The sequence below is a fragment of the Microbacterium sp. JC 701 genome, from assembly GCF_021026215.1.
Lineage (GTDB): Bacteria > Actinomycetota > Actinomycetes > Actinomycetales > Microbacteriaceae > Microbacterium > Microbacterium algihabitans.
Window position 1 is genome coordinate 959708 of the sequence record NZ_JAJNCV010000001.1, and the last position, 111873, is coordinate 1071580.

General features: G+C 70.7%; 104 protein-coding genes, 1 tRNA gene, 2 pseudogenes and 1 riboswitch (2 of these 108 only partly in view). Of the genes and pseudogenes, 55 read left to right on the top strand and 52 right to left on the bottom strand.

Annotation, left to right across the window (positions count from 1 at the left end; translation table 11 throughout):
* Together LPW41_RS04615 and LPW41_RS04620 are read right to left on the bottom strand one after the other, a co-directional pair.
* A protein-coding gene (locus LPW41_RS04615) for an Lrp/AsnC family transcriptional regulator (protein ID WP_230704209.1) crosses the window boundary here: on the bottom strand, positions 1–191 show its 5' end (the start). Its footprint begins 328 nt before the window's first position; the window shows 191 of its 519 coding nt (coding positions 1–191); it begins with the start codon at positions 189–191; its stop codon lies beyond the left edge, outside the window.
* 37 nt (positions 192–228) lie between these two features.
* The gene (locus LPW41_RS04620; protein WP_230704210.1) at positions 229–1224 is read right to left on the bottom strand and encodes a GTP-binding protein; all 996 of its coding nucleotides are present in this window, start codon (positions 1222–1224) and stop codon (positions 229–231) included.
* Positions 1225–1304: 80 nt separating this feature from the next.
* Between LPW41_RS04620 and ykgO the strand changes: the two genes are divergently transcribed.
* Complete coding sequence (gene ykgO / locus LPW41_RS04625; protein ID WP_144829392.1) at positions 1305–1427, top strand: type B 50S ribosomal protein L36; 123 nt, start codon at positions 1305–1307, stop codon at positions 1425–1427.
* Between the two features lie 128 nt (positions 1428–1555).
* Positions 1556–1852, top strand: coding sequence for a hypothetical protein (locus tag LPW41_RS04630; protein ID WP_144829389.1), 297 nt, complete (start codon positions 1556–1558; stop codon positions 1850–1852).
* 146 nt (positions 1853–1998) lie between these two features.
* On the opposite strand, the gene LPW41_RS04635 is transcribed toward LPW41_RS04630, so the two are convergent.
* The 7 genes from LPW41_RS04635 to LPW41_RS04665 form a co-directional block, all read right to left on the bottom strand.
* Complete coding sequence (locus LPW41_RS04635; RefSeq protein ID WP_144829385.1) at positions 1999–2388, bottom strand: nuclear transport factor 2 family protein; 390 nt, start codon at positions 2386–2388, stop codon at positions 1999–2001.
* Positions 2389–2497: 109 nt separating this feature from the next.
* Positions 2498–2722 carry an RNA-binding S4 domain-containing protein gene (locus LPW41_RS04640; protein WP_144829382.1) on the bottom strand — a complete coding sequence of 75 codons (225 nt, stop codon included), beginning with the start codon at positions 2720–2722 and terminating at the stop codon, positions 2498–2500.
* A gap of 76 nt (positions 2723–2798) precedes the next feature.
* Positions 2799–3698 (bottom strand): HNH endonuclease, encoded by a 900-nt coding sequence (locus tag LPW41_RS04645; protein WP_144829379.1) that lies wholly within the window; start codon positions 3696–3698, stop codon positions 2799–2801.
* 69 nt (positions 3699–3767) lie between these two features.
* A tRNA-Met gene (locus tag LPW41_RS04650) sits at positions 3768–3843 on the bottom strand.
* Positions 3844–3911: 68 nt separating this feature from the next.
* Entirely contained in the window at positions 3912–4652 is a 741-nt protein-coding gene (locus tag LPW41_RS04655) for a GntR family transcriptional regulator (protein WP_144829376.1), read from the bottom strand.
* Positions 4633–5556, bottom strand: a complete 924-nt coding sequence (locus LPW41_RS04660; protein WP_230704211.1) for a DMT family transporter — start codon at positions 5554–5556, stop codon at positions 4633–4635. The genes LPW41_RS04655 and LPW41_RS04660 overlap by 20 nt, the downstream gene beginning before the upstream one ends.
* Positions 5557–5588: 32 nt before the next feature.
* Positions 5589–6026: a MarR family winged helix-turn-helix transcriptional regulator gene (locus tag LPW41_RS04665; RefSeq protein ID WP_144829371.1), complete on the bottom strand. Its 438-nt coding sequence runs from the start codon at positions 6024–6026 to the stop codon at positions 5589–5591.
* A gap of 55 nt (positions 6027–6081) precedes the next feature.
* Here LPW41_RS04665 and LPW41_RS04670 point away from each other — a divergent pair, with 55 nt between their 5' ends.
* Both LPW41_RS04670 and LPW41_RS04675 read left to right on the top strand, forming a co-directional pair.
* Complete coding sequence (locus LPW41_RS04670) at positions 6082–6450, top strand: VOC family protein (RefSeq protein ID WP_144829368.1); 369 nt, start codon at positions 6082–6084, stop codon at positions 6448–6450.
* 220 nt (positions 6451–6670) lie between these two features.
* The gene (locus tag LPW41_RS04675) at positions 6671–7612 is read left to right on the top strand and encodes a hypothetical protein (protein WP_230704212.1); all 942 of its coding nucleotides are present in this window, start codon (positions 6671–6673) and stop codon (positions 7610–7612) included.
* A gap of 3 nt (positions 7613–7615) precedes the next feature.
* Here LPW41_RS04675 and LPW41_RS04680 read toward each other — a convergent pair whose 3' ends face one another.
* Positions 7616–8026, bottom strand: a complete 411-nt coding sequence (locus tag LPW41_RS04680; protein WP_230704213.1) for a YccF domain-containing protein — start codon at positions 8024–8026, stop codon at positions 7616–7618.
* A gap of 139 nt (positions 8027–8165) precedes the next feature.
* Here LPW41_RS04680 and LPW41_RS04685 point away from each other — a divergent pair, with 139 nt between their 5' ends.
* The 3 genes from LPW41_RS04685 (at position 8166) to LPW41_RS04695 (ending at position 12959) form a co-directional block, all read left to right on the top strand.
* Entirely contained in the window at positions 8166–8642 is a 477-nt protein-coding gene (locus LPW41_RS04685) for a general stress protein (protein WP_144829359.1), read from the top strand.
* A 267-nt stretch (positions 8643–8909) separates the two neighbouring features.
* Positions 8910–11345, top strand: a complete 2436-nt coding sequence (locus LPW41_RS04690) for an ATP-dependent helicase (protein ID WP_230704214.1) — start codon at positions 8910–8912, stop codon at positions 11343–11345.
* Between the two features lie 504 nt (positions 11346–11849).
* On the top strand, positions 11850–12959 hold the full coding sequence (locus LPW41_RS04695; RefSeq protein WP_230704215.1) for an SseB family protein: 1110 nt from the start codon (positions 11850–11852) through the stop codon (positions 12957–12959).
* Between the two features lie 217 nt (positions 12960–13176).
* Here LPW41_RS04695 and LPW41_RS04700 read toward each other — a convergent pair whose 3' ends face one another.
* The gene (locus LPW41_RS04700) at positions 13177–13803 is read right to left on the bottom strand and encodes a DUF1684 domain-containing protein (protein ID WP_230704216.1); all 627 of its coding nucleotides are present in this window, start codon (positions 13801–13803) and stop codon (positions 13177–13179) included.
* 489 nt (positions 13804–14292) lie between these two features.
* Between LPW41_RS04700 and ligD the strand changes: the two genes are divergently transcribed.
* Complete coding sequence (gene ligD / locus LPW41_RS04705; protein ID WP_230704217.1) at positions 14293–15318, top strand: non-homologous end-joining DNA ligase; 1026 nt, start codon at positions 14293–14295, stop codon at positions 15316–15318.
* On the opposite strand, the gene LPW41_RS04710 is transcribed toward ligD, so the two are convergent.
* Entirely contained in the window at positions 15315–16265 is a 951-nt protein-coding gene (locus LPW41_RS04710) for a DUF5937 family protein (protein WP_230704218.1), read from the bottom strand. The genes ligD and LPW41_RS04710 overlap by 4 nt on opposite strands.
* 55 nt (positions 16266–16320) lie before the next feature.
* Between LPW41_RS04710 and LPW41_RS04715 the strand changes: the two genes are divergently transcribed.
* Positions 16321–17592 carry an MFS transporter gene (locus LPW41_RS04715; protein WP_230704219.1) on the top strand — a complete coding sequence of 424 codons (1272 nt, stop codon included), beginning with the start codon at positions 16321–16323 and terminating at the stop codon, positions 17590–17592.
* A gap of 336 nt (positions 17593–17928) precedes the next feature.
* Here the strand turns inward: LPW41_RS04715 and LPW41_RS04720 are convergent, their stop codons facing one another.
* The 4 genes from LPW41_RS04720 to LPW41_RS04735 all read right to left on the bottom strand — a co-directional run bounded on the left by LPW41_RS04720 (position 17929) and on the right by LPW41_RS04735 (position 22473).
* Positions 17929–18972: an ATP-dependent DNA ligase gene (locus tag LPW41_RS04720; protein ID WP_154096133.1), complete on the bottom strand. Its 1044-nt coding sequence runs from the start codon at positions 18970–18972 to the stop codon at positions 17929–17931.
* Between the two features lie 5 nt (positions 18973–18977).
* Positions 18978–20150 (bottom strand): AI-2E family transporter, encoded by a 1173-nt coding sequence (locus LPW41_RS04725; protein ID WP_144829336.1) that lies wholly within the window; start codon positions 20148–20150, stop codon positions 18978–18980.
* Between the two features lie 199 nt (positions 20151–20349).
* Positions 20350–21591 (bottom strand): acyl-CoA dehydrogenase family protein, encoded by a 1242-nt coding sequence (locus LPW41_RS04730; RefSeq protein ID WP_230704220.1) that lies wholly within the window; start codon positions 21589–21591, stop codon positions 20350–20352.
* A gap of 213 nt (positions 21592–21804) precedes the next feature.
* Positions 21805–22473 carry a TetR/AcrR family transcriptional regulator gene (locus tag LPW41_RS04735; RefSeq protein ID WP_154096131.1) on the bottom strand — a complete coding sequence of 223 codons (669 nt, stop codon included), beginning with the start codon at positions 22471–22473 and terminating at the stop codon, positions 21805–21807.
* A 200-nt stretch (positions 22474–22673) separates the two neighbouring features.
* On the opposite strand from LPW41_RS04735, the gene LPW41_RS04740 reads away from it, so the two are divergent.
* The gene (locus LPW41_RS04740; protein ID WP_230704221.1) at positions 22674–24155 is read left to right on the top strand and encodes an FAD-dependent oxidoreductase; all 1482 of its coding nucleotides are present in this window, start codon (positions 22674–22676) and stop codon (positions 24153–24155) included.
* Positions 24156–24343: 188 nt separating this feature from the next.
* Here the strand turns inward: LPW41_RS04740 and LPW41_RS04745 are convergent, their stop codons facing one another.
* The 5 genes from LPW41_RS04745 to LPW41_RS04765 all read right to left on the bottom strand — a co-directional run bounded on the left by LPW41_RS04745 (position 24344) and on the right by LPW41_RS04765 (position 31609).
* Positions 24344–24976 carry a LysE family translocator gene (locus LPW41_RS04745; RefSeq protein ID WP_154096129.1) on the bottom strand — a complete coding sequence of 211 codons (633 nt, stop codon included), beginning with the start codon at positions 24974–24976 and terminating at the stop codon, positions 24344–24346.
* Positions 24977–25173: 197 nt separating this feature from the next.
* Positions 25174–26109, bottom strand: a complete 936-nt coding sequence (locus LPW41_RS04750; protein WP_230704222.1) for an Ltp family lipoprotein — start codon at positions 26107–26109, stop codon at positions 25174–25176.
* 380 nt (positions 26110–26489) lie between these two features.
* On the bottom strand, positions 26490–28055 hold the full coding sequence (locus LPW41_RS04755; RefSeq protein ID WP_230704223.1) for an FAD-dependent oxidoreductase: 1566 nt from the start codon (positions 28053–28055) through the stop codon (positions 26490–26492).
* A complete protein-coding gene (locus tag LPW41_RS04760) occupies positions 28048–30225 on the bottom strand; it encodes a molybdopterin oxidoreductase family protein (RefSeq protein WP_230704224.1) in 2178 nt (725 codons plus the stop codon). Before LPW41_RS04760 ends, LPW41_RS04755 begins: the two co-directional genes overlap by 8 nt.
* Before the next feature lie 4 nt (positions 30226–30229).
* Positions 30230–31609, bottom strand: a complete 1380-nt coding sequence (locus LPW41_RS04765; protein WP_230704225.1) for an MFS transporter — start codon at positions 31607–31609, stop codon at positions 30230–30232.
* Between the two features lie 246 nt (positions 31610–31855).
* Here LPW41_RS04765 and LPW41_RS04770 point away from each other — a divergent pair, with 246 nt between their 5' ends.
* The 4 genes from LPW41_RS04770 to LPW41_RS04785 all read left to right on the top strand — a co-directional run bounded on the left by LPW41_RS04770 (position 31856) and on the right by LPW41_RS04785 (position 33716).
* A complete protein-coding gene (locus tag LPW41_RS04770; RefSeq protein ID WP_154096124.1) occupies positions 31856–32143 on the top strand; it encodes a ribbon-helix-helix protein, CopG family in 288 nt (95 codons plus the stop codon).
* Positions 32140–32526, top strand: coding sequence for a type II toxin-antitoxin system death-on-curing family toxin (locus LPW41_RS04775; RefSeq protein WP_154096123.1), 387 nt, complete (start codon positions 32140–32142; stop codon positions 32524–32526). The genes LPW41_RS04770 and LPW41_RS04775 overlap by 4 nt, the downstream gene beginning before the upstream one ends.
* 234 nt (positions 32527–32760) lie before the next feature.
* Positions 32761–33147 (top strand): hypothetical protein, encoded by a 387-nt coding sequence (locus LPW41_RS04780; protein ID WP_230704226.1) that lies wholly within the window; start codon positions 32761–32763, stop codon positions 33145–33147.
* Positions 33148–33458: 311 nt separating this feature from the next.
* Entirely contained in the window at positions 33459–33716 is a 258-nt protein-coding gene (locus LPW41_RS04785) for a nuclease (RefSeq protein ID WP_230704227.1), read from the top strand.
* A gap of 47 nt (positions 33717–33763) precedes the next feature.
* Here LPW41_RS04785 and LPW41_RS04790 read toward each other — a convergent pair whose 3' ends face one another.
* Positions 33764–34147: an aldehyde dehydrogenase gene (locus tag LPW41_RS04790; RefSeq protein WP_230704228.1), complete on the bottom strand. Its 384-nt coding sequence runs from the start codon at positions 34145–34147 to the stop codon at positions 33764–33766.
* A gap of 153 nt (positions 34148–34300) precedes the next feature.
* Positions 34301–34903, bottom strand: coding sequence for a hypothetical protein (locus LPW41_RS04795; RefSeq protein ID WP_230704229.1), 603 nt, complete (start codon positions 34901–34903; stop codon positions 34301–34303).
* Positions 34904–35024: 121 nt separating this feature from the next.
* Between LPW41_RS04795 and LPW41_RS04800 the strand changes: the two genes are divergently transcribed.
* Positions 35025–35783 carry an alpha/beta fold hydrolase gene (locus LPW41_RS04800; protein ID WP_230704230.1) on the top strand — a complete coding sequence of 253 codons (759 nt, stop codon included), beginning with the start codon at positions 35025–35027 and terminating at the stop codon, positions 35781–35783.
* Here the strand turns inward: LPW41_RS04800 and LPW41_RS04805 are convergent.
* The 4 genes from LPW41_RS04805 to LPW41_RS04820 all read right to left on the bottom strand — a co-directional run bounded on the left by LPW41_RS04805 (position 35771) and on the right by LPW41_RS04820 (position 37990).
* Positions 35771–36595 (bottom strand): ADP/ATP-dependent (S)-NAD(P)H-hydrate dehydratase, encoded by an 825-nt coding sequence (locus tag LPW41_RS04805; protein WP_230704231.1) that lies wholly within the window; start codon positions 36593–36595, stop codon positions 35771–35773. The genes LPW41_RS04800 and LPW41_RS04805 overlap by 13 nt on opposite strands.
* Entirely contained in the window at positions 36588–37295 is a 708-nt protein-coding gene (locus LPW41_RS04810; protein ID WP_230704232.1) for a histidine phosphatase family protein, read from the bottom strand. The genes LPW41_RS04805 and LPW41_RS04810 overlap by 8 nt, the downstream gene beginning before the upstream one ends.
* Before the next feature lie 129 nt (positions 37296–37424).
* Complete coding sequence (locus LPW41_RS04815) at positions 37425–37652, bottom strand: DUF1653 domain-containing protein (protein WP_230704233.1); 228 nt, start codon at positions 37650–37652, stop codon at positions 37425–37427.
* Positions 37649–37990, bottom strand: a complete 342-nt coding sequence (locus LPW41_RS04820; RefSeq protein WP_230704234.1) for a hypothetical protein — start codon at positions 37988–37990, stop codon at positions 37649–37651. Before LPW41_RS04820 ends, LPW41_RS04815 begins: the two co-directional genes overlap by 4 nt.
* 151 nt (positions 37991–38141) lie before the next feature.
* On the opposite strand from LPW41_RS04820, the gene LPW41_RS04825 reads away from it, so the two are divergent.
* Both LPW41_RS04825 and LPW41_RS04830 read left to right on the top strand, forming a co-directional pair.
* Positions 38142–38414: a hypothetical protein gene (locus LPW41_RS04825; protein ID WP_230704235.1), complete on the top strand. Its 273-nt coding sequence runs from the start codon at positions 38142–38144 to the stop codon at positions 38412–38414.
* Positions 38415–38505: 91 nt separating this feature from the next.
* On the top strand, positions 38506–38988 hold the full coding sequence (locus LPW41_RS04830) for a nucleoside deaminase (protein ID WP_230704236.1): 483 nt from the start codon (positions 38506–38508) through the stop codon (positions 38986–38988).
* Between the two features lie 23 nt (positions 38989–39011).
* Here LPW41_RS04830 and LPW41_RS04835 read toward each other — a convergent pair whose 3' ends face one another.
* Positions 39012–39593, bottom strand: coding sequence for a helix-turn-helix transcriptional regulator (locus LPW41_RS04835; RefSeq protein WP_154096113.1), 582 nt, complete (start codon positions 39591–39593; stop codon positions 39012–39014).
* 113 nt (positions 39594–39706) lie between these two features.
* Positions 39707–40072, bottom strand: coding sequence for a hypothetical protein (locus tag LPW41_RS04840; protein ID WP_230704237.1), 366 nt, complete (start codon positions 40070–40072; stop codon positions 39707–39709).
* A 76-nt stretch (positions 40073–40148) separates the two neighbouring features.
* Between LPW41_RS04840 and LPW41_RS04845 the strand changes: the two genes are divergently transcribed.
* Positions 40149–40724, top strand: coding sequence for a hypothetical protein (locus LPW41_RS04845; RefSeq protein ID WP_230704238.1), 576 nt, complete (start codon positions 40149–40151; stop codon positions 40722–40724).
* Here LPW41_RS04845 and LPW41_RS04850 read toward each other — a convergent pair whose 3' ends face one another.
* The gene (locus LPW41_RS04850) at positions 40725–41156 is read right to left on the bottom strand and encodes an Lrp/AsnC family transcriptional regulator (protein WP_230704239.1); all 432 of its coding nucleotides are present in this window, start codon (positions 41154–41156) and stop codon (positions 40725–40727) included.
* Between the two features lie 143 nt (positions 41157–41299).
* Between LPW41_RS04850 and LPW41_RS04855 the strand changes: the two genes are divergently transcribed.
* Positions 41300–41854 carry an alpha/beta hydrolase gene (locus tag LPW41_RS04855; RefSeq protein ID WP_230704240.1) on the top strand — a complete coding sequence of 185 codons (555 nt, stop codon included), beginning with the start codon at positions 41300–41302 and terminating at the stop codon, positions 41852–41854.
* A gap of 10 nt (positions 41855–41864) precedes the next feature.
* On the opposite strand, the gene LPW41_RS04860 is transcribed toward LPW41_RS04855, so the two are convergent.
* Positions 41865–42365, bottom strand: coding sequence for a small multidrug efflux protein (locus LPW41_RS04860; protein WP_230704241.1), 501 nt, complete (start codon positions 42363–42365; stop codon positions 41865–41867).
* A 152-nt stretch (positions 42366–42517) separates the two neighbouring features.
* On the opposite strand from LPW41_RS04860, the gene LPW41_RS17020 reads away from it, so the two are divergent.
* Genes LPW41_RS17020 through LPW41_RS04875 form a run of 3 tightly spaced genes read left to right on the top strand, consistent with a single transcriptional unit; the run spans position 42518 to position 44684 of the window.
* Entirely contained in the window at positions 42518–43678 is a 1161-nt protein-coding gene (locus LPW41_RS17020) for a sensor histidine kinase (RefSeq protein WP_230704242.1), read from the top strand.
* The gene (locus tag LPW41_RS04870; protein ID WP_154096107.1) at positions 43675–44277 is read left to right on the top strand and encodes a DNA-binding response regulator; all 603 of its coding nucleotides are present in this window, start codon (positions 43675–43677) and stop codon (positions 44275–44277) included. Before LPW41_RS17020 ends, LPW41_RS04870 begins: the two co-directional genes overlap by 4 nt.
* Positions 44277–44684, top strand: coding sequence for an ASCH domain-containing protein (locus LPW41_RS04875; RefSeq protein WP_230704243.1), 408 nt, complete (start codon positions 44277–44279; stop codon positions 44682–44684). Before LPW41_RS04870 ends, LPW41_RS04875 begins: the two co-directional genes overlap by 1 nt.
* 9 nt (positions 44685–44693) lie before the next feature.
* Here the strand turns inward: LPW41_RS04875 and LPW41_RS04880 are convergent, their stop codons facing one another.
* Positions 44694–45101, bottom strand: coding sequence for a RidA family protein (locus LPW41_RS04880; protein ID WP_144829203.1), 408 nt, complete (start codon positions 45099–45101; stop codon positions 44694–44696).
* 53 nt (positions 45102–45154) lie between these two features.
* On the opposite strand from LPW41_RS04880, the gene LPW41_RS04885 reads away from it, so the two are divergent.
* The 4 genes from LPW41_RS04885 to sucD all read left to right on the top strand — a co-directional run bounded on the left by LPW41_RS04885 (position 45155) and on the right by sucD (position 48098).
* Positions 45155–45547, top strand: a complete 393-nt coding sequence (locus LPW41_RS04885; RefSeq protein ID WP_230704244.1) for a VOC family protein — start codon at positions 45155–45157, stop codon at positions 45545–45547.
* Positions 45548–45600: 53 nt separating this feature from the next.
* Positions 45601–45795: a hypothetical protein gene (locus LPW41_RS04890; RefSeq protein WP_144829200.1), complete on the top strand. Its 195-nt coding sequence runs from the start codon at positions 45601–45603 to the stop codon at positions 45793–45795.
* Positions 45796–45996: 201 nt separating this feature from the next.
* Positions 45997–47160 (top strand): ADP-forming succinate--CoA ligase subunit beta, encoded by a 1164-nt coding sequence (gene sucC, locus LPW41_RS04895; protein ID WP_144782578.1) that lies wholly within the window; start codon positions 45997–45999, stop codon positions 47158–47160.
* A gap of 35 nt (positions 47161–47195) precedes the next feature.
* Positions 47196–48098 carry a succinate--CoA ligase subunit alpha gene (sucD, locus tag LPW41_RS04900; protein WP_144829197.1) on the top strand — a complete coding sequence of 301 codons (903 nt, stop codon included), beginning with the start codon at positions 47196–47198 and terminating at the stop codon, positions 48096–48098.
* A 282-nt stretch (positions 48099–48380) separates the two neighbouring features.
* Here sucD and LPW41_RS04905 read toward each other — a convergent pair whose 3' ends face one another.
* Positions 48381–49832 (bottom strand): NCS2 family permease, encoded by a 1452-nt coding sequence (locus tag LPW41_RS04905; protein WP_230704245.1) that lies wholly within the window; start codon positions 49830–49832, stop codon positions 48381–48383.
* A gap of 67 nt (positions 49833–49899) precedes the next feature.
* Here LPW41_RS04905 and LPW41_RS04910 point away from each other — a divergent pair, with 67 nt between their 5' ends.
* From LPW41_RS04910 to LPW41_RS04960, 11 genes are all read left to right on the top strand, one after another.
* Positions 49900–50337, top strand: coding sequence for a nitroreductase family deazaflavin-dependent oxidoreductase (locus LPW41_RS04910; RefSeq protein ID WP_230704246.1), 438 nt, complete (start codon positions 49900–49902; stop codon positions 50335–50337).
* A gap of 600 nt (positions 50338–50937) precedes the next feature.
* Positions 50938–53517 (top strand): nitrite reductase large subunit NirB, encoded by a 2580-nt coding sequence (gene nirB / locus LPW41_RS04915; protein WP_230704520.1) that lies wholly within the window; start codon positions 50938–50940, stop codon positions 53515–53517.
* Positions 53514–54017 carry a nitrite reductase small subunit NirD gene (gene nirD / locus LPW41_RS04920; protein WP_230704247.1) on the top strand — a complete coding sequence of 168 codons (504 nt, stop codon included), beginning with the start codon at positions 53514–53516 and terminating at the stop codon, positions 54015–54017. Before nirB ends, nirD begins: the two co-directional genes overlap by 4 nt.
* Positions 54014–55291, top strand: a complete 1278-nt coding sequence (cobA, locus tag LPW41_RS04925) for a uroporphyrinogen-III C-methyltransferase (RefSeq protein WP_230704248.1) — start codon at positions 54014–54016, stop codon at positions 55289–55291. Before nirD ends, cobA begins: the two co-directional genes overlap by 4 nt.
* The gene (locus LPW41_RS04930; protein ID WP_230704249.1) at positions 55288–56427 is read left to right on the top strand and encodes a uroporphyrinogen-III synthase; all 1140 of its coding nucleotides are present in this window, start codon (positions 55288–55290) and stop codon (positions 56425–56427) included. The genes cobA and LPW41_RS04930 overlap by 4 nt, the downstream gene beginning before the upstream one ends.
* A complete protein-coding gene (locus LPW41_RS04935) occupies positions 56424–57518 on the top strand; it encodes a sirohydrochlorin chelatase (protein ID WP_230704250.1) in 1095 nt (364 codons plus the stop codon). The genes LPW41_RS04930 and LPW41_RS04935 overlap by 4 nt, the downstream gene beginning before the upstream one ends.
* Positions 57519–57558: 40 nt before the next feature.
* Positions 57559–59055, top strand: a complete 1497-nt coding sequence (locus LPW41_RS04940) for a DUF6350 family protein (protein WP_230704251.1) — start codon at positions 57559–57561, stop codon at positions 59053–59055.
* Between the two features lie 42 nt (positions 59056–59097).
* A complete protein-coding gene (purN, locus tag LPW41_RS04945) occupies positions 59098–59697 on the top strand; it encodes a phosphoribosylglycinamide formyltransferase (protein WP_144829180.1) in 600 nt (199 codons plus the stop codon).
* A gap of 63 nt (positions 59698–59760) precedes the next feature.
* Complete coding sequence (gene purH / locus LPW41_RS04950) at positions 59761–61371, top strand: bifunctional phosphoribosylaminoimidazolecarboxamide formyltransferase/IMP cyclohydrolase (protein ID WP_144829177.1); 1611 nt, start codon at positions 59761–59763, stop codon at positions 61369–61371.
* 566 nt (positions 61372–61937) lie between these two features.
* The gene (locus tag LPW41_RS04955) at positions 61938–62747 is read left to right on the top strand and encodes a hypothetical protein (protein ID WP_230704252.1); all 810 of its coding nucleotides are present in this window, start codon (positions 61938–61940) and stop codon (positions 62745–62747) included.
* Between the two features lie 246 nt (positions 62748–62993).
* Positions 62994–63947, top strand: coding sequence for a DMT family transporter (locus LPW41_RS04960; RefSeq protein ID WP_154096097.1), 954 nt, complete (start codon positions 62994–62996; stop codon positions 63945–63947).
* On the opposite strand, the gene LPW41_RS04965 is transcribed toward LPW41_RS04960, so the two are convergent.
* Both LPW41_RS04965 and LPW41_RS04970 read right to left on the bottom strand, forming a co-directional pair.
* A complete protein-coding gene (locus tag LPW41_RS04965) occupies positions 63928–64446 on the bottom strand; it encodes a DUF1697 domain-containing protein (RefSeq protein ID WP_144829167.1) in 519 nt (172 codons plus the stop codon). The two genes, LPW41_RS04960 and LPW41_RS04965, sit on opposite strands and share 20 nt — an antisense overlap.
* Before the next feature lie 109 nt (positions 64447–64555).
* Positions 64556–65983 (bottom strand): NAD(P)/FAD-dependent oxidoreductase, encoded by a 1428-nt coding sequence (locus LPW41_RS04970; RefSeq protein WP_230704253.1) that lies wholly within the window; start codon positions 65981–65983, stop codon positions 64556–64558.
* A gap of 184 nt (positions 65984–66167) precedes the next feature.
* Between LPW41_RS04970 and LPW41_RS04975 the strand changes: the two genes are divergently transcribed.
* The 10 genes from LPW41_RS04975 to LPW41_RS05020 all read left to right on the top strand — a co-directional run bounded on the left by LPW41_RS04975 (position 66168) and on the right by LPW41_RS05020 (position 80766).
* Positions 66168–67193: a LacI family DNA-binding transcriptional regulator gene (locus LPW41_RS04975; protein ID WP_230704254.1), complete on the top strand. Its 1026-nt coding sequence runs from the start codon at positions 66168–66170 to the stop codon at positions 67191–67193.
* 38 nt (positions 67194–67231) lie between these two features.
* The gene (locus LPW41_RS04980; protein ID WP_144782547.1) at positions 67232–68515 is read left to right on the top strand and encodes an extracellular solute-binding protein; all 1284 of its coding nucleotides are present in this window, start codon (positions 67232–67234) and stop codon (positions 68513–68515) included.
* A 1-nt stretch (position 68516) separates the two neighbouring features.
* Positions 68517–69491, top strand: a complete 975-nt coding sequence (locus LPW41_RS04985; RefSeq protein ID WP_144782545.1) for a carbohydrate ABC transporter permease — start codon at positions 68517–68519, stop codon at positions 69489–69491.
* Positions 69488–70315 carry a carbohydrate ABC transporter permease gene (locus LPW41_RS04990; protein WP_144782543.1) on the top strand — a complete coding sequence of 276 codons (828 nt, stop codon included), beginning with the start codon at positions 69488–69490 and terminating at the stop codon, positions 70313–70315. The genes LPW41_RS04985 and LPW41_RS04990 overlap by 4 nt, the downstream gene beginning before the upstream one ends.
* Positions 70316–70317: 2 nt before the next feature.
* Positions 70318–71385, top strand: coding sequence for a glycosidase (locus LPW41_RS04995; protein WP_144829154.1), 1068 nt, complete (start codon positions 70318–70320; stop codon positions 71383–71385).
* A 115-nt stretch (positions 71386–71500) separates the two neighbouring features.
* Positions 71501–73492: a hypothetical protein gene (locus LPW41_RS05000; protein ID WP_230704255.1), complete on the top strand. Its 1992-nt coding sequence runs from the start codon at positions 71501–71503 to the stop codon at positions 73490–73492.
* 172 nt (positions 73493–73664) lie between these two features.
* Positions 73665–75287 (top strand): AlkA N-terminal domain-containing protein, encoded by a 1623-nt coding sequence (locus LPW41_RS05005; RefSeq protein WP_230704256.1) that lies wholly within the window; start codon positions 73665–73667, stop codon positions 75285–75287.
* Complete coding sequence (locus LPW41_RS05010; RefSeq protein WP_230704257.1) at positions 75284–75781, top strand: methylated-DNA--[protein]-cysteine S-methyltransferase; 498 nt, start codon at positions 75284–75286, stop codon at positions 75779–75781. Before LPW41_RS05005 ends, LPW41_RS05010 begins: the two co-directional genes overlap by 4 nt.
* Before the next feature lie 1308 nt (positions 75782–77089).
* Positions 77090–78952 carry an ABC transporter ATP-binding protein gene (locus tag LPW41_RS05015; RefSeq protein WP_230704258.1) on the top strand — a complete coding sequence of 621 codons (1863 nt, stop codon included), beginning with the start codon at positions 77090–77092 and terminating at the stop codon, positions 78950–78952.
* Positions 78949–80766, top strand: coding sequence for an ABC transporter ATP-binding protein (locus LPW41_RS05020; protein ID WP_144782531.1), 1818 nt, complete (start codon positions 78949–78951; stop codon positions 80764–80766). Before LPW41_RS05015 ends, LPW41_RS05020 begins: the two co-directional genes overlap by 4 nt.
* 159 nt (positions 80767–80925) lie before the next feature.
* On the opposite strand, the gene LPW41_RS05025 is transcribed toward LPW41_RS05020, so the two are convergent.
* Positions 80926–81378 (bottom strand): GNAT family N-acetyltransferase, encoded by a 453-nt coding sequence (locus LPW41_RS05025; RefSeq protein ID WP_144782529.1) that lies wholly within the window; start codon positions 81376–81378, stop codon positions 80926–80928.
* A 185-nt stretch (positions 81379–81563) separates the two neighbouring features.
* On the opposite strand from LPW41_RS05025, the gene LPW41_RS05030 reads away from it, so the two are divergent.
* A complete protein-coding gene (locus LPW41_RS05030; protein ID WP_230704259.1) occupies positions 81564–83783 on the top strand; it encodes an NADP-dependent isocitrate dehydrogenase in 2220 nt (739 codons plus the stop codon).
* Positions 83784–84177: 394 nt separating this feature from the next.
* Here the strand turns inward: LPW41_RS05030 and LPW41_RS05035 are convergent, their stop codons facing one another.
* The 3 genes from LPW41_RS05035 to LPW41_RS05045 form a co-directional block, all read right to left on the bottom strand.
* Positions 84178–85578 carry a L,D-transpeptidase family protein gene (locus tag LPW41_RS05035; protein WP_230704260.1) on the bottom strand — a complete coding sequence of 467 codons (1401 nt, stop codon included), beginning with the start codon at positions 85576–85578 and terminating at the stop codon, positions 84178–84180.
* Between the two features lie 123 nt (positions 85579–85701).
* Complete coding sequence (locus LPW41_RS05040) at positions 85702–87108, bottom strand: FAD-binding oxidoreductase (RefSeq protein ID WP_230704261.1); 1407 nt, start codon at positions 87106–87108, stop codon at positions 85702–85704.
* The gene (locus LPW41_RS05045; protein WP_186325400.1) at positions 87105–87491 is read right to left on the bottom strand and encodes a YrdB family protein; all 387 of its coding nucleotides are present in this window, start codon (positions 87489–87491) and stop codon (positions 87105–87107) included. The genes LPW41_RS05040 and LPW41_RS05045 overlap by 4 nt, the downstream gene beginning before the upstream one ends.
* 1516 nt (positions 87492–89007) lie before the next feature.
* Positions 89008–89093: riboswitch (ZMP/ZTP riboswitch) on the top strand.
* Positions 89094–89150: 57 nt separating this feature from the next.
* Between LPW41_RS05045 and glyA the strand changes: the two genes are divergently transcribed.
* From glyA to LPW41_RS05060, 3 genes are all read left to right on the top strand, one after another.
* Entirely contained in the window at positions 89151–90425 is a 1275-nt protein-coding gene (gene glyA, locus LPW41_RS05050) for a serine hydroxymethyltransferase (RefSeq protein ID WP_230704262.1), read from the top strand.
* A gap of 98 nt (positions 90426–90523) precedes the next feature.
* Positions 90524–91408 (top strand): bifunctional methylenetetrahydrofolate dehydrogenase/methenyltetrahydrofolate cyclohydrolase, encoded by an 885-nt coding sequence (locus tag LPW41_RS05055; protein ID WP_230704263.1) that lies wholly within the window; start codon positions 90524–90526, stop codon positions 91406–91408.
* Between the two features lie 90 nt (positions 91409–91498).
* Positions 91499–91981, top strand: coding sequence for a cytochrome C5 (locus LPW41_RS05060; RefSeq protein ID WP_154096086.1), 483 nt, complete (start codon positions 91499–91501; stop codon positions 91979–91981).
* A gap of 70 nt (positions 91982–92051) precedes the next feature.
* Here the strand turns inward: LPW41_RS05060 and hxlA are convergent, their stop codons facing one another.
* Both hxlA and hxlB read right to left on the bottom strand, forming a co-directional pair.
* The gene (gene hxlA / locus LPW41_RS05065) at positions 92052–92675 is read right to left on the bottom strand and encodes a 3-hexulose-6-phosphate synthase (protein ID WP_144829126.1); all 624 of its coding nucleotides are present in this window, start codon (positions 92673–92675) and stop codon (positions 92052–92054) included.
* Between the two features lie 29 nt (positions 92676–92704).
* Positions 92705–93277: a 6-phospho-3-hexuloisomerase gene (hxlB, locus tag LPW41_RS05070; protein ID WP_230704264.1), complete on the bottom strand. Its 573-nt coding sequence runs from the start codon at positions 93275–93277 to the stop codon at positions 92705–92707.
* A gap of 102 nt (positions 93278–93379) precedes the next feature.
* Here hxlB and LPW41_RS05075 point away from each other — a divergent pair, with 102 nt between their 5' ends.
* The gene (locus tag LPW41_RS05075) at positions 93380–94219 is read left to right on the top strand and encodes a helix-turn-helix transcriptional regulator (RefSeq protein WP_260856205.1); all 840 of its coding nucleotides are present in this window, start codon (positions 93380–93382) and stop codon (positions 94217–94219) included.
* Here the strand turns inward: LPW41_RS05075 and LPW41_RS05080 are convergent.
* From LPW41_RS05080 to LPW41_RS05105, 6 genes are all read right to left on the bottom strand, one after another.
* The gene (locus tag LPW41_RS05080; RefSeq protein WP_230704265.1) at positions 94213–95013 is read right to left on the bottom strand and encodes an HpcH/HpaI aldolase/citrate lyase family protein; all 801 of its coding nucleotides are present in this window, start codon (positions 95011–95013) and stop codon (positions 94213–94215) included. The genes LPW41_RS05075 and LPW41_RS05080 overlap by 7 nt on opposite strands.
* Entirely contained in the window at positions 94998–95783 is a 786-nt protein-coding gene (locus tag LPW41_RS05085; protein WP_230704266.1) for a fumarylacetoacetate hydrolase family protein, read from the bottom strand. The genes LPW41_RS05080 and LPW41_RS05085 overlap by 16 nt, the downstream gene beginning before the upstream one ends.
* A gap of 251 nt (positions 95784–96034) precedes the next feature.
* Positions 96035–97183 (bottom strand): 3,4-dihydroxyphenylacetate 2,3-dioxygenase, encoded by a 1149-nt coding sequence (hpaD, locus tag LPW41_RS05090; protein WP_144829111.1) that lies wholly within the window; start codon positions 97181–97183, stop codon positions 96035–96037.
* A 1-nt stretch (position 97184) separates the two neighbouring features.
* Positions 97185–98699 carry a 5-carboxymethyl-2-hydroxymuconate semialdehyde dehydrogenase gene (hpaE, locus tag LPW41_RS05095; protein ID WP_230704267.1) on the bottom strand — a complete coding sequence of 505 codons (1515 nt, stop codon included), beginning with the start codon at positions 98697–98699 and terminating at the stop codon, positions 97185–97187.
* A gap of 104 nt (positions 98700–98803) precedes the next feature.
* Complete coding sequence (locus LPW41_RS05100) at positions 98804–99532, bottom strand: GntR family transcriptional regulator (protein ID WP_144829105.1); 729 nt, start codon at positions 99530–99532, stop codon at positions 98804–98806.
* A complete protein-coding gene (locus LPW41_RS05105; protein ID WP_230704268.1) occupies positions 99532–100995 on the bottom strand; it encodes a fumarylacetoacetate hydrolase family protein in 1464 nt (487 codons plus the stop codon). The genes LPW41_RS05100 and LPW41_RS05105 overlap by 1 nt, the downstream gene beginning before the upstream one ends.
* A gap of 118 nt (positions 100996–101113) precedes the next feature.
* Here LPW41_RS05105 and LPW41_RS05110 point away from each other — a divergent pair, with 118 nt between their 5' ends.
* Positions 101114–102496: an MFS transporter gene (locus tag LPW41_RS05110; RefSeq protein WP_230704269.1), complete on the top strand. Its 1383-nt coding sequence runs from the start codon at positions 101114–101116 to the stop codon at positions 102494–102496.
* Positions 102497–102570: 74 nt separating this feature from the next.
* Here the strand turns inward: LPW41_RS05110 and LPW41_RS05115 are convergent, their stop codons facing one another.
* The 3 genes from LPW41_RS05115 to LPW41_RS05125 all read right to left on the bottom strand — a co-directional run bounded on the left by LPW41_RS05115 (position 102571) and on the right by LPW41_RS05125 (position 106370).
* Positions 102571–103071, bottom strand: a complete 501-nt coding sequence (locus LPW41_RS05115; protein ID WP_154096082.1) for a hypothetical protein — start codon at positions 103069–103071, stop codon at positions 102571–102573.
* A gap of 186 nt (positions 103072–103257) precedes the next feature.
* A complete protein-coding gene (locus LPW41_RS05120; protein ID WP_230704270.1) occupies positions 103258–104721 on the bottom strand; it encodes an FAD-binding oxidoreductase in 1464 nt (487 codons plus the stop codon).
* A complete protein-coding gene (locus tag LPW41_RS05125; protein ID WP_230704271.1) occupies positions 104718–106370 on the bottom strand; it encodes a thiamine pyrophosphate-binding protein in 1653 nt (550 codons plus the stop codon). Before LPW41_RS05125 ends, LPW41_RS05120 begins: the two co-directional genes overlap by 4 nt.
* Before the next feature lie 395 nt (positions 106371–106765).
* On the opposite strand from LPW41_RS05125, the pseudogene LPW41_RS05130 reads away from it, so the two are divergent.
* Positions 106766–107860 (top strand): annotated as a pseudogene (locus LPW41_RS05130) (aldehyde dehydrogenase family protein); the annotation flags it as partial.
* Positions 107861–107906: 46 nt separating this feature from the next.
* Here the strand turns inward: LPW41_RS05130 and LPW41_RS05135 are convergent.
* Together LPW41_RS05135 and LPW41_RS05140 are read right to left on the bottom strand one after the other, a co-directional pair.
* Positions 107907–109364: pseudogene (locus LPW41_RS05135) on the bottom strand (tyramine oxidase); the annotation flags it as partial.
* 212 nt (positions 109365–109576) lie between these two features.
* Positions 109577–110281: an IclR family transcriptional regulator gene (locus tag LPW41_RS05140; RefSeq protein WP_144829087.1), complete on the bottom strand. Its 705-nt coding sequence runs from the start codon at positions 110279–110281 to the stop codon at positions 109577–109579.
* Positions 110282–110378: 97 nt separating this feature from the next.
* Between LPW41_RS05140 and LPW41_RS05145 the strand changes: the two genes are divergently transcribed.
* On the top strand, positions 110379–111873 hold the 5' portion of the coding sequence (locus LPW41_RS05145) for an FAD-dependent monooxygenase (protein WP_230704272.1). 356 nt of this gene lie beyond the right edge of the window; only the first 1495 of its 1851 coding nucleotides appear in the window; the start codon lies at positions 110379–110381; the stop codon falls past the right edge of the window.

Here is a 111873-nt window from a genome sequence, read left to right on the forward strand (position 1 = left end):
CCGAGCTTGGGGCTGTTCGGCATGCCGATGACCTGCACCACACCCAGGTCGAGAAGCCGCTTGTACCGCTGGCGCACGCTCGCCTCGGACAATCCGACGTAGCGGGCGATCTGACCGAACGAACGACGGCCGTCGAGGCGCAGCTGATCGATGATCTTGCGATCGATCACGTCGATGGCCTCGAGCTGCACGCCTCGATCCAATCACACGAGCCGTGCGCGCGCCGCGTCAGTCATCGGCATCCGGAATCGAAGAACTCACCACGGGCCACGCGGGAAGAGGGTCGTCGTAGCGCACCCACGCGGAGGGGCCGGCGGCGAGCTCGTCGTCGGTGAGCGCGGCGGCATCGAGGAGGTGTCCGAGGCGCGGGGCCGACAGATCGAGACCGGTGGTGACGATCTCCTGTCCGAGGCCCATGCGGCCGTCGTCGGCTCCCAGAGGTTCGAGCCACATCGCGGAACCGACGTGCTCCCACCGCGCGAGGATGCCCGGCCGCGACGCCAGCCGGCAGAAGCCCGCGGAGCGCACGAGGCGTCCGGCGGCGCCGTCGTCGAGGCGGTCGAGCGCGGTCGACAGGCGGCCGGGGTGGAACGGCCGCACCTGCTCGTAGCGCAGCGTGAAGACGCGGTTGTCGTGCATGTAGGGGTCGTGCTCGTCGTTCAAGGCGCGTACCCACCCGGCGCGCTCGAGCATCTCGCCTTCGTGCACGGCCTCGGACTGCAGGTCGCTCAGGGGGTCGCGCGAGAGCCGCACGATGGCGGAGGGGTTCAGGTGCGAGGCGAGGGCCATCTGCACCGCGAGAGCGTGGGTGGGCACGCGTTCCCAGTTGATCCAGACGATGCGCGTCGCCAGCTCCAGCGCCAGCGCCGCCTGTCGAGCGCGGGCACCGACATCGCCGCGGGTGTCACCGGGCCTTGCGGATGCCGCGAGGGGAGCGTCGTCGAGAAGGTCGCCGATCATGTGGCGGGCGTCGACCACGCACACCGCCTCGACCTGCGCTGCTCCCCGCGCGGTGATCGCGTGCACGAGATCGACGTCGGTGCCCAGGTCGACGACCGCCGATGTGTCGTCGGCACGCGGGCGGGGGAGCGGGAGCGCGTGCGAGACGCGCAGGTCGGCATAGCGCAGCAGGTGCAGGGGGCGCGCGAGCGCGACGGCGGTGCGCTCGGCGTAGGCGCGGCGCTCCGGGGCGCACACGCCCATGATGGCGATTGTTCGGGGCATGGCATCCGCCTCTCGTTCGTCGATGGGGCTGCAATGACTCTATCGTGTAGATGAGAACGGTTATCAACAAGGAGGATGTCATGAAGGTTCGCGCATCGCTGGCGTCGCTGAAGAAACAGCCAGGAGCTCAGGTCGTCCGGCGTCGAGGGCGCGTGTTCGTCATCAACAAGGCGAACCCGCGGTTCAAGGGCCGACAGGGATGACCGCGGTCTGCGTCGGGGTGAGTCCGCGTCGCAAGCTCTTGTCGTGAGACGGAGGTGATGGTGTCGTGGGGGCCGTGGACGGCACGCGCCGCCGCTGTCCGGATTCCGAAAGACCACAGGAGTGAAGAATGAGCACGCCCGAGACCCACGCGGAGCACACGATCGACGAGCACGCACACGGCGACGACTGCGGCCACGAGAAGATCGAGCACGGCGACCACCTCGACTACGTGCACGGAACGCATCGACACGCGCTGCACGGCGACCACTACGACGAGCACGAGTCGCACGCCGAGCACTCCGTCGACGAGCACCGTCACGGCGACGACTGCGGTCACGAGAAGGTCGTGCACGACGACCACGCCGACTACGTGCACGACGGCCACCGTCACGCGCTGCACGCCGACCACTACGACGAGCACTGAGTCGTGCGGCATCCCGTGTCACGAGCGCGGGGTGTTCGAGGCCCGCTTCCCCGTCGGGGTGGCGGGCCTTTCGTGTGGGCCGGGTCAGGCCTGAACGCGGAAGGAGGGGGTCACTACATCGACATGGCGGTGCAGAACGGACCCGTTCACGAATCGGATGGTGTCGACGCCACCCACCAGTCGGTGAAGAGCGCGGCACGGCCGTCTTCGGCGAGCCGGATGACCATCATGTTGTCGTAGTGTCTCGCTTTCGCAGTGGCGTTGGGGTAGTCCGTCCACCCGCGGATCACGGCGACGTCGCCGTCGACCGCGACGAGCTCGTGCGTGAACGACCACGTTCCCGGTTCGTCCTTCTGAGCGAGCCACGCGTCGACGATCGCGTCGCGACCCACCCACGGAGGGGTCGACGGCCCGTCGCGGTACTCGGCCTCCTCCGTGAAAAGGGAGCGGATGTCGTCCGGGTCGTTCGTCGACCACGCGCGGACGTAACGAGCGATCCAACTTTCAGCGGCGACGGCATTCTCGCGATTGTCCATGTGGGTCACGCTTCCGGAGCGGATGACAGTGCGCAAGCGCTTTGCAGCGCAGCAGGGCGGGCCGCTTCAGGTGACGAGGGGTGGCTCATCGCGCCAATGTCGGGCCGGATCAGGCCTGAACGCGGAAGGAGCGGCCCTCGAAGGTCACGACGTCGCCCACCTGCAGCTGGCGGCCTCGGCGACGGTCGACCTCGCCGTTGACCTCGACGTAGCCGTCGATGATGGCCTCTTTGACGTCTCCGCCGGAGTCGAGGATGCTGGCGAACTTCATGAACTGGCCGAGGCGGATGCCCTCGCTGCCGACGGGCACGTCTTCGGGGGCGGGGGAGGTCATGCTTTCAGTCTGGCAGGCTCCGGCCCGCGCGGGCTTCTCGTGATTGCCCGAGTGCTCTGAAGATATCGAGATGAACTCAACCGACGAAGCGATTGCTCTTCCCGAGATTGCAGTCCTGGCAAAGGGTCTGCAGATTCTCGGGGATCGAGCGGCCGTTTCGACTGACCGGGATGATGTGGTCGACGTGCAACGTGATGCCGTGGTCGGCGGCTCTTCCGCACATTCGGCAGCGATATCCATCACGGCGGAGAATGTCCGCGCGCAGACGAGAGGTGAGCAGGCTGCGTTCTTTGCTACGGAGATATGAAACAGTGCTTCGCTCGGCCCGAATGGCTTGCGCGGCCGACAGGTTGCGAGCGAGTTCGTCGAAGTCCCATACCGTAGAGCGTGCGTAGCTGTTGCGGCCCTGAGGGCTCGTGTACGTCGCCGAGATCTCGACCTTCGCGAGCGGTGTCGGACGGGCCAAAATCCACTTGTTGAACAGACTCTTCTCGATTTTCAGGTAGGTGTCGCTCCGCAAGCGGTCGTCGGAACTGTGACCGATGTGCTGCCCGCCAAGCGTGACGACGTCATTCGAATACATCGAGTACGTGCGGAGAACAGTCCTGCGTACCGCGATCGCCTTCTCGAGCGCAGTCTCCTGCTCGAGAACGTTAGACCGCCCGAAGCCGTCGAGATCGAACTGATCGAACTTGGCTTTTGTGGGAGCACGGAAGCCGAAGTCGAGACGAATGACGGACAACGGGGTCACTGCCTCCGCGTAGCGGTTGTTGAGTGTCGTGAGCTCTGAAAGAGCCGAGCTGGTATCCACGACAATCCGACGACGCCGTGCGCGGATGACTAAGACAACCCCGACCACGGCGGCGGCCACGGCCAGGACGACGAATACGACAATGACGACGGTCGTCGAGGTGGCGGACGCCGCGGGCGTGACCTGCGACAGACGCGAAAAGGATGCGGGTGAGAGCGTGTACATCGAAATCTCACCGTAGCCGAACAGATGGCCGCATTTTGGGCCGCGAATGCAGGCGGTCGTGACTATAAGTGGACGCGACGGCGGGAGTCGAACCCGCCACGCCTTCGGTTATGAGCCGAGGCCCGGGACCGCCCGGATCGCCGCGATGCGACCACGCTAACGCGGGCCATGAACCGCTCGAATGGGCGTTGCGAAGCGTGACGGGATGTGTCGTCACATGCGGGGCGAACGCGCGCTGCGTCCGTCGATGATTGCCCGCGTCGAGTGGTCGAGGTGCGCGCGCACCGCACGTTCGGGGTCGCGCAGGGCGTCGGCGACGTAGGCCCGGTGCTCGGTGGTCAGCGCGCCCGGGGCGTAGGCCGGCCGCACATGGGTCAGCAGCAGGTGCATCTCGGAGTCGAGGCGGCGGTACTCCTCCACGATGCGAGGACTGCTCGCGGCGTCGACCAGCGCGAGATGCACGCGCGCGTGGGCGGCGAGCGTGGCGGGCCAGTCGTCCGCGGCCTCCGCCCTCGCAAGCTCGTCGAGAGCCGCGTCGACGTCAGGCGGGCGGATGCCGCGGTCGCGGACGATCCGCAACGCCTCGGTTTCGAGGGCGCACCGCAGCTGCTGCAGAGCGATGAGGGCGTCGTCGTCGAGCAGCGAGACGCGCACTCCGCGGTAGGGCTCGGCCACCGCGAGGCGCTCGCCGGTGAGTGTCGCGAGCGCGGTGCGGGCGGTATGGCGTGAGACGCGGTGCGTCGCGCTCAGCTCTTCTTCGCGCAGGGGCGTGCCGGGCGCAAGGTCACCCGCGAGGATCGCCGCACGGATGGTGTCGGCGAGCAGGTCAGCCGCGCGAGGGCCCGGGGTGCCCGTTCTCCTCGGGGGCCGTGTTCCCCGGTCGGCGGGGGAGCGTTCGGCCGCGCTCGACCGTGCGGCCGCGGCGTCGTGGGCGTCAGGCTGGGGACGCGGCATCCGGAACCCCCTCACGCCGACGCGAGGGAGTCGACACCACGGCGAGACCCACCGCGATGAGGGTCAGGCCGACCGCGCTCACGGGGGTCAGCTGCTCGTGCAGCACGAAGAGTCCGAGCAGCGTCGCGGCCAACGGTTCGGCCAGAGTGAGCGTCGACACCGTCACGGCGCTCAGGCGGGCGAGGCCCCGTCCGAACAGCAGGTACGCGATCGTCGTCGTCACGACGCCCAGCCACACCGCGAGCGCGAGGCCGTTCGGGGTCAGCAGCCACGCGCTTCCGGCGAGCAGCAGCACGGGAGCGCTCGCGATGGCGGCCACACCGAAGACGGTACCCATGACGCGCGTGGAATCCCACCCCCTCTCGATCAGCGCCTTGCCGCACACCGTATAGAGGGCGTACGACATTCCCGCGCCGGCCGACGCGAGCAGGCCGCCGGGGGTCAGCGCGACCGCTCCGCCGGTGACGCCCGACACGAGGATCACCCCGGCCAGGGCGATGGCGGTGGCGAGCATCCAGCGGCTCGAGGGAGCGCGGCGGAGGCGCACGGCATCCGCGATCCCGGTCGCGATGGACGCCGAACCGAGCGCGACGACCGTGCCGATCGCGACGCCGTTGTCGCGCGTGCCGAGGAAGAAGAGCGGTTGATACGCGAGCACCCCGACCGCGCCGAGGGCGATGAGGCCCGCGAGCGAACCGCGGGAAGCCACGACGCCGCCCGACGCCGCGCGCGCAGGTGTCGAGCGCCGCCGGGCCAGGGCGAGCAGTCCCAGGATGCCGCCGCCCACGACGATGCGCGCGGCTCCGACCGCCACGGGGGAGGCGTCCACCCCCGCGAGAGCCTGCGCGGTGCCGGTGGTCGAGAAGCACAGCGCCGCGGCGAGGATCGCGAGAGCGGGAAGCATGGATGGATTGTTACACAATCCGCGATGCGGCGTCAGTTCCGTAGCGAGGTCACCATCGAGCGCAGGGCCACCAGGGCCGCCTTCTGCTCGGCATCCGTCATGCCGCTCAGCATCCGCTTCTCCACGCTGCGGACGGCGGCGCTCGCCTCCTCGAGGGCGGCGCGACCCTTCGCCGTGAGGCGCGTGGGGAGCACCTTGCCGACCGGCGCGGCATCCGGGCGCTCGACGATGCCCTCGCGCTCGAGGGTCTGCAGCAGCACGTTCATCGACTGGCGGGTGACGAAGGCGCCGCGGGCGAGGTCGGAGTTCGACAAGCCAGGTCGCTGCTTGAGCAATTCGAGGCACGAGTAGTGCGTGACCGTCATTCCGAGGGGGCGCAGCACGTCTTCCATCGCCACGCGCAGCGCGCTCGCCGCCTCCTTGAGGAGGTAGCCCAGGGAGGTGTTCAGGTCGATCGCCTCTTGCGTCATGTCAGTATTCTGACATACAGTCAATGTCAGATAACTGACACGCAAGGAGAACCTCATGCCCGTCACCGGACCCGACTTCCTTTCCCTCCAGGTGCGCGACCTCGCCGCGTCGCACGCCTTCTACGAGAAGTACCTCGGCCTGCGGCGCTCGCCCGCGGGCCCGCCTCACGCTGTCGTCTTCGACACGACGCCCATCGCCTTCGCCTTGCGCGACCTCGCCCCCGCCACCGATCTGACCGACGTCGCCCAGCCGGGAATCGGCGTCGCGGTCTGGCTTCACGCCACCGGCGTGCAGGAGATCCACGACGAGCTCGCCGCCGACGGCCACCGCATCGTGATGGACCCGATCGACGGCCCCTTCGGCCGCACGTTCACCTTCGCCGACCCCGACGGGTACCACGTCACCCTTCACGACCGCGGCTGAGGTCTCGATCGGGTCGGGCGGGCGGCGGCATCCGGGGTCTTTCTTCTCTCATTCGTCCGGGTCGCCGGGGTCGCGACCGTCGTGCGGATCAGGGGTCGACACGCCGTTTCCGGATGCCGCGGAATCGGCGTGTCGACGATGGCGCCCGCACGACGGCGAGGGGTGGGGCCTCCCGCGGCCCGCGTCCGGGAGCGGTGCCACCGGCGGGTAACGTAGGTGCATGGCGACGACGGCGGGGCGAGGCATGATGGCCCTGACCTACGCCGGAGTCCTGCTTCTGCTCGGCGTGATCCTCGCCGCGATCGTCGATCCGTTCGCCCGGCAGCCCGCCGAGGTCGACTCCACGACGGAGTGGCTCGCTCGCTTCCTCTTCGCCCTCGGTGCGGCATGGCTCGTGATCGGCATGGTCGCCGCCCGCACGCGTCTGGTTCGCCGCCCCGGCGCCGCCGCGGCCCGCGCCTCGTGGATCGCCTCGACCCGTCCGTGGCGGGCCCGCGAATCGAGCCTCGGCGTGCTGCCGCTCGATCGTTGGCTGATGATCATCGTGCCCGGCGGTCTGCTCGTGGCCACCCGCGTCGTGCAGGCGCCGCGCGACGGCCTGTGGAGCGTGCTCGTCGCGATCGGCGGCTGGCTGCTCTTCGCCGCCGTGGTGCGACTGCTGCTCGGCCGCCGTTCTCCGTGGCCCATCATCGCGGCCGTCGGTGGTGCCCTCGTGCTGCGCTGCGTCTTCGCTCTGATCGCGATCGCCCTGTCGGGGCCCGAGGGGATCTGGCCGGCGCTGTGGTCGTCGCCGGTCGTGCGCATCGCCTATCTCGCGATCGCCTTCGCCCTGGTCGCCTGGGTGTTCGTCGCCGCGGGCTGGTCGCTGTCGGCCCAGCTCGGCCGGCGCCGCGCCGCGGGTGTCGCGCTCGCCGGAGTGGGCGTGGGCTACGCGCTGCCCGCGACCACCATCGCTCTGCTCGGCGTCGGCGACGCGCTGCGTTCGTGGAACGAGCAGATCGGCGTGCTGCCGTGGGACCTGGCGCGCATGACAGCCGTTCGAGAAGGCGCTCTGCCGGTAGAGGTCGTCACGGTCACCGCCGTTATCGGCGCCGTCATCACCGTGGTGGGCGTCGTGCTCGCTTTGCCGCAGCGCGTGTACGACCGCAGCCGTCGAGGCTGAGCGTCAGCGGCGCTCAAGGGTCGCATCGAACGGCCCGCCGCGGCGGATCTCGCGCACCTCTTTGCCCAGGGGCATGAGCGAGACGGGCACGAGCTTGAAGTTCGCGATGCCGAGCGGGATGCCGATGATCGTCACGCACAACAGCAGGCCGGTGAAGATGTGGCCGAGGGCGAGCCACCACCCGGCCAGGATCACCCACACGACGTTGCCGAGGAACGACGCGACGCCCGCGCGGGGCTTGGCGACGATCTCGCGCCCGAAGGGCCACAGCGAGTACAGGCCGATGCGGAACGACGCGATGCCCCACGGGATCGTCACGATCAGCACGCACAGCACGATCCCCGCGGCGAGATAGCCGAGGAAGAGCCAGAAACCCGAGAGTACGAGCCAGAGGACGTTGAGGATCAAGCGCATGCCTCCATTCTCGCGGGCGCAGCGGGGTGGCATCCGGGGTTTGACTCCCGGTGACTAATCGCTGCTCGCGCGCCGCGCAAGCGCCCCATCGTGCTCGGTCAGCGGCGTTAACGTGAGGCCACCGAGGGAAGGAACCCCCATGTCCGATATCACCCGCGCCACCCCCGAGCGTCGCGTCCTGTCGAGCTTCAGCGACTACACCGGCGCGCAGGCCGCCGTGGACCGGCTGTCGGATGCCGGGTTCCCGGTCGAGCACACCGCGATCGTCGGGCACGACGTGCGCATCGTCGAGCAGATCACCGGCCGCCTCACCCGCGGGCGCGCGGCGCTGCTGGGCGCGGCGTCGGGCGCGTGGTTCGGCCTGATGATCGGCGTGCTCGTGGGGCTGCTGACCCCGACCGGATTCCTCGGCCTGCTGCTGTTGGGCCTCGTGCTCGGAGCGGTGTGGGGCGCGGTCTTCGGCTTCGTCGGCCACGCGATGACCGGCGGTCGCCGCGACTTCTCGTCGGTGCAGGGCTTCGAGGCCGAGCGATGGGATGTGACGGTGGATGCCGAGCACCTGGCCCGCGCGCAGTCGCTGCTGTCGGCGGGGGCCGCGGGCGAAGAGCGGGTCTGAGCCCAGGCCCGTTGACGCGGCGGTGGGTGCCGCGGGGTTGTGCGGCGCTGGGCGTGGACGCGGGGCGTTGCGGGTGACCGGCCGCGCGGTTGTGGGGCGTCGGGCGTGGCCCCGGGGCGTTGAACGTGGCCTGCCGCGCGGATGTGGGGCGTCGGACGTGGCCCCGGGGCGCTGAACGTGGCCCCGGGGCCACCCCGCGCGCACCGAACCGCGAGAGGGAGCCCACCGGGGGCCGATGTCGGAGGCCCCGCCTAGACTTGATCCGCCATGACCGATGCCTCCACGCCACTCATCTTCGACGGCCCCGCGCCGTCGTCGGCCCGCCCCGACGCCGACCTGCTCGAGGGCCTGAACGGCCCCCAGCGCGAGGCCGTCACCTATCGCGGGCAGGCGCTGCTGATCGTCGCGGGCGCGGGTTCGGGCAAGACGAGTGTGCTCACGCGCCGCATCGCATCGCTGCTGCGCACGCGTGAGGCGTATCCGAGTCAGATCCTCGCGATCACCTTCACCAACAAGGCCGCCGGCGAGATGCGCGAGCGCGTGCACCAGCTCATCGGGCAGAAGGCCGACGGCATGTGGATCTCGACGTTCCACTCGGCGTGCGTGCGCATTCTGCGGCGCGAGGCCGAGCAGTTCGGCTTCACCAAGTCGTTCACAATCTACGACTCGGGCGACTCGCGCGCCCTCATCAAGCGTCTCGTCAAAGAGCACGAGGGCGACTCGTTCGGCCTCACCCCGGCCGGCACGCAGAGCCGCATCTCGAAGCTGAAGAACGAGCTGGCGGATGCCGAGTCGTACGCCCGATCCGCGAACATGAGCGACCCCGCCGAGCGCGTGTTCGTCGAGATCTTCGGCTCGTACCAGCGCGAGCTGCAACGGGCCAACGCGTTCGACTTCGACGACCTCATCGCGCAGACGGTCTACCTCTTCCGCGCGTTCCCGCAGGTCGCCGATCGCTATCGGAAGCGGTTCCGGCACATCCTGGTCGACGAATACCAAGACACAAACCACGCGCAGTACGCGCTCATCCACGAGCTCACCCGGGCACCGGGGTCGGATGCCGAGCCGTTCTCGTCGGGCGGCATGATGATCTTCGACGCCGAGCCCGCGGGCGAAGACGCCGCCTCGCTCACCGTCGTCGGTGACTCCGACCAGTCGATCTACGCGTTCCGCGGCGCCGACATCCGCAACATCAGCGAGTTCGAGCGCGACTACCCGGGTGCCAAGGTCGTGCTCCTCGAGCAGAACTACCGGTCGACGCAGAACATCCTCTCGGCCGCCAACGCCGTCATCGCGAATAACTTCGACCGCAAAGACAAGAAGCTGTGGACCGACGTCGGCGCGGGCGACCCCATCATCGGCTTCACCGGCTACTCGCAGCACGACGAGGCGCAGTTCGTCGCCGACGAGATCGAGGCGCTGCACAAGAAGGGGCTTCCCTACTCCGGCGTCGCGGTGTTCTACCGCACCAACTCGCAGTCCCGTGCGCTGGAAGAGATCTTCATCCGCTCCGCGGTGCCCTACAAGATCATGGGCGGCACCAAGTTCTACGAGCGCGCCGAGATCAAAGACGCGCTCGCGTACCTCATCGCCGTCGCGAACCCCGCAGACTCGATGGCGCTGCGCCGCATCCTCAACCGTCCGCGCCGTGGCATCGGCGACGTCACCGAGACGGCGATCGCCCGCTACGCCGCCGAGCACGGCATCACCTTCCGCGACGCCCTTGCGAACTCGGCCCAGATCGGGGTCGGCCCGAAGCTGCAGAAGGCCATCGACCAACTCGACGCGGTGCTGAGCGAGGCCACGGCGGTCATGCTCCCGGCATCCGGAGAGCTCGCCCCCTCCACCTCGGTCACCGAAGGCCTCACGCTGCTGCTGAACAAGAGCGGCTACTTCGACGCCCTGCGCGCCAGCAAAGACCCGCAAGACGAAGCGCGCCTCGAGAACCTCGACGAACTCGTCGCCGTGACCCGCGAGTTCGCGCGCAACAACCCCGAGGGCACGATCATCGACTTCTTGACCGAGGTCACCCTCGTGGCAGACGCCGACGACCTCGACGACGCGTCGGGATCCGTGTCGCTCATGACGCTGCACACCGCGAAGGGCCTCGAGTACGACGCGGTGTTCCTCACCGGTGTCGAAGAAGACCTGCTGCCGCACCGCATCTCGGCGAACGAGCCGGGCGGTCCGCAGGAGGAGCGACGGTTGTTCTACGTCGGCATCACCCGCGCCCGCAAGCGCCTGCACGTCTCGCTCGCGATGACGCGCGCGCAGTTCGGTGAGGTGACGGTCGCGATGCCCAGTCGATTCCTGCAGGAGATCCCCGCCGACCTCATCGACTGGAGGCAATCGCCCGGTGACGTGAACGGTCGCGGCGGTTCGCAGTCGCGCGCGCTCAACGCCCGCGGTCGGCGTCCCGGCCAGCCCGGGGCCGGGGGCAACCGTTACGGCGACGACCTCGTGCCGCTGCCGAAGCGCGCGCCGGCGGATCCGAGCAAGTTCCCCAACCGCATCCCGGCCAAGGTGCGCGACAACGGCGACATGGAGCTCGCCTCCGGCGACCGCATCCGCCACGACGACTTCGGCGAGGGCCGCGTCGATGCCGTGACCGGCGAAGGCGCGAAGCGCGTCGCGCACGTGCGGTTCGACTCGGTCGGGCCGAAGAAGCTGCTCATCAAGATCGCGCCGATCGCCAAGCTCTGACGGCCGGGCTTCCCCGTTTGGGTCGGATTCCGGCGTTTGGGGCGGATTCTGGCGTTCGGGGCGTGAAATATCCGCCCCGAACTGCGGAATCTGCCCCGAACACTTGCGATCGCACTCTCGAGGCGGTCGCGGCGCTGCGTCGGCTCGGGGCTCCCCGTTTGGGGCGCATTCTTCCGTTTGGGGCGTGAAATATCCGCCCCGAGCTGCGGATCCTGCCCCAAACGTGCGCTGGAGCGCGCCGCCGGGCGATTGAGGTGACGGTCGGACCGCGCCGGGCCGCGGGCGTCCGGGTTTGGGGCGCGTTCTTGCGTTCGGGGCGGAAAATATTCGCCCCAAGCTGCGGATCCCGCCCCAAACCCGCACCCGCACCCCGCCGACCCCGCGCCAAAACCACATCCCCATCCACACCCGAACCCCGCCGACCCCGCGCCGCGCCCGCGGCCTCGACCACCCGGCGCGCGCCCTGCGGACCGCGCGGGGGAACGCCCCGGCTAGGCTGAAACAATGGCTCTCTTCTCGCGCCGCAAGAAGTCCGACTCCGACGACGCATCGGCCGCCCGCCCCGACTCCACGATCGAGCCGGGCGAACAGCCCGTCGATCCTGCCGGTCCGAGCGACGCCGCTCCCGCAACGGATGCCGCGGACGCGGCCCCCGCCCAGGCGACCCCGACCGTCGGCATCTCGATGTCGTCGTTCCGCGGTGTCGGCGCCGCCCCCGAGGCAGCGCCGCAGCTGACCAACGCCCCGCCGGTGGCCGACCGCCCTTCGGCGCGTCAGCCCGGTGCAATGGAAGCGCCGGAGGCACCGGAGACGGTCCCGGGTCTGCGCGACAACGTGCTGCTGGGCAACGCCCTCGCCGAGATCAACGGTCAGCCCGAGCCCAACCAGCTGCTCAACGTCGCTCGTCAGCTGCTGCAGGGGCACGTGTTCCTGCGGGTGAAGGGCGACGCGCGTGCGCTCGTCGCCGAGGGCAAAGACCTGCCGCTGGCCGTGGCGAACCGTGGCGACGAGCAGCTCGTGCTCGCCTACACGGGCGGACTCGCGCTGCGTGCGAGTGTCGACGCCGACGGCGATCGCGACACCTCGGCGATGGGCCAGCCCATCATGGCGCTCCTGCGGCACGTGCTCGCCGGACCCTACGCGGGCATCATCCTCGACCCCGCGTCGGAGGAGCACCGTGCCGTGCTCCCCTCGGCCCTGCTCGAGCGCATGGTCACCGAGGCCGATCCCGAACTGCGCATCAAGACTCTGCTCTGCGAGACCCGCGCCGACGAAACGCCCGGCGCCATCGTCGACGCGATCATCGCCGACGCGCCCCTGTGGATCGCTGTCAACCGCGCGGGCGAAGACGGCCCCATCGGCGTCGCCGAGTCGCGGTCGGCTGCGGGCGAGCGCTTCCTCGAGGTCTTCACGCACCCGCTCGAGCTGCTGGCCCTCGGTCGCGGCGACCAGCCTCTGCCGATCAAGCGTGCCCAGCTGTCGAAGGCGCTGGCCACCGACGGCGGGCTCACCGGCATCCTGATCGACGCCGCCGGCCCGTGGATCCGCATGACCCGCGACGAGCTCGCGCCGCTCATCGCCCTGGCCGAGGTCGACGAGGCGCCCGCTTCGTAGATTCCGGATGCCGTCGGGCCGGCGCAGCCGTCGCCTCACGGCGCTCGCCTCGCCGAGCCGTCGGTCCGCGACCGTGCGGCCGCTACGTCGCCCGTGGGTGCGCGCGGCGGGAGCTGGTCGGGTGCCCCGTGTGCAACTCCGGAGATCCGCCGCGTGGTGCCGCCGCCGCCGCGGTGTTCCGGCCCGAGTGGGGCCGTTTCTCCGGAGTTGTGACCGCTCAGACGCCGTAGAGCTCGCCCACCGGCACGGTGACCGGAAGCACGTTGCCCGCGGGCGCGAGCGGACAGGCCCACATCGGGTCGTACGCGCACGACGGATTGTACGCGAAGTTGAAGTCGATCACGAGCGTGTCCGGCGCGGAACCCGTGCCCAGGTCGGCCCCCTTGATCGTGTCGAGCAGGTAGCGTCCGCCGCCATAGGTTCCGCCCGGGCGTCCGGCCGACGCATCGCGCACCGGAACGAACAGGCCGCCGCCGTACGAGGTGAGACGCCACACATCGAGAGAGCCGGTGTCGGGGAGCTCCACCCGCCCGATGCGCTCGAAGCCGACCTCGCCGTCGGTGCCCGTCGTCGCGACGAACGACGCCTCGTCGGCGTCGAGCAGCGGCACCTCGAATCGCCACGCGGCGTCGTAGGGGGCGAGGGGCAGGCCGACGAATCCGGCCCGCTGCTCCAGAAGCAGGGGAGTGGCGGGATGATCGGCGAACAGCGCATCGCGCTCGATGCGCCAGAGCTCGTGCGCGTCTTCGGGGTCGTCGGCTTCGCGCACCGCGTCGTACAGCGCGAAAACGCGGCGGCGCCAGTCGACGATGTCGAGGGCGGTGCGGCCTGCAGCGGTGGTCATGCCCTCGAGCGTAGGACGGTGCCGGATGCCGCGGCCCGGGCTGGACACGCGTGTCGCCGAGCGTCGGGGTACGGCGCGAAGGTGGCCCCGGGGCCACTTCTGTCGCCCCGGGGCTGTGGACGGCGCCCCGATCCGCGCCGGATGCGGTGTGGCCCAGGGGCCAAATGCGGTGCCCGGGCCGAGCGAGGGCGCCACGGAGCGTACAGGTGCCGTGCGTAGGTGGCCCCGGGGCCACGGACGGCGCCCCGATCCGCGCCGGATGCGGTGTGGCCCAGGGGCCAAATGCGGTGCCCGGGCCGAGCGAGGGTGCCACGGGGCGTACAGGTGCTGTGCCTACGTGGCCCCGGGGCCACTCTGTCGCCCCGGGGCCACGAAGCGTGCCCCGGAACGGCGGCGCCCCACGGGAGCGCTACCCCGCAAAAGCGCCGCCCCGCCCGCTCGCCCGCAACGGGGCAGACACGGCCCCGGCCCGCGCACTAGCGTCGGGTCATGGCATCCCCCCGCATCACGTTGACCGTTCCGGGACCCGAGGGCGAGCGCGAGGTCGGCATCTCGAACCCCGACCGCGTGCTGTGGCCCGAGGTCGGGATCACCAAGCGCGAGCTCGCCGAGTACCTGATCGCCGTCGCCGATCCCTTCATCGCGGCGAACGGGCACCGGCCGGTGTCGCTCGAGCGCTTCCCCGAGGGCGTCGGGGGCGAAGCCTTCTTCTCGAAGAACCCGCCGAAGGGCGCGCCCGACTTCGTCGAGGCCGTGACCGTGACGTACAACAGCGGGCGCCGGCATCCGCAGCTCTTCCTCGGCGAGATCGCATCGGCGGTGTGGGCAGCGCAGATGAACACGATCGTGTTCCATCCGTGGGCCTCGCTCGCGACCGACCCCGACCACCCGATCGAGTTGCGCATCGACCTCGACCCGCAGCCGGGCACGGGCATCGCCGAGGCGGTCACTGCCGCGCACGAGCTACGCGCGGTGCTACGCGAGGCGGGCCTCGAGGCGTGGATCAAGACGAGCGGCAACCGCGGCCTGCACGTGTTCTGCCCGATCGAGCCGACGCACGAGTTCCTCGACGTGCGGCACGCGGTCATCGCCGCGGCACGTGAGCTCGAGCGCCGGATGCCGGATGCCGTGACCACCAACTGGTGGAAGGAAGAGCGCGGCGAGCGGATCTTCGTCGACTTCAACCAGGCGAACCGGGATCGCACCATGGCGGGGGCGTATTCGCCGCGGGCGCTGCCGACCGCGACCGTGTCGACGCCGGTGGCCTGGGACGAGCTCGACGACCTCGACCCGCTCGCGTTCACCGTGCGCTCGATCCCCGAGCGACTGGCATCCGTCGGTGATCCGTGGAAGGGGTTCGCCGACAAGCCCGGACGCGTCGACACCCTGCTGGAGTGGTGGCAGCGCGACCTCGACAACGGTCTCGGCGAGCTGCCGTTCCCGCCCGAGTTCCCGAAGATGCCGGGGGAGCCGCCGCGCGTGCAGCCTTCGCGGGCGAAGACGCCTGGCGCCTAGGGAGTCAGTGCGTCGCCCGCGGCGCTGCGGTAGTACAGCACCGCGCGGCCGTATCTCGCGCGGTTGAGGAGTCCGGCGCGTTCCATCACGCGCAGATGCTGGTTGATCGCGGAAGTCGACACCCCGAGCTGCAGGGCCAGGTCGGTAGACGATGCCGGTTCGCCGAGCGCCGCGAGCAACGTCGCGCGGGTGCGGCCGAGCAGGTCGGACACGGCATCGGGTGCGGGCTGTCCGCTCGTCGACCACATCGCTCCCTGGCCGCGCGCGGGGTACATGACGGTGGGTGGCAGGTCGTCGTCGATGGGGGTCGAGACGCGGACCGTGAAGATCGACGGGACGAGAGTGAGCCCGTCGCCGCGCACCGGGCGACGGCGGATCTCGGGGTTCCACAGCCGCACGTCGAGGTGGCGGCCGTCGTAGCGGGCGGCATCCGAGAGGCCGTTGAGCACGGTGCCCATCCCGGCCTGGGCGGCGATGCGGCAGCGGTAGGCGATGTCGGCGCGCAGCACCGTGCTCATGCGCGCCCAGTGCGGGGCGAAACACAGGTCCCACGCGGTGGCGAGGGCGCGTTGCAGGCGGGCGATGACGACGTCGTGCCGGCCACGGAACACCGCGGGCACCTCCCCGTGCACGCGCTCGAGGTCGGTCGTGAAGTGGGCGCGCGTGATGCGTCCGAGCGCGGTCAGTTCGTCGTCGAGCGAGGTCAGCGGAGAAGCCGGCCGAGGGTTCACGAAGTCGGCGGTCCACTTGCGGTCGTTGACGAGCGCGAGCAGCACCTCGAGATCGAGTAGCGGGCGCACCGACGCGATCCGCTCGAGCCACGGACGCTGCAGAGGGAAGCCCTCGGGCTGCGAGAAAGCGCGCAGACCGAGCCCGAGCTCCGACAACGGCGAGATGCCGAAGCGAATCGCCGAGATGTCGGCGGCATCCAATTCGTATCGGATCATGAAGCCCCACGCTACATCGATTGAACGACCCCGCCGCGCCTGGATCAATGGAGACGTGACCAGCACGATCCCCACCGTCCCCCTGAAAACCCTCGTGCAGACGGACCGGACGCTCCGCCGTCTGCTCACGATCACCCTGGTCGACACCCTCGGTCGCGGCGCGTTCTTCACTCTCACCACGCTCTACCTCACGCTCATCGTCGGCCTCGAGCCGGTCACTGTCGGGATCGGCCTCACGATCGCCGGCGCGGTCGGTGTCGCGAGCTCCCTCGTGTTCGGGCACCTGTCCGACCGCTTCAGCGCGCGGACGATGCTCGTCGTGCTGCACGTCGTGCAGGGGACCGCCCTCATCGGCTATCTGTTCGTGCGCGATCTGCCCACGCTCGTGGTCGTCGCCTCGCTGGTGCTGCTCGCCCAGCAGGGTGGCGGCAGCGTGCGCTCTTCCGTCGTCGGACGGGCGTTCCGCGGCGAGGATCGCGTGCGCATCCGCGCCACGATGCGAACCGTCACGAACGTCGGCATCGGCGTCGGCACGACGGTCGCCGCCATTCCCCTCGCGCTCGGCACGCCGTTCGCCTTCCACCTGACGATGACCCTCGCCGGCTCGCTCTTCCTCGCGTCCGCCGTGTTCGTGGCCGGCCTGGATCCGGCGCGCGTCGACGTGGCGGTCGCGGAGCCCTCGTCGGATGCCCCCGCTCCAGCGGGCCGAAGCCCCTACCGCGACCCGCGCTTCCTGTGGCTGACCGTGCTGATGGGGGTCTTCGGCATCCAGTTCGGGGTGTTCGAGATCGGCGTGCCGCTGTGGGTCGTCTCGCACACGATCGCCGCCGACGTGGTCGTGAGTCCGCTCCTGCTGGTCAACACGGTCGTCGTCGTGCTGCTGCAGGTGCGGATGAGCCGCGGCACCGGAACGTTCGCCGGCGCGGGGCGCGCGATGACGCGAGCCGGATGGCTCATGGTCGCGGCGTGCGCGCTGTGGGCGGGCGCCGGGTGGGTCGGGGGAGACGGGTGGGGTCCCGCGACGCTGGTGATCGTGGTGCTCTTGGCGGCCGCCGTCATGCACTCGCTCGCCGAGATCATGTCGAGCGCCGCGGGCTGGAGCCTGAGCTTCGACCTCGCCCCGCAGGAGCGCATGGGCAGCTACCAGGGCGTTTACGGCACCGGGTATGCGGGCGGGGCGATGATCGCGCCCGCGGTCGTGACGCTCACCGCGATCGACCTCGGCACGGGCGGGTGGGCGATCCTCGCCGCGATGTTCGCCGGGGCGTCGTCGGGAGTGGTCGTGATCGCCCGGCGGGCGGGGCGGGAGGTGGGGGCCGCAGGTTAGGCGCCTGCGGTCGCGGGCGCGGTCGCCGTCGCTGTCGCGGTCACCAGAACAGGACGCTGCGTCGAGAACAGGACGATTGCGGCAGTTTCGTCCTGTTCTCGTGGCGTCCCCTGTTCTCGTGACGCGCGCGGCGCGCGGCAGGCTCAGGCGACGGTGCGGGCCGGCCGCGCCTGCCGTCACCAGAACAGGACGCTGCGTCGAGAACAGGACGATTGCGGCGGTTTCGTCCTGTTCTCGTGGCGTCCCCTGTTCTCGTGACGCGCGCAGCAGCGCCAGGAGGCAGCTGGGCGGATGCCACGTCCCGTGCGCACCGCCAGCTGGCGGAGCCGGCCGGGCTCAGTCGAGCACGTCGCCCAGGTCGTACGAAGTGACGGTCTCGAGCTGCGAGAAGGTGCAGGAGCGGGCGTCGCGGTCGGGGCGCCAGCGGTCGAACTGCACCGTGTGGCGGAAGCGCATGCCCTCGAGCTGGTCGTAACGCACCTCGAGCACGAGCTCGGGACGCAGCCGCACGAACGACACGTCTTTCGACGCCGAGAAGCGCGAGCGGTCGGTCTCGCCAACCACGGCCCCGCCGTCGGCGTCGCGCTCCACCAGGGGAGCGAGCTCGTCGATCAGCTCTTTGCGGCGCTTGTCGGTCCACGCCGAGACGCCGCCGACGCCGTGCAGCCGGCCCTCGTCGTCGTAGAGGCCGACGAGTAGCGAGCCCACTCCCTCGCCCGACTTGTGGATGCGGTAGCCGAGGGCGACCACATCGGCGGTGCGGGCGTGCTTGATCTTGAACATCGTGCGCTTGTTCGGCGCGTAGGGCTGGGCGAGGGGCTTCGCGATCACACCGTCGAGGCCCGCGCCCTCGAACTCGGCCAGCCAGCGGCGCGCGAGGTCGGGGTCGTCGGTCGTGCGCGTGACGTGCACGGGGTGCGGCACGGCGCCGAGCAGGTCTTCGAGCTGGGCGCGCCGCTCCGCGAACGGCTCGGACTGCAGGTCGCGGTCGCCCCGGGCAAGCAGATCGAACGCGATGAACATGGCCGGGGTCTCTTCGGCGAGCATGTTCACACGCGAGGCCGCGGGGTGGATGCGCTGCGACAACGCCTCCCAGTCGAGACGCTGGCCGCCCTCGGCATCGCGAGCGACGACCACCTCGCCGTCGATGAGACACGGCTCGGGCAGCAGTTCGGCGAACGCCGCCACGAGCTCGGGGAAGTACCGCGTCAGCGGCTTGGCGCCGCGGCTGCCGATCTCGACGTCGGTGCCGTCCCACGAGATCAGGGCGCGGAAGCCGTCCCACTTGGGTTCGTAGCTGAAGCCGCCCTCGACCTTGGCGTGCTCCGGAACCTCGGGCACCGACTTCGCCAGCATCGGTGCGGGGATGTCGTACGGCATGGCCGTCAGCTCTCGTCGCCCGCCAGCGGCACGGGGTTCTTGCGCTTCTTGCGGCGCGCCCACTCGGCCGGCTTGTCGGGGCCGTTCCAGACGGTGATGATGCCCCAGACCACGGCGGTCAGCGGCACGGCCAGCAGGGTGCCGAGGATGCCACCGATCGCGGTGCCGCCCGCCAGCACGACGAGCACGACGAACGAGTGCAGCTTCATCGAGCGGCCCATGAGCACCGGCTGGAGGAAGTTGCCCTCGAGCTGATTCACGAGCACGACGATTCCGACGACGATCAGCGCCACGATCGGGCCGTTGGTGACGAGCGCGACCAGTGCGGCGAGGATGCCGGCGGTGACCGCACCCACGATCGGGATGAACGCGAGCAGGAAGACGAGCACAGCCAGCGGCAGGGCGAGCGGCACCTGCAAGATCGCGAGGCCGATGCCGATGCCGATCGCGTCGACGGCGGCGACGGATGCCGTGCCGCGCACGTACGAACCGAGGACCGTCACGGTCTTGTCACCGATGCGGCGCGCCCGCTCGTAGTCGCTGCCGTGGAACGGACGAAGGACGAACTCCCACATGCGGGGGCCGTCTTTGAGGAAGAAGAAGAGGATGACGACCATCAGCACGAAGCCCGTCACGAACGACGCGATCGCGCTCACACCAGCGAGCGCACCGGTGCCGAAGGACGAGCTCGTGACGAAGCCCTGGATGCCCTGAATCGCCTGGTTGACCTGGTCTTGGGAGATCGCGAAGGGCAGCGTGTGGTACCAGTCCTGCGCCTGCTCGAAGCCCTGCACGGCCTGCGAGCTGAGGTAGTCCCACTGGTTGATGACGGCGTTGGCGACCAGCCATCCGAGCGCGGCGAGCACCACGACGACGGCCAGCAGCGTGAGCAGCGTCGCGATGACCGAGGGCACGCCCTTGCGGCGCATCCACATGGTGACCGGGCCGAAGGCGGACGCGAAGATGAGGGCCAGCACGAGGGGGATGACCACGAGCGTCACCTGCTGGATGCCCCAGATGAGCCCCGCGACGAGGATCACTACGACGATGATCTGCACGGCCCGCACCGCCAGACGGCCGAACCCGTCGGCCCACAGGCTCTTCGGCGGAGTCTGGACGGCCTGCGCGACGGAGTTGACGGCGTCGCGAGGCGCGGGATGACGAGAGAACAGGCCCATGCTCACAAGGTAGCGGGGGCCTCCGACATGGGTGCGGAGGTTGCGCCGTCCCCGGGCGCCGGATAGGACGACGGATGCCGAGGCCCGCACCGTTCCGCGGGACGCGGCGCAGCGCGGGCCGACGTCGACCGATCCGCGGGGTGCCGTGACCGGCGCCCTTGCCGCAGTGATCGGGGCGCCGGCGTCACGGTATCCGGAATCAGACGAACGCGCTCATGCCCGTGATGTCGCGGCCGAGTAAGAGCGCCTGGACGCTCTCGGTGCCCTCGTAGGTGTGGATCGCCTCGATGTCGGCCATGTGCTGCATGACGCCGTTCTCGAGCAAGATGCCGTTGCCGCCGAGCAGGTCGCGGGCGATCGCGGCGACCCGACGCGCTGCGCGGGTGTTGTGGTACTTCGCCAGCGATGCCTGGGTGGGGCGCAGGCCGCCCGACAACTCGAGGTCGGCGAGACGGCGGCAGTAGAGCTGCATCGCGGTGAGTTCGTCGAGCATCTGGGCGAGGCGTTCCTGCACCATTTGGAACTTCGCGAGGGGCTTTCCGAACTGCATGCGCTCGGTGGCATACGTCCGCGCGATCTCGTAGCAGGCGGTCGCGTGGCCGAGCGCCGACCACGCGACGCCCGAGCGCGTGGCGAAGAGCACGACCGATGCGTCCTTGAACGTGCGGGTGCCGGGCAGCACGGCATCCGCGGACAGACGCACGTCGTCCATCGCGATATGAGCCTGGTGGATGCCGCGGAGCGACACCTTTCCGGTGATCACGGTGCCGACGTAGCCGGGGGTGTCCTGCTCGACGAGGAAGCACCGCACGTTGCCGTGGTCGTCGCCGCCCTCGTTCTCGACGCGGGCCCACACGAAGGTGATGCCGCCGGAGGCGCCGTTGCCGATCCACTTCTTCGTGCCGCTGAGCGACCAGCCGTCGGCCGTGCGCGTCGCCGTCGTCTCGAGCGAGACGGAGTCGGAGCCGTGGTCGGGCTCGGTCAGCGCGAAGGCGCCCAGAACGGTGCCGTCGGCGAGCGGCTTCAGCCAGCGCTGCTGCTGCTCGGGTGAGCCGTATAACGCCAGCGTCCGCAGTGCGAGCCCGCCCTGCACGGCGAGGGCGGTGGCGAGGGAGCCGTCGTGGCGCGAGATCTCCATGTTGACCAGACCCGCCGCCAGGGGCGAGGTGTAGGGCAGCTCGTCGTGCTCGATGCCGTCGGTGAACAGCTCGAGCTCGCCCATGCGCTTCACCAGGTCGATCGGATAGCTCGCGGCATCCCATTCACCCTGCATGCGCGTGCCGACTTCGTCGGCGAAGGCCTTCGCGGTATCCCACACGGCGCGGTCGGGGCCGGGGATGTCGGCGAACACCGCGTAGTAGTCGGTGTCGCGGCGACCGAGCAGGTCGTAGTGGGCGACGCGCTCTCCGGGGAGCGTGCGGGCATCGGCGTCGATGGTCATGAGTCCCAGTATCGCGCATGTTGGTACTCAGTGCCGCGCATGCCCTGGCGCTCGGGGCGAACGCTCGGGTGGAGCATTCGGGTCGCCGGGTCGCCGAGCGGGCCTCGAGAGCGAGAGACTGCATCCGGCTGACAACTCGGTGTCAGGCTGCAGCGCAGTTGTCAGCGAGATGCAGTCTCGCGACCCCAAAGGGCCGAGCGCCGGCTCCGCGCCTCAGTCGCCGAGCGTCGCGCGCAGGCGCCGCGTGACCTCTGCGGCGGGCATGCGGCGGGGGAACGCGGCGACGATGAGGTCGTCGCCGGCGGAGTCGTCGCCGTCGGGGTGCACGCCGTAGCGACGCAGCACGTCGTCGAGGGCGCGACGCAGAACGGATGCCGGCACCCGGGCGCCGCGCATGAGACGGCGCAGAACGTGGTTGTGCACGGCGGTCACGAGGGCCGAGAACCCGACGGCGTCGAGCGGATCGAGACCGGGGAGCGCCTCGCGCAGGTACTCGTCGAACAGGCGCTCGTAGCGGAAGACCGTGATGATCTCGCGGTCGCGCAGCCCCGGAACCTGCCGCACGATCGCGTACCTCCGCCGCGCGACCTCGGGGTCGGCCGCGAAGTGACGGAACACCCGCACCGAGGCCTCGCACACCGCGGCCCACGGGTCGTCGTGCGGCTGGGCGAGGTAGGCGCGGGTCTCGGCGATGAGCACCTCGTGGTCGGCGAACACGACGTCTTCTTTGCCGCCGAACTGCCGGAAGAACGTCGAACGCGACACTCCCGCGGCCTGCGCGATCTGCTCGACCGAGGTCTGGTCGTACCCGTGCTCGACGAAGAGGTCGATGGCCGCGGCCACCACGGCCGTTCGACTCGTGGGAGCGGCGTTGTCGGTCACGCGTCGAGCCTATCCGCGGGGTGGGTGCGCGGCCCGCGCCGCGGTGCGTGAGGGGTCGAGATGTGTCGCCGAGAACGCTCCGAGGCGACACCGATCGACCCCTCACGCGGGAATCCGCCGGGTGCGGAGGACGGGTAGACGATCGCGGCCGTCGAGGCAAGCGGATGCTGTGGCGCCGGCATCCGGAGTGGGATGGAACGATGACGTCCTCCCTGTGGCACACCGATTCCGCGTCCGTCGAGACGGCACCTCTGAAGGACGGTGGGCGGCACGATGTCGTCATCGTCGGGGCCGGGATCACGGGCCTGTCGACCGCCGTCATGCTCGCCGAGGCGGGAGTCGACGTTGCGGTGGTCGACGCGGGCGACGTGGGTCGGGGTTCGACCGGGGCGTCGGTGGGCATGGCATCCGTGCTGCAGGGGTCGACCCTCGCGGCCCTGCGCGCGCATCACCCCGCCACCCTCGTGCGGGCCTACGTCGAGGCGAACCGGGCGGGGCAGGAGTGGCTCGCCGAGAAGGCGGGGGCGGATGCCGATCGCCGCACCTCGTTCACCTTCGGTCGGGGCCTCGCGACCGACGTCGCCCTCGACGCGGTGCGCGACGCCGCGCGGGAGGCGGGCCTCGCCATCCGCGAGGACACCCCGAGCGCCTTCGGCGGACGCACTCCCGTGCGGGCCGTCGCCCTCGACGATCAGCTGGCGCTCGACCCGGTGCGGCTCGCGCACACCCTCGCTCGCGCGGCCGTGGCTGCGGGCGCGACCCTGCACACCGGCGTCCGCGTCAGCGACGTGAGCGTGCTCCCCGAGGGGCGCGTCGACACCGACCACGGCACGCTCTTCGGCGACACCGTGGTGCTCGCGACAGGCACTCCCATCACGCGGCGCGGGCTCTACGACCTGAAGACGCGAGCCCTGCGGTCATGGGCGATCGCGTTCGAGATGGATGCGGATGCCGAGACCCCGGGCGGCATGTGGAGCGAGGTCGGCGCCGAGGGACGCAGTGTCGTCGCCGCGCCCTCGTCGTTCGGACGTGCCGCTCTCATCGTGACCGGGGCACGGCATCCGGTGGGGTCCGCCTCGTCGGAAGTCGCGCTCGCCGAAGCCCTCGCCGCGTGGGCGCGGCGGACGCTGCCGGTCGGGGCGGAGCTCGCGCGCTGGTCGGGGCAGGACTACCAGTCGCACAACCTCGTTCCCTTCGTCGGCGGGATGCCGCGGGGCCTCGGTCGCCTGCGCTTCGCCACCGGATACGCGGGGTGGGGCCTGACGAACGCCCCGGCGGCGGCGATGCGGTTGAGCGACGAGATCCGCGGGGTGTCGTGGCGCGACCGCCCGCGCTGGATGCGCACGATGGGCACGCGCATGACCGTTCCCGCCGACCTCGGCCGCGGGATCGGCGAAGCCGGGAGACGTGCGTCGGTCGTGGCGGAAGCATTCGCCGACGCCACCCCCGCGCCGGTCAAGCGACCGGCCGAGGGCGCGGGAGTCGTGTCGCGCCAGGGCCTGCGAACGGCCGCGGTCTCGACGGTCGACGGGCAGACGCGCGCGATCGTCGCCCCCGCCCCGCTGACCTGGAACGACGCGGAACGCTCGTGGGACAGCCCCGTCGACGGCTCGCGCTACGCCCCCGACGGCATGCGGATTGAGGGTGCGGCATCCACCGATCTGGGTGTGCGGGGGCGCTGACGCTGCGACGGTTTGCGTCGGAGTGGGCCGCTTCGGCGCTGAGACTGCATCTCGCTGACAACTGCGTTGCAGGGTGACGCGGAGTTGTCAGCGAGTTGCAGTCTCGCGAGAATCGCGCCCGATGCGACGCCCCGCGTTCGGCGAGACGACCCCGGTCACGCGACCAGCGCCCAGTGAGACGCCCCGCGTCAGCTCTTCGCGCCGGTGAGCGCGAGCGCGCCGCCGAGGCCGATCATCATGACGCCGCCGGTGCCCGAGAGGGTCGAGATGCGCTTCGGCGAACGGGCGAACCAGTTGCGTGCCGTGCCCGCGGCGAGGGCCCAGGTGCTGTCGCACGCGAGCGCGAGCACCTGGAAGGTCAGTCCGAGCAGCAACAACTGCAGCCAGACGGCACCCGCGTGGGGATCGACGAACTGCGGCAGCACGGCGACGAAGAAGGCGATGGTCTTGGGGTTCGTCAGGCCGACGATGAAGCCCTGGCGCAGCAGTGTCCACGATGAGGTGGGGCCGCCGGTCGCGCCCGTGACGTGGGCATGCCGGTGGCGAATGGCCTGGATCCCGAGCCACACCAGGTAGACCGCGCCGACGATCTTCAACACGGTGAACGCGACGATCGATGAGGCGACGATCGCCCCGACCCCGAACGCCACGGCGAGCACCGCGGGAACAGTTCCGAGGGCATTGCCGACGACGCTCAGCACGCCCGCGCGACGGCCGAGCGCGATCGAGCGTCCGATCACGAAGAGCACGCTCGGGCCGGGGATGACGATTATGACGACCGACGCGGCGACGAAGGCCACGAGGTTCTCGATCGGAGGCATGCGTGAACTGTACTGCCGTCGCGTTTCGGGGCGGTACCGCAAGGTGGGGCGTGCCGTACTCCGGAAATACCGGATGCCAAGGTGTCGAAGAGGCGGTCCAGGCCGGGTCTCCGCCCGTCTTTCCGGAGTTGTGCACAGCGACAGCCTGGAGGGAGGTCGGGAAGGGGAGGACGCCGCAGCGCCCACCCCCTCACGACTCACAGACCGACGGCGGCGAGACCGAAGTTGGCCTGATCGGCGGTGAACTGCTCGCCGTACTCGCTCGTCAGCTGATCGAAGAGCCCGTCGTGCGAGAAGCCCTTGAAGTCGAGGTACGACTGAGCGGCTTCCGCGGCCTCCTGGTTCCAGTCGACCGATCCGGTCGACTCCAGGTAGGCAATCGCGAACTCGGCGTCCTCGGCGGCGAAACCCTCGCCGTACTCGCTGGTGAGCTGCTCCGTCAGGCCGGCACGAGAGAAGCCCTTGAAGGACAGGTAGGACTCGGCGGACCGCACGGCGCTGGACTGCGCGGTCGACATCGCGGGCTTCTCGGGCTGGGCGGGCGCGGGTGCAGGTGCGGGTGCCGCGGATGCGGACTCCGCCGGGGCCGGAGCGGCCTCGGTGACCGTCTTCTCGACGTTGACGACGATCGTGTCGCCTGCTTTGACCGTCGATCCCGAGGCGGGCGTGCTGCTCAGGACCGTCCAGTTGTCGCGATCGAGAACGACGCCCTTCGTGGCGGAGAAATCGACCTCGAGGCCCGCGTTCTCGAGCAGCGCTGCTGCTTCTTTCGCGGTGAGACCCGTGGTCTCGGGCACGGCGACTTCTTCTTCAGCAGCCTCTTCGGCGACGGGTGCGGCGGCGGCAGCGGGCGCCTTGTCGGCGGCGGTGGTGGTGGCCCCCTTGCCACCCGAGATCGCGCCGCCGATCCCGCCGATCACGATGATCCCGGCCACGATGCTGACGGGGATGATGATGGCTTTCCGCTTGTACCAGGGTGCTTTGGCGGGCGTTCCGTCGGCTGCGACGGGAACGGTCGTCGGCGCCGGGCGGGACTGATTCGTCCACGCCTGGCCGTCGTAGTAGCGCTCGGTGCCCGGCGCGTTCACGTCGGCGTACCAGCCGGCGGGGTAAGCCGGAGTGTTGTCGGTCATGTGATTCCTTCGGATCTCTCGGTGGTGAAGGCGAGCGCCTTCGCGCTCGGCCCTGCCACCCGTCGAAGGGTGCTGAATCGAGCGCACGCGTCGAAGCCGGGAAGAAGAGCGACTGCTGCCCCCGCAGCTCCCGCCGACGCGCCCCCCGCGCTCGCCTCCCGCGATTATGGCGACGCAGCGCGCCGCCCGGCATGGCGTGAGCCGGAATGCGAAAGACGTTCTCGCTTCGCGCCAACGGTGCGTCGCCCCGGGCACTGACTACGGCGTGCCGAACTCCGGAAATCCCGGATGCCGAGCGGGTCGAGGACGCGATTCAGGCCGGGTCTGCGCCCGTCTTTCCGGAGTTGTGCGCGCGCCGATGCCGCCCGCGACGCGCGTCCTCACGCTGGAACGGCCTCGCGGGCCAGCAGCTCGGTGATCCGCCCGACGCAGCCGCCGCAGCCGGTGCCGGCGCGGGTCGCGGACTTCACGCACGCGACCGTCGGCTCGCCCGCGGTGACGGCCTCGCGAATCGCCCCCGCGCTCACCCCGTTGCACCAGCACACGGTCGCATCCGCGGCGAAGGGGTCGCCGACGGCGGGCATTCCGGCATCCGCGGCGTCGAGGCGCAGCAGCGACGAGCGGTCGGCGGGCAGCTCCGACCCGCGCTCGAAGAGCAGCGTGAGCTCGGCACCCGTTCGGGGCATCCCGACCGCGACGAATCCGGTCAGCACGCCCTCGACGGTCACGAGCTTCACGTACGCGCCGCGCGCGGGGTCGGCCCAGAGCGTGACCTGGGGGCCGTGGCATCCGGGAGCGTGTGAGAACGGATCGGCGTCGACCGCACCTCCGGCGACCACGTCGATGCCCTCGGCCTTCAGCATGACGACCCCGGGGCGTTCGACGGCGGCGGGTCCCTCGACCCCCGACGACAGCAGCGCCGCAAGGCGGTCGGCCTGCCGCCAGCCGGGACCGACGAGTCCGCTCGGGCCGCCGGGCACGCGGCCGTCGGGCTCGGCATCGGCGGGATCCGCAACGTGCGCGCAGTCGCCGATCGCGAAGACGTTCGGGTCGGTCCACGAGCGCGAGGCCCCGTCGACCAGCACGCCGGCCGAGGTGGCGAGTCCGGACAGCGATGCGAGCTCCGTCCGCGCTCCGACGCCGCACGACAGCACCAGCAGGTCGCCCGCGAGCACCTTGCCGTCGGCGCAGACGAGTCCGTCGAACCAGGCCTGACCGTGGTCGTCGTAGCGCTGCACGATGCTCTCGGCGCGCGCGTGGTGCATCATCTCGACGCCCACGGCGCTCGCCGCGGCGGCGAGCACGCGTCCGCCGTTCTCATCGAGCGTCCGGTTCATCGGGGCGGCCGAGTGGTACGCGACGACCACCTCGGCTCCCGCTTCGGCGGCGGCGAGGGCGAGCTCCATGCCGAGCACTCCGGCGCCGAGCACGACGATGCGCTGACCCGCCGAGACCGCCGCGCGCACGTGCTCGGCGTCGGCGAGGTCGCGCAGGGCCACGACACCGCGGGGGAGCGGGGCGGTTCCTTGATCCAGGGCGGAGGGGTCGGCTGGGCGCGCGGAGCGGTGCCGCTGTGCCCGCTCGAGTCCGGCGAGCGTCGGGACGTTCGCCCGCGCGCCGGTGGCGAGCACGAGTCGGTCGTAGGGAATCCGGATGCCGTCGTGCAGGCGCACCACGCGCAGGTTCCGGTCGACGCCGACCACCGTCGTCCCGAGCGCGAACCGCACACCCGCGTCTTCGGCGACGCGGCGGTCGCTCATGTCGAGACCGTCGCGATCGGTGCGGCCGACGGCGTATTCGGCGAGCAGCACGCGGTTGTAGACGTCGTGCGGTTCGGCGCCGACGACGGTGAGGTCGATCCGCCCCTCGCGCACCGCGGGCAGGAGCCCCTCGACCAGCCGCGCCCCGACGGGGCCGTAGCCCACCAGCACCACACGCTCAGACATGGGTCTCCTCCTGGGTGCTTCGGGTCCCTGCGGCGCCGACGAGCGCGGGCGCGACCCCCGGGTGCTCCGCCACGACGACGGGCGAGGCCGCAACGTGATGGACCGCCGGGGTCGTGGCATCCGGAATCGCCTCGACCCGAACCCGCGTGCGCTTGAACTCGGGCATGGCCGAGGTCGGGTCGACGATGGCCTCGGTCAGGCGGTTGGCGCACTCGTCACCGGCGTAGTGGAACGGCAGGAACACGGTGTCGTGGCGGATATCCGTGGTCACGCTCGCCCGCGCACGCACGGTGCCGCGCGTGTTCGAGACGGCGACGAGGGCTCCGTCGCGGATGCCGAGCCGAGACGCCGTCGCCGGATGAATCTCGAGCCGCGCCTCGGGGCGGGCGTTGTGGAGCTCGGCCACGCGGCGGGTCTGGGTTCCCGACTGGTACTGCTGCAGGTATCGGCCGGTGGTGAGGGTGAGGTCGGCGCCGCGGTCGGTCGGGGCCGGGGGAGTCGCCTCGACGGGGACGAGCCGCGCGCGGCCGTCGGCGTGGGCGAAGCGTTGGGTGAACGGACGCGGCGTGCTCTCGGAACGGTACGGCCAGTAGGCCTCGATGCCGGTGTCGAGCAGCGCGTGCGAGAGGCCGGAGTAGTCGGTGACGCCGCCCTCGGATGCGCGGGCGAGCTCGTCGAAGACCTCGGCCGGATCGGTCGACCAGGTGGATGCCGCGCCCAGACGCCGCGCGATCTCGGCCATGATCCACAGCTCGCTGCGGGCTCCCTCGGGTCCGGGTAGCGCGCGGCGACGGCGGATCACGCGGCCCTCGAGTGAGGTCATCGTGCCCTCCTCTTCGGCCCACTGCAGCACCGGCAGCACGATGTCGGCGAGCTCCGCGGTCTCGGAGAGGAAGAAGTCGCAGACGATCAGGGTGTCGAGGGCGTTCAGCCGCGCGCGCACGGCGTCGACGTCGGGTGCCGAGACGACGACGTTCGAGCCCGCGACCAGGAGCGTCTTGACGGGCCCGCCGAGTTCGCCGAGCAGGGCGGTGGCCGGGATGCCGGCATCCGGGATCTCGTCGGGATCGACGCCCCAGACCTCGGCGACGTGCCGGCGGGCGTCGGGATCGCGGATGGAGCGGTATCCGGGGAGCTGGTCGGCCTTCTGGCCGTGCTCGCGTCCGCCCTGGCCGTTGCCCTGGCCCGTCAGCGTGCCGTAGCCCGAGCCCTCGCCCCCGACGAGACCGAGTACGAGGGCGAGGTTGATCGCGGCGGTCGCGGTGGCGGTGCCGTCGACGTGCTGTTCGACGCCGCGTCCGGTGAGGATGAACGCGCGTCCCGCGGCGAGGCGACGCGCGGTGGCTCGGAGGTCGGCGACGGGGACTCCGGTGGTGGATGCCGTCCGCTCGGGCCACCACGGCGCGACGCTGCGACGCAGGGCATCGAACCCGCTCGTGCGCCCCTCTATATAGGCACGGTCGGCGAGACCCTCGGCGATCGCGATGTGCGTGAGGCCGAGCAGGAGCGGAAGGTCGGTTCCGGGAGCCGCCTGCAGGTGCGTGCCGGCGCCGTCTTCGGTGAGGCGCGCGGTGGCCGAGCGGCGCGGGTCGACGACGATGAGCCCGCCCGCGGCTCGTGCCCCGGCGAGGTGGGCGAGGAAGGGCGGCATGGTCGCGGCGACGTTCGATCCGAGCAGCAGGATCGTCGCGGCGTCGTCGAGGTCGGTGACCGGGAACGGCAGGCCGCGGTCCATGCCGAAGGCGCGATTGGATGCCGCTGCCGCGGACGACATGCAGAACCGGCCGTTGTAGTCGATGCGCGACGTGCCGAGGGCGACGCGGGCGAACTTGCCGATCTGGTAGGCCTTCTCGTTGGTGAGTCCGCCGCCGCCGAAGATCGCGTTCGCGTCGGGGCCGTGGGTGGCCTTCGTCTCGCGGAAGGCCAAGGCCACGGCATCCAGTGCCTCATCCCAGGTGGTCTCGGCGAGGGTGCCGTCGGGTTGGCGGAGCAACGGCATCCGGAGTCTCTGGGGAGACGCGAGGAGCTCCGCCGACGTCCAGCCCTTCGCGCAGAGTCCTCCCCGGTTGGTGGGGAAGTCGCGGCCGGTGACCGTGGTTTCACCCTGGTGGGTGACGGTCATCGCGCACTGCAGCGCGCAGTAGGGGCAGTGGGTGTCGGCGGAGCTCATGGCGTCAGATCCGAGTGCCGGACTTGGTCGACATCCGCAGGTACACGCCCGCGGTGAGGGCGAGGAAGATCACGTACGCGGCGACGAAGCTGCCGAGGGCGGGGACGTACGAGCCGAACGTGGTCTTCGAGAATCCGAGCACCTGCGGGATGAAGAAGCCGCCGTAGGCGCCGATCGCCGAGATGAGGCCGAGGGCCGCAGCCGCCTTGCGCTGCGCGCCGATCCCGCCGTTGGAGCGGAGGGCGAAGATCGTCGGGATCATGCGATAGGTCGAGCCGTTGCCGATGCCCGCTGCGGCGAACAACACGAGGAAGCAGAGCAGGAAGATCGCGAAGTTCTGCGTCGGCAGGGTGAGGATGACGCTCAGGATGCCGAGGCCCATCACCGTGAACGCGCCGATCGTGATGACCGTGCCGCCGAAGCGGTCGGCGAGCTTGCCGCCGTAGGGCCGGGCGAGCGAACCGACGAGGGCGCCGAGGAAGGCGAGGGTGACGGTCGCCGTGCCGATCGCGATGCCCTTGAAGTCGGGGAACGTGTCGGCGAGCAACTTCGGGAAGACGCCCGCGAAGCCGATGAACGAGCCGAAGGTGCCGATGTAGAGGACGGCGAGGATCCACAGGTGCGGCTCTTTGAGAGCGGCGAGGGATGCCGCGATGTCGGCCTTGGCTGCCGAGAGGTTGTCCATGCGGAAGTAGGCGCCGACCATCGCCACGAGGATCAGCGGCACCCAGATGAGACCCGCGAGGGGCAGGTTGAGGGTCGCCGCTGCGCCGATGGTGATGACGATGGGGACGACGAACTGGGCGACCGAGGCGCCGAGGTTGCCTCCGGCGGCGTTGAGTCCGAGCGCCCAGCCCTTCTGCGCGGCCGGGTAGAAGAAGGTGATGTTCGACATCGAGCTGGCGAAGTTGCCGCCGCCGAAGCCGGCGAGGGCCGCGATCAGCAGGAGGACGCCGAAGGGGGTCGCGGGGTTGCTGACCGCGATGGCGAGTCCGATGCTCGGGATGAGCAGGAGGCCGGCCGAGACGATCGTCCAGTTGCGGCCGCCGAAGCGCGGAACCATGAACGTGTAGGGGATGCGCAGCGTCGCGCCGACGAGGCTCGGCATGGAGATGAGCCAGAAGATCTCACCGGTCGACAGCTGGAAGCCCGCGGCCGGCAGCGAGACGACGACGACCGACCACAGCTGCCAGACGACGAACCCGAGGAACTCGGCGAAGATCGACCACCGCAGGTTGCGGGCGGCGATGGCCTTGCCCTCGGTGTTCCACTGCGTGGTGTCTTCGGGGTTCCAGTTGTCGATCCAGCGGCCGGGGCGGTGCTTCAGGGTGCTGTCCGCTGCGGGCGCGTGGGCGGTTTCGGGGCGCGGGTCGGTGACGGTCACGGAGTCCTCCGGTGGGCGATGCGGGGAGGTGCAGCGCCCCGCATGGGCGGGACGTGCCGCCAGCGTAGGGAGGAGGGATTACCCGGGACCACGTCGTCGGGGGCGGGGAGGTAACGACTGGCTCACCGGGGGTGGGGGTGGGGGAGAGGGGGAGTTTACGTGGGCGTTACACGGGACAATGGGGCCGGTACAACGCGGCGAAATCGGCGCGGGCGGCTGACTTATGACTCAATTTCGGTCACCACTATGGGCCGTGCCACGCCCTCACTGTTGACGCCCTCCGGCTCGCCCCTGCGCGGTATCATGATGCAACCAGAGGAGGATGCCGCCATGGTTATGACGGTTCGTTTGTCAGACGAGGCTGAAGCGCGCCTCGAGCACCTTGCCGCCGTGATGCAGATGAGCAAAAACGGCGTCATCGAGCAGGCAGTCCTGCACATGGACGAACGCGCCGTGCGGCGCCGCCGGTTCCGCGACGCCATCGCCGAGGTGGACAAGCGAGACGCCGAGCTGCTCGACCGACTCTCCCAGTGACCGAATACCTCGACCCCGAGGACGTCGACGAGCTCATCGCGGACAAAGGCTTCCACTACCGAGACCGGGGCGGCCTACTCTCTGCTCTCGCTGCCCCCATGCCGGTGTTCGGCGAAGAGGTCCACGAAGGCATCCACCGCAAAGCCGCCGTCCTCTTCACCGCGACCAACCACAACCATCCACTCCTGGACGGCAACAAACGGCTGAGCTGGTACCTCACCGCAGTGTTCTACGACTTCAATGGGTACACCCTGACCGCCAACCCCGACGAGGGCGACCGCTTCGTTCGGACGGTTGCTGGCGAGAATCCGCCCTCACTCAGCGAAGTCCAGCAGTGGTTCGAGGAACACACCGTCCGCACGGGCCGACACCCAGAGAACTGAGTGGGGACGGTGCCGGCCGGCCGACCAGCCATGTCCCGCACGATCTCGCCGACAGTCCACCCGATTCAGCGCTGTACGGCAGCCTCGAACCCGTCTGCACGGTGGCTCAGAGATGCCGGGTCCGATGCCCACACGGCATCCGTGCCGCTCTGTTTATTCCTGGCGCGTTACTGCGCCCACAGCTCGTGCGCGGGCACCCAGAGAGACGAACCCGCGGGGCAGCGCTGGAGGAGTGTGCGGTCGAAGTGGGCGGCCGAGCTGACGCTGGGGCGCACGGCACAGTGGGTCATCGATCGTCGGATTCCGCTCGAGGTGTGCGTGTCGTCGAACGCCATGGCCGTCCTCGACGGAATCGAGAACCACCCGATCGACCTGCTGCGAGAGCTCGGCTTCACACTCACGATCAACCCCGACAACCGCCTGATCTCCATGGTGTGCATCAGCGCAGAGTTCCGTCGCATCCAGGAGTGGTTCGGCTGGGGCGTCCCGGAGTTCCAGGCCGTAGAACTCCCAGGGGTCGAGGCCGCGTTCCTCTCGGGTCCCGAGAAGACCGCGCTCGCTGCCGACGTGCGCGCTGCGATCGCCGCCTTCACACCCGCCGCTCCTCATCCCGCGCCATGATCGAGTCGGCGACGGAGTGGAGTCGATCCTCCGCCCGGGTGACACCTTCTACGAGCCGGCGAACGAGACCATTTCGCGTTTCGACGCGACGAATGAGGGAGTCACTTTCCTCGCACGGTTCCCGATGCCGGCGGGGATCGCTGCCAAACTGGTCATGGGGACTGCATCGAGCGATGCGGCCCGATAGTCCTCGCGCCGTCTGACGGGTGGGACGCGCAGCGCGGTGTTACGCCCCACTACGCCCCAGATCGCCCACCCTCCCGACATCCCGTAGCTTCATCACACCAACCCCTCCGAAGGCAGGTGAAGCCATGTCCCGCACGATCTCGTCGACAGTCCACCCGATCCAGCGCTGCATGGCAGCCTCGAACCCGTCTGCGTGGTGGGACGGCCTCGTCATCGAGGCCGACGGCTCGACCGCAACAGTCGCACTGCTGAACGGCAGCACGGTGCAGCTGCGGATCGTCGGGCCGGCCGTCGACATCGCGGTGGGGGAGCCGGTGGCGTACCACCCGGTCGCCGAACTGCTCAGCGCGTCCGCGATCATCACGACCGCGCGCGCCGCATAGCCGAGCGGCCGCCGACGAAACGTCAGCGGCCGCGCGAAGAAGAGAACTCAGGCGGTCATCGAGGCCATCATGGCCTCGCACTTCATGACCATGTCGTCGCAGGCCATGGCGCAGTAGCGGCAAATCTCATCCATGTCGCCGTGCGCGCGGCACTCGGCGGCGCACGCCTTGCCCATGGTCATGCAGGCGGTCATCATGGCGCTCATCACGTCCAGGTTCATCCCGGCCGGACGCATCATCATGTGCATCGTCGCCTGCGCCATCTCGACCATGTTCGAGCACATGGCGCAGCACGTGGCCATCTCGGCGCCGTGCATCATGTCACTGCCGGCGCACATGGCCGCGGCCATCGCGCACGCGTTGAGGGACTGCATGCATTCCTGCATGGCATCCATGTCCATGGTCATCTCGCCCATGTCCATCGACTTCATCATCGCTATCGTGTCCATCTGGATCTCCCGTGTTCTCGTCGGTTCGGAGGGACCGGATGCCGCGGAGGGACTCCGGCGTACCGGCGATGCTACGCGCGAGAGGCGCGGGTGCGACAGAGCTCTCAGCGGGTTGCTCAGCGACCCTCGTGGTTGCTATCGAACCCGGATGCCGACCGACCTCAGCTCCAGCCCGGCGAGGCGCTGCATGACCTCGGGCTCGCTGCGGCGCCAGGCTCCCACGGCATCCGGAGCGATCTTCGAGATGACTGCCGCCTTCTGATGAGTGAGTGCTCGCAGAGCGAGAAGGTCGGTGTTGAGCCCGGATCGCATGAGCGCGCGGGTGCGCGTGGCGCGTGAGATGAAGCGCAGGCGCGGGATGAGCCACACCAGCAGGACGATGAGGATGGGGAGGGCCGCGACGCCCACCCCGAGCGCGATGGCCGCTTGCAGAACGAGGTCTTGCTGGGTCTGGCCGGCAGCCGCCAGGGTGTCGCCCGCGGAGCTGGCCGTGCTGAACGGGGCGCTGATCCCCTCGCCGATGAAGGGGACCCCGCCGAGTCGCGTGCCGACGTCGGTCATCGACGTGCGGAAGTCGGTGCCCGCGTTCTGCATCTGCACCCCGAATCGCGCGAGCTGGTTCACCGTCGAGAACACCACGATGCCGGTGGCGATGCTGATCGCGATGAGCGCGAGGGCGACCACGTCGGCGGTCATCTGACGGGCGCGCTGTGCGGCGAAGTCGGAATACAGTTTCACGTCGTCACTCTCCCACGCGGTCCGTCGGCACCGGACGCACCCGCGGGGTGGTCGTGTCGCCGGCGGGGGAGCGATCGCAACCCTCGCCTGCGCCGACGCCGGCCGACGTACGGTGGCCCCCGTGCCCCACCTCGACACCGCCGACCACACCGTCGGGGATCTCGCCTTCCGCTCGTTCTCGACCCGGCGACCGGGGCGGCCGGTGTACGTGCTCATCCACGGCATCGGCATGTCGCACCGCTATCTGAAGCCCCTGCACGAGGAGTTGTCGACGGATGCCGAGGTGCACTCGATCGACCTTCCCGGTTTCGGTGGTCTGCCGAAGCCGGGGCGCGGTTCCGGCATCCGGATCATCGCCGACGCCCTCGGCGTCGTGCTCGACGAGCTGGGCGTGAGCGACGCGGTGCTCGTCGGACACTCGATGGGGAGCCAGTGGGTCGTCGAACTGGCGATCAGACGCCCCGACCTTGCGCGCGGGGTGGTGGTGTTCGGGCCGGTGACCGACAGTCGACGTCGCGGGTTGCTCTGGCAAGCGGCGTTGCTGGCGCGAGACTCGGCGCTCGAGCCGCCCCGGCCGAACATGATCGTGTTCACCGACTACGTGCGGTGCGGACCGATCTGGTACGCGCGGCAGGTTCGGCACATGCTGCGGTATCCGATCGAGGATCGCGTCGGACTGCTCGACGTTCCGCTGCTCGTGCTGCGCGGAGGCGCCGATCCGATCGCTCGGCAGTCGTGGGCGGACCGGCTCGGCGCGCGAGCCGCCACGGCGGAGGTCTCGGCGATCCCGGGCCATCATCACCTCGCGCAGTTCACCGCGTCGCGGGAGTCGGCCGAGCGCATCCGCGCGTTCGCAGGAGCGCTGCCTCAGCTCTCGTGAACGACGGCCGTCAGCTCGGGCATGAGATCGCGCGCGAGGAAGCCGATGCCGACCCGCTCCTGCAGCCGGTCGCCCGCGCGGGCGTGGGTCCACCCGCCCCAGACGGCCGCCTGCTCGGCATCCATCCCCAAAGCGGCGAAGCCGGCGATCGTGCCCGACAACACGTCGCCGCTGCCCGCGGTGCCCAGGCCCGACCCGCCGGGTTCGGCCTGCCAGCAGCGACCGTCGGGGGTGGCGACCGTGCCAAAGCAGTGCACGACGGCGCGGTAGCGGCGGGCGATCTCGAGAATATCGGCGGCGCGGTCGTCGCCGAGGTCGCGCTCGAGCAGCAGCTCGGCCTCCTCTTCGTTGGCGTTGATGATCAGCTCGTCGGGGAGGAGATCGCGGTCGAACGAGGGCAGGATGCCGAGTGCGAACGCGTCGAGCACGAGCCGGCTCACATCGGGACCCGACACCGCATGGAGGGCCGCGCGGGTGGCATCCGGATCATCGAAACCGGGGCCGAGGAGCACGACATCCGCCGACTCGAGAGCGGAACGGAGGTCGTCGTCGACCGGGTCGGAGCCGACCGGCAGCTCGTAGATGCCGGCCTCGGGCATCGCCGGACCGAGCTGCGGAACGATCGCGGAGGGAGCAACGATGCCGACGCGTCCGGCTCCGACGCGCAGAGCCGCCTCGGCCGACAGCAGGGGACCGCCGGGGGAGCGGCGCGATCCGCCGACCACGACGACCTGGCCGCGCGACTTCTTCGAGCCGCCGGCATCGGGCACGCCCCACTCGCGGAGCAGCTGGAGGGTGACGGTCTCAGGCATCGTCTTCTCCTCCGTGCACGGTGACGTCGGCGCCCTCTGTCTCGAGGTGGTCGACGGCCGAGAAGGTCACGAGCTTCCAGCCCTCGTCGTCGCGTACCAGCTCGGTCACCGACGCGTTGCGCACCGTGTGGGTCGCGGCGAAGGCCATGAGCTTCGGCTCGTCGAGGGGCAGCAGCACGTGCAGGATCAGCATGATGACGGCGTCGTGCGCGACGACAAGAGCCGATGGTCCGGGGCGGTCGAGCGCCTCGCCGAGGAACGAGCGGAGTCGGAGCGTCACGTCGGCCCACGACTCGCCGCCGGGAGGCCGGTGGTAGTACTTGCCGAGGTGTCGCCGTCGCGCGGCTTCTTCGGGGTGGAGCTCCTCGACGCCCTTCCAGGTGAGCAGATCCAGGATGCCGAGTTCCCGGTCGCGCAGCCTCTCGTCGACGAGCGCCGGCCGGTCGTCGCCGACCGCGAGGGCGAGGGTCTGCCGGGCGCGGAGGTACGGCGACACCCAGTACTCGTCGATCGGGGCATCGACCGATGCCACCCAGGTGCGGAGCGCCTGCGCCTGCTCGCGGCCGGTGGGGGAGAGCTCGACGTCGGCATCGCGCGCGTCGAGCGCGATCACCGGGGACCCCTCGCGTTCCGCTGTCGAAGCGGCGACGTTGCCTTCGCTTTCACCATGCCGGACGAGCCAGAGTCGAGTCACTGCCATGGCGGCACGGTAGGTCGGCTGATCGCGTGAGCGCACGGGCGTTGACAGCGCGGTTCGACACCGACGAAGGGCGAGGCGGTCTTCTCGCGCAGCCCGGGTGGCTCAGCATCCGGGATCTGTCGAGACGCGCTACTCGACGCGGCGGAAGCGCGGGCCCGAGTAGCCGTCGCGCTCGACGTGCTCGGTGAACATCGCGATCGGGCGCACCCAGAACGAGTGGTCGCCGTAGAGGGTGCGGTACGAGACGAAGACCTCTTCGGTCTCGGAATGACGAGCGATTCCGAAGACCTCGTAGCGCTGGCCCTTGAAGTGCTCGTAGATGCCGGGTTCGACGTGCGGCAGCCCGGCGTGCGTCACGAAACCGCGGCGACGTCGTCGGTACGCGCTTGCAGGTACTCGCAGAGCTTGCCCGTCGTGTACAGCTCCTCGCCGAGAGCGACGAGGTTGCCGCCCGACAGGGGGAACTCGCCGGAGCGCTCCGAGAGAGCTGCCGTCCACGTGCGCTCGCAGTCGACGTTCAACGAGATCGACGCGGGACCGTGGTTGAGGTGGATCGCCACCATGCCCGAGTTGAGGTGCTCGGGGTCGTCCTGGCGGAGCACGTGCACCGTCGCGTGGGCGACGCTGTCGTGCTTCTCGTAGTCGGTGACCCACTCGTAGATCTCGTCATAGGTGGGGCGAGCGGTGCAGGTCATGAGTTGAGCCTAGACGGCGGGGCTCCGGCGCGGTTGCCGGGCGTCGAGTCGTTGCTCAGAGGCCGCGCGCTTCGCCACCTCGCTTCCTCGCCGGGACGCGAGCGGGTATCGTCGGCGGTCCCACGCACCGCGGCGACAGGGGAGGCCACGCGTGGGCGCATTCGGATGGATCGAGTACCTGTTCTGGGGCGCGATCGCGGTGGGGATCGTCGTGCGGCTCACGATTGCGCTGGTTCGTCGTCGGCGAGGGCGCGAGGCTCTGCGATCCGCGCTGCGTCCGCTGATGGACGCGGGAGCGGTGGAGTCCGCGGCCTACGGATGGACGCCGTCCACCTCGACGGACCTCCCTGCCGTGTACGGATCCGTGCTGACGGGGGAGGGTGACGACGGCCGCCCGCGTGACCTGCCTGATCGTCGGGGGTGACCGAAATGCGCGGCGACTCCTGACGAGTCGACCGACGCCGCGGCATCCGCCCTCTTCTTCCCCGAAACATCGATCCGCCATCATCGACGGCATGACCGACACGCTCGATTCGACCGACCTCGCCCACCTCCGCCGTGCCATCGACCTGTCGATCGCGGCGCGCGAGCACGGCAACCACCCGTTCGGTGCCCTGCTCGTCACGGGCGACGGCCGTGTGATCGAGGCAGAGAACACCGTCCTCACCGACCGCGACGTCACGGGTCACGCCGAGACCAACCTCGTTCGACGGGTGTGGAAGGAGGTGGATGCCGCTGAGCTGCCGGCATCCACTCTGTTCACGTCGTGCGAACCCTGCGCCATGTGCTGCGGGGCGATCTTCTGGGCGGGCATCGGCCGCGTCGTGTACGCCCTCTCGGGCACCGGCCTCATCGACATCGCCGGGGGAGAGGACGATGGAGCCGCCCTCGACCTGCCCTCGCGCGAGGTCTTCGCGCACGGCGGGCGGGCGATCGCGGTGTCGGGGCCGCACCTCGAGGACGAGGCGGCGGAGCCGCACCGGGGCTTCTGGGGCTGAGCGGGCTCTAGTGCGGGCGGTTCTCACGCAGTGAGCAACTCACCCTGCTCGATCGCGACACCTCGCTTGAGGAATTCGGCGGGAACATTGTCGTGATCTGCGCTGAGCGGGAGAGCGCGTGAACCGCGCTGAGGCTCCCACACGGCATCCGGCTGACCGGAGTAGCCGGTGACCCATGAAGGGATCGGAGCGCGAACCTCGTGCAAGCGCAATTCCACGACAGCGGCGATCGCGTCCAGCCACCGGGAGGGCAATGTGTCTGGCGGCTCCGCTGAGAGCAGCACGCGCGTCACCGGATCGGCGGAAGCGAGATCGTCGGCCAATTGAAGGAAGCGGCGGTACGCCTGCGCATGCCGCCCGTCGGCCTCGGCGCTCGTGATCTCTTCTGCGGCGGTCGCGGCGGGAGTGCGTCCTTCGGCGTGAAAGGGCACCCATTCGATTCCCATGGTCGAGGCGAGCCGATCCACCGTGGACGAGGTCGGCTCGCGGTGGCCGTTCTCGATCGCACTGAGATTGCCTGCCCCCACCCCCGATTGCGAAGCCACGTTTCGAAGGCTTGCGCCGGAGCGTCGGCGCGCCCTGCGAAGAGTGTTCACGATGCCCATTCCGACCTCCTGTTCTCTTAAACGATAACAGGATGGGCTTGAGGGATCGCGGCCGTATTCAGGACCAGGGGGCTGATCGTGACGAGCTGTTGAACGGGTTGAGGGGCGGGGCGTCAGTCGGGGTCTGGAGGCGCCGCGTCGCGAGACATGAGCTCGCGCTCCATTTCGCGGATCGTGCGGCGATAGAGGATCGCATACCAGAGGGTGCAGACCAGCACGCTGATTGCCATCGCGGCAATTCCCCAGCCAACCGGAAATTCCAGGGCGACGAACACGGAGGTGAGTCCGAAGAGTCCCGCGCCCAGGGCGACGAGGACCGTCCAGATCACGACCCCACGGCTTGTCGATAACATCACCTGCTCGCGGAGGAGCTGGGGGCTGGCGAGCTTGAATCGCATCACGATGGGGAATGCAACAGCCATGACCGAGCTGAAGACCAGCAGGAATACACCTTCTGCACCCCACTGGACTCCATCCACCCGCGACAACCTAGCGCCTACGGCGGAGGAAGAGCAGGCACCCTCCTCACTTCTCGCCGGGCTGAGACCATCGCTCATGCGCAGATTCCGGACGTTGCCGTTGTGGGCTCTCGCCCCGGTCTACTTCGTCTTCTTCGCGGGTGCCTATTTCGCGGGCGGGCAGTTGGCCCTGCCGGACGGCCCTCTCGCCGCCCGCCTGATCGGAACCTCCATTTTCGCCACCGTGATGACCGTCGTCTTCACGGTCATAGTTGTCCGGCAGCGAAGCGACGCCGGCGGAGCCCTCGAACTGGATCGCATCGGACACGCTCTCAAGACGGGGCGGGTGCCGGCCGAGATCGATGTCGTCGCGTGGGCGACCATCGTCGAACGTCAGCATCAACTACTGCGGCGCGCCCTCTGGCTGAATCCGGTCGTCTTCGGGTTGATGACCCCTGTCGCGCTCTCGCTCACGATCACGCGAAGCCCGTACTGGGGCCTGGCCGCGGCGTTCTTCGTCGTGATGCTCGTCGTTTCCGTCGTCACCACCCCGCGCAGTCTGCGTAAGAACGCGATCATCCGCGAGGTGCTCGCACGGCGGAGCGAGATCGACGCGACTCAAGACGGTCAACCCGCCGCCGACCCTTCGCCGGGACCGCCGGTCGCGGGCTAGCTAGCCGACGGACGCCGGCGCGAGGGGCTTCGCGGGATACTCGCGCAGCACCAGCGAGGTAGTGACCGGGCCGAAACGCGCGAGCGAATCGACGACCCTTTCCAACCGTGCTGCGTCGACGCAGTGCACGTCGAGAATCAGGCAGTCCTCACCCGTCACTCGCAGAGTCGACGTGACCTCCTCCATCTGCGACGCCAGTTGCAATGCGGGGCCGAGTTGCGCGTGGGTGGTGCGCAGGCGGATGACGGCGCGGATGTTCAGGCCCACGACGGCTGCGTCGACGACGGCGCGATACCCGGAGATGACCCCCGTCTTCTCGAGCCGCGCGATGCGGGCGCCGGCCGCCGGCTGCGACAGACCGACCCTGCGGCCCACCTCGGCGCCGGTGAGACGTCCGTCGTCTTGAAGCAGCTCGAGGATTCGGCGGTCCACTCGATCCAATGCTTCCATCGCGTTTCCGTCCTACTGCTTAGGGATCGCTCGCTGCGCTCGCGTGTCGATGATGATCCCATCATGCTCGACCCGTACAGCCACCCATCCGAGGCGCCTCGCGCGCGCAAAACCGAAGGAAGACTGTGATCGGATACGTGATGGTTCCCGGGATCGGCGGGTCGGACGACGCGCACTGGCAGACGAGGTGGGAGCGCCGGTGGGGCGACGAGATCGCCGTGCGTGTCGAGCCGAGCTCGTGGTCGCAGCCGGATCTCGGAGACTGGGTCGCAGCGATCGATCGGGCGGCGGCAGACCTCGAACCGCGGGTAGACGACATCGTTCTGATCGCCCACAGCCTCGGATGCTGGGCGGTGGCGGAGTGGCTGCGGCCATCAGCCGGACGCCCTCCGCGCGGGGTGCTCCTGGTGGCGCCGCCAGACCCGACGGGCGACGCGTTTCCGGCTGCAGAGGCCCCGAGCTTCACGAGGCTCGACGTGCGTTCGCTGCCTTGCCCCAGCGTGGTCGTGGCCAGCACGAACGATCCGTATTGCGACCTCGGAACGGCCGAGGGTCTCGCGCGCGGGTGGGGTAGTGAGTTCGTCGTCGTGGGTGACCTCGGCCATCTCAACTCCGCCAGCGGTCTCGGCGACTGGCCCCAGGGTCGAGAGGCGCTGCACCGAGCGTTCGCCGACGACTGAACCCAGCCCCTTACGCCACCGCGCGGATGACGCCCGTGATGAGCAGGGTGATCACCGTCGTCCACAGCACGATCGCGGCGGCCTGCCAGGCGATCACGCGCAGCGGGGGCACACCGGTCGAGGTGAGGGCGGCGGCGGTGAACTGCGTCGGCAGGAGCAGGGGGCCGAGCAGGCTCACACCGGGGGTTCCGTACCGGTGGTAGGCCTTCTCGAACTTCTCGCGGCGCGCGGTCGGGGGCTTCGCGGCGGCTCCGCGGCGGGTGGTGACGGCGGTGCGCACGCGCGAGGCGACCAGTACGACGATCGCGACGCACAGCAGGTTGCCCACGGCCCCGGCGACGGCGGCGACCACGGGGTGGATACCGCCGATGAGCCCGATCGCGGCGGCGCCCTCGCCCTCGATGAACGGCACGGCGCCGGCGAGGGCGACGATGAGCGGCTGCACGAACTCGGGCACATCGGCGACGAGGCCTTGAAATCCGAGAACGAGGTCCGAGACGGGGTTCGACATGGTCACTCCTGGGGGATGAGTCCGCGGCGTGTTCCGCGGTGGTTCCATCCCATCGATCCGCGCCGCCCGGCGGCAGTGTCGCGGTGTCATGACCGCGCGGGAGGATGCGACGGCCCACCCATGACGAATGTCACGGCCGTACAGTGGCCGGGGTGAGCACCTCCACCGCCGCCTACGCCCGCGACGTGCGCGTCACCTGGTGGTACACGGCGTCGTCGATCCTGTTCCTCCATCTGTTCGCGGCGCTGTTCTGGTCGCTGTCGGTCTTCGTCGACGGCACCGTGCCCGCCCTCGTACTGAACCTCGTCGGGGTGGCCGGGTCGGTGGCGTCCGCCGTCCTGCTGCTCATCCGCTACCGGCAGGAGCCCCTCGAAGACGACGACTCCGCGCGCCGCCGCGTGTGGCCGCTCGTCGCGCTCGGCTTCGTCTCGGCGGTGCTCATGGGCATCAGCGCCGGGTCGCTGCTGCTCGGCGTCGGCTTCACCGCGCAGGCGTTGTGTCTCGTGCGCTGGAGGCACGGCATCCGGCTGCGTCTGGTCGTGCTGCTGCTCGCCGTGATCGCGGCGGCCTGGTTCGTGGATGCCACGCGCATCCAACCCGCGGGATACGAGGTCAGCGGCTTCGCCCTGCCGCTGTTCGTCGCGATGCTCGCGCCGCTGACCGCGACGTCGCTGTGGTGGTGGGACATCGTGCGCGAACTCGACCGCGCGCGGCGCGCCGAGGGGCGTCTCGCCGCCGCGCAAGAGCGCCTGCGCCTCGCCGGCGACCTGCACGACCTGCAGGGCCACCACCTGCAGGTGATCGCGCTGCAGCTCGAGCTCGCCGAGAAGATGATGGGGAGGGATCCGGATGCTGCCGTCGAACAGGTGCGCGCGGCTCGCGCGAGCGTCGACGAAGCCCGTCGCGGCACGCGCGATCTGGCCGCGCGCTTCCGCGGAGTGCCCCTTCCCGACGAACTCGCCAACGCCGCCGACCTGTTGCGCGCGGCGGGGCTGACCGTCGATCTGCTGGTGGACACCGAGGCCGATCGGGCGCCGGCCGATGTGCTCGGACCGGTCGTCCGAGAGTCCACGACGAATGTGCTCAAGCACGGCGGCGGGGTCTCGGCCTCGCTCTCGCTCGCCCGACACGAGGGCGCCTGGGTGCTGGTCGTCGAGAACGACTCGCGCGGTGCCGCCTCACCCGTCGGCGATGGGGCGGGGCTGTCGGGCATCGCCGAACGCGTGGGAGCGGTGGGAGGAGTGGTGGATGCCACACGGCTCGGCGACCGCTTCCGCGTGACGGTTCGAGTGCCCGAGGAGGTTCCCGCATGATCCGCGTGCTCATCGCCGACGACGAAGACATGATCCGCACCGCGCTCGCCGCATTGCTGCGGCTGGAGGACGACCTCGAGGTCGTGGCCGAATGCCGCGACGGCGAAAGCGCCGTGACCGAGGCGCAGCGCCTGAAGCCCGACGTGTGCCTGCTCGATCTCGAGATGCCCGGACTCGACGGGGTCGACACGGCCGCGAAGATCCTGCGCAGCGTCGCCTCGCGCTGCGTGATCGTCACGCGTCACGCGCGGCCCGGCGTGCTGCGGCGCGCGCTCGGTGCGGGAGTCGACGGGTTCCTGCCCAAATCGAGGCCCGCGGATGACGTGGCGGCGGTGATCCGCGAGGTCGCGGCCGGGCGGCGCTACGTCGACCCCGAGATCGCCGCCGACGCGCTGAGCGACGAGCGCAGCCCCCTCACCGACCGCGAGCTCGACGTGCTGCGCGCGGGAGCCCGGGGGGAGACGGTCGCCGAGATCGCGGCATCCCTTCACCTGTCGGCGGGGACGGTGCGAAACCACGTGTCGTCGGTGCTCGGCAAGCTCGGTCTCGCGAGTCGCCAGCAGGCGACGATCCACGCGCGCGAGCGGGGGTGGATCTGATGGCGGAGCAGCTGACGCCGATCGAGTTCATGTTCCCCGGGCCCGGTCGCGACCGGATCGTCGCGGCGATCCGTGCGGGGGAGAAGACGACGACGAGCTCGCTGGAGCAGGAGTATGCCGTCGCCGGTGATCCGCTCCCCGCCGTCGGCGAGCGGGGCGTGGTGATCGACTCTTTCGGTGAGCCGGTCTGCGTCATCGAGACGACCGAGGTCGAGGTCGTGGCCCTGCGGGACGTTCCCCTCGCCCACGCGATCGCCGAGGGGGAGGGTTACGCGTCGGTCGCCCAGTGGCGCGATGGCCACGTGCGGTTCTGGACATCGGATGCCATGCGCGACGAGCTGGGCGACGATTTCGTCGTCGACGACGACACCCGAGTGGTGCTGGAGCAGTTCGCGGTGGTGGGCTGACCCACGCAATCAGTCGACGACCGCGGCGACCGCCTCGATCTCGACCAGCTGGTCGTCGTAGCCGAGGACGGTGACGCCCATCAGCGTGCTCGGCACGTCGTGATCGCCGAACGCGTCGCGCACGACCTCCCACGCCGCGACGAGATCGGCCTGTCGAGCGGATGCCACGAGCACGCGCGTGCTGATCACATCGGTGATCGTCGCCCCGGCCTCGCGCAGGGCGATCGTCATGTTCTCGATGCAGCTCGCGGCCTGCGCCGCGTAGTCGCCGACGCCGGCGGTCGAGCCGTCGGCGTTCAACGGGCACGAGCCGGCGAGGAAGATCAGGCGGGCGTTCGCCGGAGCGGTGGCGGCGTAGGCGTACTCGGCGGCATCCGACAGCGACGCGGAACGGATGAGGGTCACGACGGACGGCATGGTTCGAGGCTCCCGGAGGTGGCGATGTCGGAGGTCCTGGCCAGACTAGGCGCATGCCCCTCTTCGATCACCTGAGTGTCAGCGTCTCCGACGTCGATCGCGCGATCGCGCAGTTCGATCCGATCCTCACCGCTCTCGGGCTCGAGCGCACCGATGGCGGCAACGGGGCCTCGTGGTACGCCGAAGGCGAGACCGAATTCATCGTGCTGCCGGCCCGGGACACGGCATCCGGCCCCCACGAACACGGGCGGGTCGGGTGGCAGCACCTCGCGTTCGCCGTCGCCTCGCGCGCCGACGTCGACCGCATGCACGCCTTAGCCCTGGATGCCGGGTGGACGGCCGTGCGCGAACCCAAGGAGTACCCCCGGTTCACGCCGACGTACTACGCGTCGTTCGTCGAAGACGTCGACGGTATCCGCATCGAATTCATGCACAACCCGGGGTGAGCGGCATCCGTCAAGCTCTGCCTCCCGCCCGCCGGCGTCGCTACGGTCGGGGCATGGCGGACAACGCAGCGGGCGACGCGGGGCTGGCGCGGTACGTGATCATCGGGGTGGTCGTCGGCATCATCGCCGGGCCGCTCATCGGACTGCTCGTGCCCTCGATCGGGGTCGGATTCGGCATCTCGATCGGCCTGTTCCTCGGAATCATCGGCGCGGTCATCGCGTGGTTCGTAGTGCGTCCGAAAAAGTGAGCCGGCGCCCGCGTGCCGTCGCTGTAACCCTGAGTTCTCTGTTCTGCCGGCCACGGCGGCATCCGGGAACCCCCTCCCATCGAAGGGGCAGGGGTCGGGGGGCTCCAGCCCCGTCTAGTAGGGTTGTCGACTGGCGAAGATCTCTTGATATCGAGAGAGTTCGCCTCCTCCCACCACCGATCGCCCAGCGAAGGATTGTCCGTGGATCTCTACGAGTACCAGGCACGTGATCTGTTCGAAAAGTACGAGGTGCCGGTACTCGCCGGCATCATCGCCGACACCCCTGAGGAGGCGAAGGCGGCCGCGGAGAAGCTCGGCGGTGTCGTCGTCGTCAAGGCTCAGGTCAAGACCGGAGGCCGCGGCAAGGCCGGCGGCGTGAAGGTCGCGAAGAACCCCGACGAGGCGTTCGAGGCGGCCCAGGCCATCCTCGGCCTCGACATCAAGGGTCACGTCGTCAAGCGCGTCATGGTCGCCGCCGGCGCCCGCATCGCCAAGGAGTTCTACTTCTCGGTGCTGCTCGACCGCGCCAACCGCTCCTACCTCTCGCTCTCGAGCGTCGAGGGCGGCATGGAGATCGAAGAGCTCGCCGTCGAGCGTCCCGAGGCGCTCGCGCGCATCGAGGTCGACCCGATCGAGGGCATCACGCCCGAGAAGGCCCTCGAGATCGCCAAGGCCGCGAAGTTCGACGACGAGCTGGCCCCCAAGGTGGCCGACGTCTTCGTCAAGCTCTTCAACGTCTACAAGGGCGAGGACGCCACGCTCGTCGAGGTGAACCCCCTCATCCAGAGCGAAGACGGCGACATCATCGCCCTCGACGGCAAGGTCTCGCTCGACGAGAACGCCGGCTTCCGTCACCCCGACCACGAGGCGCTCGAAGACAAGGACGCCGCCGACCCGCTCGAGGCCAAGGCCAAGCAGCACGACCTCAACTACGTCAAGCTCGACGGTCAGGTCGGCATCATCGGCAACGGCGCGGGCCTGGTCATGTCGACCCTCGACGTCGTCGCGTACGCCGGTGAGAAGCACAACGGCGTCAAGCCCGCCAACTTCCTCGACATCGGCGGCGGCGCCTCGGCGACCGTCATGGCCGCCGGCCTCGACGTCATCCTCGGCGACGAGCAGGTCAAGAGCGTCTTCGTCAACGTCTTCGGTGGCATCACCTCGTGCGTCGCCGTGGCCGAGGGCATCGTCAAGGCCCTCGAGATCCTCGGTGACACCGCCACCAAGCCGCTCGTCGTGCGCCTCGACGGCAACCAGGTCGAAGAGGGTCGCGCGATCCTCGCCGCCGCCAACCACCCGCTCGTCACCCTCGCAGCCGGTATGGACGAGGGCGCCGACAAGGCCGCCGAACTGGCCAACGCCTAACCCTTCGACAAGCTCAGGGACCGGATAAAGAGAACATGTCTATCTACCTCAACAAGGACTCCAAGGTCATCGTCCAGGGCATCACCGGCGGTGAGGGCACCAAGCACACCGCCCTCATGCTCAAGGCCGGCACCCAGGTCGTCGGTGGCGTGAACGCCCGCAAGGCCGGCACCACGGTCTCGCACCAGGACGCGTCGGGCAACGACGTCGAGCTGCCCGTCTTCGCGTCGGTCGAAGAGGCCATCCGCGAGACCGGCGCCGACGTGTCGATCGCGTTCGTGCCCCCGGCCTTCACCAAGGACGCGATGGTCGAGGCCATCGACGCCGAGATCCCCCTGCTCGTCGTGATCACCGAGGGCGTTCCCGTCGGCGACACCGCCGAGGCGTGGGCGTACTCGAAGGCAAAGGGCGAGAAGACCCGCATCATCGGTCCGAACTGCCCCGGCATCATCACGCCCGGCGAGGCGCTCGTGGGCATCACGCCCGCGAACATCACCGGCAAGGGACCCATCGGCCTCGTGTCGAAGTCGGGCACCCTGACCTACCAGATGATGTTCGAGCTGCGCGACCTCGGCTTCTCGACCGCCATCGGCATCGGCGGCGACCCGGTCATCGGCACCACGCACATCGACGCCCTGGCGGCGTTCGAGGCCGACCCCGAGACCAAGGCCATCGTCATGATCGGTGAGATCGGTGGAGACGCCGAAGAGCGTGCCGCCGACTTCATCAAGGCCAACGTCACCAAGCCGGTCGTCGGCTACGTCGCCGGCTTCACCGCTCCCGAGGGCAAGACCATGGGCCACGCCGGCGCCATCGTCTCGGGCTCGGCCGGTACCGCTCAGGCGAAGAAGGAGGCCCTCGAGGCCGCCGGCGTCAAGGTCGGCAAGACGCCGTCCGAGGCTGCCGCCCTGATGCGCGAGATCATCGAGAGCCTGTAAGCAGCACTCTCTGCGGGGCCCGGATGCCATTGCATCCGGGCCCTTTCGCGTGTCCGTCGTGCCGGGCGGGGCGGGCGCGGACGCGGGCGGGCGACGGGGCGGACCGCGTGAGGACGCACTCGGTCGTCGAGGACTATCGGATGGGCGGCAAACGGGTGCGGTCTGAGCAAACGGGTGCGGCTTCGGTGCGGTGGGGCGGTTGCCTCGCGCCCCGCCCTGCGGCAGCGACGGAAAAGGGCCCGGATGCCGCGGCATCCGGACCCTTCCGAGGGGAATCGAACCTCAGCCGAGCAGAGCCTCGACCGGGCCGCGGGCGAAGAAGACCACGAAGCCGGCGGCGACGATCCACAGCAGGGGGCTGACTCGACGCGCGCGACCCGAGAGGGCCTGGATCAGCACCCAGCTGACGAAGCCCGCGCCGATGCCGTTGGCGATCGAGTAGGTCAGCGGCATGACGGTGACCGTGAGGAACACCGGGATCAGCACCGACAGGTCGGAGAGGTCGACGTGGCGGATCTGCGCCATCATCAGCGCGCCCACGATGACCAGGGCCGCGGCGGCGATCTCGCTCGGCACGATGCTGGTCAGCGGCGTGAAGAACATCGCCAGCAGGAACAGTGCTCCCGTCACGACGTTGGCGAGGCCCGTGCGGGCGCCCTCGCCGATGCCGGAGCCCGACTCGATGAACACCGTGTTCGACGACGACGAGGTTGCGCCTCCGGCCACAGCACCGATGCCCTCGATCACCAGCGCCGAGCGCAGGCGCGGGAAGGTGCCGTCGGGGGCCGCGAGTCCCGCCTCGCGCGACAGGCCGGTCATGGTGCCCATCGCGTCGAAGAAGTTCGTGAACACGAGCGTGAACACCAGCATGAGGGCGGCGAGGATGCCGATGCGGCCGAACGAGCCTGCCAGGTCGACCTGGCCGACGAGCGACAGGTCGGGAAGGCTCACCCACTGCGCGGGGAGGGTCGGCACGGTCAGGCCCCAGCCACCGGCGTTGCCGTCGGCCTTCGCACCGAGACCCGCGACCGCCTCGACGATCACGGCGATGACGGTGCCCGAGAGCAGGCCGATGAGCAGCGCGGCCTTGACCTTGCGCACGAGCAGCACGGCGGTGATGACGAGGGTCAGCACGAACAGGGCGGTCGGGATCGTGGCGATCGAGCCGCCGACGCCGAGGCCCACCGGGGGCGAGCTCAGGCCGGTCGAGGTGACGAGGCCGCTGTCGACGAAGCCGATGAACGCGATGAACAGGCCGATTCCGACCGTGATCGCCGTCTTCAGCGCGAGGGGCACGGCCTCGAAGATCATGCGGCGCAGGCCCGTGACCGCGAGCAGCACGATGATCAGGCCGTTGATGACGACGAGTCCCATGGCCTCGGGCCAGGTGACCTCGCCCACGATGCCGACCGCGAGGAACGAGTTGATGCCCAGGCCCGCGGCGAAGGCGAACGGCAACCGGGTCACGAGGCCGAAGAGCATCGTCATGACACCCGCGGTCAGCGCGGTGACCGCGGCGACCTGCGTGAAGCCGAGGGCGTTGCCGGCGACGTCGGGCGTGCCCGACAGGATGATCGGGTTGAGGATGACGATGTAGGCCATCGTCACGAAGGTGACCACGCCGCCGCGGACCTCCGCGCCGACGGTCGAGCCGCGCGCGGTGATCTCGAAGAACTTGTCGAGACGGTTCTTCGGTGTGGGAACGGTCGTGGTCTCGGGAGCAGAAGCGCTCATGAAGGCTCCAGGAAAAAGGGGGAGGGGCTAGACCGGAGGGGGAAGACGCCGACGTATCGTGTGAGCTATGTCACTCTCAGGAGAGTATCTACCCAGCACCAGCGAATGGGCCCGTCAGCAGGCGGAGACGTTCGAAGCCACGGGGGGCAAGGAGTCCGCCGACATGCGGGGCGTACCCATCATCGTCCTCACCACCGTCGGCGCCAAAACGGGCGGCCTGCGCAAGACCGCCCTGATGCGCGTCGAGCACGACGGCAAGTACGCGGTCGTGGCGTCGAAGGGCGGCGCCCCGGAGCACCCCGCGTGGTTCTTTAACCTCGTGAAGAACCCCCGCGTCGCCCTGCAGGACGGCGACGTGAAGAAGGAGTACGACGCGCACCAGGCCGAGGGCGCTGAGCGCGAGGAGTGGTGGGGCTACGCGACCGAGGTCTGGCCCGACTACGACGAGTACCAGAAGAAGACCGACCGCCGCATCGAGCTGTTCGTGCTGGAGCCGGTCGACTGACGGAGCCGCTGGGCTTGTCGAAGGGCCGGGGTTGTCTGCGGGTTGCGGTGGCTTCGACAGGCTCAGCCACCGCGCTGGGCGCCGCGCGGGTTGCGGTGGCTTCGACAGGCTCAGCCACCTTGGCGGAGGTCCCTGAGCTTGTCGAAGGGCCGGGGTGGTCTGCGGGGTTCCGGTGGCTTCGACAGGCTCAGCCACCTCGGTGGGCGCCGCGCGGGTTGCGGTGGCTTCGACAGGCTCAGCCACCTCGCTGGGCGCCGCGCGGGTTGCGGTGGCTTCGACAGGCTCAGCCACCTTGGCGGAGGTCCCTGAGCTTGTCGAAGGGCCGGGGTTGTCTGCGGGTTGCGGTGGCTTCGACAGGCTCAGCCACCTCGGGCTCAGCCACCTCGGGCTCAGCCACCTCAGGCTCAGCCACCTTGGTGGGCGCAAACCTCACACCGGGCCCGCGCCCGCGTGAGAGAAACGTTCGCCGGGGGTAACGCGGGCGCGAGGGCGGGAGAAACCTCGGCTGCCTAGCGTCGGGGCATGGCCCGCTCGAACCCCGCAACCGGAACGAAACACGCCGCTGACGCCTCGGCAAAGTCCGCCGCGTACGGTGACGGCATGCTCCACCCCGCTCCATCCGGATCCGTCGTGGTCGTGGGTGCGGGAATGGTGGCCCACCGCTTCGTCGAGAGCCTCACGAGCCGCGACACCGACGGCCGTTGGTCAGTCACGGTGCTGGGCGACGAGGCCCGCGGCCCGTACGACCGCGTCGGCCTCACCGGCTACTTCAGCGGCAAGACCCCCGACGACCTCGCCCTCGACCCCGCCGTGCTCGAGCACGAGCGCGTGCGGGTGCGCACCGACGCCCGCGTCACGGCGATCGACCGCGCGGCGCGCACCGTCACCACGGCCGGAGGGTCGACGCACGCGTACGACCGCCTCGTGCTGGCGACCGGCTCGTTCGCGGCGCGCCTGGCCCTCGACGGCTTCGACCACCAGGGCTGCTTCGTCTACCGCACGCTCGACGACGTCGCGGCGATGCGGGCGTGGGTCGCGAAGCGCTCGGCCCAGCTCGGCCGGCCCCTGCGCGGCGCGGTCGTCGGCGGCGGTCTGCTCGGACTCGAGGCCGCGGGAGCCCTGCAGGCCGAGGGCGTCTCGCCGTTCGTGCTGCAGTCGAACGAGCGCCTCATGTCGGCCCAGCTCGACCTGGGCGGGGCGCGCACCCTGCAGCGGCTCATCGAAGCGCGCGGTATCGAGGTGCGCACGAGCTCGGTGACGACCCGGGTGGATGCCGACAAGACCGGCGCCGTGTGCGGCCTCGAGCTGCGCGACGGCACGTGGGAGGCCGTCGACATCGTGGTCTTCACGGTCGGCGTGCGGCCCCGCGACGAGCTCGCCCGTGCCGCCGAGCTGCGGGTCGACCCCCGCGGCGGCGTGGTAATCGACGAGGGCTGCGACACCTCGGATCCCGCGATCATGGCGATCGGCGAGGTTGCGAGCTTCGACGGGCAGTGCATCGGTCTCGTCGCGCCCGGCTACGCGATGGCCGAGGTCGCCGCGACGCGCCTGCTCGGCGGCGAGGCCGCCTTCCCCGGGTTCGACACCTCGGCCAAGCTCAAGCTCTCGGGCGTCGAAGTCGCGAGCTTCGGCGACGCGTTCGCCGAGACGCCGAACGCCCTCGACGTCACCTACGCCGACCCGGTGTCGGGCGTCTACAAGAAGCTCGTGCTGAGCGATGACGCGCAGACGCTGCTCGGCGGCATCCTGGTCGGCGACGCCTCGGCGTACACCTCGCTGCGTCCGCTCGTCGGTCGTGCCCTCGGCGGCGACCCCGCGGCCTACCTCATGCCCTCCGACCTCGCTCCGGCCCCGCAGGGCGACCTGCCCGCCGACGCGATCGTCTGCTCGTGCAACGGCGTCACCGCCGGAGCCGTGCGCGAGGCCGTCACCGAACACCAGTGCGCGGATGCAGCCGAGGTCAAGGCCTGCACCAAGGCGGGAGCTGCGTGCGGCTCGTGCTTCACGCTGGTGAAGAAGCTCGTAGCGACCGAGCTCGCGGCATCCGGAAAAGAAGTCTCGAACGGACTGTGCGAGCACTTCTCGTTCACCCGGGCGCAGTTGTTCGACGCCGTCCGGGTGTCGGGGCTGCGCACCTTCACCTCGATCGTCGAGCGCTTCGGCACCGGGCGCGGCTGCGACATCTGCAAGCCGGCTCTCGCGAGCATCCTCGCCAGCCTGTACTCGGGGCACGTGCTCGACGGCGAGCTCGCGACGATGCAGGACACGAACGACCACGTGATGGCCAACATCCAGCGCGACGGCAGCTACAGCGTCGTCCCGCGCATCCCGGGCGGCGAGATCACGCCCGAGGGACTCGTGGTGATCGGCGAGGTCGCGCGCGACTTCGGGCTGTACACGAAGATCACCGGCGGCCAGCGGATCGATCTGTTCGGCGCCCGCCTCGACCAGCTGCCCGACATCTGGAAGCGCCTCGTCGACGCCGGCTTCGAATCCGGTCACGCGTATGGCAAGTCGCTGCGCACCGTGAAGTCGTGCGTCGGCTCGACCTGGTGCCGCTACGGCGTGCAGGACGCGGTCGGCATGGCCGTGCAGCTCGAGCTGCGCTACCGAGGCCTCCGCTCGCCGCACAAGCTCAAGTTCGGCGTCTCGGGCTGCGCGCGCGAGTGCGCCGAGGCCCGCGGCAAGGACATCGGGGTGATCGCGACCGAGGCCGGCTGGAACCTCTACGTCGGCGGCAACGGCGGCTTCACCCCGCGTCATGCGGTGCTGTTCGCCGAGGGCCTCGACGACGAGGGGCTGCTGCGGGCGATCGACCGGTTCCTCATGTTCTACATCCGCACCGCCGACCGGCTGCAGCGCACGGCGCCGTGGGCCGAGGACTACGAGGGCGGCCTCGAGGCGCTGAAGGGCGTCGTGTTCGACGACACGCTCGGCATCGCGGAAGATCTCGACCGGGCCATGGCATCCCATATCGACGCCTACGAAGACGAATGGGCCGCAACCCTCGCCGACCCCGAGAAGCTCAAGCGCTTCCAGAGCTTCGTCAACGCCCCCGACAAGCCCGACCCCTCGCTCGCCTACGTCGCCGAGCGCGGCCAGGCCCGACCCGCCACGGCCGAGGAACGCGCGTCGGGCGCGGTGCTCATCGGTGGCACGACGCTGGCGGTGCGGTCATGACCCTGATGGAGACGACTCCGGATGCCGGGACCCCGGCCGTGACGTCGAGCTCGACCGGCGCTGCCGACGGGCCGGCGGCGCAGGGCTGGATCCGCGTGTGCCGCGTCGACGACCTGCTCGTGGAGCGCGGGGCCGCGGCCCTGCTCGGCGACCGGCAGATCGCACTGTTCCGCACGTTCGACGGCCGTATCTTCGCGACCGACCAGATCGACCCGTTCAGCGGGGCGGCGGTTCTCTCGCGCGGGATCGTCGGCGACCGCGGGGGAGTGCCCACCGTGGCCTCGCCCATGTACAAGCAGGTGTTCGACCTGCGCACGGGAGCCTGCCTCGACACGCAGGGCAAGGAGCCGCTGGCCGTGGCCGTGCACCCGGTCGCGGTCGCCGACGGGGACGTGTTCGTGAAGCTCGTGACCGGCGCGGTGCCGGCGGGCAGCGCTCACGCTGATCCCGCGCACGCCGATCCCGCGCATGCTGACCTCGCAGAAGGAGACGCCCGATGATCGCTCTCGCAGGACTCGACCTCACCGACAAGCTCGTCGTGTGCGTGGGCGGCGGCTCCGTCGCCGAGAAGCGCATCGCGCGGCTGCGCGCCGCCGGCGCCCGGGTGCGGGTGGTCGCCCCCGTCGCGACGCCGGGTCTCGCCGCGCTCGCCGCCGCGGGCGACATCGAATGGCAGGCGCGCGCCTTCGCCGCCGAAGACCTCGATGACGCCTGGTTCTGCCACACGGCCACGGGCGCGGCATCCGTCGACGCCGCCGTCGTCGCCGCAGCGGAGGCCCGCCGTGTGTGGTGCGTCAATGCGGGCCACGGAGGCAAGGGCACCGCGCGCCTGGCCGCCGAGACCACGAGTGGCGACGTCATGGTCGGCGTCGTCTCCACCGCGGGTGCCGACCCCCGCCGCAGCGTCGCCGTGCGCGACGCCATCGCCCAGCGCCTCGCCGAAGGCGCCCTTCCGCTCCGCCGCCGACGTCGCCCGCTCGTGGGGAGCGTGGCGCTCGTCGGCGGCGGTCCCGGCCCGATCGATCTGCTGACGGTGCGCGCCCGCGCGCTGCTGGCCGAGGCCGACGTCGTCGTGCACGACCGGCTCGGACCCACCGGCGTGCTCGCCGAGCTCGGCGACGACGTCGAGCTGATCGACGTGGGCAAGCGCCCGCAGCACCACCCGGTGCCGCAGCACGAGATCAACGCGATCCTCGTCGACCGCGCCGCTCGCGGGCTGCGGGTCGTGCGACTCAAGGGCGGCGACCCGTTCGTCTACGGCCGCGGTGGTGAAGAGGTCATCGCGTGCCGAGAGGCCGGGATCGCGGTCGAGGTCGTGCCCGGCATCTCGAGCGCGATCGCCGTTCCCTCGTCGGCGGGCGTTCCCGTGACGCACCGGGGCGTCGCCGGTACCCTGCATGTCGTGAACGGTCAGGAGACCCCGAGCGAAGCGACCCTCGCCGCCCTGCGCGACGACAGCGCCACGGTCGTCGCGCTGATGGGCGTGAGCGCCCTGCCGCGGTTCGTCGCCGCGGCCCGCGCCGCCGGGGCTCCCGAGACGCGGCCCGTCGCGTTCGTCGAGAACGGCCACACCCCCGCTCAGCGCACGATCCGCACCACGCTCGCGACGGCGATGGCGGATGCCGAGACTCACCGCCTCGCGAATCCCGCGGTGCTGGTGTTCGGCGAGGTCGCCCGGGCCGATCTGCTGCTGCCGGTCTCGGCGCCCGCTGCGGCTCAAGCTCCTGCGCCGTCGGTCGCGGTCACGGTCGGCCGGAGCGAGGGCCTCGGGTGACCACACCCGCGCGGACGATCAGCACGGTGCTCCAGGGGTGCACCGTGCTGCTTCCCGTCGACCGGCGGTCGGGGGAGCTGTCGGCCGCGCTCGAACGTCACGGCGCGCGCGTGCGGGTCGCGCCGGCGCTCACGATCGTCCCGCACGTCGACGACGACGAGCTGATCGCGCAGACGCGGTCGCTGGTCGACGACCCGCCCGACGTCGTCGTTGCCACCACCGGCGTGGGGTTCCGCGCCTGGATGGAGACGGCTGACGAGGCGGGTCTGCACGACGCTCTGGCCCCCGTGCTCGACATCGCACGGATCGTGGCCCGCGGCCCCAAGGCGCGCGGGGCGATCCAGCAGGCCGGGTTCGAGGCCGACTGGGTCGCCGAGAGCGAGACGGCCGCCGAACTGCGCGACTTCCTCGTGGCCGAGGGGATCGAGGGCCTCCACGTCGCGGTGCAGCACCACGGCTCGGGGGCCGACGGTCTCGACGAGGCGTTCGAAGCGGCCGGGGCCCGCGTGACCAGCCTCACGATCTACCGCTGGGGCCCGCCGCCCGATCCCGAGGTCGTCGCCGCGTCGACCCAGCAGGTCGCGCGGGGAGAGATCGACGCGGTGCTGTTCACCTCGGCCCCCGCCGCGCGCGAGTGGATCCTCGCGGCCGAACGGGCCGACGCGCTCGACGGAGTGGCCGCGCGAGCCGCCCGCGGGCACGTGCTCGTCGCCGCCGTCGGGCCCATCACCGCCGGTCCCCTCCTCGAGGCGGGTATCACCCCGCTCATCCCCGACCGCGGACGACTCGGAGCGCTCGTGCGCGCCGTGGTGACGCACTACGGCGGGGTGGACGCGGCGCTCATCCCGACGACGGTCGGGCACCTCGGCATCCGCTCATCGGGGATCGTGCTCGACGGGGAGTTCACGCCGCTGCCGCGCACCGGCGTCGAGATCCTGCGGGCACTCGCCAAGAACCCCGGGGCCGTCGTCTCGCGCGCCGACCTGATCGCCGCGCTGTCGAGCGCGGAGTCCAGCGGCCACGCCGTCGAGGTGGCGGTGGCCCGCACGCGCGAGGCGCTCGGCGGGCTCGACCTGATCCGCACCGTCTACAAGCGCGGATACCGGCTCGACGTGATGGACGAGGAGGACGCATGACCGCCGTACTGATCGCCTGCGCCCACGGCACGAGGTTCGAAGAGGGTCGCGTCGTCGTGCGCGAGCTGCTCGAGGTGCTGCGCTCCACCGCTCCCGCGGGCGTCGAGGTGCTCGAGGCCTATGTCGACGTGCACGGTCCGTACGTGTCCGACGTGGTCGCCGTAGCGCGGGAGCGCACGGACGACATCGTGATCGTGCCACTGCTGCTGTCGACCGGCTATCACACCGAGGTCGACCTGGTGGAGGCCGCGGGTGGCCTCCCGGTCGCGCCCGCGCTCGGACCCCACCCGGTGCTGGCCGAGATTCTCGCCGATCGCGTGCGCGCGGCCGGGGCCGCTCCCGACGACACCGTCGTGCTCGCCGCGGCCGGATCCACCCGCCCGGGCGCCGTGGTCGACGTCGAACGCATGGCGGAGCTGATGGCGGACGCCGGTGTGACAGGTCCCGTCGTCACGGCCTACGCCGCGGCATCCGACCCCCGCATTCCGGATGCCGTGGCGACAGCACGCGCGGACGGCCGCCGCACGGTCGCCGCGAGCTACGTGCTCGCCCCGGGGCACTTCTCGCGCGTGATCGAGAAGGCGGATGCCGACCTCACCACCGCCCCGATCGGCGCGGACCCGCGCCTGGCGACGGTGGTGTGGGAGCGGTGGGCCGCGGCGCGCCGCCCCCAGGCCTCGGTTGCGGAGGTGGTCCCGGCCCCTTCGACAGGCTCAGGGACCTCGGTCGCAGAGGTGGCTGAGCTTGTCGAAGCCCCCGGTCGTGCGTCGGTTCCGGACCCTTCGACAGGCTCAGGGACCTCGGTTGCGGAGGTGGCTGAGCTTGTCGAAGCCTCCGGTCATCCGTCGGCGTCGGTGGAGGTGGCTGAGCTTGTCGAAGCCCCCGGTCGTGCGTTGGTTGCGGACCCTTCGACAGGCTCAGGGACCTCGGTGGCGGAGGTGGCTGAGCTTGTCGAAGCCCCCGGTCGTGCGTTGGTTGCGGACCCTTCGACAGGCTCAGGGACCTCGGTTGCGGAGGTGGCAGGGTCCTCCTCGCGCGGGCTCCTCGCCGGGCTGCGCGACCTCTTCTCGCGCGCTCGCCGCCGCGCCTGAGCAGAGCGCTGGGGGAGCGCGGGTAGGGTTCACCACGCCCATGCATCGCCTTCTTGTCGCCCTTCTGGCCGCTCTCGACGCCGTCCTGGCCGCCGCGGGCGGTATCGCCGTGGTGCTCGCGCCCCTCACGCTGCTGTGGGTGTTCGGCATCGGCAACCCCGACTGGTCGGCCCTGTGGCCGGCGTCGGCCGCGGTGTGGCACCTCGGCCACCTGGTGCCGGTCACGCTCACGCTGCCCGACACGTATCTCGCGGCGACGGGCATCGACCCCTCGTTCGCGACCTTCACGCTGTCGCTCGCGCCTCTCGCCTTCGCCGCCTTCACCGCGTTGTTCGCCGCGCGCTCGGGAGCCCGCGCCGGAGAGGCGGGAGCAGCGCTCACCGGCTGGCTGTCGGGTTCGGTGGTCTTCACCGCCCTGACCACGGTCGTCGCACTCACGTCGAACGCCGCGCTCGTGGCATCCGACACCTGGCTTTCGATCCTTCTGCCGTCGCTGTTCTTCGTCGTCCCCTCGTTCGTCGGGGCGGTGCTCGGTGCGTGGCGGGTGGGCGACGACGGCCCCGTCGACGCCGTGCGCGGATGGATCTCGCGGATGCCGCGGGACTGGGCCCGCGTGCCCGCCCTGGCGCTGCGCGGTTTCGCCGTCACCGCGCTCGGACTGGTCGCCGTGGCCTCGGTGGTGGTCGTGGCCGGCCTCATCGCGCGCTCGACGCAGGTGATCGGGCTGTTCCAGGCCAGCAACGCCGACGCGCTCGGCGCCACCGTCATCGCCCTCGGGCAGGTGATGTACCTGCCGACGCTCGTGCTGTGGGCCCTGTCGTTCACGGCCGGCCCGGGCTTCGCGCTCGGCACCGACACCGCCGTGACGCCGGCGGCGACGCAGGTCGGAGCGCTCCCCGGCATCCCGGTGCTCGGCGCGGTCCCCGACACCACCTCGTCGTGGCTGCTGCTGCTCGTGCTGCTTCCCGTCGCGGTCGGCGCCCTGACCGGGTGGATCCTGCGATCCCGGATGCCGCTGCACGATGACCACGAACCCGTCGCACCCCGGCTGGTCGTCGCCCTCAGCGTCGCGGTGCTCACCGGCGGAGCGGGCGCGCTCGCCGCGGTGCTCTCGAGCGGAGCGATCGGGCCCGGACGACTCGTCGAGACCGGCCCGCAGCCCGGCCCCCTCGCTCTCGCGCTCGGCCTCGAAGTGCTCGTCGGGCTCGCGATCATGCTGCTCGGCCCCCGCGTCGGCGGCGACGCCCCGGCCGAGGTCGTCGAGCAGCGCGACGAGACGCCCGCGTTCGTCCCGGCCCCCCGCGAGCACGCCGCGTTCGACCACGACGAGCACGCGACCGGCCCCGCCCCCGTGCTCGCGGCCCCCGGAACCGGCATCGCCTCCGACGTCTGGCCCCGTACCTTCACCGAACCGGATGCCGGTGGCCCTAGCCCTTCGCCCGCCGCGACGCCCGAGCGCACCGACGTCGGCCTGACCGACGAGGAGCGCGCTCGCATCCGCGCGGCGTGGGGCTCGGCCGACCGCGACGACCGCTGACCCGCTTCGGCGCGCTCCGACCCACCTGCGTAGACTGAGCGCGTGCTCACGGTCGCCGTCCTCATCTCCGGCACCGGCTCCAACCTCCGCGCCCTGCTCGAGGCGGCATCCGCCCCCGACTTTCCGGCGCGCGTCGTGGTGGTCGGTGCCGATCGCGAAGCCGACGGCTTCGCCCACGCCGAGCACTTCGGCATCCCCAGCTTCCTCGTCGCGTACGACTCGTTCGAGAGCCGCGAAGAGTGGGGCGCCGAACTGGGTGCGCAGCTGGCCGTGTGGAATCCCGACCTCGTCGTGCTGAGCGGACTCATGCGCCTGCTGCCGGCCGACCTCGTCGCCGCGTGGGAACCCCGCATCATCAACACCCACCCCGCGTACCTCCCCGAGTTCCCCGGAGCCCACGGCGTGCGCGACGCCCTCGCCGCCGGCGTCGAGCAGACCGGAGCGAGCGTCATCGTCGTCGACTCCGGCGTCGACACCGGGCCGATCCTCGCGCAGGAGCGCATCCCCGTGCTGCCCGGCGACACCGAAGACACCCTGCACGACCGCATCAAGCCCGTCGAACGACGTCTGCTCATCGACGTCGTGCGCCGCATCGCCGAGGGCGAGCTCGACCTCGCCGCCGCGGCATCCCGAACCGCCTGACCCGCGCGGCGGGCGCTCGCCCGCTGCGGACGAACCCGACTCGAGACACAGGAGCCGAAAGCCATGGCCGGACCCCGCCACGACCCCGCCGACTACCGTCCCCGCGACATCGTCCCCATCCGCCGCGCCCTCGTGTCGGTCAGCGACAAGACCGGCCTGCTGCAGCTCGGTGAAGCCCTCGCCGCCGCCGGCGTCGAGATCGTCTCGACCGGCGGCTCGGCGACGCTGCTGCGCGACGCCGGCCTCGAGGTCACCGACGTCTCGGCCGTCACCGGCTTCCCCGAGTCGCTCGACGGCCGCGTGAAGACCCTGCACCCCAACGTGCACGCCGGTCTTCTCGCCGACCTGCGCCTGGCCTCGCACGAAGCGCAGCTCGACGAGCTCGGTATCCGCCCCTTCGAACTCGTCGTCGTGAACCTCTACCCGTTCGTCGAGACCGTGGCATCCGGAGCCGAGGGCGACGACGTCGTCGAGCAGATCGACATCGGCGGCCCCGCGATGGTGCGCGCCTCCGCGAAGAACCACGCCAACGTCGCCATCGTCGTCTCGCCCGAGTCGTACCCCGCGATCATCGACGCCGTGCAGGCGCAGGGCGGCACCACCCTCGTGCAGCGCCGCGAGCTCGCCGCCCGCGCCTTCTCGCACACCGCCGCCTACGACACCGCCGTGTCGACCTGGTTCGCCGAGGGCACGCTCGGCGACGACATCGACCTGCCCGCGCACCTCACGATCCAGGCCGAGCGCCAGTCGACCCTGCGCTACGGCGAGAACTCGCACCAGCGCGCCGCGATCTACACGCGCGTCGGCGGTCACGGCATCGCCCAGGCCACGCAGCTGCAGGGCAAGGAGATGTCGTACAACAACTACGTCGACGCCGACGCTGCCCTGCGCGCCGCCTTCGACATGGTCAAGCCCGCCGTCGCGATCATCAAGCACGCGAACCCCTGCGGCATCGCCGTCGCCGCCCCCAACGCGCTCGACCCGATCGCCTCGGCGCACCTGCGCGCGCACGAGTGCGACCCCGTGTCGGCCTTCGGTGGAGTGATCGCCGCGAACCGCACCGTGACGCTCAAGATGGCCGAGAACCTGCGCGACATCTTCACCGAGGTCATCATCGCGCCCGACTTCGAGCCCGAAGCGCTCGAAGTGTTCAAGCTCAAGAAGAACCTGCGCGTGCTGCGCCTGCCCGCCGACTGGACGCAGGAGTCGATGGACGTGCGCCTCGTCTCAGGCGGACTTCTGCTGCAGGACGCCGACCGCTTCCCCGACGACATCGAGTCGGTCGCCAAGAACTGGGAGCTCGTCTCGGGCGAGCGTCCCGCCGAAGCCGACATGGAGAGCCTCATCTTCGCGTGGAAGTCGTGCCGCGCGGTGAAGTCCAACGCCATCGTGCTCGCGCAGGCCTCGGCCACCGTCGGTATCGGCATGGGCCAGGTCAACCGCGTCGACTCGTGCCGCCTCGCCGTCGAGCGGGCCGGTGACCGTGCTGCCGGTTCGGTCGCGGCATCCGACGCGTTCTTCCCCTTCGCCGACGGGCCGCAGGTGCTGATCGACGCCGGGATCTCGGCGATCATCCAGCCCGGTGGATCGGTTCGGGATGCCGAGGTCGTCGACGCCGCGCGCGCCGCCGGCGTCACGATGTTCTTCACGGGAGAGCGTCACTTCTTCCACTGAGCCGTCGCGCTTCGCGCCGCCCTCGTGACCTCGGTCGCGGGGGCGGTGTGGTGTGTGGGGGTGTGGCGTGGATCTTGGCGTTGGCGGGGCGTTGCGTGGGTTCGCGGGGTGCGGTTTGGGGCGCACTTTGTCGTTTGGGGCGTGAATTTCCCGCCCCGAACGACGGAATCCGCCCCGAACCCGGAGGGGCGCGAAGCGCCGACGGCGGGGGACGAGTGGATCAAGCGGTAACGCACTCACAAGACCCCGCGAACCGCCAGTGCGAGCTTCCGGCGCGGACGGGCCGATAGCTTTCGGTGAGCGATCGTCGGTCGCGGTGAGGAGTCCGGAGACGTGGCCGGAAGAATGTCGCGAGCGTCGCGCGTGGCGGTGTTGGTGGTCGTCATCGTCGTGCTGCTGGCCTTCGCGCTGGGTGCCGGTGTCCTTTTGGGGCTGACCTCTCCTCGAAGAGCGGGCGGGGAGGTGTTCCTCGCGACCGCGGCGATCGGCGGATTCGCCGTCGGTCCGATGCTCATGGGGTCGTGGTTGACCTTTGGGACCCCCGCAGGTCTCGGGGATCGCGCCAGATGTTCCGCCGGATGTGGATCGTCATGGGCGTCGTCGAGATCGCCTCTGTCGCGCTGATCATCACGTATGCGGTTCTGGTGGGCGCTCCGACGTGGCTTCCGATCGCCTTCATCGCCGGGGGAGCCGTGCTGATGGCCGCGGCATACGCCATGGGCCCTGCGCTGCGGAACGCGGATCGTCATCAGGTCGCCGGCGAGGTGGCGTCGATCTACCCACCGGAAGAGCGACGCCGTGACATCCGCCGTATCGTGCTGACCGCCGTCATCACCTTCGTGATCATGGGAACCCTCTCGCTCTCCCTCGGCCTGATCTTCGGAGCGGAGGAGAACTGGTTCCCGCTCGTCGGTCTCCCCATCGCGATGACGCTTCTCTTCGGAGGTGGCGTGGGGGCGATGTTCCCGTCCTACCGGCTTGGTCGGCGCACCCGTGCGCTCGTTGACGGCGACCTCGGGCGACTGCGAGCCATCGGCAAGGTGGTGCTGGGGAACAAGAAGGTGGAGCTCACTCCGGAAGAAGAGGAGGCCGCCGCGCGGTACGCACCCGTGGCTCCCGCTCTTCTGACCTACCAGCTGATCTCGCTGGGGGCGCTGATCGCGGGTCAGGGGATCCTGCAGATCAATACTCTCCTGTCAGAGACCTCGGACCCTGCGTTCCGCGTGTTCAGCGCCATCTTCCTCGGACTGGTGATCGTCAGCCTCGCGGTCGTGATCCCGCTGCAACTGCGGCAGATCCGGCGTGCGCAGGCGTACGCGAGCGCCCATCCGGTGCCGAGGTCGGGGGCGACTGCGACTTCGACCGTTGAGGTGTAGCCGGGAAGCGATCACGCAATGGCGGCAGCTCGCTGGACGCGAAGGCGTACCGGACCGGCGGGTTTGGTGGTGGCAGCGGTCGCGTTCGGGGCGCGTTCTGTCGTTCGGGGCGTGAATCATCCGCCCCGAACGACGGAATCCGCCCCAAACCGGAGGGGACTGCCCCAAACCGGACGGGACCGCCGCAGGCCACGCGGGGGCGAGTGGACCGCGCGAGCGCGGCGCCCGGTCTCGCAGGGTGGGGGGATGCAGTCGGCATCCGGATATGTCTCGCGACGCGGCCTCGTGTGGGGTGGCCTCGGCGTGGTCGCCTTCTCGTTCACCGTGATCTTCACCCGCGTTGCCGTGGCGCAGCTCGACCCGTTGTTCGTCGGGGCGGGGCGGGCCGTCGTGGCCGCGGCGATCGCGGCGGTCGCACTCGCGGTGACGCGGTCGCGGATGCCGTCGGCCCGGCAGGCCGCACGCCTCGCGATCGTCGGCGGGGGAGTGGTGCTGGGCTTTCCGCTGCTGACCTCGTTCGCCCTGACCTCGGCACCCGCGAGTCATGGCGCGGTCGTGATCGCGGTGCTGCCCGCCGCCACCGCCGTGGCCGCGGTGCTCCGCACGCGCGAGCGACCGGGCCGCGGGTTCTGGATCGCGGCGGCGATCGGAGCCGTCGTCGCCGTGGCTTTCGCCGTCGGCGGTTCCGGGGGTGAGGGGCTGCATGCCACCGATCTGCTGCTGCTCGGCGCGGTCGTGGCCGCCGCCGTGGGCTACGCCGAAGGCGGGGTGCTCGCGCGCGAACTCGGCGCGTGGCAGACGATCTCGTGGGCGCTCGTGCTGTCGAGCCCCGTGATGGTCGGCCTGACCCTCTTCTCCGCGATCCGCACGCCGGTCACCGCGGATCCCGCCGCGTGGGGATCGTTCGCCTACCTCGCGGTGGTGAGCATGTTCCTCGGGTTCGTCGCCTGGTACCGCGGACTCGCGATCGGACCCATGGCCCGCGTCAGCCAGCTGCAGCTCGCCCAGCCGGTGCTGTCGCTGGGCTGGGCGGCTCTCGTGCTCGGAGAGTCGCTGACCCTCGGGACCGTGGCCGGTGGTCTCGCCGTCATCGCGTGCGCGGCGATCGCCGTGACGATCCGTCAGCGCTCGGCGGGCCCTCCGGCGCCCGTGTCTCCCGAGGCGACGGATGCCGCTGCGCTCACGCGCTCATCTCGATGAGCTTCGCGACGGTGTTGGCGTTGCGCGCCGTGCCGACGACGCCGAGTCGCTTCTCGATGTAGCTCGCTTGCACCTTCGACCGTCCGATGCCGTCGGGGTAGCGGACGAACACCTCGCGCCCGTCGACCACGACTTCTTCCGGCGCGCCCGTGGGGAGCTCGAGCGTGGTCGTGGCGGCGGGCTGATCGAGGAAGACGGTCTGCACCCAGTGACCCTCGGGGTCGGACGCGAACGGATTGCGCGCGTGCGCGTCGGCGAGCTCGGCGTGGGTGCGGACGATGACGGGCAGGTCGAAGCCGAACCCCTCCCGCACCGCCGCGCGGACCGTCTTCGCGATGGTGGCGGAGCTGCGTCGCCCCGGGTCGAGCACGAGGTTGCCCGCGACCTGCAGCGTCTCGACCTCGCCCAGACCGGCGGATGCCAGGACCTCGCGCAGCGCGGGCATCTTCATCGCCGTGGGTCCACCGACTCCACGGATCAGGGCGATGAGGCGTGACATGAAGCGACCATATTCCGTCGGCACCGGGTGAGGAGAGGGCGGATCCGGGCGCGACAGATCAACGCCCGGCTCGCTCGAGCGTCGAGCGACAGCGCGCGCCCGCCCCGCCTCAGGCCGAGTCGCGACCCAGGGTCTCGAGCAGGCGCAGCCACACCTCGCTGACCGTCGGGTACGACGGCACCGCGTGCCACAGACGCTTCACCGGCACCTCGCCGACGATCGCGATGGTCGCGGAGTGCAGCAGCTCGGCGATGTCGGGGCCGACGAAGGTCGCACCGACCAGCACGCCTCGGTCGAGGTCGACGATCGCGCGGGCCTTTCCGACGTAGGCGTCGGACTGCTCGCTCGAGCCGGCGATGCTCGCGAGGTCGTAGTCGACCACCTTGACGTTCAGGCCCTTCTCGTCGGCCTTCTTCGCGGTGAGACCGACGGATGCCACTTCGGGGTCGGTGAACGTCACCTGCGGCACGGCGTCGTGGTCGGCGGTCGCCACGTGAGCGCCCCACGGAGCGTCGTCGATCTCGTCGCCCTTCGCACGGGCGGCGATTACGTCGCCTGCCGCGCGCGCCTGATACTTGCCCTGGTGGGTCAGGAGCGCCCGGTGGTTGACGTCGCCCACGGCGTACAGCCAGTCGAAGCCGCGGACGAGGAGGGTGTCGTCGACCTCGAGCCATGTGCCCGGCTTGAGGCCCACGGCATCCAGCCCCAGATCCTGCGTGCGGGGCGTGCGACCGATCGCGACGAGCACCTCGTCGGCCGTGACGGTCGTGCCGTCGGAGAGCTCGAGCGTGGCGCGGCCGTCGTCGTCGCGACGAGCGGAGGTGGTGTCGGCGCCGGTCTTGACGGTAACGCCGCGCTCGCGCAGGGAGTCGGTGACGAGCTCGCCAGCGAACGGCTCGTTGCCGCCGAGCAGGCCGGAGCGCGCGATGATCGTGACCTCGCTGCCGAGACTCTGGAACGCGGTGGCCATCTCGGCGCCGACGACGCCGCCGCCGATGATCGCGAGGGATGCGGGGATCTGCTCGACGGCGGTGGCCTCGCGACTCGTCCACGGTGAGATGTCGGCCAGACCCGGGATGTCGGGCAGGAGCGCAGCCGACCCGGTGCAGACCGCGACCGCGTGGCGCGCGACGAGGTCGGTGGTCGTGCCGTCGGCGGCGGTGACCCGCACGGTCTTCTCGCCGGTCAGGGTGCCGTGGCCGCGCACGAGGTCGATGCCCGCGCCCTGCAGCCACTGCACCTGACCGGAGTCGTCGTAGTTGCTGGTCATGGTGTCGCGACGGCGGAGCACGGCCGCGACGTCGAGGTTGCCCGTGACCGCCTGCTTCGCCCCGTCGACGTCGCGTGCGGCGCGCAACGCGGCGGCGCTGCGCAGCAAGGCCTTCGACGGCATGCAGGCCCAGTACGAGCACTCGCCGCCGACGAGCTCGGACTCGACGATGACGGCGGTGAGGCCGGCCTGCACGGCATGGTCGGCCACGTTCTCGCCGACGGGGCCGGCACCGATGACGATGAGGTCGTATTCGCGTTCGCTCATGTCGCTCAGGCTACTCAGGGGGTGCGACATCGGGCGGGGGTTGCGCTGCCCACCCGCGCGCGGACTTCCGAGCCAACCGCACCCTGGGGGAATCCTGCAAGGTCTTGACTACTATCTCTGAACCGGTTTAGAGTTTTGATTACTGAACCGGTTTAGGCCGCAGGCCCCCACGACGGAGTGACGGATGACGAACGACACGCGACCCACCATCGCCGATGTCGCGCGCCGCGCCGGCGTGAGCAAGGGCCTCGTCTCGTTCGCGCTGAACGGCCGCGCGGGCGTCGCCCCCGACACCCGCGACCGCATCCTCGCCGTCGCCGCCGACATGGGTTTCAGCCCCAGCCTCCGGGCTCGCTCGCTCAGCGTCGGCCGGGCGTTCGCGTGCGGTCTCGTGATCGGTCGCAGCCCCGACGTGATCGCCGCCGACCCCTTCTTCCCCTCGTTCATCGCGGGCGTCGAAGACGAGTTCTCGGTCTCGGGCCAGGTGCTCGTGCTGGCCGCGGCCACCCCCGGTCGCCACGAGGAGGAGACCTACCGCGGCCTGGTCGCCGATCGCCGCGTCGACGGCGTGATCCTCTCCGACCTCCGCGCGGGCGACCCCCGCATCGCGCTGGTCGCCGAGCTCGGCATCGCCGCCGTCACACTCGGCGTCCCCGACGTCGACAGCCCCTTCACCTCGGTGTCGGTCGACGACGGAGCGGGCATCCGTCTCGCGGTCGGCCACCTGGCCGACCTCGGCCACACCGACATCGCCCACGTGGCGGGCCCCACCGCGATGCTCCACGGCCGCAGCCGCACGGCGGCGTTCGAGGCGGCGGCTGCAGACCGCGGCATCCGGTCCCGGGTCGTGCCGACCGACTTCAGTGCGGCCGACGGCGCCCGGGCCACGGATGCGCTGCTCGACGCCGACGTGCCTCCGACGGCGATCGTCTACTCGAACGACAACATGGCCATCGCCGGCCTCGGTCGTGCGCAGCGCCGCGGGCTGGTCGTGCCCCGCGACCTGTCGATCACCGGGTTCGACGACGCCGAGATCGGCCGCCACCTCTTCCCGGCCCTCACCAGTGTCGCCACCGACGCGCGGGGCTGGGGGGCCGCCGCCGCTCGCGCGCTGCTGGCCGCCACCACGGGCGGTGCTGCCGAGGCCCTCGCTTTGCCTGATCCCCGACTCATCGTCCGCGCCTCGACCGGGGCGCCGCCGACCGCTTGACGCACCGCGGGTCATCCCGCACACACAAGGAGGAAGAGATGCGACGACGCATTCTGACCACAGCACTCGCCGCCACCGGCGTCTTGGCCCTGTCCGCCTGCAGCGGCGGGGGAGGAGCCAGCTCGGGCATGGACGCCCGCGGCCCGATCACCATCTGGTACTCCAACAACGACGCCGAGATCGCGTGGGGCGAGCAGATGGTGAAGGCGTGGAACGACGCCAACCCCGACCAGCAGGTCACCGCGCAGGAGATCCCCGCCGGATCCTCGAGCGAAGAGGTCATCGGGGCCGCGATCACCGCCGGCAACGCGCCGTGCCTCATCTTCAACACCTCGCCCGCGGCGGTCCCGGGCTTCCAGAAGCAGGGCGGACTGGTCAACCTGTCGGACTTCCCCGACGGCGAGCAGTACATCACCGACCGCAGCGGCGACCTCGCCGACCAGTACCGCTCCGACGACGGCGGCTTCTACCAGCTGCCGTGGAAGAGCAACCCGGTCATGATCTTCTACAACAAGGACCTCTTCGCCCAGGCCGGACTCGACGCCGAGAACCCGAAGCTGTCGACCTACGACGACTTCCTCCAGACCGCGCAGACCCTGAAGTCGGCCGGGGTCGCGCCGTACGCGATCAACCCGGCGCCCACGAGCGAGTTCTTCCAGTCGTGGTTCGACTTCTACCCGCTCTACGCCGCGCAGACGGGCGGCAAACAGCTGGTCGAAGACGGTCAGGCGACCTTCGACGACGCGAACGGCGAAGCGGTCGCCGACTTCTGGCGCACCATTTACAGCGACCAGCTCGCCGGCAACGAGCAGTACCAGGGCGACGCGTTCGCCGACGGCCAGGCCGCTATGGCGATCGTCGGGCCGTGGGCCATCTCGGTCTACAAGGACAAGGTGAACTGGGGCTCCGTGCCCGTGCCGACCGAGAAGGGCACCGCCGCCTCCGACACGTGGACCTTCAGCGACGCGAAGAACGTCGGCCTGTTCACCGCGTGCGAGAACAAGGCCACCGCGTGGGACGTGCTGAAGTTCGCCACGAGCGAGGAGCAGGACGGCACCTGGCTCGAGGAGACCGGACAGATGCCGCTGCGCACCGATCTCACGACGACTTACGCCGATTACTTCTCGGCCAACCCCTCGTACCAGCAGTTCGGTGACCAGGCCGCCCGCACCGTCGAGGTGCCGAACGTGCAGAACTCCGTGGAGATCTGGCAGGCCTTCCGCGACGACTACTCGAAGGCCGTCATCTTCGGCGAGGGCGACGTGAAGACGTTCCTCTCGGATGCCAAGACCCAGATCGATCAACTCGCGGCAGGGAAGTGACATGACCACGTCCGTCGCCGGCACGGCCGGCCGCACCGGGGGCGACCCCGGGCGGCCGGGCCGTGCGGCGGGCGCGGAGACCACGACCAAGACGCGGCGCCGCCCGTTCGGTGCGCAGCCGCTCGGCATCCTGTTCTCCGCCCCGTACCTGATCTTCATCGGGGTCGTCTTCGCGTACCCGATCATCTTCGCGGTGTGGATGTCGTTCCACGACTACTTCTTCACCGCTCCGGGTGCCAACGTCGACCGGCCGTTCGTCGGCTTCGACAACTACGTCACCGCTTTGAGCGATCCCGACGTGTGGCGGGCCTTCGGCAACGTCGGCGTCTTCCTGCTCATCAACGTGCCGCTCACCGTGGTGCTCTCGATCCTGCTCGCGACGGCACTCGACCGCGCGGTGCGCGCCCGCGCGTTCTTCCGGGTGGCCTTCTACGTGCCGTACGTCACGGCATCCGTCGCCGTGGTGGCCGTGTGGCTGTTCCTGTTCTCGAACACGGGCCTGGTCAACAACGTGCTCGGGCCGCTCGCGCCGAACCCGTCGTGGCTGGTCAACTCCGCGCTGGCGATGCCCACGATCGCGCTGTTCGTCACCTGGAAGGGCCTCGGGTTCTACATCCTGCTCTACCTCGCGGCCCTGCAGAACGTGCCGCGCGAGCTGCACGAGTCGGTCGCGGTGGACGGGGGCGGGCGCATCCGCCAGTTCTTCTCGGTCACCGTGCCGGGCGTGCGGCCCGCGACGTTCCTCGTGCTGCTGCTGTCGACCATCACGGGCGCGAACCTCTTCACCGAGCCCTACCTGCTCACGAGCGGCGGCGGACCCAACGGCGCGTCCACGTCGCCCGTGCTCCTCATCTATCAGAAGGGCATCGAACAGCAGAACCCCGACGTGGCCGCGGCCATCGGAGTGGTGCTGATCATCTTCGTGCTCGTCATCGCGCTGCTGCAGCGCCGGTTCGTCGGAAGGGAGGAATCATGAGAAGCAAGATCGTCACGTACAGCGTGCTGACCGTCGGTGCGCTCGCCTTCCTGTTCCCCTTCTATTACATGATCGCCGGGTCGCTGCAGACGAGCCCCGACACCTCGATCGCGGGGGCGTTCCCGCACCCCTCGAACCTGACGGTGGAGAACTACACCGCGATCGACGGGCGCATCAACCTGCTGCAGGGCCTGGCGAACTCGGGCATCTTCACCGGCGGCGTCATCCTCGGCACGCTCGTGTTCGGCGTGCTCGCCGGATACGCGCTCGCAGTGCTGAGGTGGCGCGGCCGCTCGGCGACCTTCGCGCTCGTGCTGCTGGTGCAGGTGATCCCGTTCCAGCTGCTGATGATCCCGCTCTACGTCATGATCGCCCGCGATTACGGCCTGAGCGACAGCTACCTCGGCATGATCCTGCCGTTCTTCATCAACTCCACGGCCGTGGTCATCTTCCGCCAGTACTTCCTGCAGCTGCCCAAGGAGCTCTTCGACGCCGCCCGTATCGACGGCGCCAACGAGTTCCGGCTGCTGTGGAGCGTCGCGCTGCCCCTCGTGCGCCCGGCGCTGCTGACCGCGGTGCTGTTGACGTTCATCGGTCCGTGGAACGAGTTCCTCTGGCCGTTCCTGATCACGAAGGACGCCACGATGCAGCCCCTGGCGGTGTCGCTGGCGAACTTCATCTCGAACATCGCGGCATCCACCACCAACCCCTTCGGCGCCATGATGGCCGGCGCCGTCGTGCTCGCCGCACCCGCGGTGGCGCTGTTCCTGATCTTCCAGCGCTACTTCACCTCGAACGACCTCGGATCCGGAGTGAAAGGATGACAATGACCCCCGAATCCCCCGTCCCCTACCGCCTCACGCGCGTCGGGGTGGTGATGACCCCCGAGCCCGGCAACGCCGACGAGGCCGAGGGCGTGCTCAACCCGGCATCCGGACGCGGCCCCGACGGCCAGCTGTACCTGCTGCCCCGCCTGGTCGCGGAGGGAAACGTCTCGCGCGTCGGCATCGCCCGCGTCGTGATCGACGACGGCGTGCCCGTCTCGGTCGAGCGCGAGGGCATCGTGCTGCAGCCCGATCGCGGGTGGGAGCGCGGCGTCGGCAACGCCGGCACCGAAGACCCCCGCACCACGTGGATCGAAGCACTGGGCCTGCACGTGATGACCTACGTCGCCTACGGCCCGCTCGGACCCCGCACGGCCGTCGCCGTGTCGGAGGACCTGCGCGAGTGGAAGCGGCTGGGGCCGGCGATGTTCCGCTACCAGGACGACCTCGACATGGACCTCAACCTGTTCCACAACAAGGACACGGTGTTCTTCCCCGAGCCGGTCACGGCGCCCGACGGCACCGAGTCGCTCGCGGTGCTGCACCGCCCGATGTGGGACCTCGGCGAGACCAAGCCCGGCCAGGGCGTGCGCGTGCCGGCCGGGATCGAAGACCAGCGGCAGTCGATCTGGATCAGCTACGTGCCCCTCGAGGCCGTCCGCGACGACCTCTCGGCGCTCGCGCTCTGGGGACAGCACCGCTTCGTCGCGGGGCCGCAGTACCCCTTCGAAGAGGTCAAGATCGGTGGCGGTCCGCCGCCGCTGCGCATTCCCGAGGGCTGGCTCGTGCTGCACCACGGGGTGACCGGCGTGATCGACAGCGCCTTCTCGCAGCAGCAGAAGGTCAACTACGCCGCCGGGGCCTTGATCCTGGATGCCGCTGACCCCAGCCGCGTGATCGCGCGCACGCCCGAGCCGCTCCTGGCTCCCGAGACCGACGACGAGCGCAGCGGCATCGTGCCCAACGTCGTGTTCCCGACCGCGATCGAGGAGATCGACGGTCGTCACTTCGTGTTCTACGGCATGGCCGACTCGAAGATCGGCGTCGCCCTGCTCGAGCGCACCGACTGAGTACAGCGCGGCTCCGGCCCTCGCGGGTCCCCTGACGGGAACGCGTCGGCCGGGGTCGCGCACCCCACCCATCGAAAGGATCCCCCTCCCCATGAACGCACGATGGAGTGCGCGAATGACGGCCGTGCTGGGCGCCGCCGCCCTCGCCGTCCCGCTGACAACCGCCGCCGCAGCGGCCCCGCAACCTGCCGTGGCGCCCGCGACAGCGGCATCCGGCTCGCTGACGAACCTCGACCACCTCGACTTCCTGCTCGACGAAGCGACCCCGCCCGCCGATGTCGCCGGTCACTCGACCTACCGACAAGCCGAGGAACCCACGATGCTCGCGCCGTGGACCTACGCCGACGCCCGCGACGGCGGCACCTTCCAACGCGTGGGTGGCGGTCCGCTCGACCCCGCGACCGGCGACTGGGGTCAGGGCGCCTTCAACGCCGACGACAACACCCGCGCGGCCGTCGTCTACACCCGGCATTGGGAGCTCACCGGCGACCCCGACAGTCGGCAGAAGGCGTACGAGCTGCTGCGCACCGTCGCGTACCACCAGACGACCGACGGTCCCTCCGCCGGCAACGTCGTGTTGTGGATGCAGCCCGACGGAGAGCTCAACCCCTCGGCCGAGCCCGTCGAGCTGCCCGACCCCTCGGATTCCGGACCCAGCTACTGGACAGCCCGCACCGTCTGGGCCCTCGGCGAGGGCTACGCGGCGTTCGCCGACGACGACCCGGCGTTCGCCTCGTTCCTCAAGGACCGCCTCGCTCTCTCGCGCGGTGCCATCGAACGCGACGCGCTGTCGAAGTACGGGCAGTACGTCGAGTCCGACGGCGAGAAGGTGCCCGCGTGGCTGATCGTCGACGGGGCGGATGCCACGGCGGAAGCGGTCCTCGGACTCACGGCGGCCGTGCGCGCCGGTGACGACACCTCCGCCACCGCGGCGCGTCAGCTCGCGGAGGGCGCGGCCGCCATGGCATCCGGGAACACCCGCCAATGGCCGTACGGCGCCGTCCTGCCGTGGGCCCAGTCGCCCGCGATGTGGCACGCGTGGGGCTCGCAGATGCCCGCAGCGCTCGCCGAGGCCGGCGACCTGTTCGGCGATGACGCGCTGGTGAAACCGGCGATCGCGGATGCCACGGGCTTCACCACGACGCTGCTCACCGCCGGCGGGCCCGACAACGGATGGTTCCCGAGCCCCACCGACCGCGTGCAGATCGCCTACGGCGCCGACTCGCGCGTGCAGTCGCTGCTCGCGCTCGCCGACACGACGGGATCGGCCGCATTCGCCGAGCTCGCGGGCATGCAGGCCGCCTGGTTCTTCGGAGCCAATCACGCCGGGGCGCAGATGTACGACCCCGCGACCGGCATCACCTACGACGGCCTCCAGCCCGACGGCACGGTCAACCGCAACAGCGGAGCCGAGTCGACCATCCACGGCCTGCTCACCGCGCTCGCGCTCGACGCCCACCCCGCGGTTGCGGAGCGGGCGACGGCCCTGACCTCGGTCGAGAGCCGCGTGGGACTGTCGTACGTCGAGGCCGAAGACGCCGTGCGCACCGACGGCACCGTGTTCACTCCGGAGTCGTCGTGGACGGGGGAGTCGAGCTGGTCGGGCGACGGCCTGACGCTGGAAGCACGTCACAGCGCCACCTGGGACATCGGCCCCTCCGACACCGGACGATGGATCGAACCCGTCGTGTGGACCGAGCCGGGTGAGAAATCGCAGTCGACCTGGCGAGGCGGCGGCGCGCTGAAGATCACCGGACCCGAACAGGGCATCTCGCCGACGCCGGGCGCTCTGCTGCCTTACGCGCTCACGGCGCCCGCCGCGGGCAAAGGTTCTCAGGTCGACGTGAAGGTGCAGAAGGGCGAGCTCACGCTCGACGGACTGATCGTCCGGCCCTGGATCTCGCGGCTCGTGCTGGGTGGAGACGCGCGCAGCGAGCTCGTGCACTCGAGCGCGGTGGGGCCGCAGCGCACCGGCATCGGTGCCGCGGGAGTGTCGTCGACCGTGTCGGTCTACGACGCCTCGGGCGCGCTGGTGCGCAGCACGTCGACGAGCGGAACCGTGACCGTGGTCGTGCCCCCGGGTGGATTCGCGATCGCCCAGGGGTGAGTGCGGCGGACCGGCCGGGTCCTTCGGGGCCCGGCCGATCCGCTGCGCCGGGTCGCTGGGCGGTGTCGCTGCGCCGTGGGGCCGGCGGCCTCGGGGCGTGCCCGTCAGCCGCGTCACGGTCGTGTCCGATTTCCGCCAGCCGATGTCGGAGGTCGATGGCAGGCTGGATGCCATGACCACCACCGCCGCCGCCCTTCCCGGCTTCGCCGAGCGCTACCGCGTCATCCAATCGCGCGATCGCCGGTTCGACGGCCAGTTCGTCACGGCGGTGAGCTCGACCGGCATCTACTGTCGCCCGAGCTGCCCCGCACGCACCCCGAAAGAGCAGAACGTCACGTTCTACGCGACCTCCGCGGCCGCGCACGAGGCCGGGTATCGGGCGTGCAAGCGGTGCCTGCCCGAGGCGGCACCCGGGTCGCCGCTGTGGGACGTGCGGGGCGACGTCGTCGCGCGGGCGATGCGCCTGATCGCCGACGGGGTGGTCGACCGCGAGGGCGTGCCCGGTCTGGCCCAGCGGTTGGGCTACTCGTCGCGTCACCTCACTCGCCTGCTCCAGGCCGAACTGGGCGCCGGTCCTCTCGCGCTGGCTCGAGCGCATCGCGCGCACACCGCCCGCGCCCTGCTGGTGGGCACCGACCTCTCGTCGGCCGACGTGGCGTTCTCGGCGGGTTTCTCGAGCGTGCGGCAGTTCACCGACACGATCGGCGAGGTGTTCGGCATGCCCCCGCGCGAGCTGCGCGCCCGCCGGCCGCACTCCTCGGGCGTCGAGGCCGCCGCGGGCGAGATCGACCTCGCCCTGCCGGTGCGCGGGCCGATCGACACGGTCGGGCTGTTCGGGTGGATGCGCGCGCACGCCATCCCCGAAGTCGAGGTCGGTGCCGACGCCTCCTTCGCTCGCGTCGTGCGCCTTCCCGGCGGACCGGCGTGGTTCGAGGTGCGCCTGGCCGACGACGGGCGCCTCCGCCTGCGAGCTCGACTGTCGGCGCTCGCCGATCTCGGCACCCTCATCTCCCGCGTGCGGCGCCTGTTCGACCTCGACGCCGACCCGCTCGCGATCGACGAGGCGCTCGCCCGGCATCCGCAGCTGGCGCCCGCCGTCGCCGCCATCCCCGGCGTGCGGGTGCCCGGCGCGATCGACGCCGACGAGATGCTGCTGCGCGCCATGATCGGCCAGCAGATCAGCGTGGCCTCCGCCCGTACCATGCAGGGCCGTCTGACCGCTGCGTTGGGGGAGCAGGTCGGCGTCGGCCCCGAACCCATGACGCTGTTCCCCACGCCCGCCGCGATCGCGGAGCGCGGGCTCGAGGTCCTTCGGGGGCCGGCCGCCCGCATGCGCGCGATCGTCGAGGCGGCCGAGGCGCTGGCCGACGGCAGCCTCACCCTGGGCTTCGGCGACGACGGGGTCGACCAGCGCCAGCGGTTGCTGGCGCGGCGGGGGATCGGACCGTGGACCGCCGACTACGTGCGCATGCGCGTGCTCGGCGACCCCGACGTGCTGCTGCCCGGCGATGTCGCCGCGCGCGCCGGTGCCGCGGCACTCGGGCTGCCCTCCGACCCCGCGGGCTTCACCGAATGGTCCGAACGCCTGTCGCCCTGGCGCAGCTACGCCATGGCGCACTACTGGTACGCCGCCCCCGTCACGCAGGCATGGAGGTCGCCCGCAGAGACCGCGGCGGTCGTCGTGGCCCGACCCCGGCGTGCGCGCACCCGACGAGCCGCAGACGTCGCGGAATCCGACGTCGAACGCCCCTCATCCCTCACCCGCCCCTCGACCGGAAGCGAGACCCCCGAATGACCACCGCGATCCTCGAATTCGTCGACACCCCCGACGGTCCCTTCGCGATCCTCGCCGACGAGGCCGATCGCGTCATCGTCTCGGGCTGGACGGCCGACACCGACGCCGTCCTCGCGCGGTTGCGGCCCGAGCGGCGGCCAGAGCGCGTCGTAAGCGGCGGTACGGGGGCCGCCCCTGCCGTGCGGGCGTACTACGACGGCGACATCGCCGCGATCGACGCCGTCGCCGTCGCGCAGACCGGCACGCCCCTGCAGCGAGCGGGGTGGCAGGCGCTGCGTTCCATCACCCCCGGCGCACCGCTGACGTACACCGGCTTCGCGGCGGCCCTCGGGTCGCCGACTGCCGTGCGCGCCGCAGCCTCGATCTGCGCGCGCAACGCCGTCGCGCTGTTCGTCCCCTGCCACCGCGTGCTGCGCGGAGACGGGACGCTCGGCGGCTTCGCGTGGGGCACGGGGGTGAAGCAGAGCCTGCTGGCGCGCGAATCGGCGGCCTGACCAGTGGGAGAGGTGGCTGAGCCTGTCGAAGCCCCCGGAGGGCTGCGGGTTCCGGTCCCGGGCGGGGGAGGTGGCTGAGCCTGTCGAAGCCTCCGGGCGCCTGCGGGTTCCGGGCCCGGGTGGGGGAGGTGGCTGAGCTTGTCGAAGCCTCGGGGCGACTGCGGGTTCCGGGCCCGGGTGTGGGAGGCGGCTGAGCTTGTCGAAGCCTCCGGGCGCCTGCGGGTTCGGGGCCCCGGGCCGGGTGTGGGAGGTGGCTGAGCTTGTCGAAGCCACCGGGCGACTGCGGGTTCCGGTCCCGGGTGAGGGAGGTGGCTGAGCCTGTCGAAGCCACCGGTGGGACTGCGGGTTCCGGGCCCTTCGACAGGCTCAGGGACCTGGGGTCGGGGACTGCGGGTTCCGGTCCCTTCGACAGGCTCAGGGACCTGGGTGGGGTGAGGGAGGTGGCTGAGCTTGTCGAAGCCACCGGTGGGTCTGCGGGTTCCGGTCCCTTCGACAGGCTCAGGGACCTGGGCCGGAGACTGCGGGTTTCGGTCCCTTCGACAGGCTCAGGGACCTGGGTCGGGGACTGCGGGTTCCGGTCCCTGGGCCGGGTGTGGGAGGTGGCTGAGCTTGTCGAAGCCACCGGGCGACTGCGGGTTCCGGTCCCGGGTGAGGGAGGTGGCTGAGCCTGTCGAAGCCACCGGTGGGACTGCGGGTTCTGGGCCCTTCGGCGGGCTCAGGGACCTGGGGTCGGGGACTGCGGGTTCCGGTCCCTGGCCCGGGTGTGGGAGGTGGCTGAGCTTGTCGAAGCCACCGGGCGACTGCGGGTTCCGGTCCCGGGTGAGGGAGGTGGCTGAGCCTGTCGAAGCCACCGGTGGGACTGCGGGTTCCGGTCCCTTCGACAGGCTCAGGGACCTGGGCCGGAGACTGCGGGTTTCGGTCCCTTCGATAGGCTCAGAGACCTGGGTCGGGGACTGCGGGTTCCGGTCCCTTCGACGGGCTCAGGGACCTGGGTGGGGGCCGGGAGGTGCCGGGTCGCGTCGGCCGCCGCAAGAAATCCTTGCCCTCAGCAATCTCTCAGGGATAGTCTGGAGGGCTGCCGTCCCCCCGGCGGAAGCTACACCAACTGAGGAGGATTCCATGGACCAGATCGACGCCCCCGTCGCCCCGGCCGCCGCATCCTCCGTCGCTGCGCGCCCCGGCCGACGCTCCTAGGGCACCACGCCGCGCTCACGCGCGACCGTCACGCCTCGACCGACGCACTTCGTCGCGCCTCCCGGCTCCCTCTCCGCGCCCGATCCCGGCGCCCGCTCCGACCCCACGAGGATCATGACCACCTCAACGCCTCCGCAACGCCTGTCCACTCCGCGCGCGCTCGCGCGCCTGCTGCCGATCGCACGGCCGGTTCTGCCGCGCCTCATCGCCGGTGCCGTCACCGCCCTCATCGCGAGCCTGTTGGCCCTGGCGATCCCGCTCGTTCTCGAGCAGATCGTCGCCGGCCCCATCGCCTCGCTCGACGCCGGAGCCCTCGTCTGGGGCTCCCTCGCCGTGCTCGGCCTGGGCCTCGCCGAAGCCGCCATGGTGTGGCTCCGCCGCTGGTTCGTGCTCTCGCCCGCCACCAAGGTCGAGTACGACCTGCGCCAGTCGTTCTACTCCCGCCTCCAGCGCCTTCCCGTCGCCTTCCACGACCGGTGGCAGTCGGGGCAGCTCCTCTCGCGCATGATGCAGGACATCAGCATGCTGCGCCGCTGGCTCGCCTTCGGCGTGATCCTGCTCGTGGTCAACCTGCTGACCATCGCCATCGGCGCCGTGCTGCTGTTCCGCTGGCACTGGCTGCTCGGCGCGCTGTTCCTCGTCACCTCCGCCCCGGTCATCTACGTCGGCTTCCGCTTCGAGAAGCGTTACGGCGCGCTGACGCGTCAGAGCCAAGACCAGGCCGGCGACCTCGCCACCAGCGTCGAAGAGAGCGTCCACGGCATCCGGGTGCTCAAAGCCTTCGGACGCGGCAAGCACGCTCTGCAGAAGTTCACCCGCCAGGCTGAATCGCTGCGCGAGACCGAGATCGACAAGGCCCGCGCGATCGGGTGGATCTGGTTCTGGCTCGTGCTGCTGCCCGACATCGCATTCGCGGTGTGCCTCGGCGCCGGCATCGTGCTGACCCAGCTCCAGCAGCTGCAGGTCGCCGAGCTCGTGGCGTTCTTCGCCATGGCGACCGTGCTGCGGTGGCCGATGGAGTCGATCGGGTTCCTGTTCTCGTTCCTGCTCGACGCGCGCACCGCCACCGACCGCATCTTCGAGGTCTTCGACGAGCAGAACACCATCGTCGACCCCGAGAACCCCCGCACCATCGCGGAGCCGCGCGGCGAGCTGACCTTCGAGGGCGCGCACTTCCGCTACCAGGACTCCGCCGGCACCGAGCCCGACCTGCTGAACGGCGTCGACCTCGTGCTGCGTCCGGGCGAGACCATGGCGCTCGTCGGCTTGACCGGCTCGGGCAAGACCACGCTCACCACGCTGCCCGGGCGCCTCTACGACGTGACCGGCGGCCGCGTGCTGATCGACGGTGTCGACGTTCGCGACCTGACGCTCGCCGAACTGCGGCGTCACGTCGGCATGGCCTTCGAAGACGCCACGCTGTTCTCGCAGACGGTGCGCGACAACGTGCTGCTCGGTCGTGAAGACCTCACGCCCGGCTCACCCGAGGCCGAGGAGATCCTGCGAGAAGCGCTCCAGGTCGCGCAGGCGCACTTCGTGTACGACCTGCCCGACGGCCTCGACACGGTCATCGGCGAAGAGGGCCTGAGCCTCTCCGGCGGTCAGCGTCAGCGCCTGGCGCTCGCACGCGCGGTCGCGGCCCGCCCCGCCGTGCTCGTTCTCGACGACCCGCTGTCGGCGCTCGACGTCGACACCGAGGCCCTGGTCGAAGACGCGCTGCGCGAGGTGCTCAGCGAGACGACCGCCCTCGTCGTGGCCCACCGGCCCTCGACGGTCACTCTCGCCGACCGGGTGGCTCTGCTCGAAGACGGCCGCATCACCGCCGTCGGCACGCACTCCGACCTGCTCCGCGAAAGCGACCATTACCGCTACGTCATCTCGAGCCTCGAAGAGGCCGAGCGCGAAGCCCGCACGGGCGCGATCGACGTGATCCCGTCCGACGACGACGCCCTCACCGAGAAGGAGGCGACCCGATGAGCACCTCCACCGTCTCCGGGACGAGCGGCGAAGACCGCTCCGACTACACGCGCGACGAGAGTCGCGCGATCCGTCAGCGCTCGCTGCGCCTTCTCGGCTCGCTCGTCTCACCGCTGCGCTGGCAGCTCGTGCTCGCCGGCGCCGTGCTCGTCGTCTCGACCGCTCTGCGGGTCGCCGGTCCGGCGCTGATCGCGTACGGCATCGACAACGCCCTGCCGGCCGTCATCGAGCGCAGCGACTGGATGCCGACGTACGGCGTCGTCATCGTGTATTTGCTCGCCGGCATCGGCGGCGCCGTGCTCATCGGCTGGTACGTCGTCGTAGCCGCGCGCCTCACGCAGGCCGTCATGCTCGACCTGCGCAAGCGGATCTTCCTGCACACGCAGCGGTTGAGCCTCGAGTTCCACGAGTCGTACACGTCGGGGCGCATCATCTCGCGGCAGACGAGCGACCTCGACACGATCCGCGAGCTGCTCGACGGCGGGCTCAACGAGCTGGTGTCGGGCGTGCTCTACGGCCTGTTCACCCTCGCGGCCCTGTTCTTGATCGACTGGCAGTCCGGGCTGATCCTCACCGTCATGGGCATCCCCATGTACTTCCTCATGCGCTGGTTCTACTCGCGCTCGCAGGTGATCTACCGCGAGTCGCGCGTCATCAGCGCCCAGGTGATCGTGAAGTTCGTCGAGACGATGACCGGCATCCGGGCGGTCAAGGCGTTCCGCAAGGAGCCGCGCAACGACGCGGAGTTCGGCAAGCTCGCCGGCGACTACCGCGACGTGAACATGCGCTCGATCAAGCTGTTCGGAACCTTCGAGCCGGGCATCATGGGCGTCGCCGCGGTCTCGGTCGCCGTGGTGCTGCTGTGGGGCGGCGGACGCGTGATCGCGGGGCCGCTCGAGATCGGTGTGCTCACCGCCGCCGTGCTGTACGTCCGCAACTTCTTCTCGCCGCTGCAGGAGGTGGCGTTCTTCCTGAACTCCTACCAGTCGGCGACGGCCGCGCTCGAGAAGGTGTCGGGCGTGCTCGAGGAGCAGCCGACGGTTCCCGACCCGACCGACCCGGTCGACCTGTGGACCGCCCGGGGCCACGTGAGCTTCGACGACGTCACCTTCGGATACTCCGACGACCGCGTCATCCTGCCGCACTTCTCGCTCGACATCCCGGCCGGGCAGACCATCGCGCTCGTCGGCACGACCGGTGCGGGCAAGTCGACGTTGGCCAAGCTCGTGTCGCGGTTCTACGACCCGACGAAGGGCGCCGTGACCCTCGACGACGTCGACCTTCGGCGTCTGCACCCGAAAGACCTGCGTCGCGCGATCGTCATGGTCACGCAGGAGGCCTACCTGTTCAGTGGGACCGTGGCCGACAACATCGCCCTCGGTAAGCCCGATGCCACGATGGACGAGATCCGCGCGGCGGCTCGCGCCGTGGGTGCCGACGCGTTCATCTCGAAGCTGCCCGACGGCTACGACACCGACGTGAACAAGCGCGGTGGCCGTGTGTCGGCGGGCCAGCGTCAGTTGATCTCGTTCGCGCGGGCGTTCCTCGCCGACCCGGCGGTGCTCATCCTCGACGAGGCCACGGCCTCGCTCGACATCCCCAGCGAGCGGCAGATCCAGGACGCCCTGCAGACGCTGCTCGCCGACCGCACGGCGATCATCATCGCCCACCGCCTGTCGACGGTGGCGATCGCCGATCGCGTGCTGGTGATGGAGCACGGTCGCATCATCGAAGACGACACCCCGGCCGCCCTCATCGCCGGCACGGGCAAGTTCGCCCAGCTCCACGCCGCCTGGCGCGAGTCGCTGGTCTAGCCCGCCCCGCGGGAATGACGGATGCCACGCTGCCCCTCGGGCGCGTGGCGTCCGTCTTTCCGTCGAAAGCAGTCTGCTGTCCGGTGCCGTTTCGAGTCACACCAGTCGAACCGAATGAGGGCGCCCAGCGCCCCGCCCGGATCTTCGCGCCTCAGCCGATCACACCCGCGCGCGAGCGATGACCTCGCCGTATGCCGTCTCGCCAACCGGCTCGAAGCCGACACGCTGGAAGAACGCCTCGGGACCGCCGACACCGGGTTCGTAGATCACGTCGACGTGGTCCATGCCGCGACCGCGGGCCTCTTCGAGGACGGCGGCGATCGCGTAGCTTCCGACGCCACGGCCCTGCTCGTCGGCGTCGACGTTGATGCGCCACAGCACCGACTGGAAGTGCTCCTCGTGGGCGTCGCGATCGAAGTTCGCGCTGACGAAGCCGACGACCTCATCGCCGTCGAGGACCACGCGTTGCCAGGTCGTCTGCGGGTTGCTCACCGTGGCGGCGACCCCGTAGCTCACGGGCGCGAGGAACTGTTCCTGTCCGGGCTTGAGCGAGAGCGTGTTGACGGCCACGATCGTGGCGGCGGACAGTTCGACGAGACGCAGGTCAGCCATGCGCTCAGGCTACCGGCACGCCCGCCCCGCCCCCAAAGATCGCATACCGACGCATGTTCTTGCCGAGGGGGGAGCAGCGGGGAAAGACGAGGGCGGATGCCGAGAACTATCTCGACATCAAGAGACTTTGCCCATGTGCGATAGGCTGAATCGCAACCCTGGCCGCCTCTACGGAGAGATCTGACGTGCCCGATTCCACCATCATTTACACGTACACCGACGAGGCGCCGGCTCTCGCCACCGCGTCGTTCCTGCCCATCGTGCAGGCCGTCACGAAGCAGGCGGGTGTCGACGTCGAAACCCGCGACATCTCGCTCGCCGGCCGCATCCTCGCGGCCTTCCCGCAGCGCCTCACGCCCGAGCAGCAGGTCGGCGACGCGCTGGCCGAGCTCGGCGGACTCGCCACGCTGCCCGAGGCGAACATCATCAAGCTGCCGAACATCTCGGCATCCATCCCGCAGCTGAAGGCCGCGATCGCGGAGCTCCAGTCGCAGGGCTACGACATCCCCGACTACCCCGATGAGGCGTCGAGCGTCGAAGACAAAGACGTGCGCGCGCGCTACGACCGCATCAAGGGCTCCGCGGTGAACCCCGTGCTGCGCGAGGGCAACAGCGACCGCCGGGCCCCGCTCGCGGTGAAGAACTACGCCAAGAAGCACCCCCACCGCAACAAGGCGTTCGCCGAGGGCTCGAAGACCCGCGTCGCAACCCTCGGCCACGACGACTTCCGCTCGAACGAGAAGTCGGTGGTGCTCGGCGACGATGACGTGCTGACGATCCAGCACGTGGCCGCCGACGGCTCCACCACGACGCTGAAGGAGGGCCTCAAGGTCCTCCAGGGCGAGATCGTGGATGCCACCTTCCTCTCGGCCGCGGCCCTCGACGCGTTCCTCGCCGACACCCTCGCCCAGGCGAAGGCCGACGACGTGCTCTACTCGGTGCACCTGAAGGCCACGATGATGAAGGTCAGCGACCCGATCATCTTCGGTCACGTCGTCAAGGCGTTCTTCGCCGACGTGTTCGACCGCCACGGCGATGCCCTCGCCGCGGCCGGTCTCACCCCCAACGACGGCCTCGGCTCGATCCTCGCGGGTCTGTCGAACGTCGAGGGCGGCGACGCCATCGCCTCCGAGATCCGTGAGGCCCTGGCATCCGGCCCCCGCCTGTCGTACGTCAACAGCGACAAGGGCATCACCAACCTGCACGTGCCCTCCGACGTGATCGTCGACGCCTCGATGCCCGCGCTCATCCGCAACGGCGGCAAGCTCTGGGGCGCCGACGGGGGAGAAGACGACACCCTCGCCGTCATCCCCGACTCCTCGTACGCCGGTGTCTACCAGGCGACCATCGAAGACGTCATCGCCAACGGACCGCTCGACCCGGCCACCATCGGCTCGGTGCCGAACGTCGGTCTCATGGCCCAGGCGGCCGAGGAGTACGGCAGCCACGACAAGACGTTCGAGATCGCCGCCCCCGGCCGCGTGCAGGTCGTCGCCTCGAACGGCGACGTGCTGCTCGAGCACGAGGTCAGCACCGGCGACATCTGGCGCGCGACCCAGACCAAAGACGTCGCGGTGCGCGACTGGGTGAAGCTCGCCGTCACCCGCGCCCGTGCGACCGGTGTCCCGGCCGTGTTCTGGCTCGACGAGACCCGCGCGCACGACCGCAACCTCATCGCCAAGGTGCACGAGTACCTCGCCGACCACGACACCGACGGCCTCACGATCGAGATCCTCGCCCCCGCCGAGGCGACGACCTACTCGCTCGAGCGCATCCGCCGCGGCGAGGACACGATCTCGGTCACCGGCAACGTGCTGCGCGACTACCTCACCGACCTGTTCCCGATCCTCGAGGTGGGCACGAGCGCCAAGATGCTCTCGATCGTCCCGCTGCTCGCGGGCGGTGGCCTGTTCGAGACCGGCGCCGGCGGCTCGGCTCCCAAGCACGTGCAGCAGCTCGTCGAGGAGGACTACCTCCGCTGGGACTCACTCGGTGAGTTCTTCGCCCTCGCGGCTTCGCTCGAGCACCTCGCCGACACCACGGGCAACGAGCGGGCTCGCGTGCTCGCGCAGACCCTCGATGCCGCGACCGGCACGTTCCTCGAGAACGACAAGTCGCCCGGCCGTGCCCTCGGCACGATCGACAACCGCGGCAGTCACTTCTACCTCGCCCTGTACTGGGCGCAGGAGCTGGCGAAGCAGTCGACGGATGCCGACCTGGCCCAGGTCTTCGCCCCGGTCGCCGAGAAGCTGGCCGCGGAAGAGCAGACGATCGTCGCCGAGCTCAACGCCGTCCAGGGTCACCACGCCGAGATCGGCGGGTACTACCGCCCGAACGCGGAGCTCGTCGAGAAGGTCATGCGCCCCTCGGCCACGCTGAACGCGGTGGTCGACGCCCTGCGCTGAGCCGGAAACCCCAGAAGGGGCGGATGCCACACGGCATCCGCCCCTTCTGCGTTTCCGGGCCGCGGCTCGGCGCGTCGGCACGGCACAACTCCTGCAATCCGCGGTTGTCGGGCCTCCGGAGGGCCCGGTCGGGGCAGAGTGCAGGAGTTGTGCGCGCCGGGGCCCCGGGAGGGGAGTGTCGGGGCGGGTTGCCGGGCGAGAGTCCTGCGTTGCGTCACAGCGGTGCGACGCAGGGTGCGAAGACGCCGGCCCGCCGGCGAGCTGTCACGCCGGGAGGCTGTTCCGCCGGGTTGCAGTCCCGCCGGGACGCTGTCGCACCACGACGCAGTCCCGCCGGGAGAAAAGACAGAGGGGCGGATGCCGAAGCATCCACCCCTCTCAGAAGGATCCGGGCTCAGTAGTGAACCGAGACCTCCGTGCCGCGGTAGGCCCAGTCGTAGAGCTCCTTGGCCTGCGGGATGGTCATGTTGATGCAGCCGTGGCTCATCGGGGTGCCGAAGTTGTTGTGCCAGTAGGTGCCGTGGAAACCCTCGTCACCGTTGAAGTACGCGACCCAGGGGACGTCCTTGGTGCAGTAGTCGTAGCCGGGGACGCAGCCCATGTCCTGCATCGCGGTCTTCCAGCCGATGCGGAAGTTGCCGGTGTGCGTCGCGTGCTCGCCGGCGCCCGACGAGATCGTGTAGGTGCGGTACACCTGACCGTTCTGCCAGAGCGTGGTGGTCTGCGTGCTGAGGTTGACGTCGATGCGGCGCTCGGTCTTGGTGGTGTCGAACGGCGTCTCGGTGACGTTCAATGCGTAGCGTCCGTTGCCGTCGGCGAGCTGCGTCGCGAAGGCCGCGGCGATGCCGGCGGTGTCGCCGAGCGCGCGGCCGGTCTGGCCCTCGGTGAGGGTGTGGATGACCTCTCCACCGGTGTCGACGATCACGTCGGCGTTGACGGCACCGCGGTCGACCATGCCGGTCAGGCCGTCGACGACGGTCTGGATCGCGCTCTGGTCGGCCGAGATGGCGAAGTCGCCCGTGCCGTCGGGGGTGACGGTGAGCCACAAGGCGGCGGTGGCGCGGTCGACGGGCACCGTGCGCTCGTCGCCGACGTAGAAGCCGGCCGAGTCGAGGATGCCGTTGAGGGTCGCGACGGCGGCGCCGGCCTCGTCGGTCGAGACGGGGGCCTCGACGGGCACGAGGGTCGCGTCGACCGCGGTGGTGGTCTCACCGGAGTCGAAGGCCGACTGCAGGGCGGCGGCGACGGTGGCGACGTCGATGCCCTCGCCCGCTTCGGCGGGGGTGGCGACGTAGGCCTGCGAGCCCGCGTCGTAGGCGACGGTGGCGTCGACGGGCGCGCGGTACGCGCCGGGGGCCTTGTCGCGCAGGGCGGCGGTGGCCGCGGACTCGTCGATCTGGACGGCGACGCCGGCTCCCTCGGGGAACCACGCGGCGGGCTTCCACATGGGGTTGTCGGCGAAGGCCTTGTCGGCCAGGGCGGCGGCGTCGACCGTCGCGCCGAGGTCGGCGCCGGTGACGGTGACCTCTCCGGCGGGGCTCTCGACGACGACGGCGGTGTCGGCCAGTCGGGTCGAGATCGCCTGCGCGGCGGCGCCAGCGGTGAGACCGCCGATCTGCACACCGGCGACCGAGGCGCCGGGGGCGATCAGCACGAGGGAGGCCGCGATGAGGGCCACGGCCGTCGCGCCGGCGGGGATGCCGATCCACAGGCCGGAGCGGTTCTTGCGCGTCGTGGGCTCGGGCGGAGCCCAAGCGTAGGTCGCGCCGTCGGTGCCAGGTGCGCCGTCGGTCATGAGTCAAACCCCCCGGAAGTCAGTCTTCCCATGCTAAAGCCGCGGCCTGCGCGTCACCCCCGAGCAATATCACGGTCTGATCACGCCCGCGGCGTGACGCGGCCGTTCCGGCCGCGCACGACGTCAGGGCGCGAACACCTTTCCCGGGTTCAGGATGCCGAGGGGGTCGAACACCCGGGCGATGTCGCGCTGCAGCGTCCACTGGTCGTCGCCCAGCTCGTCGGCCAGCCAGCGTCGTTTGAGCACACCGATGCCGTGCTCGCCGGTGAGGGTGCCGCCCAGCGCCAGCGCCGCGCGGAAGAGCTCTTCGGCGGCGTCCCACACGATCGACGGCACCTCGGGCCCCTCGAACACGAAGTTGGGGTGCAGGTTGCCGTCGCCCGCGTGGGCGACCGCGGGGATGACGAGGCCGAACTCGCGCTCGATGCGCGCGATCTCGTCGAACATGTCGGGCAGGGCGCTGCGCGGCACCGACACGTCTTCGATGAGGGTCGTGCCGAGGGTCTCCATCGCGGGATGCATCGCCCGTCGCACGGCCAGCAGTGCCTCGCCCTCGGCCGCATCGGCGGCGACGGTCACCGTTCCACCGGCGGCACGCAGCACCTCGGCGACCGCGCGAGCTTCGTCGACTGCCACGGGTCCGTCGGTCTGCACGGTCAGCTGAGCGGCACCGGCAACGGGGGTCGGCAGAGACAGCAGGCGATGCACGGCCGCGAGGCTCGTGGCATCCATCAACTCCATGATCGCGGGCTGGATTCCGGATGCCGTGACCGCTGCCGACGCGACGGCGGCGGCCCGCACACCCTCGAACAGGGCCGTCAGAGTGACGCGCTCGCCCTCGATGAGGCGACGGAGCTTGAGCGTCGCGCCGACGACGACACCGAGCGTGCCCTCCGACCCGATGACGAGCGAGGTGAGGTCGAGACCCGTGACGCCCTTCACGCTGCGATGGCCGAGGTGCAGGAGCCGCCCGTCGGCGAGCACGAGGTCGACGCCGAGCACCGCGTCGCGCACGACGCCGTACTTCGCGCACAACAGGCCGCCGGCGCCGGTGGCGATGTTGCCGCCGACGGTGGAGATGGCGCGGCTGGCCGGATCGGGTGCCCACCACACGCCGTGCGGTTCGAGCTGCACGTTGAGGTCGGCGTTCAGGATGCCGGGTTCGACCACGGCCAGCAGGTCGTCGGGGCGTACCTCGAGCACGCGATCCATGCCGCGCACCGAGAGGCTGATCTCTCCGCCGCCGGTGTTCGCGCCGCCCGCGAGGCCGGTGCCCGCGCCGCGCGGCACGACGGGGGTGCGCGTGGCGGTGGCGATGCGCATCACCGCCTGCACGTCGGAGACGGATGCCGCGTGCACCACGGCCAGGGGGAGCCCCTCGGCCGCATGGCCCGACTTGTCGGCCCGGGCCGCGTCGAGCGACGCGGGAGAGGTGTCGACGCGCGCACCCAGCTCGGCGCGCAGCAACGCGAGGGCCCGGTCGGGCGCGCGCGGAGACGGCGAGTCGTCAGCCGTCTCGTCGGCGATCACGCCAGGCGCCGTCTGCCGTTCAGAGCGCCGAACGTGACGGCGACGATCGCGAACACGAGGCCGATGAGGGCCTGGCCCATGCTCCACCACGCCACAGTGGCGGCGGCGTAGACGAAGAGCTCGACGATCGCGCGGACGAAGGGGTGCACCGCCAGCACGGCGCGCGGTGAGACGAACAGCGCCCACACGGCGATCGCCAGGACGGGGGCGCCGATGCCGGCGACGATGCTCCAGGGGAAGGGCCACGCGGTGAAGCCCCAGATGGCGAGCGTGATGAAGGCGAAGAGGCCGCAGATGACGCTGCCGATCTCGACCCCCGACGGGCGCGGGCGCATGCCGGGAGCGAGAGGCGCCTGCGCGCGGACGTTCGGAGTGTCGGTCACCCCAGCATTTTACGCGGGCGCCGGGGCACGGCATCCGGGATCGCTCACCGTCGAGCCGTTCGCGGCGCGGCCGAGGTCCCTGAGCTTGTCGAAGGGCCCGGGACCCGCGGTGGCCCCGGTGGCTTCGACAGGCTCAGCCACCTCGCGCAGCCGAGGTCCCTGAGCTTGTCGAAGGGTCCGGGACCCGCGGTGGCCCCGGTGGCTTCGACAGGCTCAGCCACCTCGCGAGGCACAGGTCCCTGAGCTTGTCGAAGGGTCCGGGACCCGCGGTGGCCCCGGTGGCTTCGACAGGCTCAGCCACCTCGCGCAGCCGAGGTCCCTGAGCTTGTCGAAGGGCCGGGGACCCGCGGTTGTCCCGGTGGCTTCGACAGGCTCAGCCACCTGGCGCTGCACAGGTCCCTGAGCTTGTCGAAGGGCCGGGGACCCGCGGTGGCCCCGGTGGCTTCGACAGGCTCAGCCACCTCGCGTCGCGCAGGTCCCTGAGCTTGTCGAAGGGCCGGGGACCCGCGGATGCCCCGGTGGCTTCGACAGGCTCAGCCACCTCGCGTCGCACAGGTCCCTGAGCTTGTCGAAGGGCCCGGGACCCGTGGATGCCCGGTGGCTTCGACAGGCTCAGCCACCTGGCGTTACGCAGGTCCCTGAGCGTGTCGAAGGGTCCGGGACCCGCGGTGGCCCCGGTGGCTTCGACAGGCTCAGCCACCTCGTGCAGCAGAGGTCCCTGAGCTTGTCGAAGGGCCCGGGACCCGTGGATGCCCGGTGGCTTCGACAGGCTCAGCCACCTGGCGTTACGCAGGTCCCTGAGCTTGTCGAAGGGCCCGGGACCCGCGGTTGTCCCGGGGGCTTCGACAGGCTCAGCCACCTGGCGTTACGCAGGTCCCTGAGCTTGTCGAAGGGCCGGGGACCCGCAGAGGCCCCGGTGGCTTCGACAGGCTCAGCCACCTCGCGCAGCAGAGGTCCCTGAGCTTGTCGAAGGGTCCGGGACCCGTGGATGCCCGGTGGCTTCGACAGGCTCAGTCACCTGGCGTTACGCAGGTCCCTGAGCTTGTCGAAGGGTCCGGGACCCGTGGATGCCCGGTGGCTTCGACAGGCTCAGCCACCTCGCGTTACGCAGGTCCCTGAGCTTGTCGAAGGGCCCGGGACCCGCGGTGGCCCCGGTGGCTTCGACAGGCTCAGCCACCTGGCGTTACGCAGGTCCCTGAGCTTGTCGAAAGGCCCGGGACCCGCGGTGGCCCCGGTGGCTTCGACAGGCTCAGCCACCTGGCGGTACACAGGTCCCTGAGCTTGTCGAAGGGCCCGGGACCCGCGGAGGCCCGGTGGCTTCGACAGGCTCAGCCACCTCTGCTCCGGACAGCACCTAGGTGGCCCCGGTGGCTTCGACAGGCTCAGCCACCTCTGCTCCGGCCCGTACCCCTCCCGGTGTTCCCGATGAGCTCAGCCACCCCAGCATCGGGCGGAACCTGTGGAGGAACGGTGGATGCCGCGACGCGCGAGGACGCGCGCGTGATACGCGCTACAGTGGCACCGTCGCGACTGGCGTTGAGGTGGGACACCACCGGGGAGCGACCGCTTGACGGTATTCGACCGCACGCCTGGGTCGATGCGGTATCTCCGCGGACTCGCCGAGTCCGCGGCATCCGGAACCATCGTCAAGGAGATCGCATGACCGATCCGTACTTCAACGCCCCTCTCTCGGAGGTCGACCCCGAGATCGCCGAGGTCCTCGACCGCGAGCTGAACCGTCAGCGCGGATTCCTCGAGATGATCGCGTCGGAGAACTTCGTCCCCGTCTCGGTGCTGCAGTCGCAGGGCTCGGTGCTGACGAACAAGTACGCCGAGGGCTACCCCGGTCGTCGCTACTACGGCGGCTGCGAAGAGGTCGACGTCGCCGAGTCGCTCGCCATCGAGCGCGCCAAGCAGCTGTTCGGCGCCGAGTTCGCCAACGTCCAGCCCCACTCGGGCGCCTCGGCCAACGCCGCGGTGCTGCACGCGATCGCCCGCCCCGGCGACACGCTGCTCGGCCTCGCCCTCGACCAGGGCGGTCACCTGACCCACGGCATGAAGATCAACTTCTCGGGCCGTCTGTACGACATCGTCGCGTACGGCGTCGACCCCGAGACCAGCATCATCGACATGGACGAGGTGCGCCGCCTCGCCCTCGAGCACAAGCCGAAGGTCATCATCGCCGGCTGGTCGGCCTACCCCCGCCAGCTCGACTTCGAGGCGTTCCGCGCGATCGCCGACGAGGTGGGCGCCCTGCTGTGGGTCGACATGGCGCACTTCGCCGGTCTCGTCGCCGCGGGCGTGCACCCCTCGCCGATCCCGCACGCGCACGTCGTGTCGACGACCGTGCACAAGACGATCGGTGGCCCGCGCTCGGGCCTCATCCTCACCAACGACGCCGACCTGGCCAAGAAGATCAACACCGCGGTCTTCCCCGGCCAGCAGGGCGGCCCGCTCATGCACGTCATCGCCGCGAAGGCCACGGCGTTCAAGCTCGCGATGACGCCGGAGTTCAAGGAGCGCCAGGAGCGCACCCTGCGGGGCGCGTCGATCCTCGCCGACCGCCTCACCCAGGACGACGTGAAGAACGCCGGCATCGCCGTGCGCTCGGGCGGCACCGACGTGCACCTCGTGCTCGTGGACCTCCGCGAGGCGGAGATCGACGGCAAGCAGGCCGAAGACCTGCTGCACGACATCCACATCACGGTCAACCGCAACGCGGTGCCGAACGACCCGCGTCCGCCGATGGTGACCTCGGGCCTGCGCATCGGCACCCCGGCGCTCGCGACCCGCGGTTTCGGCGACGCCGAGTTCACCGAGGTGGCCGACATCATCGCGCTCGCGCTGATCCCCGGCGCCGACGTCGAGGCCCTGCGCGCACGCGTCGCGACCCTCGCCGACGCTTTCCCGCTGTACCCCGACCTGCACCAGTGAGCCCCGGGCCGGGGCGGGGCTGCTGCGGCGGCCCCGTCTCGGCGGGCGGTCGCGCACACGGCGGGCCGCCCCCATCGACACCCAGGAAGAGGGATGCCATGACGGCGACGATTCTCGACGGTAAGGCCGCGTCGGCGGCGATCAAAGCGGAGCTCACCGAGCGCGTCGCGGCCCTGCGCGCGAAGGGCGTGGTCCCGGGTATCGCGACGGTGCTCGTGGGCGCCGATCCCGCCTCGCAGCTGTACGTCGGCATGAAGCACAAGCAGTCCGAGGCGATCGGCATGAACTCTATCCAGGTCGAGCTTCCGGCCGAGGCCACGCAGCAAGAGGTCGAGGCCGTCATCGACCGCCTCAACGCCGACCCGGAATGCCACGGCTACATCGTGCAGCTGCCGCTGCCGAAGCACATCGACACCGATCGCGTGCTCGAACGGATCGATCCGGCGAAGGATGCCGACGGACTGCACCCCACGAACCTCGGGCGTCTCGTACTCAACGTCAACGCGCCGATCCACACGCCGCTGCCGTGCACCCCGCGGGGCGTCATCGAGCTGCTGCTGCGCAACGACTACGACCTGAAGGGCAAGGAGGTCGTCGTCGTCGGCCGCGGCGTCACGATCGGCCGCTCGATCGGGCTGCTGCTGACCCGTCGCGAGATCAACGCCACCGTGACCCTCACCCACACCGGCACCGCCGACCTCGCGAAACACCTGCGCGAGGCCGACGTCATCGTCGCCGCCGCGGGAGTGAAGCACATCGTGCGGGCCGCCGACGTCAAGCCGGGCGCCGCGGTGCTCGATGTGGGCGTCACGCGCGAGACCGACCCCGAGACCGGAAAGTCGCGCGTGCACGGCGACGTGCACCCCGACGTGGCCGAGGTCGCGGGCTTCGTCTCGCCCAACCCCGGCGGGGTCGGACCGATGACCGTGGCCCTGCTGATGACCAACGTCGTCGAGGCGGCCGAGCGGGCGGCATCCGCCTGAGGGTGAACCGCGCGCAAGCACGGGCTGAACAGCCTTCGCGGCGCGCGCAAGGTGTTCCCCACAGGGAGCCGGACGTGGGATCGTTGATGCATGACTGAGTCCGTGCTGAACGACCTCCTCCGCCGCGTCACCGAGAGCGGCCTGCTCGACGACGCCCAGATCGACGAAGACAGCGTCATCGGGTCGGGACACCTGGACGCCGCCGGCGTCGAGGTGGAGGTCGACCTCGACCCCGAGATCGAGGAAGAAGACGCCCCCGACCTCGACGCGATCATGAGCAACCTCAAGGACGTGCTCTCGGTCGGCGAAGAGCGCTGGCGCGCGATCGTCGAAGAGGTCGCGAGCGACATCGAAGACGCCCTCGACGACGACGAGCTCGATGCCGACGTCGACCTGCGCACCGACCTCGAGGCGATCGGCGTGGGCGTGTTCGCCGACGCGATCATCGTGGTCTTCGCCGGTCAGACCTCGTTCCCCGACGCTCTCGTGCACGTGCAGCTGACGCCCGAGCTCGAGGTCGAAGACATCGAGATCGTCGGCGACGACGACGAAGACGACGAAGACGAGGACTGACCCTCGACACCGCGAAGGGCCGGACGAGTGATCGTCCGGCCCTTCGTCGTTCTCGGGATGCGGTCGGCGCTCAGATGATCGCGGCGCGCAGCTCGGCGGCGGCGGCGCCCACATCGGGGGCGCTGTAGATGGCGCTGCCGGCGACGGCGACCTGGGCGCCCGCCTTCTGCACGTCGGCGATGCTCGATGCGTTGACACCTCCGGCGACCGAGAACGGCACGCCCGAGGCTTCTCCGTCACGCAGCAGCGTGGCGAAGGTGAAGCCCTCTTCGGCCTGCTCGTCAAGGCCGGCGTGCATCTCGACGAACTCGGCGCCGAGGGCGATGACCTCCTTGGCACGGGCCGGCTTGTCGGCGACCCCGATGAGGTCGACGACGACGCCCTTGCCGTGCTTCTTGGCGGCGGTGACGGCTCCGACGATCGTGCTGTCTCCGGCGCTGCCGAGCACCGTCACGAGGTCGGCTCCGGCGCCGAAGGCGATGTCGGCCTCGAGCTCGCCGGCATCCATCGTCTTCAGATCGGCGAAGACGATCTTGTCGGGGTGGGCCTTCTTGATGGCGGTGATGGCCGAGAGGCCCTCGCTCTTGATGAGCGGGGTGCCGAGCTCGAGGATGTCGACGTGCGGGGCCGCGGCGGCGGCGAGGTCGAGGGCGGCCTCGGTGGTGAGGGTGTCCATGGCGAACTGCAGCTTCATTCGGGGGTCCTGACTGTCGGGGTGGAGGGTCATTCGAGATTCGCGTGGCGGGGCCACAAGTCGTCGGCCGAGAGGCCCGAGCGCTGCCAGAGCGCGTCGAAGATCGCGTCGCCGATGAGAACGACGGCCTGCTCGAACAGGCCGCCGGCGTATTGGGTGGATGCCGTTCCCGAGCGATCGAGCTTCGTCGCGGCGGGCACCACGACGAGGGCGTCCGCCGCCCCCCCGAGGGGCGAGTCGGGCGCGGTGGTGATCGCCACGACGCGGGCGCCGACCTCGGTGGCCGTCTCGACGGCGCGGACGATGCCGGTCGTCGTCCCCGAGCCGCTGGCGGTGAGGAGCACGTCGCCAGCGCGGATCGCGGGGGCGGTCGTCTCACCGACGACGTGCACGGCGAGGCCGAGGTGCATGAGGCGCATCGCGGTCATCTGCAACGCGAGGCCCGAGCGCCCGGCGCCGAGGACGAACACGCGGTCGGCGCCGCCCAGCACCTCGAGCACGTCGTCCGCGTTGTCGCCGGTGGCGAGGCTGTCGACGACCGAGGTCAGCTCGCCCGAGATGCGGGTGAGGGATGCCGCGATGCCGGCGTCGGGGGAGATCATGTCTCCATGCTTCGCCGGGGGAGCGGAGCGCGTGGCCGGTCGACCGCACGGGTCGACCTACCCGATCGGGTAGGTTCGCCTCCGTCGGCTAGGTTTGGGCTGGTGAAGTCGTCCGCCGAGTTGTCGTCTCCCGCGTCCCGCGTCCTCGTCATCGAGCACGAACGCATCGTCGCCGAGCAGGCCGACCGCCACGCCGTGACGCTCGAATCGGTGCTGGCGATCCTGCGGTCCACGCGCCTCGACGACCGGGCCGCGCGCGCCCTCGCCGTGGAGACGGCGGCCGCCGCCCTCGTCGTGCTGCGAACCTCGACCGATCAGCAGCGCAGCGCCCTGCTCGAACCCGTCACCGGGGCCTTCGCCCGGTTGCGCACCGACCTCCGCCCGCTCGTCCGTCACGGCGACCTCGATGTGCAGTTCGTCGAGCCGCCGGCGACCGGCCGCGCCCTGCCCGGCGAAGTCGCGCACGAGGCGCGGGCGATCGTCCGCAGCGCCGTGCTCGCCCTGCTCGACCGGGGCACTCCGCACCGCGTGCGCATCCAGTGGGACTGCGACGGGCTGAACCTGCTGATCGGCATCCGCGACGACGGAGCGGGCACCCTCACCGCTCACGACGACTCGCTGGGGCCGATCGTCGAGCGGGTCAGCGCGCTCAACGGCGCGTTCGACGTCGCCTCGACCCCCGGGTGGGGGTCGGAGCTGTCGGTCGTGCTGCCGCTCGATCCGCCCCCGCGCCCCGACTTCCTCGACGAGGCGGTCGACCTCAGCCCGCGCGAGAGCGAGGTGCTCAGCCTGGTCGTGGCGGGCTCACGCAACCGCGCGATCGCCGAACGCCTCGGCATCAGCGAGAACACCGCGAAGTTCCACGTGTCGAACCTGCTGCGCAAAGCCGGCGTCTCGACGCGGGCCGAGCTCGCGGCGCTCGGAACGGCGCGCGCTCAGTAGCTGTCGCGCTGCGCCGTGCGCCCGGTGACGAACCGCGCCGCCAGCGCCTCGGACGCGCGGGCGAGCAGAGCCACGTCGGCACCGACCGCGACGAAATCGGCGCCGGCGTCGAGGTAGGCCTCGGCCACCGCCGGATCGAACGCGTTCACGCCGACCGGAGTACCGGCATGCTTCGCCGCGGCGAACACGCGATGCACCGCCGCCACGACGTCGGGGTGCGACTGCTGGCCGAGCAGGCCCATCGAGGCCGAGAGGTCGCTGGGGCCGACGAAGACGGCATCCACTCCCTCGACCGCGGCGATGTCGGCGGCGTTGTCGACGCCCGTCGTCGTCTCGATCTGCACCGTGAGAGAGACGAGCTCGGCGGCCTCGGCGAGGTAGCCCTCGACGCGGTTCCAGCGGGCGCTGCGGGCGAGGGCGCTGCCGACTCCGCGCACGCCCTGCGGCGGGTACCGCGTGGCGGCGACCGCGGCCCGCGCCTCGTCGGCGGTCGAGACCATCGGCACGATGAGGTTCTGCGCGCCCAGGTCGAGCACTCGCTTGATGGTTACGGGATCGTTCCACGGCACCCGCACGACCGGGGTGACCGGATAGGCGGCCGCCACCTGCAGCTGGGTCAGGACCGACTCGAGCGAGGTCGCGGAGTGCTCCAGGTCGAGCAGCAGCCAGTCGAGGCCCGAGCCCGCGGCGACCTCGGTGATCGTGGCGTTGCCCGAGCACACCCACATGCCCGCGAGGGGGCGGTCGGATGCCGCGAGGGCGGCCCGGAAGGTCGGGGTCAGACGAAGCGGCACGAGATCGTTCCCATCGGTCCGTAGTCGCACAGCACGTCGTCGCCCTGCGACACCCACATCGGGCGCGTGAACGATCCTGCCAGGATGATCTCGCCCGCCTCCAGGCGCGCGCCGTGCTGGTGGAACTTGTTCGCCAGCCACGCCACCCCCGTCGCCGGGTGGCCGAGCACGCCCGCGGCGACGCCGGTCTCTTCGATCTCGCCGTTGCGGCTCAGCACGCCCGGAACCCAGCGCAGGTCGATCTCGTCGGGGCGCTTGTGCACGTCGCCGAGCACCATCGCGCCGTAGGCGGCGTTGTCGCTGATCGTGTCGACGATCGTGCGGCCCTCGAGCTCGATGTGCGAGTCGAGCACCTCGAGAGCAGGCACGGCGTAGTCGATCGCGGCGAGGGCGTCGTCGAGCGTGCAGTCGGGGCCCTCGAGCGGGGTCTTCAGCACGAACGCCAGCTCGACCTCGATGCGCACGTTCGAGAACAGCGCGACCGGGATCTCGTCTCCCGAGCGGTACACGGTGTCGTCGAACATCACGCCGTAGTCGGGCTCGGTGATGCCCGTCGCCTGTTGCATCGCCTTCGACGTCAGGCCGATCTTGCGCCCGACGAGGGTGCGCCCCGCGGCGATCTGCGTATCGCGCCAGCGACCCTGGATCGCGTAGGAGTCTTCGACCACGGCATCCGGATACCTCGCCGTGATCCGCGGGATCACCGCGTGCGCGCGGTCGGCCTCGGCGAGCTCGGCCGCGATGGCGTCGATCTGTGCGTCGGTGAGCATGGGGTCTCCTTGGTCGGTCTCACGAACCTCGTCCCACTTTTGGTGAAGCGTGTCCCACTTCTGGCTGGTTGAGGGGGTGCCCAACCAGCCAAAAGTGGGACATGGGTGGGCTGGACGGCCTGCTGCTATGCGCGCGTCCCATTTGTGGTGGAGCGTGTCCCGAATTCGGCTGGTTGAGGGGTGCCCAACCAGCCATAAGTGGGACATGGGTGGGCGGGCGCTGGCGCTGGCTGGGCGGGCGCGGCGGCGGCTTACAGCTGGTTGCCCAGCTTGAACTCGCCAGCGCCGACCTCTTCGGGCGCGCGGGTATAGCTGAAGCCGTCGGCACCGATCGTCACGGCCATCTCGCTCGAGTCGGTGCGGGCGCGCACGGGCTGAGGCTGACCGTCGAGGTCGAGCACGAGCGAGCCCTCGGTGTACCACGACGGCACGACGGGGTTGCCCCACCAGTCGCGGCGCTGGTTGTCGTGCACGTCCCACGTGACGACCGGGTTGTCGGGGTCGCCGGTGTAGTAGTCCTGCGTGTAGATCTCGACGCGGTGGCCGTCGGGGTCGCGCAGGTACAGGTAGAACGCGTTCGAGACGCCGTGGCGGCCGGGGCCGCGCTCGATGGCATCCGAGCGGCGGAGCGCGCCGAGCTTGTCGCAGATCGAGAGGATGTTGTGCTTCTCGTGCGTCGCGAAGCACACGTGGTGCATGCGGGGTCCGTCGCCGCCGGTCATGGCGGTGTCGTGCACGGTGGGCTTGCGGCGCATCCAGGCCGCGTAGACGACGCCCTCTTCGTCTTGGATGTCTTCGGTCACGCGGAAGCCGAGCGACTGCATGAAGTTCACCGCGCGGGGCACGTCGGGGGTGATCTGGTTGAAGTGGTCGAGGCGCACGAGCTCGCCGGGGGAGTACAGGTCGTAGCGCCACGACAGGCGCTCCTGGTGCTCGGTGTCGAAGAAGAACTCGTACGGGAAGCCGAGGGGGTCGACCACGCGCACCGAGTCGCCGATGCCCTTGGTGAACCCGTTCGGCTCGCGGCGCACCTCGCAGCCGAGCTCCTCGTAGAACGCGACGGCCTTGTCGAGGTCGTCGGCCGACCGCACGCGGTACGAGAAGGCGGCGACGGCCGCGACCGGGCCCTGGCGGAGCACCAGGTTGTGGTGGATGAACTCCTCGGTCGAGCGGAGGTAGATCGCCTCGTCGTTCTCTTCGGTGATGTGCAGGCCCAGGATGTCGACGTAGAAGACACGGGATGCCGCGAGGTCGGTGACCACGAGCTCCATGTACGCGCAGCGCAGGATGTCGGGCGCGGGGGAGGTGGGCGTGGGGATGGGGTTGGAGGCCTCGATGGGGGCCTCCTGCGAGACGAAGAATCCCGACGAGGTGCGGGTCATCTGGCTGCGGTCTGTCATCTCAGGCTCCCTTGCCGAAGGTGGGGTTGTGGGCGGGGCCGAGCGTGATGTGCACGGCCTGCTGGTCGGTGTAGAAGTCGATCGAGCGGTATCCGCCCTCGTGGCCGAGCCCCGAGGCCTTCACTCCGCCGAAGGGGGTGCGCAGGTCGCGGACGTTGTTGGAGTTCAGCCACACCATGCCGGCCTCGACGTTCTGCGCGAACAGGTGCGCGCGCGTGAGGTCGTTCGTCCACACGTAGGCGGCCAGGCCGTACTTCGTGTTGTTCGCGAGGGCGAGGGCTTCGTCGTCGGTGTCGAAGGGGGTGATCGCGACGACCGGGCCGAAGATCTCCTCCTGGAAGATGCGCGCGTCGGGGGCGACGTCGGCGAACACGGTGGGGCGCACGAAGTTGCCCTCGTCGAAGCCCTCGGGGCGACCGCCGCCGGCGACCAGGCGCCCCTCGGCCTTGCCGAGCTCGACGTACGACATGACCTTGGCGTAGTGCTCGGGGTGCACCAGAGCGCCCACCTCGGTGTCGGGGTCGTCGGGGAAGCCGACCTTCACGCGGTCGGCCTGAGCGGCGTAGCGCTCGACGAACTCGTCGTAGACCTCGCGCTGCACGAGGATGCGGCTGCCCGCGGTGCAGCGCTCGCCGTTGAGCGAGAAGACTCCGAAGATCGTCGCGTCGATCGCGGCGTCGAGGTCGGCGTCGGCGAACACGATCGCCGGGCTCTTGCCGCCCAGCTCCATCGAGAGGCCCTTCAGGAAGGGCGCCGCGTTGGCGAAGATCAGCTGACCCGTCGAGCTCTCGCCGGTGAACGAGATGAGCGGCACCTCGGGGTGCTTCACGAGCGCGTCGCCGGCGTCTTCGCCGAGACCGTTGACGAGGTTGAACACGCCCTCGGGCAGGCCCGCCTCCTCGAAGATGCCGGCCCACAGCGACGCCGACAGGGGCGTGAACTCGGCGGGCTTGAGCACCACGGTGTTGCCGGTGGCGAGAGCGGGGCCGAGCTTCCACGACTCGAGCATGAAGGGGGTGTTCCACGGCGTGATGAGGCCGGCCACGCCGATGGGCTTGCGGTTGACGTAGTTGAGCTGGCGACCGGGCACCTTGAAGGCGTCGTCGGTCTGGGCCACGATCAGGTCGGCGAAGAAGCGGAAGTTCTCGGCCGCGCGCCGCGCCTGACCGAGCGCCTGCGTGATCGGCAGGCCCGAGTCGAACGACTCGAGCTCGGCGAGGCGCTCGTCGCGCGATTCGACGATGTCGGCGATGCGGTGCAGCACACGCGAGCGCTCGCGCGGCAGCATCCGGGGCCAGGGTCCCTCGGTGAAGGCCTTCCGCGCGGCGGCGACGGCGAGGTCGATGTCGGCCTTCTTGCCCGCGGCGGCGGTGAGGTAGGTCTGGTTGGTCACCGGGTCGAGAACGTCGAAGGTGTCGCCGTCGACCGAGTCGACGAAGCGGCCCCCGATGTAGTGCTGGATGCGCTCGGGCAGATCGGCGGGGATTCGGCGGGCGGTGGTGAGCGGGGTGGTCATGGGTGCTCCTTCGGTGAAGAGGGGTGGATGCCGGGTGGCAGGCGATCCGCGACGGCGATGTCGTCGGGGCGCGAGGTCATGGCATCCGGAACTGTCTTTCGAGGTCAGAAAGCGGGAAGGCCGAGCACCTGGTCGGGGTGCTCGTGGATCATGTACGCGTCGAGGGTGGCCGAGCGGTGGCGACGCGAGACCTTCTCGATCTCGGCCAGGGGAGCGCCGTTCTCGATGAGCACGAGGATGTTCTCGTGCTCGCGCACCGACTCCGCGGCGCGGCCCGGCACGAAGCTGAACGTCGAATCGCGCAGGTGCCCCAGGCGCGCCCACTCGGCCTGCACGAGCTCGAGCATGCGCGGATTGGCGCACTTCTCGAACAGGATCGCGTGGAACTCCTGGTTGAGCGCGGTGAAGGCGCGCGGGTCGAAGTGCTCGAGCGTCTCGACCATGAGCTCGTTGACCTGGCGGGCGCGACGAACGTCGTCGGCGGTGAGCGCGCGGGCCGACAGGGCGGTGGCGGCCCCCTCGAGCAGGCTCAGCGCCTGCATGCTGAAGCGGTAGGCCGTGTCGTCGACCATCGACACGCGCGCGCCGACGTTGCGCTCGAACATCACCAGACCCTCGGCCTCGAGCTGGCGGATGGCCTCGCGCACGGGCACGACGCTCATGTCGAGCTCACCGGCGATCGAGCCGAGCACCAGGCGGTAGCCGGGGGTGAACTCCTGCGACGCGATGCGCTGCTTGATCCACTGGTACGCCTGCTGCGACTTGCTCTTGGTGGGCTCGGTGCCGGGTCCCTGAGCCTGTCGATGGGGTCCCTGAGCTTGTCGAAGGGCCATCATGCGTTCCTCTCGCTCTCGTAGCGCGCGCGCCATTCCGCGTTCATCGGGAACAGCCCCTCGATCGGGTGACCGGATGCCACCTGCTCGGCGATCCACGCGTCTTCGGCCTCTTGCGCCAGGGCGGCGTCGACCACCTCTTCGGCGATCCCGGGCGGGATGACGATCACGCCGTCGCCGTCGCCCACGAGGATGTCGCCGGGCTCGACGGTCGTGCCGCCGCAGCCCACGGCCACGTCGGTCTCCCACGGCACGTGGCGGCGGCCGAGGACCGCCGGGTGCGCCCCGGCGGTGAAGACGGGGATGCCCACCGCGGCCACGGCCTCAGCGTCGCGGACCCCGCCGTCGGTGACGATGGCCGCAGCCCCCCGGGCGTGCGCGCGGATCGCGAGGATGTCGCCGAGCGTGCCGGAACCGGTTTCGCCGCGGGCCTCGATGACGATGACCTCGCCCTCGCCGACCGCGTCGAACGCGCGCTTCTGGGCGTTCTGGCCGCCGCCGTGCGAGGCGAAGAGGTCTTCGCGGTGGGGGACGAAGCGCAGCGTGCGCGCCGTGCCGACGAAGCGGCTGCCCGGGGTGAGCGGGCGCACGCCGTCGATGGTGACGTCGTTGAGGCCGCGCTTGCGCAGCTGCCCGCTGAGGGCGGCGACCGGCACGCGCGAGAGCTTGTCGCGCAGGGCGGGGGAGAGGGCGGGGGCCGCGGGGCTGAGGCCAGCCGCCTCGGCCGAGCCCCACGCCTCGGTGCGCTGGGTGTCGTCGACCGCGGGGAGCGAGCCGATCGCGGCATCGAACGACTGCGCGCCCTGGGTCACGGTCGTGCGGAGCCGGCCGGTCGAGAGGGCGCCGGCATCCACCTGCACCTCCACCACGTCGCCGGGGACGACCACCGACGAGCCGGCGGGGGTGCCGGTGAGGATCACGTCACCGGTCTCGAGGGTGAAGTGCTGCGAGAGGTCGGCGACGATCTGGGCGAGCGAGAAGATGAGGCCCGCGGTGGAGTCGTCCTGCACGAGGTCGCCGTTCACCCACGTGCGCAGGCGCAGGGCGGTGGGGTCGACCTCGTGGGCGTCGATGAGCGCGGGGCCGAGCGGGGTGTATCCGTCGCCGCCCTTGGAGCGGACGTTCGAGCCCTTGTCGTTCGCGCGGAGGTCGTAGAGACCGAAGTCATTCGCGGCGGTGACGGATGCCACGTGCGACCACGCGGCATCCGGAGTCACCCACCGAGCCGGCTCGCCGATGACGAGCGCGATCTCGCCCTCGAACGCGAGGAGCTCGGTACCCGCGGGGCGCACGATCTCGGACCCGGATGCCGCGAGCGAGCTCGACGGCTTGAAGAAGTACGACGGGGCGGCCGGTCGACGACCGCGCTGATCGGCGCGCGAGCCGTACGACAGGTGGACGGCCACGATCTTGCCCGGGCGACCGCCGAGGACGGTGAACCGGGGGTCGGTGGTGTCGTTCATGAGGCTCCCTTACGTCGTATCCGAAATCGTATACGATGACGAACGCCCCAGCAACACCGCGCCTCGTCGCCGACGACGACGTCCCGGGGCCTGACGATGACGTCTCGAAGGAGTCCCCATGTCCCGCTCTCAGCCACAGGGCTTCACGCCCACCGGCACCATCTCCACCCCGAAGGACCGCCGCCGCGTGGTCTTCGCCACCGTTGTCGGCACCACCGTCGAGTGGTACGACTTCTTCCTCTACGCCTCGGCCGCCGGCCTCGTGTTCGGCCAGCTGTTTTTCGCGCCCGCCGGCCCCGGCATCGCGCAGATCCTGTCGTTCCTCACGGTGGGTCTGAGCTTCTTGTTCCGCCCGCTCGGCGCCTTCCTCGCCGGCCACCTCGGCGACAAGTACGGCCGCCGCGTCGTGCTCATGCTGACGCTCATCATGATGGGCGCCTCGACCACGCTCATCGGCGTGCTGCCGACCTACGAGGTCATCGGCGTCGCGGCTCCCGTGCTGCTGATCCTGCTGCGCGTGCTGCAGGGCATCTCGGCCGGTGGCGAGTGGGGTGGCGCGGTGCTCATGGCCGTCGAGCACGCCCCCAAGACCAAGCGCAGCCTGTTCGGCGCCTCGCCGCAGCTGGGCGTGCCCCTCGGCCTGCTGCTCGCGAGCGGCATGCTCGGCCTGATGGCCGTCATCGCCCCGGGTGACGCGTTCTTCGCGTGGGGCTGGCGCGTGCCGTTCCTGCTGTCGTTCGTGCTGATCCTCGTCGGCTACTACGTGCGCAAGAAGGTCGAGGAGAGCCCGGTGTTCGTCGAGCTCGCCGAGCGCAAGGAGCAGACCCGGATGCCGATCGTGCAGCTGTTCCGCAAGCACGCGCTGCTCGTGATCATCGCGGCGTTCGTGTTCGCCGGCAACAACGCCGTGGGCTACATGACGACCGGCGGATACATCCAGCGCTACGCGACCAACCCCGACGGCCCCCTGGGCCTCGCCACCGCCGACGTGCTCGGCGCCGTGACCCTGTCGGCCATCACCTGGCTGATCTTCACGTGGCTCGGCGGATGGCTCGGCGACAAGATCGGCCGCCGCAACACCTACATCATCGGGTGGCTCTCGATGCTCGTGGCGATCGTCGCCCTGTTCCCGCTCGTCAACTCCGGCAGCATCGTGCTGCTGACCATCGGTCTCATGCTGCTCACGGTCGGCCTCGGCCTGACCTACGGCCCGCAGGCCGCGCTGTACGCCGAGCTGTTCCCGGCATCCATCCGCTTCTCGGGGGTGTCGATCGCCTACGCGCTCGGTGCCATCCTCGGCGGCGCGTTCGCCCCGACCATCGCGACGGCCCTGGTCGATGCGACCGGAACGACCGTGTCGGTCACGGTGTACCTCGCGATCATGGCCGTGCTCGGTCTCGTCGCCACGATGCTGCTGCGCGACCGCAGCGGCATCCCCCTCGGCCCCGACCACGAGGCCGAGCAGGAAGTCAGTCCCATCCGCGGGCTGTCGAAGGTCTGAGTCGGTCGACGGACGGCCCTGTCGCGCTCCGGCGCGGTGGGGCCGTTCGGCGTTGCGCGGCGTGCGGCCGGCGCTCACAGCAGGGCTCCCAGTGCCATCAGCGCCGTCGAGCCACCCATCGCGGCGTGGTGCGCGCGGTCGGCGGGCGACCCGTTGCGCATCCGGTGCGCGGATGCCGCGGTGTACGCCACGGCGAGAGCGGCGCAGATCCCGGCCAGGGTCGGCCCGCCGTGGGCGTGCGTCGCAGCGGCGGTCGAGAACGGGTCGCCGTGCGTCGACGACGCGATCAGCGCGGCCATGACCACGAGGCCAGCGGGGGTGTAGACGCCGTGCTCGCCGCGCCCTGCACGCCACCGGCGCGACGCGCTCGAGACCAGCGCGGCGGCGAGGAGGACGGCCGCCCAGGCGATCGGAGCGATGAGGTGGAGAGCGGCGGCATCGAGCATCGCGGCGGTCATCAGCACCGACGCGACGATCCGCTCCCGACGCTCGTCGGCGCGACCGGAGCGCGCGCAGCACGAGGCGACGCCCGAGCAGACGAGGGCGGCTCCGTGGGCCGCCAGCTCCAGCGTCATCGTCGGCCCTCGGCGCCCGCGCGCGACGGCCGCGTCGAGGGTCGTCGCTGCCGGATCGAACGCATGACGCGAGCGTACGAAGAGCGCCGCCGCGCGCGACAGGGCCCGGCATCCATCGTGCGCGCGCAGCACAGTTGCGTGCGCGGGTGAGCGAGTCGCGATGGACCGGCCGGCGTGGGCCGGACCTCAGATCGAGCGGTCGGGCGTCAGGATGCCGCGCGGATCCAGCGCGGCCTTGATCGCGCGCTGCGCGTCGAGGGCCACGGCATCCTGCTGCCAGGGGAGCTCGTGACGCTTGACCGAGCCGATGCCGTGCTCGCCCGAGATGGTGCCGCCGAGCGAGAGGGCGAGGCGCGTGATGTCGTCGATCACGAGCTCGGCGGCGGCGTACTCCTCGGGGCTCTCGCCCGCCTCGACCGTCGGGTGCAGGTTGCCGTCGCCCGCGTGCGCGACCACGGCGATGCGGCGGCCGTGGCGCTCGGCCAGTTCGCCGATGCCGCGGAACACCGTCGCCAGCTGCGCGACGGGCACGCCCACATCGCACGACACCCGCAGGCCCTGCGCGGTGAGCGCGGGATTCGCCAGGCGACGGGCCTCGAGCAGGCTGTCGGAGTCGCTGATCTCGGTCTCGACGGCGCCGTGCGCGCGGCAGAGCGCGACGATCGCCTCGGCGGTGTCGAGGGCGGCGAGCCCGACGGTCTGCCCGACCAGCATCGCCGCGCCGGGGGAGGGCAGGCCGCTCGGATGGAAGGCCTCGATGATCTCGACGCTGCGCGCATCGATCAGCTCGAGCACCTCGGGGGCGGCCGGGCCCGACACGATCGCGGTGACCGCGCGACCGGCGTCTTCGATGTCGTCGAAGCTCGCGCGGAAGGTGCGGGGCTGCCCGGGTGGCACGGGCTTGAGGCGCACGGTCGCCGCGGTGATGACGCCGAGCGTCCCCTCCGACCCGGTGAACAGGCTGGTGAGGTCGTAGCCGGTGGTGTTCTTGCGCGTGCGTGCGCCGGTGCGCATGACGCGGCCGTCGGCGAGCACGACCTCGAGGGCCGCCACGACGTCGGTGGTCACGCCGTGCGCGACGCAGCGCAGGCCGCCGGCGTTCGTGGCGATGTTGCCGCCGATCGTCGACCACTGCGCGCTCGCCGGGTCGGGCGGGAAGAACAGGCCGTGCGCGAGGGCGGCGGCATCGAGATCCGCTGTGATCACCCCGGCCTCGACGTCGGCGAGACGGTTGGCGACGTCGATGTCGACGATGCGATTCATCGCCTCGAGCGAGACCACCAGGCCGCCGGCGTAGGCCACGGCCCCGCCCGAGAGTCCGGTGCCCGCTCCGCGGACGGAGACCCGGATGCCGCGGGCGTGCGCCCACGCGAGAGCCGTCGACACGTCTCCGGTCGAGGTCGCCCGCACCACGGCGATCGGCAGACCCTCGGGCTGTGCGCGCGAGCTGTCGACGGCGGAGGCGGCGAGGCTCGCGGGATCGTCGAGGAGGCGGTCGCCGAGCGCTGCGCGGAGCTCGGCGAGGGCGTCGGCGGGCGCGGCGTCCGCTGTCGCGTCCGTCCCTGCGCGCGGCACCGCGACGGCTGCCGCGTCCCGTACCGCGCCGGCCCCGGGCGCGGCGCCCGGCCCGGCCGCGCCGCCGAGACTCACGAGTTCACCTTGATGATCTCGCGCTGGTACGGGGCGATCACGGTGCCGCTGATGCGCAGGTCGAGCAGCAGGAAGGGCCGCTCGGCGGGGTCGCGGCGGGTCCATTCCGCCAGCGCCTCGAGGTCGGCGACCTCGCGCACCACCACTCCCTCGGCGCCGAAGCCGCGTGCCACGGCGGCGAAGTCGACCTCGGGGATGAGCATCGGCTCGCGGGCGAGGCCCTTCAGTCCGTACAGGTTGATCTCGGCGCCGTAGGCGGCGTCGTTCCACACCACCGCGATGCCGTGGCCGGCGGCCGTGCGCACGGCGCTCTCGAGATCGGCGATCGCCATGAGTCCGCCGCCGTCGCCGGTGGTGAGCACCACGGTGGAGTCGGGGCGGGCGGCGATGGCCCCCGCGACCGAGGGGAAGCCGAGGCCGATCGACTGGTACGCGGTGCCGACCATCATCACGCGGTCGGGCGAGGCGACGGGCCAGTACATGTTCGACCAGCCGAGGAAATGCCCGCCGTCCGAGACGACCACGCGATCCTCGGGCAGCAGCTCGCCGATCCGCGCGGCGGCGGAGCGGGGGTCGAGGCGGCCGTCCGGAGCGAGTCCGTCGCCGGCCTCCTGCTCGCGCAGCGGCGCGACGTCGACGCGGTCGCGCCAGCCCGACGACACCGCCCCGCGAGAGCGCAGGCGGTTCGCGATCTCGTCGGCCGCCACCGCGGCATCCGCCCGCACGAACCCACCCACCTGGGCGTGGGTCGCGGTGGTCGCCACGTCGACCTGGAAGACCTGCGTGCCCGGGGCGAAGAGCTCGCCGAAACGCATCGTGAACTGGTTGAGACCCGCGCCGAAGACGACGGCGACGTCGGCCTCGCGCACGAGCTCCATCGCGCCCGCGGCGCCGAAGCCGCCCGTGACGCCCAGGTCGTGGGCGGTGTCGGGGAAGATCCCGCGGCCGAGGGCGGTGGATGCCGTGATCGCCCCGGTCGTCTCGGCCAGGCGCCCGAGCGCGGGGCCGGCGTCGGCGAGCCAGGCTCCGCGACCCGCCAGCAGGAACGGACGGTCGGCTGCGGCGAGGGCGTCGGCGATGCGGTCGAGCGCGGCGCTCGCCGCGGGACCCTGCGGGGCCAGGGGAGCGGGGACCGTCACGGTCCCGGCATCCGTCAGCTCTCCGGCCTCGCGCGTGACAACGTCATAGGGGATGGCCAGCACCACGGGCACGCGGTACGTCAGCGCGTGCTCGAGCGCGATGAGCACGGTGGCCGAGGCATCGCGATCGCCGACGGTATAGGTGCGCACGCCGACCGCCGAGGCGAGGGCGACCTGGTCGACGCCCCACGGACGCGGGCCCGAGGTGGGCTCGTCGCCGACCACGAGAAGCAGGGGGATGCGTGCCTGCGCCGACTCGGCGAGCGCGGTGAGCGTGTTCGTGAAACCGGCGCCGTAGGTGGCGGTGGCGGCGGCGATGCGGCCCGACGCACGATAGTGCGCATCGGCGGCGACGACCCCGCCGGCCTCGTGCCGCATCGCGGTGAAGACGGCGTCGGTGTGCCGGTGCAGGGCGTCGAGGAAGTACGCGTTGCCGTTGCCCATTACGCCGAAGACGTGGTCGAGGTGGCGGCCGAGGGTGTGGGCGACGTGCGCGGAGACGATGGGCATGCGAGAGCCTTTCGCGAAACAGGAACGGGAATGAGCCGTATGTGTCTCGCGCGGGTCTCGCGCTACGTGCCCCTTTTTCGAGCAGCGACGCACGACCTCGTGCGCCTGACGGGAGCGATCATATACGATCTCGCAGGCTGTGTGGGGTGGTTTCGGGTGCTGGTCGCCCGCCTGCCCCGCGAGACTGCCCCTCGCTGACAACCCGTTGTCAGGCTGACGCGGAGTCGTCAGCGAGATGCAGTCTCGACGGACGTTCAGGCCAGCGCTCCGCCGGGCAAGCGGGCACGCCCGGTCATGGCCCGCGCACGCGCGGACAAGCGGCGCCCGGGCCACCGGCGGAGGCTGACGGGACGGGCATCGCGACACGGCCCGGGACACGAACCGAAGGAGCCGAGATGTCCGATCCCACCCCTGCCCTGGCCGATCCCGAGATCGACGCGGCCGCGCCCTCCGCCGAGTCCGCCGCCGCCGACGCCGCGCTGCTCGCGCGCGTGCAGGCACCCGAGGGTCAGGGGCGGGAGATTCCGGATGCCGCCACCCGTGAGGTGATCGGCCGAGCCCCGGTGCACACCGTGGCCGACGTCGACGCCGCCGTGGCTCGCGCCCGCGCCGCGCAGCCCGCATGGGACGCCCGCGGCCACGAGGAGCGCAGCGCACTCTTGATGGCCGCCGCCGACCGCATCGAGGCGAACTCCGAAGCCCTCGCTCGCCTGCTCTCGCGCGAGCAGGGCAAACCCCTCGACGGTCCCAACGCCCGCTTCGAGGTGGGCGCGTGCGCCGCGTGGCTGCGCACCGCCGCGGGCACCGAGCTGAGGCCCGAGGTGGTCGTCGACGACGGTCAGGTGTACGCCGAGCTGCACTACCGCGCTCTCGGCGTCGTCGCCGCGGTCGGGCCGTGGAACTGGCCCATGATGATCACCGTCTGGCAGATCGCCCCGGCGCTGCGCATGGGAAACACCGTCGTGGTCAAGCCGAGCGAATACACGCCGCTGAGCGTGCTGGCCCTCGTCGACGTGATCAACGAGGTGCTGCCCGACGACGTGCTGATCGCCGTGGCGGGCGACCGCGACGCCGGCGCGCGGCTCGTCGCCCACCCCGACATCGACAAGGTGATGTTCACCGGCTCCACAGCGACCGGTCGCAAGATCATCGAGAGCTCCGCCGGCAACCTCGCCCGTCTCACCCTCGAACTCGGCGGCAACGACGCCGGCATCGTGCTGCCCGACGTCGACCCGGCGGCCATCGCCGAGGGGCTGTTCTGGGGCGCGTTCATCAACACCGGTCAGACGTGCGCCGCCCTCAAGCGCCTGTACGTGCACGACGACGTCTACGACGCGGTCGTCGACGCGCTCGCCGGTTACGCAGCCCAGGTGCCCATGGGTTGCGGTCTCGACGAAGGGACGGTGCTCGGCCCGCTGCAGAACAAGCAGCAGTTCGACATCGTCGACCGCCTCGTCGACGACGCCAAGGCCGCCGGTGGGCGCATCGTTGCGACCAGGTGAAGGCGTTGCCGAACGGATTGTCGTCGCCCATCGGGATGCGCACGGCGTCCACCTCGAACAGGCGATTCTCGTCGCCGTCGATGGCCATGTCGAGCCGCGCCGAGAAGAGGTGCTGGTGCACGGGCGCGAACACGCCGGGCGCGATCTCGGGGGCGTGCCGGTTGATCGATCCGGGCTCGCCGCCGCCGACGAACACGATGCCGGTGGCCTTGGCCTCGACCTGGATCGACCCGTCGAGGTAGAAGTACCAGAAGAAGCCGTAGTCGTAGTTGCCGATCGTGGCGAAGTACGACACCACCAGACGCCGCGAACGACGCACGTGCGAGCCGACCGGGCCGGGCTCGGTGTGCTTCCACAGCACGCCGTAGTCCTCTTCGTGCATGCAGACGGCATTGGGGATGCGCATCGCGTGACCGTGATCGTCGGCGACGTGGCCGTCGAAGTAGTGGATGACGCCGAGGCAGTCGCACCCGAGCTCGAGGTGGTTGGCGTTCTTGCCGAGCAGGTACTCGCCGGCGTCGAAATAGCTGATCCAGAATCGGGTGTTGCTGGTGTCGCCGTAGGGCACGACCATCTCGGGCACGCTCGCCCGCGAGAGCACGGGGCGGTCGTCGAAGCGCACGTCGTGCAGCACGAGTCCCTCGCGGGCGTTGAAGTCGACGCGCAGCGACCAGTTCTCCCACTGCACGTGCGAGCCGGTGACCGCGAAGCTCGGCCCCTCGGGCTGGGTGATCTCGATCGGCTTCAGCGTCGTGCGCGGGGGTCCGGTGGCCGCGGGGTCGTACCGGCCGCTGCCGGAGGGTGCGGGCACGTCGCCCTCGTCCTCGATGCCGATCACCCGGTTCGCGGTGAGGTCGATGTGCACGATCAGGCCCTCGACGGGGTGCGCCCACGCGATGTCGTCCTCGCTGTCGCGGAGGAAGGTGAGCGAGCGGATGACGCGGCGCCCGACCTCGTTCTCACGCCCGACGAACCCCGGGGCGAGCGGGGTGCAGAACGCCAAGTCGATGCGGTCGGCGAGCCCGCGACGCTCCATCGCGGCCCGCCACTCGGGCGAGGCCTTGACCAGTTCGGCGGCGCGCTCGTACTCCTCGAACAGGTACTGCGGCTGACCGTAGGGGGCGGTGTCGGAGGCGTACCGACGGCTGCTCACCACCTCGCCAGAGGTGATCGCGACGATCGCCTCGGTCACCTCTCCGGTCGCGGTGTCGAGCAGCGTGACGTCGGCGCGGCGGTCGAGGGGGTCTCCCGGATGCCACGCGGCCACGGCCGTCTTCTCGGGTTCGGCGGGCAGCAGCATGGGCACCCGCACGGTTTCGCCGAGCAGGCCCGCCGCGACCAGGATGTCGCGCGTGCGCTCGATCTCCTCCGCGCTCAGCGGGTCGAGGGGATGCGTCGCCGGCCCGGCCCCCGTCGCGGGCTCGAGGTCGGGGTTCTCCATCGCCTGGTCGACGGTGGGGTGAGCGTGTTCGTGCATGTGTGTCTCCTCCATCGTCCACCCTCGTCGCCCGGGCTCGGGCGGGGTTGTCTGCGCGTGCACGGCCGATGTCAGCGCGTGCGTGGCCCGTCTGGCGGCGAGACTGCACCTCGCTGACAAGTGGGTGTCAGGCTGCAGGCCACTCGTCAGCGAGATGCAGTCTCGGCGGATTTCGGGTCGCGGAGGGCCGGGGCGCAGCGCGGGGGACAGCGCGTCGCGCGACCGACCTACAGCGCCCCCCGGATCGCGGATGCCGCGGCCTCGAGCCGCGCGGCGATCGCGGCGTCGTCGAGGTCGGTCGACACGTGCACGGCGGCCACCGCCGCGGGCTCGCGGCCCTGCACAGCGAGGGGGACCGCCACCGCGCGGAGCGTCGGGATCACCTCGTCGTGACTGCGCGCCCAGCCGCGCTCCGCGGCATCCGCCACCTCCGACGCCAGCCGCGCGTCGACCTCGTCGGGCCACCGACGCGGGGGGAGCTGCGCGAGGATCGCGCGACCGGGAGCACCTCGGGTGACCGGATGCCGCGACCCGGGCCGCTGCGCCACCGCGGTCACCGTGTGCCGGGGTTCGACGCTCGCGAGGGTCACGCATTCGTCGTGGTCGAGCACGACGAGGAAGCACGTCATGCCGAGGTCGTTGGCGGCCGCGGTGAGTTCGGGCAGGGCCTCGGCCTGCAGGTCGGCGGCGACCCCGGCGGCCAGGGCGGCCAGGCCCGTGCCGAGGCGCACGGCCCCCGCGGCGTCGCGGGTGACGAGGCCGTGGTCTTCGAGCGTGCGCAGCAGGCGATAGGCGACCGAGCGGTGCAGGTCGACGCGCCCCGCGAGCTCGTCGATCGTGAGGGGTGTGCGGGCGTCGGCGAGCACTTCGAGCAGCCGGATGCCGCGACTCAGCGTTTGCGAAGCGGGGGCGGAGTCTTGCCGTGACGTCATGGCTCGGCTAACCTCTCGTTCGATAGCGGAACGGTTCGTTCGAATATAGAACACGCCGTCTCGCGGGGCAACCTCGACATCGACGTCAGGAGAAACGATGCAGTTCCACCACCACGGCTACGTCTCGGGCGATCCGCGCGTGCAGAACGCCGCGGGCACCGGCCTCGACCGGCCCGAGCGCCTGCCCGACGAGGTCGACGTGCTCATCGTGGGGTCTGGTCCCGCCGGCATGCTGCTGGCCGCGCAGATGTCGCAGTTCCCCCAGCTGACGACGCGCCTCATCGAGAAGCGCGAGGGGCGCCTGCCGCTGGGTCAGGCCGACGGCATCCAGCCCCGCAGCGTCGAGACCTTCCAGGCGTTCGGGTTCGCCGACCGCATCACCGCCGAGGCCTACAACATCGGCTGGATGAACTTCTGGGCTCCGAACCCCGAGAATCCCGATGAGATCGTGCGCACCACCCGCACCGAGGACTACGGCTTCAAGATCAGCGAGTTCCCGCACCTCATCGTCAACCAGGCGCGCGTGCTCGACTACTTCGCCGAGGCCGCCGCAGACGGCCCCGCGCGCATCCGCCCCGACTACGGCGTCGAGTTCCTCGGCCTCACAGTCGGCGAGGGGGAGTACCCCGTCGAGGTGCGCGTGCGCACCGCCGAGGGCGAGCGCACGATCCAGGCGAAGTACGTCGCCGGATGCGACGGTGCCCGCAGCGGCGTGCGCCAGGCGATCGGCCGCACCCACGTCGGCGCCGCGGCCCGGCACGCGTGGGGCGTGATGGACGTGCTCGTCGAGACCGACTTCCCCGACTGGCGCATCAAGTGCGCGATCAACGCGGCGGCGGGCAACATCCTGCACATCCCTCGCGAGGGCGGTTACCTCAGCCGCATGTACATCGACCTCGGCGAGGTCGCGGCCGACGACGACCACCGCGTGCGGCAGACCCCGATCGACGAGGTGATCCGTCGGGCGAACGAGATCCTGCACCCGTACTCGATCGACGTGAAGCAGATCGCCTGGCACAGCGTGTACGAGGTGGGGCACCGGGTGACCGACCAGTTCGTCGACGACCTCGACAGTCCGCGGGTCTTCCTCACCGGCGACGCCTGCCACACCCACAGCGCCAAGGCCGGGCAGGGCATGAACGTCTCAATGCAGGACGGCTTCAACCTCGGCTGGAAGCTCGGGCACGTGCTCACCGGCCTGGCCTCCGCCGACCTCCTGCGCACCTACGACGACGAGCGGCGCCCCGTGGCCCAGCAGCTGATCGACTTCGACCGCGAGTGGTCGTCGCTCATGGCGCGCAAGCCCGGCGAGATCACCGACCCCGCGGAGCTGTCGACCTACTACCTGGCCACGGCCGAGTTCCCCTCGGGCTTCATGACGCACTACGGCCCCTCGGCGGTCACCGCAGACGCGCCCGCTCAGGAACTGGCATCCGGATTCCCCGTCGGCAAGCGTTTCAAAAGCGTCGAGGTCGTGCGGGTGTGCGACGGCAACGCCGTGCACCTCGGTCACCACGCCCGGGCCGACGGACGTTGGCGCGTGTATGCCTTCGCGGATGCCGAGGGCTCGGCGCTGCGGGAGTGGGCGACGG

Excerpts from the sequence above, each read along its gene's own strand:
- LPW41_RS04620 (WP_230704210.1), bottom strand. The coding sequence starts at position 1,224 with ATGCCCCGAACAATCGCCATCATGGGCGTGTGCGCCCCGGAGCGCCGC.
- ykgO (WP_144829392.1), top strand. The coding sequence starts at position 1,305 with ATGAAGGTTCGCGCATCGCTGGCGTCGCTGAAGAAACAGCCAGGAGCT.
- LPW41_RS04630 (WP_144829389.1), top strand. The coding sequence starts at position 1,556 with ATGAGCACGCCCGAGACCCACGCGGAGCACACGATCGACGAGCACGCA.
- LPW41_RS04635 (WP_144829385.1), bottom strand. The coding sequence starts at position 2,388 with ATGGACAATCGCGAGAATGCCGTCGCCGCTGAAAGTTGGATCGCTCGT.
- LPW41_RS04640 (WP_144829382.1), bottom strand. The coding sequence starts at position 2,722 with ATGACCTCCCCCGCCCCCGAAGACGTGCCCGTCGGCAGCGAGGGCATC.
- LPW41_RS04645 (WP_144829379.1), bottom strand. The coding sequence starts at position 3,698 with ATGTACACGCTCTCACCCGCATCCTTTTCGCGTCTGTCGCAGGTCACG.
- LPW41_RS04655 (WP_144829376.1), bottom strand. The coding sequence starts at position 4,652 with ATGCCGCGTCCCCAGCCTGACGCCCACGACGCCGCGGCCGCACGGTCG.
- LPW41_RS04660 (WP_230704211.1), bottom strand. The coding sequence starts at position 5,556 with ATGCTTCCCGCTCTCGCGATCCTCGCCGCGGCGCTGTGCTTCTCGACC.
- LPW41_RS04665 (WP_144829371.1), bottom strand. The coding sequence starts at position 6,026 with ATGACGCAAGAGGCGATCGACCTGAACACCTCCCTGGGCTACCTCCTC.
- LPW41_RS04670 (WP_144829368.1), top strand. The coding sequence starts at position 6,082 with ATGCCCGTCACCGGACCCGACTTCCTTTCCCTCCAGGTGCGCGACCTC.
- LPW41_RS04675 (WP_230704212.1), top strand. The coding sequence starts at position 6,671 with ATGGCGACGACGGCGGGGCGAGGCATGATGGCCCTGACCTACGCCGGA.
- LPW41_RS04680 (WP_230704213.1), bottom strand. The coding sequence starts at position 8,026 with ATGCGCTTGATCCTCAACGTCCTCTGGCTCGTACTCTCGGGTTTCTGG.
- LPW41_RS04685 (WP_144829359.1), top strand. The coding sequence starts at position 8,166 with ATGTCCGATATCACCCGCGCCACCCCCGAGCGTCGCGTCCTGTCGAGC.
- LPW41_RS04690 (WP_230704214.1), top strand. The coding sequence starts at position 8,910 with ATGACCGATGCCTCCACGCCACTCATCTTCGACGGCCCCGCGCCGTCG.
- LPW41_RS04695 (WP_230704215.1), top strand. The coding sequence starts at position 11,850 with ATGGCTCTCTTCTCGCGCCGCAAGAAGTCCGACTCCGACGACGCATCG.
- LPW41_RS04700 (WP_230704216.1), bottom strand. The coding sequence starts at position 13,803 with ATGACCACCGCTGCAGGCCGCACCGCCCTCGACATCGTCGACTGGCGC.
- ligD (WP_230704217.1), top strand. The coding sequence starts at position 14,293 with ATGGCATCCCCCCGCATCACGTTGACCGTTCCGGGACCCGAGGGCGAG.
- LPW41_RS04710 (WP_230704218.1), bottom strand. The coding sequence starts at position 16,265 with ATGATCCGATACGAATTGGATGCCGCCGACATCTCGGCGATTCGCTTC.
- LPW41_RS04720 (WP_154096133.1), bottom strand. The coding sequence starts at position 18,972 with ATGCCGTACGACATCCCCGCACCGATGCTGGCGAAGTCGGTGCCCGAG.
- LPW41_RS04725 (WP_144829336.1), bottom strand. The coding sequence starts at position 20,150 with ATGGGCCTGTTCTCTCGTCATCCCGCGCCTCGCGACGCCGTCAACTCC.
- LPW41_RS04730 (WP_230704220.1), bottom strand. The coding sequence starts at position 21,591 with ATGACCATCGACGCCGATGCCCGCACGCTCCCCGGAGAGCGCGTCGCC.
- LPW41_RS04740 (WP_230704221.1), top strand. The coding sequence starts at position 22,674 with ATGACGTCCTCCCTGTGGCACACCGATTCCGCGTCCGTCGAGACGGCA.
- LPW41_RS04745 (WP_154096129.1), bottom strand. The coding sequence starts at position 24,976 with ATGCCTCCGATCGAGAACCTCGTGGCCTTCGTCGCCGCGTCGGTCGTC.
- LPW41_RS04750 (WP_230704222.1), bottom strand. The coding sequence starts at position 26,109 with ATGACCGACAACACTCCGGCTTACCCCGCCGGCTGGTACGCCGACGTG.
- LPW41_RS04755 (WP_230704223.1), bottom strand. The coding sequence starts at position 28,055 with ATGTCTGAGCGTGTGGTGCTGGTGGGCTACGGCCCCGTCGGGGCGCGG.
- LPW41_RS04760 (WP_230704224.1), bottom strand. The coding sequence starts at position 30,225 with ATGAGCTCCGCCGACACCCACTGCCCCTACTGCGCGCTGCAGTGCGCG.
- LPW41_RS04770 (WP_154096124.1), top strand. The coding sequence starts at position 31,856 with ATGGGCCGTGCCACGCCCTCACTGTTGACGCCCTCCGGCTCGCCCCTG.
- LPW41_RS04785 (WP_230704227.1), top strand. The coding sequence starts at position 33,459 with ATGTCCCGCACGATCTCGTCGACAGTCCACCCGATCCAGCGCTGCATG.
- LPW41_RS04790 (WP_230704228.1), bottom strand. The coding sequence starts at position 34,147 with ATGAAGTCGATGGACATGGGCGAGATGACCATGGACATGGATGCCATG.
- LPW41_RS04805 (WP_230704231.1), bottom strand. The coding sequence starts at position 36,595 with ATGCCTGAGACCGTCACCCTCCAGCTGCTCCGCGAGTGGGGCGTGCCC.
- LPW41_RS04810 (WP_230704232.1), bottom strand. The coding sequence starts at position 37,295 with ATGGCAGTGACTCGACTCTGGCTCGTCCGGCATGGTGAAAGCGAAGGC.
- LPW41_RS04820 (WP_230704234.1), bottom strand. The coding sequence starts at position 37,990 with ATGACCTGCACCGCTCGCCCCACCTATGACGAGATCTACGAGTGGGTC.
- LPW41_RS04830 (WP_230704236.1), top strand. The coding sequence starts at position 38,506 with ATGACCGACACGCTCGATTCGACCGACCTCGCCCACCTCCGCCGTGCC.
- LPW41_RS04835 (WP_154096113.1), bottom strand. The coding sequence starts at position 39,593 with ATGGGCATCGTGAACACTCTTCGCAGGGCGCGCCGACGCTCCGGCGCA.
- LPW41_RS04845 (WP_230704238.1), top strand. The coding sequence starts at position 40,149 with ATGCGCAGATTCCGGACGTTGCCGTTGTGGGCTCTCGCCCCGGTCTAC.
- LPW41_RS04860 (WP_230704241.1), bottom strand. The coding sequence starts at position 42,365 with ATGTCGAACCCCGTCTCGGACCTCGTTCTCGGATTTCAAGGCCTCGTC.
- LPW41_RS04870 (WP_154096107.1), top strand. The coding sequence starts at position 43,675 with ATGATCCGCGTGCTCATCGCCGACGACGAAGACATGATCCGCACCGCG.
- LPW41_RS04875 (WP_230704243.1), top strand. The coding sequence starts at position 44,277 with ATGGCGGAGCAGCTGACGCCGATCGAGTTCATGTTCCCCGGGCCCGGT.
- LPW41_RS04880 (WP_144829203.1), bottom strand. The coding sequence starts at position 45,101 with ATGCCGTCCGTCGTGACCCTCATCCGTTCCGCGTCGCTGTCGGATGCC.
- LPW41_RS04885 (WP_230704244.1), top strand. The coding sequence starts at position 45,155 with ATGCCCCTCTTCGATCACCTGAGTGTCAGCGTCTCCGACGTCGATCGC.
- LPW41_RS04890 (WP_144829200.1), top strand. The coding sequence starts at position 45,601 with ATGGCGGACAACGCAGCGGGCGACGCGGGGCTGGCGCGGTACGTGATC.
- sucD (WP_144829197.1), top strand. The coding sequence starts at position 47,196 with ATGTCTATCTACCTCAACAAGGACTCCAAGGTCATCGTCCAGGGCATC.
- LPW41_RS04905 (WP_230704245.1), bottom strand. The coding sequence starts at position 49,832 with ATGAGCGCTTCTGCTCCCGAGACCACGACCGTTCCCACACCGAAGAAC.
- LPW41_RS04910 (WP_230704246.1), top strand. The coding sequence starts at position 49,900 with ATGTCACTCTCAGGAGAGTATCTACCCAGCACCAGCGAATGGGCCCGT.
- nirB (WP_230704520.1), top strand. The coding sequence starts at position 50,938 with ATGCTCCACCCCGCTCCATCCGGATCCGTCGTGGTCGTGGGTGCGGGA.
- nirD (WP_230704247.1), top strand. The coding sequence starts at position 53,514 with ATGACCCTGATGGAGACGACTCCGGATGCCGGGACCCCGGCCGTGACG.
- cobA (WP_230704248.1), top strand. The coding sequence starts at position 54,014 with ATGATCGCTCTCGCAGGACTCGACCTCACCGACAAGCTCGTCGTGTGC.
- LPW41_RS04935 (WP_230704250.1), top strand. The coding sequence starts at position 56,424 with ATGACCGCCGTACTGATCGCCTGCGCCCACGGCACGAGGTTCGAAGAG.
- LPW41_RS04940 (WP_230704251.1), top strand. The coding sequence starts at position 57,559 with ATGCATCGCCTTCTTGTCGCCCTTCTGGCCGCTCTCGACGCCGTCCTG.
- purH (WP_144829177.1), top strand. The coding sequence starts at position 59,761 with ATGGCCGGACCCCGCCACGACCCCGCCGACTACCGTCCCCGCGACATC.
- LPW41_RS04955 (WP_230704252.1), top strand. The coding sequence starts at position 61,938 with ATGTTCCGCCGGATGTGGATCGTCATGGGCGTCGTCGAGATCGCCTCT.
- LPW41_RS04960 (WP_154096097.1), top strand. The coding sequence starts at position 62,994 with ATGCAGTCGGCATCCGGATATGTCTCGCGACGCGGCCTCGTGTGGGGT.
- LPW41_RS04965 (WP_144829167.1), bottom strand. The coding sequence starts at position 64,446 with ATGTCACGCCTCATCGCCCTGATCCGTGGAGTCGGTGGACCCACGGCG.
- LPW41_RS04970 (WP_230704253.1), bottom strand. The coding sequence starts at position 65,983 with ATGAGCGAACGCGAATACGACCTCATCGTCATCGGTGCCGGCCCCGTC.
- LPW41_RS04975 (WP_230704254.1), top strand. The coding sequence starts at position 66,168 with ATGACGAACGACACGCGACCCACCATCGCCGATGTCGCGCGCCGCGCC.
- LPW41_RS04980 (WP_144782547.1), top strand. The coding sequence starts at position 67,232 with ATGCGACGACGCATTCTGACCACAGCACTCGCCGCCACCGGCGTCTTG.
- LPW41_RS04985 (WP_144782545.1), top strand. The coding sequence starts at position 68,517 with ATGACCACGTCCGTCGCCGGCACGGCCGGCCGCACCGGGGGCGACCCC.
- LPW41_RS04990 (WP_144782543.1), top strand. The coding sequence starts at position 69,488 with ATGAGAAGCAAGATCGTCACGTACAGCGTGCTGACCGTCGGTGCGCTC.
- LPW41_RS04995 (WP_144829154.1), top strand. The coding sequence starts at position 70,318 with ATGACCCCCGAATCCCCCGTCCCCTACCGCCTCACGCGCGTCGGGGTG.
- LPW41_RS05000 (WP_230704255.1), top strand. The coding sequence starts at position 71,501 with ATGACGGCCGTGCTGGGCGCCGCCGCCCTCGCCGTCCCGCTGACAACC.
- LPW41_RS05005 (WP_230704256.1), top strand. The coding sequence starts at position 73,665 with ATGACCACCACCGCCGCCGCCCTTCCCGGCTTCGCCGAGCGCTACCGC.
- LPW41_RS05010 (WP_230704257.1), top strand. The coding sequence starts at position 75,284 with ATGACCACCGCGATCCTCGAATTCGTCGACACCCCCGACGGTCCCTTC.
- LPW41_RS05015 (WP_230704258.1), top strand. The coding sequence starts at position 77,090 with ATGACCACCTCAACGCCTCCGCAACGCCTGTCCACTCCGCGCGCGCTC.
- LPW41_RS05020 (WP_144782531.1), top strand. The coding sequence starts at position 78,949 with ATGAGCACCTCCACCGTCTCCGGGACGAGCGGCGAAGACCGCTCCGAC.
- LPW41_RS05025 (WP_144782529.1), bottom strand. The coding sequence starts at position 81,378 with ATGGCTGACCTGCGTCTCGTCGAACTGTCCGCCGCCACGATCGTGGCC.
- LPW41_RS05035 (WP_230704260.1), bottom strand. The coding sequence starts at position 85,578 with ATGACCGACGGCGCACCTGGCACCGACGGCGCGACCTACGCTTGGGCT.
- glyA (WP_230704262.1), top strand. The coding sequence starts at position 89,151 with ATGACCGATCCGTACTTCAACGCCCCTCTCTCGGAGGTCGACCCCGAG.
- LPW41_RS05055 (WP_230704263.1), top strand. The coding sequence starts at position 90,524 with ATGACGGCGACGATTCTCGACGGTAAGGCCGCGTCGGCGGCGATCAAA.
- LPW41_RS05060 (WP_154096086.1), top strand. The coding sequence starts at position 91,499 with ATGACTGAGTCCGTGCTGAACGACCTCCTCCGCCGCGTCACCGAGAGC.
- hxlA (WP_144829126.1), bottom strand. The coding sequence starts at position 92,675 with ATGAAGCTGCAGTTCGCCATGGACACCCTCACCACCGAGGCCGCCCTC.
- hxlB (WP_230704264.1), bottom strand. The coding sequence starts at position 93,277 with ATGATCTCCCCCGACGCCGGCATCGCGGCATCCCTCACCCGCATCTCG.
- LPW41_RS05085 (WP_230704266.1), bottom strand. The coding sequence starts at position 95,783 with ATGCTCACCGACGCACAGATCGACGCCATCGCGGCCGAGCTCGCCGAG.
- hpaD (WP_144829111.1), bottom strand. The coding sequence starts at position 97,183 with ATGACAGACCGCAGCCAGATGACCCGCACCTCGTCGGGATTCTTCGTC.
- hpaE (WP_230704267.1), bottom strand. The coding sequence starts at position 98,699 with ATGACCACCCCGCTCACCACCGCCCGCCGAATCCCCGCCGATCTGCCC.
- LPW41_RS05100 (WP_144829105.1), bottom strand. The coding sequence starts at position 99,532 with ATGGCCCTTCGACAAGCTCAGGGACCCCATCGACAGGCTCAGGGACCC.
- LPW41_RS05105 (WP_230704268.1), bottom strand. The coding sequence starts at position 100,995 with ATGAACGACACCACCGACCCCCGGTTCACCGTCCTCGGCGGTCGCCCG.
- LPW41_RS05110 (WP_230704269.1), top strand. The coding sequence starts at position 101,114 with ATGTCCCGCTCTCAGCCACAGGGCTTCACGCCCACCGGCACCATCTCC.
- LPW41_RS05115 (WP_154096082.1), bottom strand. The coding sequence starts at position 103,071 with ATGACGCTGGAGCTGGCGGCCCACGGAGCCGCCCTCGTCTGCTCGGGC.
- LPW41_RS05125 (WP_230704271.1), bottom strand. The coding sequence starts at position 106,370 with ATGCCCATCGTCTCCGCGCACGTCGCCCACACCCTCGGCCGCCACCTC.
- LPW41_RS05140 (WP_144829087.1), bottom strand. The coding sequence starts at position 110,281 with ATGACGTCACGGCAAGACTCCGCCCCCGCTTCGCAAACGCTGAGTCGC.